This window comes from Bacillus sp. NEAU-Y102 (assembly GCF_054788175.1).
On sequence record NZ_JBTWFK010000010.1, the window covers coordinates 57,672 to 173,014 of the forward strand.

At 35.2% G+C, this 115,343-nt stretch carries 102 protein-coding genes and 2 pseudogenes (2 of these 104 cut by a window edge); 72 read left to right on the forward strand and 32 right to left on the reverse strand.

Features of this window, described 5'->3' with window-relative positions:
* The 3 genes and pseudogenes from ACYFX0_RS23050 to ACYFX0_RS23060 all read right to left on the reverse strand — a co-directional run.
* A protein-coding gene (locus ACYFX0_RS23050) for a HAMP domain-containing sensor histidine kinase (protein WP_106082005.1) crosses the window boundary here: on the reverse strand, window positions 1–396 show its 5' end (the start). The gene continues 1,059 nt to the left of window position 1, outside the view; only the first 396 of its 1,455 coding nucleotides appear in the window; it begins with the start codon at window positions 394–396; its stop codon lies beyond the left edge, outside the window.
* Between the two features lie 65 nt (window positions 397–461).
* Window positions 462–1,133 carry a response regulator transcription factor gene (locus tag ACYFX0_RS23055; protein ID WP_000238957.1) on the reverse strand — a complete coding sequence of 224 codons (672 nt, stop codon included), beginning with the start codon at window positions 1,131–1,133 and terminating at the stop codon, window positions 462–464.
* A gap of 341 nt (window positions 1,134–1,474) precedes the next feature.
* A pseudogene (locus ACYFX0_RS23060) lies at window positions 1,475–2,830 on the reverse strand (RNA-guided endonuclease TnpB family protein).
* A 586-nt stretch (window positions 2,831–3,416) separates the two neighbouring features.
* Between ACYFX0_RS23060 and ACYFX0_RS23065 the strand changes: the two are divergent.
* Window positions 3,417–3,539, forward strand: a complete 123-nt coding sequence (locus ACYFX0_RS23065) for a hypothetical protein (protein WP_001068392.1) — start codon at window positions 3,417–3,419, stop codon at window positions 3,537–3,539.
* A gap of 439 nt (window positions 3,540–3,978) precedes the next feature.
* Here ACYFX0_RS23065 and ACYFX0_RS23070 read toward each other — a convergent pair whose 3' ends face one another.
* Together ACYFX0_RS23070 and fdhD are read right to left on the reverse strand one after the other, a co-directional pair.
* A complete protein-coding gene (locus ACYFX0_RS23070; protein ID WP_000405874.1) occupies window positions 3,979–4,485 on the reverse strand; it encodes a GNAT family N-acetyltransferase in 507 nt (168 codons plus the stop codon).
* A gap of 227 nt (window positions 4,486–4,712) precedes the next feature.
* Window positions 4,713–5,519 carry a formate dehydrogenase accessory sulfurtransferase FdhD gene (gene fdhD, locus ACYFX0_RS23075; RefSeq protein ID WP_000529230.1) on the reverse strand — a complete coding sequence of 269 codons (807 nt, stop codon included), beginning with the start codon at window positions 5,517–5,519 and terminating at the stop codon, window positions 4,713–4,715.
* A 300-nt stretch (window positions 5,520–5,819) separates the two neighbouring features.
* On the opposite strand from fdhD, the gene fdhF reads away from it, so the two are divergent.
* From fdhF to ACYFX0_RS23110, 7 genes are all read left to right on the forward strand, one after another.
* Window positions 5,820–8,756 carry a formate dehydrogenase subunit alpha gene (gene fdhF, locus ACYFX0_RS23080; protein WP_000840671.1) on the forward strand — a complete coding sequence of 979 codons (2,937 nt, stop codon included), beginning with the start codon at window positions 5,820–5,822 and terminating at the stop codon, window positions 8,754–8,756.
* 12 nt (window positions 8,757–8,768) lie between these two features.
* Window positions 8,769–9,251 carry a helical membrane plugin domain-containing protein gene (locus ACYFX0_RS23085; RefSeq protein WP_001040538.1) on the forward strand — a complete coding sequence of 161 codons (483 nt, stop codon included), beginning with the start codon at window positions 8,769–8,771 and terminating at the stop codon, window positions 9,249–9,251.
* Between the two features lie 155 nt (window positions 9,252–9,406).
* Window positions 9,407–11,278 carry a glycerophosphodiester phosphodiesterase gene (locus ACYFX0_RS23090; RefSeq protein WP_001164710.1) on the forward strand — a complete coding sequence of 624 codons (1,872 nt, stop codon included), beginning with the start codon at window positions 9,407–9,409 and terminating at the stop codon, window positions 11,276–11,278.
* A 369-nt stretch (window positions 11,279–11,647) separates the two neighbouring features.
* On the forward strand, window positions 11,648–12,781 hold the full coding sequence (ald, locus tag ACYFX0_RS23095; RefSeq protein WP_001219743.1) for an alanine dehydrogenase: 1,134 nt from the start codon (window positions 11,648–11,650) through the stop codon (window positions 12,779–12,781).
* Between the two features lie 103 nt (window positions 12,782–12,884).
* Entirely contained in the window at window positions 12,885–14,300 is a 1,416-nt protein-coding gene (locus ACYFX0_RS23100) for an amino acid permease (RefSeq protein ID WP_001284899.1), read from the forward strand.
* A gap of 305 nt (window positions 14,301–14,605) precedes the next feature.
* Complete coding sequence (locus ACYFX0_RS23105) at window positions 14,606–14,983, forward strand: ArsR/SmtB family transcription factor (protein ID WP_000918378.1); 378 nt, start codon at window positions 14,606–14,608, stop codon at window positions 14,981–14,983.
* A gap of 23 nt (window positions 14,984–15,006) precedes the next feature.
* Window positions 15,007–17,373: a heavy metal translocating P-type ATPase gene (locus tag ACYFX0_RS23110; RefSeq protein WP_000796565.1), complete on the forward strand. Its 2,367-nt coding sequence runs from the start codon at window positions 15,007–15,009 to the stop codon at window positions 17,371–17,373.
* A 203-nt stretch (window positions 17,374–17,576) separates the two neighbouring features.
* Here ACYFX0_RS23110 and ACYFX0_RS23115 read toward each other — a convergent pair whose 3' ends face one another.
* A complete protein-coding gene (locus ACYFX0_RS23115) occupies window positions 17,577–19,040 on the reverse strand; it encodes a nicotinate phosphoribosyltransferase (protein WP_000150191.1) in 1,464 nt (487 codons plus the stop codon).
* A gap of 198 nt (window positions 19,041–19,238) precedes the next feature.
* Between ACYFX0_RS23115 and ACYFX0_RS23120 the strand changes: the two genes are divergently transcribed.
* The 3 genes from ACYFX0_RS23120 to ACYFX0_RS23130 all read left to right on the forward strand — a co-directional run bounded on the left by ACYFX0_RS23120 (window position 19,239) and on the right by ACYFX0_RS23130 (window position 22,509).
* Window positions 19,239–20,498: a tetratricopeptide repeat protein gene (locus ACYFX0_RS23120; protein ID WP_081143493.1), complete on the forward strand. Its 1,260-nt coding sequence runs from the start codon at window positions 19,239–19,241 to the stop codon at window positions 20,496–20,498.
* Between the two features lie 14 nt (window positions 20,499–20,512).
* Window positions 20,513–20,641 carry an NprX family peptide pheromone gene (locus tag ACYFX0_RS23125; RefSeq protein ID WP_000713580.1) on the forward strand — a complete coding sequence of 43 codons (129 nt, stop codon included), beginning with the start codon at window positions 20,513–20,515 and terminating at the stop codon, window positions 20,639–20,641.
* 167 nt (window positions 20,642–20,808) lie between these two features.
* Complete coding sequence (locus ACYFX0_RS23130) at window positions 20,809–22,509, forward strand: M4 family metallopeptidase (RefSeq protein WP_000730377.1); 1,701 nt, start codon at window positions 20,809–20,811, stop codon at window positions 22,507–22,509.
* A gap of 63 nt (window positions 22,510–22,572) precedes the next feature.
* Here ACYFX0_RS23130 and ACYFX0_RS23135 read toward each other — a convergent pair whose 3' ends face one another.
* Window positions 22,573–23,121 (reverse strand): TVP38/TMEM64 family protein, encoded by a 549-nt coding sequence (locus tag ACYFX0_RS23135; protein ID WP_000852229.1) that lies wholly within the window; start codon window positions 23,119–23,121, stop codon window positions 22,573–22,575.
* A 399-nt stretch (window positions 23,122–23,520) separates the two neighbouring features.
* Between ACYFX0_RS23135 and ACYFX0_RS23140 the strand changes: the two genes are divergently transcribed.
* Window positions 23,521–24,039 carry an RNase A-like domain-containing lipoprotein gene (locus ACYFX0_RS23140; protein ID WP_460271962.1) on the forward strand — a complete coding sequence of 173 codons (519 nt, stop codon included), beginning with the start codon at window positions 23,521–23,523 and terminating at the stop codon, window positions 24,037–24,039.
* Between the two features lie 16 nt (window positions 24,040–24,055).
* Window positions 24,056–24,328 carry a hypothetical protein gene (locus ACYFX0_RS23145; RefSeq protein WP_000288803.1) on the forward strand — a complete coding sequence of 91 codons (273 nt, stop codon included), beginning with the start codon at window positions 24,056–24,058 and terminating at the stop codon, window positions 24,326–24,328.
* A gap of 42 nt (window positions 24,329–24,370) precedes the next feature.
* Here the strand turns inward: ACYFX0_RS23145 and ACYFX0_RS23150 are convergent, their stop codons facing one another.
* From ACYFX0_RS23150 to ACYFX0_RS23160, 3 genes are all read right to left on the reverse strand, one after another.
* On the reverse strand, window positions 24,371–25,633 hold the full coding sequence (locus ACYFX0_RS23150; RefSeq protein ID WP_000777351.1) for a VanW family protein: 1,263 nt from the start codon (window positions 25,631–25,633) through the stop codon (window positions 24,371–24,373).
* Window positions 25,634–25,867: 234 nt separating this feature from the next.
* The gene (locus ACYFX0_RS23155; protein WP_002083775.1) at window positions 25,868–26,884 is read right to left on the reverse strand and encodes an LCP family protein; all 1,017 of its coding nucleotides are present in this window, start codon (window positions 26,882–26,884) and stop codon (window positions 25,868–25,870) included.
* A gap of 331 nt (window positions 26,885–27,215) precedes the next feature.
* Window positions 27,216–28,394 (reverse strand): NupC/NupG family nucleoside CNT transporter, encoded by a 1,179-nt coding sequence (locus tag ACYFX0_RS23160; protein WP_000668872.1) that lies wholly within the window; start codon window positions 28,392–28,394, stop codon window positions 27,216–27,218.
* A 91-nt stretch (window positions 28,395–28,485) separates the two neighbouring features.
* On the opposite strand from ACYFX0_RS23160, the gene gloA2 reads away from it, so the two are divergent.
* The 3 genes from gloA2 to aspA all read left to right on the forward strand — a co-directional run bounded on the left by gloA2 (window position 28,486) and on the right by aspA (window position 31,886).
* Window positions 28,486–28,872 carry an SMU1112c/YaeR family gloxylase I-like metalloprotein gene (gene gloA2 / locus ACYFX0_RS23165; RefSeq protein WP_001017673.1) on the forward strand — a complete coding sequence of 129 codons (387 nt, stop codon included), beginning with the start codon at window positions 28,486–28,488 and terminating at the stop codon, window positions 28,870–28,872.
* Between the two features lie 108 nt (window positions 28,873–28,980).
* On the forward strand, window positions 28,981–30,279 hold the full coding sequence (locus ACYFX0_RS23170) for a hemolysin family protein (protein WP_460271963.1): 1,299 nt from the start codon (window positions 28,981–28,983) through the stop codon (window positions 30,277–30,279).
* Between the two features lie 173 nt (window positions 30,280–30,452).
* Window positions 30,453–31,886, forward strand: coding sequence for an aspartate ammonia-lyase (gene aspA / locus ACYFX0_RS23175; protein ID WP_000562136.1), 1,434 nt, complete (start codon window positions 30,453–30,455; stop codon window positions 31,884–31,886).
* Between the two features lie 39 nt (window positions 31,887–31,925).
* Here the strand turns inward: aspA and ACYFX0_RS23180 are convergent, their stop codons facing one another.
* The gene (locus ACYFX0_RS23180; RefSeq protein WP_000109120.1) at window positions 31,926–33,545 is read right to left on the reverse strand and encodes an L-lactate permease; all 1,620 of its coding nucleotides are present in this window, start codon (window positions 33,543–33,545) and stop codon (window positions 31,926–31,928) included.
* Window positions 33,546–34,492: 947 nt separating this feature from the next.
* On the opposite strand from ACYFX0_RS23180, the gene ACYFX0_RS23185 reads away from it, so the two are divergent.
* Entirely contained in the window at window positions 34,493–34,780 is a 288-nt protein-coding gene (locus ACYFX0_RS23185; protein WP_001075219.1) for an ArsR/SmtB family transcription factor, read from the forward strand.
* Between the two features lie 191 nt (window positions 34,781–34,971).
* A complete protein-coding gene (locus ACYFX0_RS23190; RefSeq protein WP_000382679.1) occupies window positions 34,972–35,151 on the forward strand; it encodes an acid-soluble spore protein H in 180 nt (59 codons plus the stop codon).
* A 37-nt stretch (window positions 35,152–35,188) separates the two neighbouring features.
* Here ACYFX0_RS23190 and ACYFX0_RS23195 read toward each other — a convergent pair whose 3' ends face one another.
* Window positions 35,189–36,538: a peptide MFS transporter gene (locus ACYFX0_RS23195; protein WP_106082007.1), complete on the reverse strand. Its 1,350-nt coding sequence runs from the start codon at window positions 36,536–36,538 to the stop codon at window positions 35,189–35,191.
* A gap of 380 nt (window positions 36,539–36,918) precedes the next feature.
* Window positions 36,919–37,887 (reverse strand): ABC transporter substrate-binding protein, encoded by a 969-nt coding sequence (locus ACYFX0_RS23200; RefSeq protein WP_460271964.1) that lies wholly within the window; start codon window positions 37,885–37,887, stop codon window positions 36,919–36,921.
* A 172-nt stretch (window positions 37,888–38,059) separates the two neighbouring features.
* On the opposite strand from ACYFX0_RS23200, the gene ACYFX0_RS23205 reads away from it, so the two are divergent.
* The 3 genes from ACYFX0_RS23205 to ACYFX0_RS23215 are packed head-to-tail and all read left to right on the forward strand — an operon-like array spanning window position 38,060 to window position 40,953.
* Window positions 38,060–39,064, forward strand: a complete 1,005-nt coding sequence (locus ACYFX0_RS23205; protein WP_000925213.1) for a FecCD family ABC transporter permease — start codon at window positions 38,060–38,062, stop codon at window positions 39,062–39,064.
* Window positions 39,061–40,119, forward strand: a complete 1,059-nt coding sequence (locus ACYFX0_RS23210) for a FecCD family ABC transporter permease (RefSeq protein ID WP_000760052.1) — start codon at window positions 39,061–39,063, stop codon at window positions 40,117–40,119. The genes ACYFX0_RS23205 and ACYFX0_RS23210 overlap by 4 nt, the downstream gene beginning before the upstream one ends.
* A 12-nt stretch (window positions 40,120–40,131) precedes the next feature.
* Window positions 40,132–40,953, forward strand: a complete 822-nt coding sequence (locus ACYFX0_RS23215) for an ABC transporter ATP-binding protein (protein ID WP_001167972.1) — start codon at window positions 40,132–40,134, stop codon at window positions 40,951–40,953.
* 28 nt (window positions 40,954–40,981) lie between these two features.
* Here ACYFX0_RS23215 and ACYFX0_RS23220 read toward each other — a convergent pair whose 3' ends face one another.
* Window positions 40,982–41,713 carry a class I SAM-dependent DNA methyltransferase gene (locus ACYFX0_RS23220; protein ID WP_000885973.1) on the reverse strand — a complete coding sequence of 244 codons (732 nt, stop codon included), beginning with the start codon at window positions 41,711–41,713 and terminating at the stop codon, window positions 40,982–40,984.
* Window positions 41,714–41,926: 213 nt separating this feature from the next.
* On the opposite strand from ACYFX0_RS23220, the gene ACYFX0_RS23225 reads away from it, so the two are divergent.
* From ACYFX0_RS23225 to ACYFX0_RS23235, 3 genes are read left to right on the forward strand one after another with little or no spacing between them, the layout of a single operon-like run.
* Window positions 41,927–43,117 (forward strand): glycine C-acetyltransferase, encoded by a 1,191-nt coding sequence (locus ACYFX0_RS23225; protein WP_000095903.1) that lies wholly within the window; start codon window positions 41,927–41,929, stop codon window positions 43,115–43,117.
* A gap of 44 nt (window positions 43,118–43,161) precedes the next feature.
* The gene (locus ACYFX0_RS23230) at window positions 43,162–44,127 is read left to right on the forward strand and encodes an L-threonine 3-dehydrogenase (RefSeq protein WP_000723120.1); all 966 of its coding nucleotides are present in this window, start codon (window positions 43,162–43,164) and stop codon (window positions 44,125–44,127) included.
* A 59-nt stretch (window positions 44,128–44,186) separates the two neighbouring features.
* Window positions 44,187–44,609, forward strand: coding sequence for an NUDIX hydrolase (locus ACYFX0_RS23235; RefSeq protein ID WP_001189930.1), 423 nt, complete (start codon window positions 44,187–44,189; stop codon window positions 44,607–44,609).
* A 37-nt stretch (window positions 44,610–44,646) separates the two neighbouring features.
* On the opposite strand, the gene ACYFX0_RS23240 is transcribed toward ACYFX0_RS23235, so the two are convergent.
* The 3 genes from ACYFX0_RS23240 to ACYFX0_RS23250 form a co-directional block, all read right to left on the reverse strand.
* A complete protein-coding gene (locus ACYFX0_RS23240; RefSeq protein WP_106082009.1) occupies window positions 44,647–46,530 on the reverse strand; it encodes a vWA domain-containing protein in 1,884 nt (627 codons plus the stop codon).
* 3 nt (window positions 46,531–46,533) lie between these two features.
* Window positions 46,534–47,427, reverse strand: a complete 894-nt coding sequence (locus ACYFX0_RS23245; RefSeq protein WP_000892989.1) for an ATP-binding protein — start codon at window positions 47,425–47,427, stop codon at window positions 46,534–46,536.
* Between the two features lie 127 nt (window positions 47,428–47,554).
* A complete protein-coding gene (locus tag ACYFX0_RS23250; RefSeq protein WP_460271965.1) occupies window positions 47,555–49,084 on the reverse strand; it encodes a cardiolipin synthase in 1,530 nt (509 codons plus the stop codon).
* A gap of 213 nt (window positions 49,085–49,297) precedes the next feature.
* Between ACYFX0_RS23250 and ACYFX0_RS23255 the strand changes: the two genes are divergently transcribed.
* A complete protein-coding gene (locus ACYFX0_RS23255) occupies window positions 49,298–49,666 on the forward strand; it encodes a cobalt transporter (RefSeq protein ID WP_086398185.1) in 369 nt (122 codons plus the stop codon).
* Window positions 49,667–50,148: 482 nt separating this feature from the next.
* A complete protein-coding gene (locus ACYFX0_RS23260; protein WP_000893348.1) occupies window positions 50,149–51,852 on the forward strand; it encodes a putative bifunctional diguanylate cyclase/phosphodiesterase in 1,704 nt (567 codons plus the stop codon).
* A 31-nt stretch (window positions 51,853–51,883) separates the two neighbouring features.
* On the opposite strand, the gene ACYFX0_RS23265 is transcribed toward ACYFX0_RS23260, so the two are convergent.
* Window positions 51,884–53,281, reverse strand: coding sequence for an amino acid permease (locus ACYFX0_RS23265; RefSeq protein ID WP_000448446.1), 1,398 nt, complete (start codon window positions 53,279–53,281; stop codon window positions 51,884–51,886).
* Window positions 53,282–53,733: 452 nt separating this feature from the next.
* Between ACYFX0_RS23265 and treR the strand changes: the two genes are divergently transcribed.
* The 3 genes from treR (at window position 53,734) to treC (ending at window position 57,688) form a co-directional block, all read left to right on the forward strand.
* On the forward strand, window positions 53,734–54,444 hold the full coding sequence (treR, locus tag ACYFX0_RS23270; protein ID WP_000987242.1) for a trehalose operon repressor: 711 nt from the start codon (window positions 53,734–53,736) through the stop codon (window positions 54,442–54,444).
* Window positions 54,445–54,585: 141 nt separating this feature from the next.
* Window positions 54,586–56,013, forward strand: a complete 1,428-nt coding sequence (gene treP / locus ACYFX0_RS23275) for a PTS system trehalose-specific EIIBC component (RefSeq protein ID WP_000513939.1) — start codon at window positions 54,586–54,588, stop codon at window positions 56,011–56,013.
* Between the two features lie 13 nt (window positions 56,014–56,026).
* The gene (treC, locus tag ACYFX0_RS23280; protein WP_460271966.1) at window positions 56,027–57,688 is read left to right on the forward strand and encodes an alpha,alpha-phosphotrehalase; all 1,662 of its coding nucleotides are present in this window, start codon (window positions 56,027–56,029) and stop codon (window positions 57,686–57,688) included.
* A 31-nt stretch (window positions 57,689–57,719) separates the two neighbouring features.
* Here treC and gerKC read toward each other — a convergent pair whose 3' ends face one another.
* The 3 genes from gerKC to gerKA are packed head-to-tail and all read right to left on the reverse strand — an operon-like array spanning window position 57,720 to window position 61,414.
* Window positions 57,720–58,844, reverse strand: coding sequence for a spore germination protein GerKC (gene gerKC / locus ACYFX0_RS23285; protein ID WP_017762783.1), 1,125 nt, complete (start codon window positions 58,842–58,844; stop codon window positions 57,720–57,722).
* Complete coding sequence (locus ACYFX0_RS23290; RefSeq protein ID WP_074789907.1) at window positions 58,825–59,931, reverse strand: GerAB/ArcD/ProY family transporter; 1,107 nt, start codon at window positions 59,929–59,931, stop codon at window positions 58,825–58,827. Before ACYFX0_RS23290 ends, gerKC begins: the two co-directional genes overlap by 20 nt.
* Window positions 59,912–61,414, reverse strand: a complete 1,503-nt coding sequence (gerKA, locus tag ACYFX0_RS23295; RefSeq protein ID WP_000139245.1) for a spore germination protein GerKA — start codon at window positions 61,412–61,414, stop codon at window positions 59,912–59,914. Before gerKA ends, ACYFX0_RS23290 begins: the two co-directional genes overlap by 20 nt.
* A 150-nt stretch (window positions 61,415–61,564) precedes the next feature.
* Here gerKA and ACYFX0_RS23300 point away from each other — a divergent pair, with 150 nt between their 5' ends.
* The 12 genes from ACYFX0_RS23300 (at window position 61,565) to ACYFX0_RS23355 (ending at window position 72,586) form a co-directional block, all read left to right on the forward strand.
* Window positions 61,565–62,251, forward strand: a complete 687-nt coding sequence (locus ACYFX0_RS23300; protein ID WP_017762785.1) for a CPBP family intramembrane glutamic endopeptidase — start codon at window positions 61,565–61,567, stop codon at window positions 62,249–62,251.
* Between the two features lie 23 nt (window positions 62,252–62,274).
* Window positions 62,275–63,246, forward strand: coding sequence for a phosphotransferase enzyme family protein (locus ACYFX0_RS23305; RefSeq protein WP_000401652.1), 972 nt, complete (start codon window positions 62,275–62,277; stop codon window positions 63,244–63,246).
* A gap of 159 nt (window positions 63,247–63,405) precedes the next feature.
* Window positions 63,406–64,866 carry an alanine/glycine:cation symporter family protein gene (locus ACYFX0_RS23310; protein WP_000387172.1) on the forward strand — a complete coding sequence of 487 codons (1,461 nt, stop codon included), beginning with the start codon at window positions 63,406–63,408 and terminating at the stop codon, window positions 64,864–64,866.
* A gap of 131 nt (window positions 64,867–64,997) precedes the next feature.
* A complete protein-coding gene (locus ACYFX0_RS23315; RefSeq protein WP_003276651.1) occupies window positions 64,998–65,729 on the forward strand; it encodes an amino acid ABC transporter ATP-binding protein in 732 nt (243 codons plus the stop codon).
* A gap of 12 nt (window positions 65,730–65,741) precedes the next feature.
* Entirely contained in the window at window positions 65,742–66,572 is an 831-nt protein-coding gene (glnH, locus tag ACYFX0_RS23320; RefSeq protein WP_460271967.1) for a glutamine ABC transporter substrate-binding protein GlnH, read from the forward strand.
* An 87-nt stretch (window positions 66,573–66,659) separates the two neighbouring features.
* Window positions 66,660–67,316, forward strand: coding sequence for an amino acid ABC transporter permease (locus tag ACYFX0_RS23325; RefSeq protein WP_001112685.1), 657 nt, complete (start codon window positions 66,660–66,662; stop codon window positions 67,314–67,316).
* On the forward strand, window positions 67,317–67,961 hold the full coding sequence (locus tag ACYFX0_RS23330) for an amino acid ABC transporter permease (protein WP_000345975.1): 645 nt from the start codon (window positions 67,317–67,319) through the stop codon (window positions 67,959–67,961).
* A 204-nt stretch (window positions 67,962–68,165) separates the two neighbouring features.
* The gene (locus tag ACYFX0_RS23335; RefSeq protein ID WP_460271968.1) at window positions 68,166–69,599 is read left to right on the forward strand and encodes an amino acid permease; all 1,434 of its coding nucleotides are present in this window, start codon (window positions 68,166–68,168) and stop codon (window positions 69,597–69,599) included.
* Entirely contained in the window at window positions 69,574–69,951 is a 378-nt protein-coding gene (locus tag ACYFX0_RS23340) for an OsmC family protein (RefSeq protein ID WP_106103654.1), read from the forward strand. The genes ACYFX0_RS23335 and ACYFX0_RS23340 overlap by 26 nt, the downstream gene beginning before the upstream one ends.
* Window positions 69,948–70,448, forward strand: coding sequence for an HIT family protein (locus ACYFX0_RS23345; protein ID WP_106103653.1), 501 nt, complete (start codon window positions 69,948–69,950; stop codon window positions 70,446–70,448). The genes ACYFX0_RS23340 and ACYFX0_RS23345 overlap by 4 nt, the downstream gene beginning before the upstream one ends.
* A 178-nt stretch (window positions 70,449–70,626) precedes the next feature.
* On the forward strand, window positions 70,627–71,184 hold the full coding sequence (locus ACYFX0_RS23350; protein WP_460271969.1) for an RNA polymerase sigma factor: 558 nt from the start codon (window positions 70,627–70,629) through the stop codon (window positions 71,182–71,184).
* Window positions 71,150–72,586 carry a DUF4367 domain-containing protein gene (locus ACYFX0_RS23355; protein ID WP_106103651.1) on the forward strand — a complete coding sequence of 479 codons (1,437 nt, stop codon included), beginning with the start codon at window positions 71,150–71,152 and terminating at the stop codon, window positions 72,584–72,586. Before ACYFX0_RS23350 ends, ACYFX0_RS23355 begins: the two co-directional genes overlap by 35 nt.
* Before the next feature lie 28 nt (window positions 72,587–72,614).
* Here ACYFX0_RS23355 and ACYFX0_RS23360 read toward each other — a convergent pair whose 3' ends face one another.
* The gene (locus ACYFX0_RS23360) at window positions 72,615–73,568 is read right to left on the reverse strand and encodes a helix-turn-helix transcriptional regulator (RefSeq protein WP_460271970.1); all 954 of its coding nucleotides are present in this window, start codon (window positions 73,566–73,568) and stop codon (window positions 72,615–72,617) included.
* Window positions 73,569–73,673: 105 nt separating this feature from the next.
* Here ACYFX0_RS23360 and ACYFX0_RS23365 point away from each other — a divergent pair, with 105 nt between their 5' ends.
* Window positions 73,674–74,195, forward strand: coding sequence for a dihydrofolate reductase family protein (locus tag ACYFX0_RS23365; protein WP_247727735.1), 522 nt, complete (start codon window positions 73,674–73,676; stop codon window positions 74,193–74,195).
* A gap of 165 nt (window positions 74,196–74,360) precedes the next feature.
* Here the strand turns inward: ACYFX0_RS23365 and ACYFX0_RS23370 are convergent, their stop codons facing one another.
* A complete protein-coding gene (locus tag ACYFX0_RS23370) occupies window positions 74,361–75,752 on the reverse strand; it encodes a sensor histidine kinase (RefSeq protein ID WP_247727736.1) in 1,392 nt (463 codons plus the stop codon).
* Complete coding sequence (locus ACYFX0_RS23375) at window positions 75,749–76,441, reverse strand: response regulator transcription factor (RefSeq protein ID WP_247727737.1); 693 nt, start codon at window positions 76,439–76,441, stop codon at window positions 75,749–75,751. The genes ACYFX0_RS23370 and ACYFX0_RS23375 overlap by 4 nt, the downstream gene beginning before the upstream one ends.
* Window positions 76,442–76,616: 175 nt before the next feature.
* Here ACYFX0_RS23375 and ACYFX0_RS23380 point away from each other — a divergent pair, with 175 nt between their 5' ends.
* From ACYFX0_RS23380 to ACYFX0_RS23395, 4 genes are all read left to right on the forward strand, one after another.
* Window positions 76,617–77,864, forward strand: coding sequence for a cell wall-binding repeat-containing protein (locus tag ACYFX0_RS23380; protein WP_416808344.1), 1,248 nt, complete (start codon window positions 76,617–76,619; stop codon window positions 77,862–77,864).
* A 156-nt stretch (window positions 77,865–78,020) separates the two neighbouring features.
* A complete protein-coding gene (locus tag ACYFX0_RS23385) occupies window positions 78,021–79,472 on the forward strand; it encodes a SulP family inorganic anion transporter (RefSeq protein ID WP_000487912.1) in 1,452 nt (483 codons plus the stop codon).
* Between the two features lie 65 nt (window positions 79,473–79,537).
* Window positions 79,538–79,960 (forward strand): universal stress protein, encoded by a 423-nt coding sequence (locus ACYFX0_RS23390; RefSeq protein ID WP_000277998.1) that lies wholly within the window; start codon window positions 79,538–79,540, stop codon window positions 79,958–79,960.
* Between the two features lie 202 nt (window positions 79,961–80,162).
* Complete coding sequence (locus ACYFX0_RS23395) at window positions 80,163–80,279, forward strand: DUF4027 family protein (protein ID WP_000834733.1); 117 nt, start codon at window positions 80,163–80,165, stop codon at window positions 80,277–80,279.
* Window positions 80,280–80,397: 118 nt separating this feature from the next.
* On the opposite strand, the gene glpT is transcribed toward ACYFX0_RS23395, so the two are convergent.
* Window positions 80,398–81,747 carry a glycerol-3-phosphate transporter gene (gene glpT / locus ACYFX0_RS23400; RefSeq protein ID WP_000466386.1) on the reverse strand — a complete coding sequence of 450 codons (1,350 nt, stop codon included), beginning with the start codon at window positions 81,745–81,747 and terminating at the stop codon, window positions 80,398–80,400.
* Window positions 81,748–82,016: 269 nt separating this feature from the next.
* Here glpT and ACYFX0_RS23405 point away from each other — a divergent pair, with 269 nt between their 5' ends.
* The 12 genes from ACYFX0_RS23405 to ACYFX0_RS23460 all read left to right on the forward strand — a co-directional run bounded on the left by ACYFX0_RS23405 (window position 82,017) and on the right by ACYFX0_RS23460 (window position 94,377).
* Window positions 82,017–82,475, forward strand: coding sequence for a MarR family winged helix-turn-helix transcriptional regulator (locus ACYFX0_RS23405; RefSeq protein ID WP_001132365.1), 459 nt, complete (start codon window positions 82,017–82,019; stop codon window positions 82,473–82,475).
* A 19-nt stretch (window positions 82,476–82,494) separates the two neighbouring features.
* Window positions 82,495–84,108 carry an MDR family MFS transporter gene (locus ACYFX0_RS23410; RefSeq protein WP_000437648.1) on the forward strand — a complete coding sequence of 538 codons (1,614 nt, stop codon included), beginning with the start codon at window positions 82,495–82,497 and terminating at the stop codon, window positions 84,106–84,108.
* Between the two features lie 138 nt (window positions 84,109–84,246).
* The gene (gene rbsR / locus ACYFX0_RS23415; protein ID WP_000104047.1) at window positions 84,247–85,218 is read left to right on the forward strand and encodes a ribose operon transcriptional repressor RbsR; all 972 of its coding nucleotides are present in this window, start codon (window positions 84,247–84,249) and stop codon (window positions 85,216–85,218) included.
* 13 nt (window positions 85,219–85,231) lie between these two features.
* Window positions 85,232–86,128 carry a ribokinase gene (rbsK, locus tag ACYFX0_RS23420; RefSeq protein ID WP_001132863.1) on the forward strand — a complete coding sequence of 299 codons (897 nt, stop codon included), beginning with the start codon at window positions 85,232–85,234 and terminating at the stop codon, window positions 86,126–86,128.
* Window positions 86,125–86,520 carry a D-ribose pyranase gene (gene rbsD, locus ACYFX0_RS23425; RefSeq protein WP_000716153.1) on the forward strand — a complete coding sequence of 132 codons (396 nt, stop codon included), beginning with the start codon at window positions 86,125–86,127 and terminating at the stop codon, window positions 86,518–86,520. The genes rbsK and rbsD overlap by 4 nt, the downstream gene beginning before the upstream one ends.
* 18 nt (window positions 86,521–86,538) lie before the next feature.
* Entirely contained in the window at window positions 86,539–88,023 is a 1,485-nt protein-coding gene (gene rbsA / locus ACYFX0_RS23430; RefSeq protein ID WP_106082027.1) for a ribose ABC transporter ATP-binding protein RbsA, read from the forward strand.
* Window positions 88,024–88,025: 2 nt separating this feature from the next.
* A complete protein-coding gene (locus tag ACYFX0_RS23435) occupies window positions 88,026–88,961 on the forward strand; it encodes an ABC transporter permease subunit (protein ID WP_001074650.1) in 936 nt (311 codons plus the stop codon).
* A gap of 14 nt (window positions 88,962–88,975) precedes the next feature.
* Entirely contained in the window at window positions 88,976–89,902 is a 927-nt protein-coding gene (gene rbsB, locus ACYFX0_RS23440) for a ribose ABC transporter substrate-binding protein RbsB (RefSeq protein ID WP_000758976.1), read from the forward strand.
* 34 nt (window positions 89,903–89,936) lie between these two features.
* Entirely contained in the window at window positions 89,937–90,584 is a 648-nt protein-coding gene (gene fsa, locus ACYFX0_RS23445) for a fructose-6-phosphate aldolase (protein ID WP_000667666.1), read from the forward strand.
* 382 nt (window positions 90,585–90,966) lie between these two features.
* Window positions 90,967–93,366, forward strand: coding sequence for a M6 family metalloprotease immune inhibitor InhA2 (gene inhA2, locus ACYFX0_RS23450; protein ID WP_106082018.1), 2,400 nt, complete (start codon window positions 90,967–90,969; stop codon window positions 93,364–93,366).
* A gap of 318 nt (window positions 93,367–93,684) precedes the next feature.
* Complete coding sequence (locus tag ACYFX0_RS23455) at window positions 93,685–94,026, forward strand: hypothetical protein (RefSeq protein WP_000665762.1); 342 nt, start codon at window positions 93,685–93,687, stop codon at window positions 94,024–94,026.
* Window positions 94,027–94,047: 21 nt separating this feature from the next.
* Window positions 94,048–94,377 (forward strand): hypothetical protein, encoded by a 330-nt coding sequence (locus tag ACYFX0_RS23460; RefSeq protein WP_000964465.1) that lies wholly within the window; start codon window positions 94,048–94,050, stop codon window positions 94,375–94,377.
* A 16-nt stretch (window positions 94,378–94,393) separates the two neighbouring features.
* Here ACYFX0_RS23460 and ACYFX0_RS23465 read toward each other — a convergent pair whose 3' ends face one another.
* Window positions 94,394–95,548, reverse strand: coding sequence for an MFS transporter (locus ACYFX0_RS23465; RefSeq protein WP_000873268.1), 1,155 nt, complete (start codon window positions 95,546–95,548; stop codon window positions 94,394–94,396).
* A gap of 225 nt (window positions 95,549–95,773) precedes the next feature.
* Between ACYFX0_RS23465 and bdhA the strand changes: the two genes are divergently transcribed.
* The 6 genes from bdhA to ACYFX0_RS23495 all read left to right on the forward strand — a co-directional run bounded on the left by bdhA (window position 95,774) and on the right by ACYFX0_RS23495 (window position 102,045).
* Complete coding sequence (bdhA, locus tag ACYFX0_RS23470) at window positions 95,774–96,826, forward strand: (R,R)-butanediol dehydrogenase (protein ID WP_000645827.1); 1,053 nt, start codon at window positions 95,774–95,776, stop codon at window positions 96,824–96,826.
* A gap of 119 nt (window positions 96,827–96,945) precedes the next feature.
* Window positions 96,946–97,290 carry a potassium channel family protein gene (locus tag ACYFX0_RS23475; protein WP_000948213.1) on the forward strand — a complete coding sequence of 115 codons (345 nt, stop codon included), beginning with the start codon at window positions 96,946–96,948 and terminating at the stop codon, window positions 97,288–97,290.
* Window positions 97,291–97,543: 253 nt separating this feature from the next.
* Window positions 97,544–98,395, forward strand: a complete 852-nt coding sequence (cerA, locus tag ACYFX0_RS23480) for a phospholipase CerA (RefSeq protein ID WP_000730997.1) — start codon at window positions 97,544–97,546, stop codon at window positions 98,393–98,395.
* Between the two features lie 76 nt (window positions 98,396–98,471).
* A complete protein-coding gene (gene sph / locus ACYFX0_RS23485) occupies window positions 98,472–99,473 on the forward strand; it encodes a sphingomyelinase C (RefSeq protein WP_000676800.1) in 1,002 nt (333 codons plus the stop codon).
* Between the two features lie 107 nt (window positions 99,474–99,580).
* A complete protein-coding gene (locus ACYFX0_RS23490) occupies window positions 99,581–100,753 on the forward strand; it encodes an amino acid deaminase/aldolase (RefSeq protein ID WP_000373750.1) in 1,173 nt (390 codons plus the stop codon).
* Complete coding sequence (locus ACYFX0_RS23495) at window positions 100,741–102,045, forward strand: D-arabinono-1,4-lactone oxidase (RefSeq protein WP_106082019.1); 1,305 nt, start codon at window positions 100,741–100,743, stop codon at window positions 102,043–102,045. The genes ACYFX0_RS23490 and ACYFX0_RS23495 overlap by 13 nt, the downstream gene beginning before the upstream one ends.
* A 104-nt stretch (window positions 102,046–102,149) precedes the next feature.
* Here ACYFX0_RS23495 and ACYFX0_RS23500 read toward each other — a convergent pair whose 3' ends face one another.
* On the reverse strand, window positions 102,150–103,301 hold the full coding sequence (locus ACYFX0_RS23500) for a VanZ family protein (protein ID WP_000128030.1): 1,152 nt from the start codon (window positions 103,299–103,301) through the stop codon (window positions 102,150–102,152).
* A 171-nt stretch (window positions 103,302–103,472) separates the two neighbouring features.
* Between ACYFX0_RS23500 and ACYFX0_RS23505 the strand changes: the two genes are divergently transcribed.
* Complete coding sequence (locus ACYFX0_RS23505; protein ID WP_001268332.1) at window positions 103,473–103,676, forward strand: hypothetical protein; 204 nt, start codon at window positions 103,473–103,475, stop codon at window positions 103,674–103,676.
* Between the two features lie 127 nt (window positions 103,677–103,803).
* On the opposite strand, the gene ACYFX0_RS23510 is transcribed toward ACYFX0_RS23505, so the two are convergent.
* From ACYFX0_RS23510 to ACYFX0_RS23520, 3 genes and pseudogenes are all read right to left on the reverse strand, one after another.
* Entirely contained in the window at window positions 103,804–104,091 is a 288-nt protein-coding gene (locus ACYFX0_RS23510) for an antibiotic biosynthesis monooxygenase family protein (RefSeq protein WP_000909751.1), read from the reverse strand.
* A 179-nt stretch (window positions 104,092–104,270) separates the two neighbouring features.
* The gene (locus ACYFX0_RS23515; protein ID WP_000434788.1) at window positions 104,271–105,083 is read right to left on the reverse strand and encodes an undecaprenyl-diphosphate phosphatase; all 813 of its coding nucleotides are present in this window, start codon (window positions 105,081–105,083) and stop codon (window positions 104,271–104,273) included.
* A gap of 136 nt (window positions 105,084–105,219) precedes the next feature.
* A pseudogene (locus ACYFX0_RS23520) lies at window positions 105,220–105,750 on the reverse strand (methyl-accepting chemotaxis protein); the annotation flags it as partial.
* A gap of 631 nt (window positions 105,751–106,381) precedes the next feature.
* On the opposite strand from ACYFX0_RS23520, the gene ACYFX0_RS23525 reads away from it, so the two are divergent.
* From ACYFX0_RS23525 to ACYFX0_RS23545, 5 genes are all read left to right on the forward strand, one after another.
* Entirely contained in the window at window positions 106,382–107,665 is a 1,284-nt protein-coding gene (locus tag ACYFX0_RS23525) for a 3D domain-containing protein (RefSeq protein WP_016078611.1), read from the forward strand.
* A gap of 110 nt (window positions 107,666–107,775) precedes the next feature.
* Window positions 107,776–107,994 carry a helix-turn-helix transcriptional regulator gene (locus tag ACYFX0_RS23530; protein WP_000154007.1) on the forward strand — a complete coding sequence of 73 codons (219 nt, stop codon included), beginning with the start codon at window positions 107,776–107,778 and terminating at the stop codon, window positions 107,992–107,994.
* Window positions 107,987–108,460 (forward strand): hypothetical protein, encoded by a 474-nt coding sequence (locus ACYFX0_RS23535; RefSeq protein ID WP_001081104.1) that lies wholly within the window; start codon window positions 107,987–107,989, stop codon window positions 108,458–108,460. Before ACYFX0_RS23530 ends, ACYFX0_RS23535 begins: the two co-directional genes overlap by 8 nt.
* A 116-nt stretch (window positions 108,461–108,576) precedes the next feature.
* Window positions 108,577–109,209, forward strand: coding sequence for a class A sortase (locus ACYFX0_RS23540; protein WP_001041729.1), 633 nt, complete (start codon window positions 108,577–108,579; stop codon window positions 109,207–109,209).
* Window positions 109,210–109,348: 139 nt separating this feature from the next.
* Window positions 109,349–110,470, forward strand: coding sequence for a YHYH domain-containing protein (locus ACYFX0_RS23545; RefSeq protein WP_001249825.1), 1,122 nt, complete (start codon window positions 109,349–109,351; stop codon window positions 110,468–110,470).
* Window positions 110,471–110,500: 30 nt separating this feature from the next.
* On the opposite strand, the gene ACYFX0_RS23550 is transcribed toward ACYFX0_RS23545, so the two are convergent.
* Complete coding sequence (locus tag ACYFX0_RS23550; RefSeq protein WP_199669965.1) at window positions 110,501–111,886, reverse strand: peptide MFS transporter; 1,386 nt, start codon at window positions 111,884–111,886, stop codon at window positions 110,501–110,503.
* Window positions 111,887–112,139: 253 nt separating this feature from the next.
* Here ACYFX0_RS23550 and brnQ1 point away from each other — a divergent pair, with 253 nt between their 5' ends.
* Both brnQ1 and ACYFX0_RS23560 read left to right on the forward strand, forming a co-directional pair.
* The gene (gene brnQ1 / locus ACYFX0_RS23555) at window positions 112,140–113,441 is read left to right on the forward strand and encodes a branched-chain amino acid transport system II carrier protein BrnQ1 (protein ID WP_199669964.1); all 1,302 of its coding nucleotides are present in this window, start codon (window positions 112,140–112,142) and stop codon (window positions 113,439–113,441) included.
* 138 nt (window positions 113,442–113,579) lie between these two features.
* Window positions 113,580–115,301, forward strand: a complete 1,722-nt coding sequence (locus tag ACYFX0_RS23560; protein WP_460271971.1) for a DUF2339 domain-containing protein — start codon at window positions 113,580–113,582, stop codon at window positions 115,299–115,301.
* Between the two features lie 35 nt (window positions 115,302–115,336).
* On the opposite strand, the gene ACYFX0_RS23565 is transcribed toward ACYFX0_RS23560, so the two are convergent.
* On the reverse strand, window positions 115,337–115,343 hold the end of the coding sequence (locus ACYFX0_RS23565) for a DNA-binding protein (RefSeq protein WP_000791509.1). It continues 1,541 nt past the right edge of the window; 7 of the gene's 1,548 nt are visible here — the last part of the coding sequence; its start codon lies off the right edge, out of view; the stop codon is at window positions 115,337–115,339.

A 115,343-nucleotide genomic window follows, 5' to 3' on the forward strand; every position in this document is an offset into this window, starting at 1 on the left:
ACAAGTAAGTTGTTTTTGCATATCTTTTGTTACGGGTTCTGAGGTGGAAATAATTTTGCCGTTATGGTCAGTAATAATGATAGCTATATCGGAGTTAGAAATTGATTCCGATTCAACTAAGTGTGCAGCCTCATTCGTAATATCGAACTCAGGATACACAGGACGTTTAGGATTTTTATTATGTTCAGCGTGTTTCATTTCTTTATAATATTCATCCCGTCTCTCGCGGCTTTTAATTTTTTTACTATAGCGATTACCTTTCTCTAAAAGAGCATCTGTTTCCTCTACAATACGCATTTTTGAAAGGCTTTTATAAAAAGATACGAAAGCAATTGTTTCAATACATAAAGCTAATATTAAAAAGTATGTCCCAATTTTAAGGGAAAGTTTACTCATTTTTTCACCATACCTTATTCATAATAAAGAGTCAGTGGTATACGATTTCCCACTGACCGAAGTAATTATTCACTTTTCCATTTATATCCGACTTTATAGACCGTTTCTAGGTAATCTTCAATTGGAAATCCTTTTTTGCGTAGTTTATCACGGATATTACGAATGTGTGAATCAATTGTTCTATATTCGATATCTGTTTCATAGCCCCAAATTTTTTCGATTAAATCATCTCGGCTATAAGCACGGTTTGTATTTTGCAAAAATAGTCCGAGTAACGAAAATTCGATAGGAGTTAATGAGATTTTTTCATCATAAACTGTGACAGTATGTTTCGTTTTATCCCACTCAATACCATTGAAACTAACAAAGCCATCTTTCTTTGTACGGCGTAATATAGCCTCGATTCGTGCGACTAATACATGCTCATCAAATGGTTTTGTAATATAATCATCTGCGCCCATCGTGAGGCCTTTCACCATATCGTAGTTTTGGTTGCGAGCTGTTAACATAATGATAGGAACGTTGGAAATTTGACGAATTTGATAGCAAGTATCCCATCCATCCATACTTGGCATCATAACATCTAATAAAATAATATCGAATTCTTTTTGTTCGATTAATTTTAGTGCTTCAAGGCCAGAGGTAGCTTTCATACAAAAATAGCCGCGAGGGCTTAAGAACAGATCTAATAATCGTAACATACGTTCTTCATCGTCTACTAATAAAATTTTTACCATAATCTTGTGCACCCCAAACTGTTCATTCTACTTGTATAGTTTACATGAAAATAGTCAACTACCCCCACTGAAATGAATCGTTTCAGTGGGGGCTTGAGTTTGAACGCTAGGTCTTTTCGTCCATCGCTAGACAGTTTGACGCTCTAGCATTCATGCCACCTTATGGTAACACCCCAAGTATGTTTTTGGTTGGTACTGGCAACGAATGATTGTTTTCCCACTTGCACCACCCTTTCGAAAAAGAGCAATTCTCCCTTGTGGAAGAAGCCACCACTCAGATGAATCTGGCGTGTGCTACAAGCCCCGACAAGTCGAGTACATATGGATGGTTGACGCACCCACTAAGCTATGCGCGAAGCAACAGCCTTACGTTTTTGCACTTCTAATAGAATCGGCGTTTTCACTTTAAGATTCTCTTTCAATACTACCACTTTTGATTTGTGCAATGTATTCAGCGCACCATTAATATCAGCGTGGATACATGTTCCTGCTTTACTTTGGTACAGACCACGAGTCATTCGTTTGCCACTAAAGTGATAGTGTGTCCTATCATCCTTAGTCCAAACTGGAACCGGATCTTTATCAAGAAAACTAGCTTTTGAAGTATAGCTTTCTTCTTGTTTGAAAAACCGGATGCCTTCTTTTATACATTTATTCTCAATTGCCGCAATCAGTTTATGAAACGGGATTTGAACAAATTGTTGATTATTCTTTTTTCCCATATCTGATTTTTGTTTCCAACCAGCGTTATAACCTACTACAACCGTATCTACACTACATTCTTTCACTTTTTTAAACAACAAGCCTACAGTTTGTGAAATGTAACCATTTATTTGCCTTTCCCGTTTATGCCAAAGTGCAGCCATTTTGTTCGTTACAACTCGTTTTGAAATTCCGTTTTCAACATTTTTCTGTTGCAGACTACGTATCATTTTATTGAAGTATTGGTTAATGGCTTTTAGTTTTTTACCATCAATTAAAAATGTATCACCTGTATTGGTTACGCAACTTACTAATCTGTCTACACCTAAATCGCAACTCAAAGCGTTATTCGTAGTCGTGGATGTTTTCTTCATTTGAGAAACTTGCATCTCATATGTGTAATGCACCTCAAAGAACCGACCTTTTTGCTTCGGTACAAGCTCAATGTAGGAGATTTTTTTATGTCTTAAGTTTTTCGGCATACGTATTTTAATGGAACCGAATTTTTTTCTGAATGCAACACTCATCGGAATCAGCCAATACCCGTTATTATCCACTTTTGGCACTTGATAGATTTCAATGATTCGTTTGTCAGTTGAATGAGAATAATTCGGAAAATTAGGACGCCCTGTGAATGCTTCAGGATTTTTCTTCCACGTTTCCAATGCCTTAAAAAAGCTCTTCACTTCTGCATATAAGGCTCTACGAATAGCCTGCACAGAGTTTGATTGCACGCCCCAGTAGTTCATATCGGCTTGCATGGCGGTATCTACTTCTTTTACAGTAGCCATTTTATTATGGTTCAAATAACTTTGTTTCATCGTGTACAATCCAACATTTCGCAATGCTTTTGAACTATGTGACATGCGTTGCAGTAAGCGGAATTCTTTTGCAGTCAGACTAGCTCGTCCGATATTTTGTTTCTGCGTGAATCATTGCATGTTTTCTCTTTTCTTTTGTTTGCGTAATACTTTCACTGCTTTCTTTTTAACCATTGTTTTCACCACCTTTCTCAGAGAGTTCATTAAAATTATTTCTTCCCTAAGATAATATTTGAAATGAAACGGAACAAAATGTGAATATAGTCTTCATCGTAATTCCTTTTGGCTCAAGTAACCGAATGATTATCATTATTCAATTTCGTTGTTTTACGATCTATACCCTCCTTATCTAAGAGTAGATTGTATCGTAAGACAAAAAGAAACAAAAAAGTTCAGCCTTATTGACTGACGGCAATTCATCTCCACCTGAATTGTTGGGTTTCACCCGTAACACAAATCAGATGGAGTCTTCTTGCCGAAAAGGATAAAAACTCTTTTTATGTGATTGAATGGAGGGCTGATTTTTTCGCTCAGAGTAATTGACATAAAAAATGCACTAGTTTTGCACAACTATTTTTTATAATAGAAAACGTAGCGACACAAAATACCCTATGTTGCGACATAACGTCATGTCATTTTATTTATAAAATGACAATTCCATTCTATTGTGTATGTGAGATAGAGAGGGTTTTCGTATTCACCTCGCATCGGATAAGAAAAATTTCCTATCTCACACTTTTTTTAAAAGGAGATCATACACATGAATCCAAAAGAAGAAATTTCAAAAAAAGAAAAGCAAGATCGTAATACGGTTGTCATGTGTGTTGCCGTATCTATGGTTATTATTATAAGTTGCGTAAATAAAATTTTAGGGATTTTATAAAATAAAAAAGCTGATTGCTTCTTAAGAAGCAATCAGCTTTTTTCATTATTAGGGGAGTATTCCTATATGATAAACCAAGGTGAAATTGCTAAACCAGAAGTTACAATTGCTGTAGTAAATATTAAAAGAACAGCTCGTTTGTTTTGTTTCATGTCACATTCTCCTCTACATATCAATTGAATGCTATACATTCATTTTGTGATTGGTGCTTTACTAATTAAAGTTTCACTTTATATTTTTAGTATAATGAATGGTAAGGATTGGTACGATCGATAAAGGTGACATGAAGATTACATTGTTGTAATGCAAAAAAACATCTTTCTTATTAAGAAAGATGTTTTTGGAAAACTACCCCGTAAAAGCCCGATTGGTTCAGCTAATACTCAGTGGGGGATGGAAAAATCCCCCACTGAGTAAAGTTTCACTTTATATTGAAGTATTAATCATTTAAGAACAGAACCATATGTTCCTCGTCCCAATATTGACCGTTATGTTTTAATGAACGTTCTTGTACGCCGTAAGTTTGGAAACCTAATGATTCATATAATTTTTTGGCACCAGCGTTACCAACTACAACATCGAGCATAAGTTGTTCTACATGTAATTTATCGGCGTTTTCAATAATGGCTTTAATGAGAGCTCGTCCTGCTCCGAGACCACGTGCTTTTGGAGAAACAAAAACGGAGCCAATTTTTGCTTTATGTTCTTGTTTAATAAATGGTTTTGTTTCTAAAGTAGCGATACCAATTAAATCATTATCTTTGAAGACACCTAGAGTATACTTATCCGGATTGCTTAATCGTTTAGCCATAGCAGCTACAGGATCCTCATGTTTCAAAACATCTTCATAAGAAGAGCTAAAAGCTTCCGGATTTTTCGTTAAACCTTCCATACAAACTTTTAAATATATTTCTGCGTCCTCTGTTGTTAATAAGCGAATTTCCATAGTTGTAACCTCCCTGGTGGATTTCAAATAAATCCATTACTTTTATAAGATTGAGTATATGTTTTGTTAGTATTCTCTTTTAATTTGTAAAAGAATGAAAAGATATATGCTACAATGTTTTGTTTTAATTATGTAATGAAATTATATATTAACTTTGTTAACTATTCAAGTGTTTAATATGTTACATTTTTATAACTAAAATAAATCCTCGATTGAGGATTTATTTTTTAAACATTGGATTGATAGCCATCAATTCGTTTTGGATGTGTGTAAATATTACAAGATTCATTTCTAATAAACCCTACGACTGTAATGCCTAAATCATGGGCAAGTTGCAATGCCAGTTTTGTTGGAGCGGATTTAGATAGAACAATTTCACATCCGATTTTTGAAACTTTGAGTAAAATTTCGGATGAAATACGTCCGCTAAATGCGATGATTTTTCCTTTAATGGATATATCGTTACGCAAACAATGACCATATATTTTATCTAATGCATTATGTCTTCCAATATCCATTCTTGATAGGAGGATATTGTTTCGATCACATAGCGCGGTATTGTGAACACCGCCAGTTTGGCGAAATGTAGTAGAAGATTGTTGCAAGGTATTCATTAAATGAAAGCATTCTTCAGGAGTAATTTTTACATGTATATCATGTAAGTCTTTTGCTTTTGCTGCGTCGTTTACGAAAATAAAACCTTGTCTACCTTTTCCGCAGCAAGAAGTGATGTATCGTTTATTATATAAAGTTTGATAGAGCGGATTCACTTTTGATGATTTTACATGGACAATTCCGTTATCTTTTTGAACCCATAGTTCTTCAACATCTTTATAGGAAGAAATAATCCCCTCAGAAATTAAAAAACCAATTACCATATCTTCAATATAATTTGGTGTGCATACGACTGTTACATATTCTTCACCATTCAATTTAATAGTAATAGGAGATTCTGTGACAATCTCATCAAGTTGTTTTGAAAATGTACCAGATTGATAACGTACAATTGTATAAGTCTCTTGCGTAGGCCCCATATTTAATTCCCCTTTTATATGTATTTCTCTCCCACATTTATCATAAAACAATGGAAAAAATAAAAACACCTATTAACAAGAAGATCACAGATTATTTTGGTTATTATTGTATATGTACGATATAATAGAACTGTAGAATAGTGATATTTTCAAGCTTTCGTAGTTATACCTTATAACATCTAGAATCGACTTCATAAGAAAGTATTTGGGTAGAGCGTTTCAAAAATATGTACAGTAATGCGATTTTGAAAACGGATTCATAATTGTGTTGTACAGTTGGTTGTAAGGAGAGGGGAAACTATGGCAGAACAGACAGTCCGTGTAACCGTCGATGGTAAAGAATTTTCTGCATCAGGTGAAAAGACGATACTACAATTATTTAACGAGAGTAATTTGGAACATCCTCAAATTTGTCATGTACCAGAAGTAGATCCAATTCAAACTTGTGATACGTGTATTGTAGAAGTAAATGGAAAGTTATTGCGTGCTTGTTCAACGAAATTAGAGAACGGTATGCATATCGAAAGACAGTCCCAGCGTGCAAAAGAGGCACAGACTGAGGCAATGGATCGAATATTAGAGAATCATCTATTGTATTGTACCGTTTGTGATAACAATAATGGTAACTGTAAAGTCCATAATACAGTACATATGATGGGAATTGAGGAACAGAAATATCCGTATGAGCCAAAAGTAAGTGCGTGTGAAGTGGATATGTCACATCCATTTTATCGATATGATCCAAATCAATGTATTGCTTGTGGGCAGTGTGTAGAAGTATGTCAAAACTTACAAGTGAATGAAACTATATCAATTGATTGGAGCTTAGACCGTCCACGTGTTATATGGGACAATGGTGTAAGTATAAATGACTCATCTTGTGTAAGTTGTGGGCAGTGTGTAACAGTATGTCCATGTAATGCGTTAATGGAAAAAACAATGCTGGGTGAAGCTGGATTCATGACAGGATTGAAACCGGATGTGTTAGATCCGATGATTGATTTTGTAAAGGATGTAGAGCCGGGATATAGTAGTATTTTAGCAGTTTCAGAAGTAGAGGCTGCGATGCGTAAGACGAAAGTGAATAAAACAAAAACAGTTTGTACATTTTGTGGTGTAGGTTGTTCATTTGAAGTATGGACGAAAGACCGCCACATTTTGAAAGTGCAGCCTGTTTCAGATGCGCCGGTTAACGGTATTTCCACATGTGTAAAAGGCAAATTTGGATGGGATTTTGTAAACAGTGAAGATCGTATTACAAAGCCATTAATTCGCCAAGGAGATATGTTTGTTGAAGCTTCATGGGAAGAGGCTCTGGAAGTTGTTGCATCCAATATGCAGCATATTAAATCAGAATATGGAAGTGATGCATTTGGGTTTATTTCTTCTTCGAAAGTAACGAATGAAGAAAATTATCTTATGCAAAAACTAGCCCGTCAAATATATGGAACGAATAATGTAGACAACTGTTCCCGTTATTGTCAATCTCCAGCAACAGACGGTTTATTTAAAACTGTCGGTATGGGCGGGGACGCTGGAACAGTGAAAGATATTGCGGAAGCAGGCCTTGTCATTATCGTTGGAGCAAATCCAACAGAAGGACATCCTGTACTTGCAACGCGTGTAAAACGTGCTCATAAATTACATGACCAAAAATTAATTGTGGCAGACCTTCGTAAACATGAAATGGCAGAGCGTGCGGATTTATTCATTCATCCGCGCCAAGGAACTGATTACGTATGGCTCGCTGGTATTACGAAATATATTATTGATCAAGATTGGCACGATAAAAAGTTCATAGCTGAAAATGTGAAGAATTTTGATGAATATAGCAAAATGGTAGAAAAGTATACGCTTGATTATACAGAAGAAATTACGGGGATTTCGAAAGAAAATCTGAAAGAAATGGCTCGTATGGTATATGAAGCAGATGGTACTTGTGTACTTTGGGGAATGGGTGTAACTCAAAATACTGGAGGAAGTACAACTTCAGCAGCAATTTCAAATCTATTGCTTGTTACGGGTAACTATCGTCGTCCTGGTGCAGGAGCATATCCATTACGCGGACATAATAACGTACAAGGCGCTTGTGATATGGCAACATTACCAAACTGGCTTCCAGGTTACCAAGCAGTTTCAGATGATGCGCTCCGTGCGAAATTTGAAAAAGCATACGGTACTACAATTCCGAAAGCACCAGGCTTAAATAATATTGCAATGTTACTGGCGGCAGATGAAGGGAAACTGCGTGGTATGTATGTTATGGGTGAAGAAATGGCTTTAGTAGATTCGAATGCCAACCATGTACAACATATTTTAGCGAATTTAGATTTCCTTGTTGTTCAAGATATGTTCTTATCGAAAACAGCTCGTTTTGCTGATGTTATTTTACCGGCAGCACCAAGCTTAGAAAAAGAGGGAACATTTACGAATACAGAGCGCCGTATTCAAAGATTATATGAAGTATTGAAGCCGCTTGGTGATTCAAAGCCAGACTGGTGGATTTTACAAAAAGTAGCTCGTGCACTTGGCGGGGACTGGAATTATGAAAGTCCAAGTGAAATCATGGATGAAATCGCATCGCTTGCACCTTTATATTCTCAGGCAACATACGATCGTTTAGAAGGATGGAATAGTTTATGTTGGGGTAGCCATGATGGCAGTGATACACCGCTATTATATGTGGACGGATTTAACTTCCCGGATAAACTAGCTCGTCTATCATTAGATGAATGGGTACCACCAGTTGTAGCACCAGATGAGTATGATTTACTTTTAAATAATGGTCGTATGTTAGAACATTTCCATGAAGGGAATATGACGAATAAATCGGCTGGTATTTTATCTAAAGTATCTGAAGTGTTCGTTGAAATCTCGCCTGAACTTGCCCTAGAGCGCAATGTGAAAGATGGTGGTCTTGTAGAATTAGCATCACCATTTGGGAAAATTAAAGTACAGGCACTTGTTACAGATCGTGTAACGGGGAAAGAGCTATATTTACCGATGCATGCAACGGTAAATGAAGAGGCAATCAATATTTTAACTGGAACGGCGACAGATCTTTATACATGTACACCAGCGTACAAACAAACGATGGTAAAGATGCGTGTACTACGTGAAAAAGGGAATCGTCCGTTACCATCTTCAAACCCGAGAGATAAAAAGCGTAATCCGCAAAACGGTGTTGAAATCGAGCAAAAATGGCAAAGAAAACAATACGTATCACTTGTGGACTAGGGGGCGGAGATAGTGGCGAAAGAAATTACTGTAATTAAAAAGAAAGTTGTAACAGAGGAAGAACAGAAACAGCAAGTAGCAGATGAACTTCTAAATGAGCTATCTAATAATCGTGAAGCAGTAGAAGAAACGATGCAGCTTTTAGCACAGTTGCAGAAGGCTGGTATATTAGATGCGGCAATTAGTTTACTTGCTGCGAAGGAAGATGTTTCAAAAATCGCTGTGGAGCAATTAAATCGTGAACCCGTTAAAAATGCGTTAAATAATATGATGGGGGCAGGAGAAGCGTTATCTTCAGTTGACCCAGAAATAACGAAGCAAATTACGTCAAGTTTAGTTACAGGATTGCAATTTGCAACAGATGAATTAAATTGTGGTAAAAAAACAAAAGTGATGGATTTCTTTAAAGTATTAAAAGATCCAGATATCAATAGAGCTATTACATTCGGTTTTAGCTTCTTGAAAGCATTTGGACAAGGGCTAGAGAAAAAATAGAATAAATGAAAAAGTGATGGGAAGTAGCCATCACTTTTTTCATTATATGTATAAGAGTGTTCATGTTAAGCGGAATATATTATTATTAAAAAGATGGATTAGAACTGGAAATATGGAATCCATCTCAAATACCGTTTTAGAATTTGGAGGAGTATATGCAACACCGTAAAAAACTATCTATACCAGGAGTAATGAGACATTCCTTTCAAACAGTTAAATTTGCTTTTTGGAATGTATTAACTTTTCAACTTGCTTATAAATTATTAGCAGCGATTGTGTTTGTTCCACTATTTGGAATCATTTTTAATAAATTATTGTATTTTGGTGGTTATGCAAATGCGACAAATGATGAATTATTAGCGTTTTTAAAGACGCCTTATGGCATCTTAGCAATCGTAATTTTGTCATTGTTAGCACTGTTTCTTATCTTTACAGAATTTGCGGTGCTTATTATTATTTCGTATTTCGCTCATAAAAGACAGAAGGTGAAATTACGTCCGATTTTATATAAAACGGTAACGTATTTACCTACTCTTTTCACATATTGCTTACCAGGATTTATTTTATATGCTGTCGTATTGTTGCCTCTTTTAAATATGGGATATGAAACGGCATTAATCCCGCAAATTCAAATTCCTAACTTCATTACAGGAGAACTGTTTAAGACAACGATGGGACAAGTTGGTTATTACACGTTCTTTGCTGTAGTCGCGTATATAAATCTTCGATGGATTTTCGTTCTACCTATTGTTGTTTTAGAGCAAAAATCATTTCGCGTGGCAGCACGTAAAAGTGCAACTTTAGTAAAGGAAAGCTTTTTTAAAGTACTGCTCTTTTTAGTAGGATTTTTTATTTCAATTGGAATTGTATATGTCGTATTTTTGGGAATATATTTATTGTGCCTATGGGGTGTTTATGAATTTACAAATCCGAAAGGAACATTTGCATTATTAGCAGAATCAACGATTTCTGTATTTTTAACGAGTACATTGTATTTATTTAGTTTTATCGTGACGCCATTTTATATTATGGCGATTACGCGATTATACTTACAAAAGGTACCGGTTGAAGATGTTTTATTAGAAGAAGGATTAGATTATTCGAAAACGAAAGCAGATAAATGTTTCTTCCAAAAACATCGTTGGAAATTTATTGGCGTATATATTGTGGGGATTATTACTGCTGGAATGGTTGTTGCCTTCATTGTAACGTTTATTTCAAATTCGTATAAAGAACCAATTATTATGGCGCACCGCGGGTATATATCAAAAGGCGTAGAAAATACGAAAGAAGCTGTGCAAGGTGCTATTGATGCAAAAGCAGACTACGCTGAAATAGATGTATTACAAACGAAAGACGGTGAACTAGCGGTTATACATGATTTGAAGCTGAAGCGTCTTGCCAATGCCAATGTGCATGTGTCAGATTTAACGATGGCTGAGTTAAGGCAGCTTACCCTTAGTCAAGATGGACTTTCAGGACAAATAAGTACACTTGATGAAATCATTAAGCTAGCAAATGGCAAAATCAAACTTAATATAGAAGTGAAGCTTCATGGGGGCGAAAAAGATTTTGTAAACAAAGTCTTAAAAACGATTAAAGATAATGAATTTGAGAAGCAATGTGTAATTCAAACGTTACACTATCCACTTATTAAAGAGTTTAAACGTGCAAATCCAGATATAAAAGTAGGGTATATATTGTATGCAAGTAGAGCTAACTTAAAGAATGTGAAGGCTGACTTTTACGTAGCAGAAGAATATATGTTAAATAAGAAATTAGTAAAAGAAGCAAGGAAGTTAAACAAACCAATTTACGTATGGACAGTAAATGATATGGAAAATTTAAAGGCATATTATAAGTTAAACGTAGATGGTATCATAACCGATTATCCTGAAGATGCACGTGAAACAATTAAGATGTTAAAAGAGCAAGAAGCGGAAGAAAGTGATCTGTTTGATAAAATTACTGAAACGACAGATGATTTATTTTCTAAGTTATTTATAAGTTACCCAGCTGCTAGCTAAATGCTAGCAGCTGTTTTTTTGTGAAAAGAATATATCTCTAAAGTATTGAGTAAAGTAATAACTGTATATGTATACGTTATCGCTTAGGTTTCTTACATTGTTACATTATTGTCAAATAATAAATGATTGCTGTTTATTTTGAAATAGTATAATAAAAATAGAGTGAAAGATAATGGAATGACACAAAACCCCTAATAGAATCAATGTTTTATATATTTACACTATTCTAAATATAAAAACTTTAGGAAAATGGTATGTTAGCGTTTTCATAACTTTTAAGTTATGCTAGAATAAGGACATAAGTTATTAATTATTACAAAAAGAAAAAAGAATCTCTTTTTTCTGTTAATTATAAGGGGGCATTTCATTATGCGTATTGGGGTACCAGCAGAAATTAAAAACAACGAAAACCGTGTGGCAATGACACCAGCAGGTGTTGTACATTTAATTCGTAACAATCACGAAGTATTCATTCAAAAGGGTGCAGGTTTAGGATCTGGTTTCACAGACGCTCAGTATGTTGAAGCGGGAGCAAAAATTGTTGATACAGCTGAAGAAGCTTGGAACATGGAAATGGTTATGAAAGTTAAGGAACCAATTGAAAGCGAATACAAACACTTCAGTGAAGGCTTAATCTTGTTCACATACTTACACTTAGCTCCAGAGCCAGAATTAACAAAAGCTTTAATCGAGAAAAAAGTTGTTTCTATCGCATATGAAACAGTACAATTAGAAAACCGTTCATTACCATTACTTGCACCTATGAGTGAAGTAGCTGGTCGTATGGCTGCACAAATTGGTGCACAATTCCTTGAGAAAAACAAAGGCGGTAAAGGTATCTTACTTGCAGGTGTTCCAGGGGTTAAACGTGGTAAAGTAACAATCATCGGTGGTGGACAAGCTGGTACAAATGCTGCTAAAATTGCAGTTGGACTAGGTGCGGATGTAACAATCATCGACTTAAGCGCAGAACGTCTTCGTCAATTAGATGACATTTTCGGAAACCAAGTAAAAACTTTAATGTCTAATCCTTACAATATTGCAGAAGCTGTTAAAGAGTCTGATCTTGTAATCGGTGCAGTATTAATCCCAGGTGCAAAAGCTCCAAAACTTGTAACAGAAGAAATGATTAAATCAATGGAACCAGGTTCTGTTGTTGTAGATATCGCGATTGACCAAGGTGGTATTTTCGAAACAACTGACCGTATTACAACTCATGATAACCCAACTTACGAAAAACACGGCGTTGTTCATTATGCAGTTGCAAACATGCCAGGTGCGGTTCCACGTACATCAACTCTTGCATTAACAAACGTAACAGTACCATATGCAGTACAAATTGCTAACAAAGGCTACAAAGAAGCTTGCCTAGGTAACTCTGCATTACTAAAAGGTATTAACACATTAGATGGCTATGTAACATTCGAAGCAGTTGCAGAAGCTCACGGTGTAGAGTACAAAGGTGCTAAAGAATTATTAGAAGCAAAGACAGTATCTTGCTAATAGAAGCATTATACAAAACAAAATCGAACAATATATAAAACAACATGATAAGAGCTAAGAGTGAAGATCTCTTAGCTCTTCTTGGCAAAAGGGGGCATACATCGTGGCCAACCTATTTAAAAAGAAATCCGTTACGCAATTGTTAGGGGAAAGTAAAAGTAAAACTTTGACGAAAACGCTAGGGGCATTTGACCTAACAATGCTAGGGATTGGTGCGATAATTGGTACAGGAGTTCTAGTATTAACTGGATTAGTAGCAGCAAGAGATGCTGGTCCAGCAGTTATTTTTTCATTTATGATTGCAGCAATTGTTTGTGGATTTGCAGCATTATGTTATGCAGAAGTTGCATCTACACTTCCTGTTTCAGGTAGTGTGTACACATATTCGTATGCAACAATTGGTGAGTTTGTTGCTCATTTAATGGGATGGACATTGTTATCCGTATATGTCGTAACGACTGCCGCAGTAGCTGGCGGATGGACGGGTTATTTCAATAATTTAGTGAGTGGGCTGGGACTTGAAATTCCGAAAGCGTTGCTAACGATTCCAGCGCAAGGTGGTATGGTAAACTTACCAGCAGTTATTGTTACGTTAGTGATAACTTGGTTATTATCACGAGGTACGAAAGAAAGTAAGCGTGTGAATAACATAATGGTATTAATTAAAATTGGTATTGTTGTTTTATTCATTGCAGTTGGTGTATTCTACGTGAAACCAGAAAACTGGATACCATTTGCACCTTACGGTTTAAGTGGAGTGTTCGCAGGGGGAGCAGCAGTATTCTTTGCTTTCTTAGGATTTGATGCATTAGCAACTTCTGCTGAAGAAGTAAAAAATCCGCAACGTGATCTACCAATTGGTATTATTGCTTCGTTAGTTATTTGTACAATTATTTATGTTGTAGTTTGTCTCGTTATGACAGGTATGGTTTCTTATAAGGAATTAGATGTACCTGAAGCTATGGCGTATGTGTTAGAAGTTGTAGGACAAGATAAAGTGGCTGGTGTAATTGCAATTGGAGCTGTAATTGGTATTATGGCTGTAATTTTCGCTTACATTTATGCGACAACACGTGTATTCTTCGCAATGAGCCGTGATGGTTTATTACCAAAATCTTTTGCGAAAATTAACAAGAAGACTGAAGCGCCAACATTTTCAGTTTGGTTAACAGGAATTGGTAGTGCTTTAATTGCTGGATTTATCGATTTAAAAGAATTGTCGAATTTAGCGAATATTGGAGCGTTATTAACATTCGCCATGGTTGGTGTAACTGTTATCATTCTTCGTAAAACGCATCCGAAATTACAACGTGGATTTATGGTACCACTTGTACCGATCTTACCGATTATTTCAATTGCATGTTGTCTATTCTTAATGGTAAATTTACCGTTAACAACATGGATATACTTTGGTATTTGGTTAGCAATTGGAGTAGTTGTATACTTTGTTTATTCGAAAAAACATAGTCATTTAAAAGACGATAGCAGTTCGCAGGATAATTTAGATCAAGCTAATTAAAGGGATATAACACAGTAAGCCTTGTGCGTCTAGGGAGCGCGCAAGGCTTTTTCTTTTGTTGAAATAAAGGGAACATATATTACTTTGTTGAATTTTTATGTCGGAATATGAAAAAAAGGGGTGTGCGACTTGTGCATCCTTTTTTGTATGAGAATATAGAGGATGCGGAAAATATGTATATGCCTTATTAAAATGTTCATAAAAAAATTCAGATTTCATTGACACATATGAGCAGGTGCTCATATAATAAGAGTATAAAATATATGAATGATTGTTCATATGTTCAATTAAAGAGGTGAGCTATAATGGCTGGAAATAAAGTAGAAACACCACAAGAGACATGTTCTCAAACGATAATTCATGAAGAAGTTGTTGAGCAAGTAAAACAAACAATTCCAACTGATGAAAGTTTAAGTAAAGTAGCAGAACTATTTAAAGTATTAGGTGACCGTACACGTACGAGAATATTACATGCGCTATTTGAAGCTGAGATGTGCGTTTGTGATTTAGCTTATTTATTAGGAATGACACAATCATCTATTTCGCATCAGCTTCGTGTGTTAAAGCAAGCGAAACTTGTAAAGAATCGTAAAGAAGGAAAGGTTGTTTATTATTCGTTAGCTGATCAGCACGTAATTCATATCTTCGAGCAAGCGTTTGAGCACGTAAACGAAGAAGAATAAAAAGAACGCGAGGAGGGAGAACGATGGCTGAAGCATTAGTGAAAAAGAAATTGATGTTAGAAGGTTTAGATTGTGCGAACTGTGCAATGAAAATTGAAAAAGGTGTTGGGAATATAGAAGGAGTAAATTCTTGCTCTGTAAACTTCGCAACAAAGACAATGATCTTAGAAACAGCACAAAATAAAGAAAACGAAGTTGTTACAGAAGCAAAACAACTCGTTACAAAATTAGAACCGCATATTAAAGTGCAAGAAGAACAAAAAAATAAAATTGCTAAAGAAGTATTTATATTAGAAGGTTTAGATTGCGCGAACTGTGCAATGAAAATTGAAAATAAAGTTAAGGAAATGCCCGCTGTCTCAGAAGCAACTGTTGATTTCGTATCGAAGAAACTACGAGTAGAAGTTGCGAATAAAAGAGAACTAGAAGCGACTGTAGCAAATATAACAAATGTCGTTCAAAAGTTAGAGCCAGATGTGAAAGTTGTTCGTGAAGAGAAGAACGGTCATGACCACGGACATAGTCACGATCATGGTGAAGCAAATGTGAAAAAGATGGTAGGGAGATTAGTGGTTGGCGGAATTTTGACGGCAATTGCTGCATTAGCGGGCTTACCACAAATGGTAACAATTCCGTTATTCGTCCTTGCTTATTTATTAATAGGTGGAGATATCGTTTGGAGAGCGGTAAAAAACATAACTCGTGGCCAAGTATTTGATGAAAACTTCTTAATGGCAATTGCAACTGTAGGAGCTTTTGCAATTCAGCAATATTCAGAAGCTGTAGCAGTAATGCTATTTTATCAAGTAGGAGAACTATTCCAAAGCATTGCGGTAAACCGCTCTCGAAAATCAATTACTTCATTAATGGATATTCGTCCTGATTATGCGAATGTAAAGGTTGGAAATGAAACGAAACAAGTATCACCAGAAGATGTACAAATTGGCGATTATATTATCGTTAAGCCAGGTGAGAAAGTACCATTAGACGGAAAAGTAATTGAAGGAACATCAATGGTAGATACTTCAGCATTAACTGGTGAATCTGTACCACGTGAAGTTGAAGTTGGAAATGATGTATTAAGTGGCTTTGTGAACCAAAACGGCGTGTTGACAATTGAAGTTACAAAAGAATTTGGTGAATCAACTGTATCGAAAATTTTAGATTTAGTTCAAAATGCAAGCAGTAAAAAAGCACCAACAGAAAACTTTATTACGAAGTTTGCGCGTTACTACACTCCAGTTGTAGTTATTACAGCGGCGATCATGGCGTTTATTCCACCGCTTATTTTAGAAGGGGCTACATTCTCTGAGTGGATTTATAGAGCTTTAGTGTTCTTAGTAATCTCTTGTCCATGTGCGTTAGTTGTATCCATTCCTCTTGGATTCTTTGGAGGTATCGGTGGTGCATCTAAAAGTGGTGTGTTAGTAAAAGGTAGTAACTATTTAGAAGCTTTAAATGATGTAAAATATATTGTTTTTGACAAAACAGGAACATTAACAAAAGGTGTTTTCAAAGTTACAAAAATGGAACCGAGCGAAGGTACTACAAGCGAAGAGTTATTAGAGTATGCGGCATTTGCTGAAGTGTATTCTAACCATCCAATTGCCCAATCTATTCGAAAGGCATATGGAAAATCAATTGATGAAAAAATAATCGATGATTATAACGAAATTTCTGGTCACGGTACAGTCGTAAAAGTACAAGGAAAAGAAATTTTTGCAGGTAATGCAAAATTAATGAGAAAAGAAAATATTGAATTTAAACAACCAGAAACAGTAGGTACATTAGTTCACGTTGCTATAGATGGAAAATATGCAGGTTATATTGTTATTTCTGATGAGGTAAAAGAGGATTCGAAACAAGCGATTCAAAAGTTAAAAGAACTAGGTATTAAAAAGACAGTAATGTTAACTGGTGATGCAAAAACAGTTGGTGAAGCTGTCGGTAAAGAATTAGGCTTAGATGAAGTTCATGCGGAATTACTACCGCAACAAAAAGTAGAAGAGATTGAAAAAATTGATGCAGCGAAGCATGGAAAAGAAAAAATTGCCTTCGTTGGTGACGGTATTAACGATACACCAGTATTAGCCCGTGCAGACGTTGGTATTGCGATGGGTGGTTTAGGATCAGATGCAGCAATTGAAGCGGCAGACATCGTTATTATGACTGATGAGCCTTCAAAAATTGCGACAGCTGTAAAAATTGCAAAACGCACAAGAAGTATAGTGTGGCAAAATATCATCTTTGCTTTAGGTGTAAAAGGGATCGTTCTATTACTTGGTGCCTTTGGTATTGCAACAATGTGGGAAGCTGTTTTCTCAGATGTTGGTGTGACACTACTTGCAGTGTTAAATGCAATGCGTGTATTACGAGTGAAAGATTTATAAAAAAGAGGACGCAACCTGCGTCCTCTTTTTTATTGGTTATTTTGTTGAAATTGATTTAATAAAATAATATCAAATATTATTTTACTTTTGAATAATATGATATTAAAATTTACAAATAAAAAACATTCGTCGTATTATTTTAATATATTTTTTACAAATATCCATATAGTATTGAAAAAACAGAGAAGGAGAAACTTCTCTGTTTACTTTTGTATGTTTTTTTCAACTTGTTCTCGAACAGTTTGAATGTAATTCATTTTATGATCCCAACATTCTTGGCTTAAATCGACAGGATACTCTTCGGGATTTAAAGTTCGCATGTATTCTTCCCAAAATAGAGCGAGACTCTGTTCATTATATTGTTGAATATCTAATATACTTGGTAGTTCATATGTTCTTTCACCGTTAACGAAAATGTCTTTATGGAGTTCACGGGCTTCAAAGTTTGTTACGAATTTACTTATATATGTGTGAACTGGATGGAACATTTTTAAGCGCTCTTCTTTTCCAGGTTCTTCAGAATCTAACGCAATATAATCGCCTTCTGCATGATCGTTAACCCGATTGATAATACGATAAATTCGTTTCAGTCCTGGAGTGGTAATTTTTTCAGGATTAGATGAAATTTTAATCGTATCATTTAATTTTCCGTCAGTATCTTCAATCGCAACTAGTTTGTAAACAGCCCCTAATGCAGGTTGCTCAAAGGACGTAATTAATTTTGTCCCAACACCCCATACGTCAATTTTTGCCCCTTGAGATTTAAGGTGCATAATTGTGTATTCATCTAAATCGCTAGAAGCGATAATTTTTGTATTTGTAAACCCTGATTCATCTAGTAGTTTTCGTGCCTTTTTCGATAAATAAGCCATATCACCACTATCAAGACGTATACCATAGAAATCAATACGATCCCCAAATTCTTTTGCAACACGAATTGCATTTGGAACACCAGATTTCAATGTGTCATATGTATCAACGAGAAAGACGCACTTCTTATGAGTTTCAGCGTATTTCTTAAACGCGACGTATTCATCGCGATATGCTTGAACGAAAGAGTGAGCGTGTGTGCCAGCTACAGGGATCCCGAAGCGTTTCCCAGCACGAACGTTGCTTGTAGAGGAGAAACCACCAATAAAGGCAGCGCGTGTCCCCCAAAGGGCGGCATCGAACTCATGGGCACGTCTTGTGCCGAACTCTAAAAGCTCATCATTACTTGCAGCATGTTTCATACGAGCAGCTTTTGTTGCAATTAATGTTTGGTAATTCACAATATTTAAGAGGGCGGTTTCAATAATTTGTGCTTCACCAAGTGGTGCATCAACGCGTAATAAAGGCTCGTTATTAAATACAACTTCACCTTCTTGCATACTACGAATCGTCCCAGTGAATTTCATATTTTGTAAATAATGAAGGAATTCTTCTTCAAATTGTAATTCTGCTAAATAAGCGATATCGCTTTCAGTAAAGCTGAAATTTTCTATGTACTCTACAATTTTCTCAAGGCCAGCAAAAACAGCATAACCGTTCTCGAATGGAAGCTTTCGAAAGTATAAATCAAACACGGAACGGCGATTATGAATACCATCTTTCCAATATGTATAAGCCATGTTGATTTGATATAGGTCTGTATGTAAGGCATAACTATCGTCTTTATAATGAGTCATCGCGAGAACACCTCCATAATTTGGTTATAGTATACCAATTTTTCACCATTCGTAGCAAAGAAGAGATATTGAAGTGAAGTCAAGAGAGAAAAAAATGAAATTATGCATATTTTTTAGAAAATTTATATTTATCAATTTATATTTCTCCAGATTTTATGTATTATTAGAGTAATGGGGTAATGAGAATGGAGGAGGACAATGCAACAAACATTAGAAAAAATAGGCAAACAAGTCTTTTACAAACGGCTTCAGCAAAAAATGACACAAGAAGAATTATGTCAGGGCATTTGTTCTGTCTCATACTTAAGTAAAATCGAAAATGGAAAGATCGAAGCATCAGAAGAAATTCTACAATTGCTCTGCACAAGGTTAGAAATTGCCGTGACGGATTTGAGGGATGTAGAAGAAGATGTGAAGGGGAAGTTGGATGAATGGCTGAATGCACTAGTTCATTTGGACAAGCCACAAGTAGAACGTATATATGAAGAGTTACAAGGTGAAATGAAGCATGTGTTGGATTTTGAAATTATAAATTATTATAAACTGCTGTATACGCGGTATTTAATTATGAAAAGGGATTTAGTAGCTCTTGAAGAAGAATTGGATAAGTTGAAAAAGGTGTATAAAAAATATTCACCATTTCAAAAAATGCTTTATACGTATAGTAGGGCGTTATTATATTCTTTACAGTATAAATATACACAGGCTTTGGAGTACTTACTGCAAACGGAAACCATGGCGAAGGAACTGGGCTATTATGAAACGGGGATATATTATAATTTAGCGCTCACATATAGTCAGATGGAAATAGACCACATGACTTTATACTTTGCTAATGTTGCGTTAGAAGGCTTTAAGAGTGAGTATAAGTTTAGAAATATAATTAATTGTAAATTTCTAATTGCATTTAGTTATACTCGAAAAAAACAATATAATGAAGCGATGGAAATCTATAATCATATTCTAAGAGAAGCAAATTCTTTTGCGGATAAAGATAATATTATGTCAATCGCTTTAAATAATATTGGTTATTTGTATTACCGTCAAAAGAATTATGTGAAGGCAAAAGAGTATTATATAGAATGTTTAAAGTATAAAAAAGAAGAGGATATGAATTATATTGATGCTATGTATGAACTATCCTTACAATGTATTCAATTGGGAGAATTTGAAGACGCGAAGAAATGGATTGAAAAAGGTATTTTTGCTGCAAAGAAAGCTGAAAGATACAAAGGAATGTTATATTTACTATTAAGTTTACAATATAAGTATTTTGAAAAAAGAGATACTTATAAAAGGTTTTTGGAAACAGAGGTAGTTCCTTTTTTTAAAGCTGAAAACAATATAAAAGATTTGAAAACTATATATTTAGAGTTGGCGGAGTACTTAGAAGAATGCGCAGATTTTAAAGAAAGTAATTATTATTATAAATTAGCAATAAAATTATTAGAAGAATAAAAAGGAGTGAGATTATGAAAAAGTTTATTGTAGGAACATTTGTAATTATGTCAATTGCGGCGATAGTATTAGATATTCAGTATGCTTGGAAACCAGATGTCCTTGGTCAAGAAGCTAAAACCGTTGAACAAATTAATTCATAATGAAGAAACCCCTTTCCAACCGGAAAGGGGTTTTTCAATATTTGTTCCTCAAAATTCTACAAAACTTGAGAAATAAATTAATTGAATTTTTAGTATATTAATAGTGAAAACATAATGCTAATATGAAACTACTCTTTTTCAAAAAAATTTTATTAGGGGGAAGGTTCATGAAAAAGAAAAGTTTAGCGTTAGTGTTAGCGACAGGAATGGCAGTTACAACGTTTGGAGGGACAGGCTCTGCATTTGCGGATTCTAAAAATGTACTCTCTACGAAGAAGTACAATGAGACAGTACAGTCACCTGAGTTTATTTCTGGTGATTTAACTGGAGCGACTGGTAAGAAAGCAGAATCTGTTGTGTTTGATTACTTAAACGCAGCAAAAGGTGATTACAAGCTAGGGGAAAAGAGTGCGCAAGATTCTTTCAAAGTGAAACAAGTGAAGAAAGATGCTGTAACTGATTCAACAGTAGTACGTATGCAACAAGTTTACGAAGGAGTACCTGTATGGGGTTCTACTCAAGTAGCTCACGTAAGTAAAGACGGTTCTTTAAAAGTATTGTCTGGAACAGTTGCACCTGATTTAGACAAGAAGGAAAAGTTGAAAAATAAAAATAAGATTGAAGGCGCAAAAGCGATTGAAATCGCGCAGCAAGACTTAGGGGTAACACCGAAATATGAGGTAGAACCAAAAGCGGACTTATATGTATATCAAAATGGTGAAGAAACAACATATGCATACGTTGTAAATCTAAACTTCTTAGATCCTAGTCCAGGAAACTACTACTATTTCATTGAAGCAGACAGCGGTAAAGTATTAAATAAATATAATAAATTGGATCATGTAGCAAATGAAGATAAGTCACCAGTTAAGCAAGAGGCTCCTAAACAGGATGCGAAAGCAGTAGTAAAACCTGTAACAGGAACAAATAAAGTAGGAACTGGTAAAGGTGTATTAGGAGATACGAAATCACTTAATACAACATTATCTGGTTCATCTTACTACTTACAAGATAATACGCGCGGAGCAACGATTTTCACATACGATGCGAAAAACCGCTCAACATTACCAGGAACATTATGGGCAGATGCAGATAATGTTTTCAATGCAGCGTATGATGCAGCGGCAGTAGATGCTCATTACTATGCAGGTAGAACATATGATTATTATAAAGCTACATTTAACAGAAACTCTATTAATGATGCAGGAGCACCATTAAAATCAACAGTTCATTACGGAAGTAAGTATAATAATGCATTCTGGAACGGTTCACAAATGGTATACGGGGATGGTGATGGTGTAACATTCACTTCATTATCTGGTGGAATTGACGTAATTGGTCACGAATTAACGCATGCTGTTACGGAAAATAGCTCGGACTTAATTTATCAAAATGAATCAGGGGCGTTAAATGAAGCGATTTCTGATATCTTTGGTACTTTAGTAGAATTCTATGATAACCGTAACCCAGATTGGGAGATTGGTGAAGATATTTACACGCCTGGTAAAGCAGGAGACGCGCTTCGCTCTATGAGTGATCCAGCGAAATATGGTGACCCAGACCACTATTCTAAGCGTTACACAGGTTCAAGTGATAACGGTGGCGTTCATACAAACAGTGGTATTATTAACAAACAAGCTTATTTATTAGCAAATGGTGGTACGCATTCTGGTGTAACTGTAACTGGTATTGGTAAAGATAAATTAGGTGCGATTTACTACCGTGCAAATACACAGTATTTCACGCAATCTACTACATTTAGTCAAGCTCGTGCTGGTGCAGTACAAGCTGCTGCGGATTTATATGGTGCTAGCTCTGCAGAAGTAAATGCAGTGAAGCAATCATTTAGTGCTGTTGGTGTAAATTAAGGATTTAAGGGACAGATATTAATAAAATACTTCAAAAATAAAGAAGGAGCATAGGCTCCTTCTTTATTTTTTTCTCCATTTTTTCCACAAATAAAACAATCCAATAGCGCCTGCGATTGTTACAATCCACTTCGCTTCATTTGTTCCGTTCATAACATGATATGCCGAATATACTTCAATCAATAAGGCCGGTATTTTACCTATTGTACTGGCAATACTGAAGGAGAGTAATGACATTTTCCCTAGAGCTGCAAATAAAGTCACGATACTTGATGGGATGAAAGGTATCAATCGAAACGATAGAACGAGTAGAAAGGCCTCTATACCTTCTACATAAAGAAGACGCTCTACCTTTGGGTACTTATTTACTTTATCGTGAGTGAACTTTTGAAGGCCTATGCGATAAATATAAAACGAGATAATAGCCCCTAAGGCCTCACCTGCGATCGAAATGATTGTGCCATTTGTTACACCGAAGAGCTGTATATTAATGGCGGTTAAAAAGATGCTAGGAATAACACCTAAAAGACTAATGATGATGTTAATTAAGATACTAAGTGGAATTGCGATTGAATAGTATTCTGTTAAGAAATTTTGAATCGTTTCAGCCATTGTTTAAAATCCTTTATCTTTTTTTGCATTACACCATATTTCGTTTGTATAGGCAAGGGTAAATTTACATAATGTAGAAAAACGTTGATAAGAAGTGGTCTTTATACCTTATATGGGTATTAGGTATATAAAAATGGGGGTATTTTAAAAAAATTTAAAAAACACTATAAAAACCTTTGTATAAAAGAGTTTTATAGTTATATTATCAGTGTTTTCATCTGGGAAATAATCATAAAATATAGGGGGTATATATTATAAAAAGTCGAAAAATAGAGGGTTGATGAAATTGCGCGGGTAAATATGGAAAAATAGATGAAAAAAATGAAAACTGATAGATTTTTTCGTTGTGAAATTGACTTTTAGTGAAGTTGCGATAATAATCATGAAAGAGGTGATATGATGAAACGAATAAGTAGTCTTTTCTTGAGTGGTTTATTGGCACTAATGCTGATCTTAAGTGGATGTGCAGGAAAAGAACAAAAAACAGAGAAACAAACAGGGAATCAATCGACATCAGTAGAAAAAATTAGTGATAATATTTTAGATGAAATGGAAGCGCCACCTAAAAATGGTCATACGATTGAAAGACATGTAGGCAAATCAGAAGAAGATTTGAAGAATCGCTTGAAGACAGATAAAGTATCAGCAGCAAGTACATACTATGACAAGGAAACAGCAACGAAAGCTGTAAAAGATAGTTTGAAGCAGCATGATAAGGAAATTCAAGACTGGTTAAAAAATTCTAAAGAGGCTCGTCTCGTATTAAATACAACACATTCATTCCCGGTTGGAAAAACGGTAATAAAGAAAAATATGAGTGTAAAAGACAAGTTGGTAAAAACTGTTACTGTTTTAGCAAGAGATAAGTCAGGAGAATTAGGGTTTAAGATTATTACTTCTTATCCATCTGATAAATAAGAAGGGGGAGTACATTATGTATACGACATTACAATACTTTCTTAAATCGTACTGTACGTTAAGTATTCATGAGGATGAAATAGTAAGCGTGATGGAAGAGTTTATTGAACAAGAAGACGAAGAAATTGTTTTGAAATTACGTGATGAATTAATAAATATGAAGAAAAAGAACGCGTGGGAAGAGGCGTGTGTATTAGCTGCGAAGCAAGGCAATCGTATGTGGTCTTTAGAAGAAACGAAAGACCATCTTGAAACTTTTTTACTATTACTGCAAAAGAAAAAGGCGTGATATAATCACGCCTTTTTCTTTATGCTATTCGGTGGATATTAGCTATTCTTTTGGAGCGCTTTTATATACGCTTTTTGAAATTTGTCCATTTGATATTACTTCCCCGTTTTGTGTTACTTTTTTATACGTAACCGCTGTGATTTTATCACTAGTCCTACTAATTACTTGAGAAGAAACTTCAACATTTTTACCAGTATTTGTACCGAAAATGCGTGTAGTAATACTACCTCCATTTGAAAATGCTTGAATATAAATATGATTGCCCGTATTATTTTTAAATTTTAAATCTGGACCATAATCTGCTACTGCTGCATCTTGCCCAAGTGGTAAATAATTTACCGGCATAGAATGATTGCTTCGAGAAACAATGCCTAAATCTGCCCTTAAAGCTGCGCTGTATAATGTACTACTGACTTGGCAAACTCCTCCGCCTGCACTTTGTATTACTTTACCTTGTGAATATACTGCTGCAGATTTGTAACCATGTGCAGCATCAGTTACGCCAACGCGGCCGTTAAAACTAAACGTTTCATCAGGTGCGACAATAACCCCACTTAAAGTATTGGCTGACTTATTTACGTTAAATGATTGATTTCCGTTACGGCCGGCCATTGGAGTAGAATATTCAGCGATGACTTCTTTAATCCCCATTTTCTGTATGTCTTCTGTAGAGCGTTCTGGTTTTATGAATGTGACTGGCAATGTGACATCTGATTTACCGGTAGTAATAGCTTCGTTTGTTAAACCGTTTAGTTTCCCTTTATCAATTTTTTCTCCGTTTTGGCTTTGACTAACATTTACTGTTGAGCCTTCAATACTGAATTCTGCATTAATAGGATTTTTTAATGTTTCATTATATTTATCTTTTATAAAGGTTTCATAAGCTGTTGCATTTAATTGTGGTGTTAATTTATAGTCACGTTTTAATTCACCGTTTTCAGCTTGCTTACGCATTTTGTAACGATTCATTACGTTTCCTTCTTGTTCTTTAAAGATTTTGTCAATAATATCTTTCTCTTTATAATTTATCCCTAAATCTTTCCATGTGTAAGTTTGTTTATCGTTTTGGAATATGTAGGTAAGGGATTTTTGATCTAATTCAGTTACCTTTTGATTAATAATTGCTTGAATATCTTTCTTATTTTTTCCATCGAGAGAAATACCTTCAAATGTAGTATTCGGTAATGCAGTAGTATCTAATTGATTATTTAATTTGGAGACATATTGATATCCCCCAACACCGCCTACACAAAGTAATATGCCCCCAGCAATTGCAGAACCGATCAGTATTTTACTTAGCTTCATTTATTTCCCCCCAGAAATTTATGTATAAATATATGTATTACATTTTTTGTATAAAAATGATGAAAATAACATTATGTACGTACTAGTATACTATTATTTTCACTGTGTGTGTAATGTTTTCATAAAAAATGTTACACCGCTGTAATAATTGTCACTTCTTGTCACAATGTGTATGAAAAATATGTTGAAAAATATAATAAAAAGGCTGTCTAGAGAAATCTAGCAGCCTTTTTATTATAATTTTTTATGCTCATTTTTATTCGTAACACCGAGATGTTCTTGTAGTTTTGTCGAAATATTATTGACGCTTTTTTCATTTGGAACGTAATAATAAATACCGCCTATATATTTATCTGTACCTTCTACTTGCATTTTTTCCATCTTTAAATTTGAATCCATTGAATTTTTTGTAATTGTCATCATATCATCAAAAGTTAAATTGGTTTTTAAGTCTTTATCGACAGCGTCTAGTAGGCCTCCGATTTTATTAATGGAATTAAGAGATAGTGCCTTTTCAGCAATGGCCTCTAATACAAGCTGTTGGCGTTGACCACGCATATAATCACTATCGATATGACGAGTTCTAGCCAGTGCCAGTGCCTCTTCTCCATTTAAATGTTGACGTCCTTTTTTTAGATGAATTGCATCTGCTTCATCTTTACTATTTTGCTCTGTGAACTCAACTGGAACGTCTACAGTAATACCACCAAGGGAATCAACAATTTTAATAAATGATTTAAAGTTGAATTTTACATAGTAGTCAACTGGAACATCTAAAAAGTTCTCTACCGTATCAATTGTGCTGTCTACACCACCGAATACGTGCGCATGTGTGATTTTATCGTATTTATCACGTGATTTAATGTAGACGCGTGAGTCACGTGGAATGCTTACAAGTTTAACGGATTTATCGTTTTTATTAATTGTTGCAAGTAATAACGCATCTGTTCGAGTTGCTTTTCCATAACCTTTTTCCCTAATATCACTTTCATCAACACCCATAATTAGTACAGAAATGTTGTCGGTCATAGGTTTAACAGCTTTTTCACGTTTACTGGACTTATCTCCTCGACCTAGTTCAGCATAAGCATTATTTAAGACGGACTTTGCTTTACTGTATATATGGAAGGAGTAGCCTCCTGCTCCAAGTGCTACAATTAGTAATGGAATAAGAAGGAACCAAAGTAGGCGTTTTTTCTTTGAGCGTCCTTTTCTGGCTCGCGTATTGTTGTTCGGGTCGGATTTCATCATTTTTTCTCCTTTAAAACTATCGAAGTATATACATTTAGAAGTGTATTCAAACACATAAAAAATATTTTACGCTAAATAAAAGCGATTGTACATGTATAAAAAATAGATGTCTTGATTATTTATCCCGCATTAACGGGCAGTAAAACTCCCACCTCAAAGTCCAGCGAACGCAAGGAAGTTAGGTGGGAGTTAACTGCCCGTAAAAGCCCGATTGGTGAAGGCTAATACTCAGAGGGGGATAGCCCCTCTGAGTAAAGTTTCACTTTATAAGACATCTATTCGTTATTGTATACAAAAGATAGGGATAAGAAAATGATAAAATTTTACCTAATTACAACATAATGCTTACGATAATTGCGGATAAAATGCTAACGAGAGTAGCTCCATATAGTAATTTAAGGCCAAACCTCGCAACAACGTTTCCTTGTTCTTCGTTTAGTCCTTTTACCGCACCTGAAATAATACCAATGGAAGAAAAATTGGCAAAAGACACAAGGAAAACAGAAATAATCCCAACTGTACGGGGAGAAAGGCTATTAGAAATTTTACTAAGGTCCATCATTGCGACAAATTCATTCGTTACAAGCTTCGTTGCCATAATGCTGCCAGCTGCGACAATTTCAGAACTTGGTACACCGATAAGGAATGCGATAGGCGCAAATACATAGCCGATTAATTGTTGGAACGTAATACCGAATATAATGAGGAACAGGTCATTAATACAACTAATTAATGCGACAAATCCGATGAGCATAGCGCCGACAACAATGGCTACACGAAAACCATCAAGAATGTATTCTCCAAGCATTTCAAAAAAGCTTTGTTTTTCACCTTTGATTTCTAAAATATCTTCGTCATCTTTAACGTCGTAAGGGTTAATGATGAGTACGATAATAAAACCGCTAAATAAATTGAGAACGAGTGCAGTTACTACATATTTAGGTTCAATCATTGTCATATAGGCACCTACGATAGACATAGATACGGTTGACATAGCAGAGGCACAAAGTGTATAAAGACGGTGTTTTGGAATTTGAGCTAATTGCTTTTTCACTGTAATAAAAACTTCTGATTGACCGACAATGGCAGAGGCAATAGCATTGTAAGATTCTAATTTCCCAAGACCATTTATTTTACTAAGAAAGTACCCGATCCAATGAATAAAAAATGGTAGTATTTTGAAATGTTGTAATATACCAATTAAAACAGAAATAAAGACGATTGGTAATAATACAGTAAGGAAAAATGGCATTTCACCTTTATTTGCAATACCACCAAATACGAAATTTATTCCATCAGCAGCATACTCGAGTAGCTTTGTAAACAGACTGGAAATGACACGAATAAGTATGAGACCGATTTCTGTATTTAATAATAGGTAGGTTAAAATTAACTGTATAATAAGCATGATGAAAATTGGTTTAAACTTAATATGTTTCTTATTGTTGCTAGCAATATAAGCGAGTAAGAAAACAACAATTAGTCCGACGAAAAAAGTAATGAATTTCATGATAAGCCCCCTAAAAGAGATATTCTGCTATATATGTTTTTCATTTCAAGGGAGAATATGCATCTTTGGTAAAGAAAGGAATAGAGAGAGTATGAATATATGTAGAGTGCATCACGTTGCAATTATTTGTTCGAATTATGAGAGGTCAAAGAATTTTTATACTAGAATATTAGGGTTTAAAGAGATAAATGAAGTATATAGAAAGGAACGAGATTCTTATAAATTAGATTTATGTGTAGGAGAAGAGTATCAAATCGAATTATTTTCATTTCCAAATCCGCCTGAGCGCAAAAGTTTTCCAGAAGCAGCCGGTCTTAGACATTTAGCATTTGCTGTTACAAATATAGAAGAAGCTGTGAAGCATTTAAACCAATGTGGTGTTAAGACAGAACCAATCCGTATTGATGAAATAACGGGGAAGAAATTCGTCTTTTTCCAAGACCCTGATGGTTTACCTTTAGAATTGTATGAGGTTTGAAAATTGGTGGATTTTATATAGAGTTGCTTTCCAATAATTGAAGAAACTAAAGTGAAACTTCTTTTTAAAAGGAGGTGTAACTTTAGCTAAGAGAGCTAAAGAGCATATGTGGATATTTTAAAATTATTGATGGTAGTCATTCTTATTGGGTTAACAGCATTTTTTGTGGCTGTTGAATTTGCAATTATTAAGGTACGTAGCAGTCGTATTGATCAACTCGTTAGTGAAAAAAGACGAGGTGCACTGGCAGCTAAAAAGGTAACTTCAAATTTAGACGAGTATTTATCGGCCTGTCAGCTAGGTATTACAATTACTGCTTTAGGGCTCGGGTGGTTAGGGGAACCAACTATTAAACATTTACTCGAGCCGTTGTTTTTAAAATTACAATTCTCACCTGCAATTTCCAGTACAGTTTCATTTATTATTGCCTTTGCAGTAATTACATTTTTACATGTTGTCATTGGGGAACTTGCTCCAAAGACATTTGCTATACAAAAAGCAGAACAAGTTAGCTTATTGTTATCGAAACCACTTATTTATTTTTACCGAGTTATGTACCCGTTTATTTGGGCTTTAAATGGTTCAGCGAGGGTTGTAACTGGTTTATTCGGATTACATCCAGCTTCTGAACATGAAGTAGCTCATTCAGAAGAAGAATTAAGGTTAATCTTATCTGAGAGCTATGAGAGCGGAGAGATTAACCAAAGGGAATTTAAATATGTAAATAATATTTTTGAATTTGATAATAGAGTAGCAAAAGAAATTATGGTACCTCGTACGGAAGTTGTAGGCTTATATGAGGACGAACCATTTGAAACACATATTAAAGTCATCGCACAAGAAAAGTACACGAGATATCCTGTATTTGGTGAAGATAAAGATGAAATTATTGGGATGGTAAATGTAAAAGATTTATTTATTCGTTATATGGATGGTAATCGGGACGAGGAGTGCTCAATTATGCCATATACAAGGCCAGTTATTGAAGTGCTAGAAAATATTCCAATTCATGATTTACTGTTACAAATGCAAAGAAAACACATTCCATTAGCTGTATTATATGATGAATATGGTGGTACAGCAGGGATTGTTACACTAGAAGATATTTTAGAAGAAATTGTTGGAGAAATTCGAGATGAATACGATGAAGATGAGAATCCACCTATAGAGCATGTAAGTGAAGGATATAAAATCGTAGAGGGAAAAGTGCTTATTAGTGAAGTAAATGATTTGCTTGGCATACATTTAATTGCTGATGATGTAGATACAATTGGTGGCTGGACTATGGTACAAAAACAAATCGTTGCTGAAGGAGATGTTATTGAGAAACACGGTTTTTATTTTAAAGTCCTTGAAAAGGATATGCATCAAATTAAACGAGTGGAAATAAGGAAAGTAGAAGAATGATTTTCTATAAACTTTAATAAAAAGGATATACAGAAAAATAAATGTTTGCGCTTTCAAAAAAGGTGCTATATAGTGAAGGTGGATACTGAAAAATTCTTCTGAATGATACTCGTGTTTTTAGAGGGCGGATTTTTTGGATAAGGATTTAGAATGAAAAAGTATAGGTGATAAAAATGATAGCAACGAAGGATATACGTATAGAAAAAGATTTTTTAGGTGAAAAAGAAGTACCAAGTGCAGCTTATTATGGTGTACAAACATTACGTGCCGTAGAAAACTTCCCAATTACAGGATACCGCATTCATCCATCACTCATTACAGCAATGGCAATTGTGAAAAAAGCAGCGGCACTTGCGAATATAGATACTGGTTACTTAGCTAAAGACATTGGACATGAAATTGCAGAAGCAGCGCAAGAAATTGTTGATGGAAAGTTTCATGATCAATTTATCGTGGATCCTATTCAAGGCGGAGCCGGAACTTCTATTAATATGAATACAAATGAAGTAATTGCGAATAGAGCGTTAGAGCGTATGGGATATGAAAAAGGGGAATATGCGAAAATTAGCCCAAACACTCATGTGAACATGGCCCAATCAACGAACGATGCGTTTCCAACAGGGATTCATATTGCAACTCTTATGATGTTAGAAGAGCTTCTTATTACAATGGAAGAACTTCATTCTGCTTTTCGTAAAAAAGCAAAAGAGTTTGATCACGTTATTAAAATGGGACGCACACATTTACAAGATGCAGTTCCAATTCGCCTTGGACAAGAATTTGAAGCGTATAGCCGAGTGCTTGAGCGTGATATAAAAAGAATTAAACAGTCTCGTCAACATTTATATGAAGTGAATATGGGGGCGACAGCTGTTGGTACAGGATTAAATGCAAATCCTACGTATATTGAACAAGTGGTAAAACATTTAAGAACGTTTAGTGGATTCCCACTTGTTGGTGCAGAGCATTTAGTTGATGCAACGCAAAATACAGATGCATACACAGAAGTATCTGCAGCGCTTAAAGTATGTATGATGAACATGTCTAAAATTGCAAACGATCTTCGTATTATGGCGTCTGGTCCACGTGTTGGGTTAGCTGAAATTCAATTGCCAGCACGTCAGCCAGGTTCATCCATTATGCCAGGAAAAGTAAATCCAGTTATGGCAGAAGTAATTAACCAAGTCGCATTCCAAGTAATCGGAAACGATCATACAATTTGCTTAGCATCAGAAGCAGGACAATTAGAGTTAAACGTAATGGAGCCTGTGCTTGTATTTAATTTAATTCAATCTATAAGTATTATGAATAATGGATTCCGTGTATTCCGTGAATATTGTATTGAAGGAATTACAGCAAATGAAGAATTGCTGAAGCAATATGTTGAGAAAAGTGTTGGAATTATTACAGCAGTTAATCCTCATATTGGTTATGAAGCAGCATCTCGTATTGCACGTGAAGCAATTGAAACAGGAAAATCTGTTAGGGAGTTATGTTTAGAACATGGTGTACTGACAGAAGAAGAATTGGATATTATTTTAGATCCATTCGAAATGACACATCCTGAAATTGCTGGAGCTTCTTTATTAAAAAATAAAAAAATATAATGTGAAAAACACCGATCCATTTGGATCGGTGTTTTATTTTTAAAAGATATTAAACACAGCGTTTAATTGAAGTAAGCTAATAACAGCTAAGAAGATTAAACTGTATTTCATTGCTGTTTTAAATAGAGCAGATTCTTTACCAACTAGTCCAACTGCGGCACAAGCAACTGCTACAGATTGTGGTGAAACCATTTTTGCCATTGTACCACCTACCACGTTTAAGGCAACGAGTGTAGAAGGAACGATGTTTAATTGGTCTGCTGTTACTGCCTGCAGTGGTGCGAATAAAGAACCACTTGAAACTACTGAACCTGTAATGAATACGCCAATCCATCCTAAGATTGGAGAAAGAATTGGGAATGCATTACCAGTAGATGAGAATGCAAGTCCAAGTGTAGATGACATACCAGAGTAGTTCTCTACGTAAGCTAAAGCGATAACGCTACAAATTGTATATACTGGAGCTTTTAATTCTTTCATTGTTTCAATCATTAATTCTTTAACCATTTTACCTTTTACGCGGTAAACGATAAGTGAAACGATAATTGCTAGTACAATCGCAGTAGTTGTAGAAGAAAATACATCAAATTTGAAAACAGCTGCGAAAGGTGTATCAGCTTTTGTAATTGGTGTAGTTTTCATAACAGCATTATGAAGACCAGGGAACTGAATGTTAAATACTAAGTTTGCTAACGCACCATCTGGAGCAAATAAAGCTTTAATTGGTTTTAAATTAAAGATTGTTACAAATGCAGTTAAGAATACGAATGGAGACCAAGCATATAAAATTTGATTGAATGTATGTGATACTTTAGTTTCTTGTTTTTCTTCTTTAGTAGAAGATTTTGGTTGCCAAACACGTAAGAATAATGCAAGAGCAATCATACTTACAACGGCTGCGAAAATATTAGTAAGTTCTGCACCTAAGAAGTAAGTTACAGCGAATTGAGTAATAGCGAAAGAAACACCACTTACAAGAATACCTTGCCAAGTTTCTTTAATACCTTTAACTCCATCGACCATTGAAACAAGTAAGAAAGGTAAGATAATACTAATGAAAGGTAAAATAAGAACAGTTTGACGACCAATAGTTAATGCGTCAAGTTCAGTTAATTGTGCCGGTACTGTAACTGGAATACCCATAGCACCCATAGCACCACCAGCAATATTAGCTACTAAACAAATACCTGCTGCTTTTAATGGATTAAAGCCCATACCCACAAGTAGTGCAGCTGTAATAGCAACTGGAACCCCTAGACCAGCTGCGCCTTCTAAGAAAGCACCGAAAGAATAAGCAATTAATAATACTTGTAAACGTTGATCATTTGTAATGCTTGAAATACTATCGCGAATAATATTGAACTGCTCTGTTTTAACAGTTAATTTGTAAAGGAAAATTGCGGCGATAACGATAGTACAAATTGGATAAAATCCAGATAAAACACCGAATCCAGCAGATGCTACAGCTACTGTTGCTGGCATTTTATAAACAAATATTGCAAGAATAATAGCGACAATCACACTGTAAAGACCAGCGATATAACTTTTCATTTTCAGTCCCATTAAACAAATGATGAAGCAGAAAATTGGAAGTGCTGCGATTAGTGCAGATAACCAAATATTGTTTAATGGATCATAAATTTGTGTCCAAGTACTCATAATAATGACAACTCCTATCTATTATATGTGAAGAAATTCACATTATTTGTGAAACTATTCACAATCAACTTACATGCTTAGTATATTCTCCTTCAACACTATTGTCAACGTAAAAAAGTATAATTATTCCATAATAGTGTTAAAAGAAAAGCTTTGTTCATAAAGTAGACAAAAAACACACTCAAATGAATTTAAGTGTGCTGTATAAATTATTTGCATATTATTTTGCTTATTCAGATGGCATGTTCCCTATAGGTGTATATTAGATGCCGTCTCTTATCCCGCATTAACGGGCAGTAAGACCCACACCTCAAAATTCAGCGGAAGCAAAGAAGTTAGGTGGGGATCGGGCTGCCAGTAAACGCCCGGTTGGTGAGGGCTGATAATCAGTGGGGATGAACAAAAACCCTACTGATTAAAGTTTGATATATGCACTTATCTGTCCTGTTTGATTTAGTGAGAGAGGAACGGTGAGTGGATTTAATAGGAAGTTTTTCACAACAATTCAACCGCTTGCAATACGAATAAAAAATAAGAAACAAATTTTTAATACCATATCATCTCTTTTTACTGAAAATTCCTTTTAGCGTAACAAAGAGGTTAAGTATAGTTCAACTACATTACGATAGGTTATCAATTATAGACGATATTTTACAATACCGTTACTGTGCATTTCAATGAGGTGAAAATATAACAAAAAGCCTGATAAAACAACGTTTGTAAGCAAAGTATTCGTAGGCCATTATTTTGCTTTTTCGTTATATCATATAGTATAATATTCAAAATCAGCAAGGATTTTTTCCTGAATTTTTGCTGATGAAGATGGAAAAAATTTTCGGCTTTATAGGTTGATAAAGTTATGTCGTAACAGGAAATATAAGAACAGATATATAAATAAATAAAAAGAACATAAAAACGCAAATAAAAACGAAAATGAGGGGAACTTTATGAACCAAAATCAATTCGAATGTCGTATTTCAGAAGAAGATGTACAAATGTTAAGAGCGTTAGCTCACCCACTTCGTCTACGTCTAGTAATGGAACTTATGCAAAGAGGAACATGTAATGTAACACAACTACAGGAAGTATTAGAAATTCCGCAATCAACGGTTTCACAACATTTAACGAAGTTAAAGCAAAATAAAGTAGTGCGCTTTGAAAGACGAGGATTAGAAGTGTATTATCAAATCCATAATGATAAAGTAAGTGCGGTAGTAAAAACATTATTTTCTTAAAATTTGAATATTATGGAAAAAGACGTGTAGAATATACGTCTTTTTTTATTTGTCAGAAAGGTAGCGAGAGAGTAAATATTAGCATGTGAGGTAGAAATGACTATTAATCAATATGCTGCCTTACCGAATATATTCTAAAAGGAAAAGAAAAAATAGAAAGGAGTGTAGTAAGCAAAAGGAGGGATAGTAGTATGGATGTGAAACGTGTGAAACAAATCTTATCTTCTTCAAGTAGAATTGACGTTACATATGAGGGCGTACCAGTATGGATTGAGAGCTGTGATGAGCAGAAGGGGAGTGCTCAAGTGTATGATGTATCTAATCCTGGTGAGAGCGTTCATGTGGACGTGACAGCTTTAGAGGAGAAATAATAAAAAAGACGCTTCTAATTTTAGAAGCGTCTTTTTGTTATTCCATCATATGTGCAATTTTCTTAGAGAACATAAGAAGTACTAATCCCAGTACAATTACGATAATACCGATGCTTGCGAATACTTCTAAATATCCTAAAGATTGAGTGAAAGCGGCTAATTGTCCTGCTAATAAGTTTGCGAAGCCAGTACCAGCTAACCATACACCCATTAATAATGATGCTAGTTTAACAGGAGCGATTGCACTTACCATAGATAATCCGATTGGTGATAAGAATAACTCACCGATTGTGTGGAACATGTAAGTGAATACAATGAATAGTAAGTTTGCTTTCATTGTAATGTTACCTTCATCGCTACCAGTTTTTAAAACAGCTAAAGTTAGAACTAAATATCCAATCCCTAGTAAAATCATACCTAATGCCATTTTTGTTGGGATTTTCAAATCACCATTTTTTGTTTTTGAAAGCTTAATCCATAACGCAGAAACAGGTAATGCTAGTAAGATAATGAATAGTGGGTTTACAGATTGGAACCAAGGTGTTGGAATTGTAAATCCACCAATTGTACGATCTACGAACTTATCTGTGTAAAGTGTTAAAGAGCTACCAGCTTGTTCAAATCCTGCCCAGAAGAATACAACGAAACAAGTTAAAATTAAAATTGCAACAGTACGTTTTTTCTCTTGTGGTGTTAAAGGTTTTTTCTCAACAGCTTTTGCATTTTGTTCTTTAGATTTTTTACCCACAACTGTTGTTCCAGCTGATCCTAAGTAACGAGGTGCTAATAAGTTAAATGCAATTTGTCCAATAATCATACCGATACAAGCTGTTAAGAAACCGTATCTATAATCTGCGAAGTAACCGCAAATGAATGGAGCGATAAGAGCTCCTAAGTTAATCCCCATGTAGAAGATAGTGAAGGCACTATCACGACGAGAATCGTTTTCACTATATAATTGACCTAATAAAGTCGAAATATTCGGTTTGAAGAATCCGTTACCGATAACTAATAATCCTAATCCTAAAAATAGTCCAGTTTTCGTATTCATTGAAAATAGTACGAAGTTACCAATTGCCATGATGATACCACCAATAGTAATGGCATGTCGCTTCGTAATGAAATGGTCAGTTAACCAACCACCAATAATAGGTGTGAAATATACAAGCATTGTGAAAATACCGTAAATTTGAACTGCAACTGCTTTATCAAATCCTAAACCGCCGCTTACTAAGCTCGTTGTTAAATAAAGAACTAATAAGCCACGCATTCCGTAATAACTAAATCTTTCCCATGCCTCTGTAAAGAACAACAAGTATAACCCTGGTGGATGTTTTTTTGGTGATTGTTGCTCTCCAGCTTTGTCTAATTTTAAAGCTGCATCCATGTTTGTTTCCCCCTAATCCTGTATAACGGATATTTATGTAATCATTTTAATTTACAAAATATTTAGAAGTCAATAGAATTATATGGAAATAGAAAGAAAATTTCTGAAAAAGTTCTATTTTTCTTCGACCGTTACTGTATTTTGCCCTGAAAACAAGATGATAAGCGTTTTCAAATGTAATAATTGAATTCTAAAAGAAAATAAAATAGTGATTAATCAGAAAATTTAGATTAAAATATTTATTCTGATATAAAGAAAATATATTCTATTTACTTTCTCAATATAACATATTGGGAATAAAAATACAAAACGAAATAATGTGACATTTAAGTGAATTGAAAAATAACCAGCTCCATAGAAGGGAGCTGGTTAAGGAAATATTATTTAACAAAGCGTTTTTCGATGTCATCTAATAGTAGGTTAGCGGCCATTACGCCACCAGCTGTATTCCAAATAACGTCATCAACTTTGTATGCTTTACCATTTTTTACTGCATTTAAATTTTTAAATAGCGGATCATTAATATATTCTTTTTCTAATTCAGATCCTTTTTTCTCATTTCCTTTATCGAATGTGAAGTAGAATAATACGTCACCATCCATTGCAGAAATACGCTCTTTAGATACGTTACGCTCTGCAAAATCATCTTTGTTTTGATCTCCAGGACGTTTAAATCCAAGTTCTTTTAAAATAACACCAGAGAATGTATCACCATGATAAATACGAACATCACCAGGCATGAAACGAACCATAGAGATTTCTTGATTTACTTTATCGCCAAGTTTGCCTTTTAAATCTTTCATACGTGATTCGTAATCAGCTACAACTTTTTGACCTTCTTTTTCTTTATTTAATGCTTTTGCATAAAATTTGAAGTTATCTTTCCATTCACCACGTAATGTTTCTGAGAACACAGTAGGTGCAATTGCTTTTAGTTGTTCGTACACTTTTTCGTGACGCATTTTGTTACCGATAATTAAGTCTGGTTTTAAAGAAGCAATTGTTTCAACGTTAACTTGTCCTTCATCACCAACAACTTTTACATCTTTCATTTTATCCTTAATATGTGGATACCATGGGTCACCAGTCCAAGACTTTACAGCACCAACTGGTTTCACACCTAATTCAAGTAAAACTTCAGTTCCTTCATTTGTTAAGATAACTACACGTTTTGGATTAGCAGGAACTTCTGTTTTACCCATTGCATGTTCTACAGTAACCACTTCTTTTTTATTATCTTCTTTTGTAGATTCTTCTTTGTTACTTGATTTTCCACAAGCGTTTAAAAGCATTGAAAATGCTAGTAAAAATACAAATACTGTAAACGATTTCTTCCGCATGAAATTCATTATGTACCCCCTACATGTTGAGAATATTTTTCAATAGCAAGCATGATATTAAGCCTTTATCTTTTAATTGTCAATATATATGGGTGAAAATAATTCTCATTTCCGTTGACAATAAGAATTAAGTTGAAATACACTAACAACGTATCATTATACATTGAAGGGGAAACGCTGCATGTTATTAAAAACAAATCGAGCAAAAGGGATTGGATTATTTGTTGGAATCATTGCAGTCGTTATTTGTATTTGGGGAAGTATTATTTTCGGATATACAAATACGAGTTGGAAACTAGCATTGGATGCTTTTTTCCATTTTAACGGTTCCAATGAACATATTATTATTCAAAATGTACGTCTGCCTAGGGCGTTAATTGCAGCTAGTGTTGGTGCTAGTTTAGCCATTGCTGGTTGTCTTATGCAAACTTTAACTAAGAATCCACTTGCTTCTCCAGATTTTATTGGATTAAATTCAGGTGCTGCGTTCTTCATAGTTGTAGCAATTGTAATCTTTTCAGTAACATCATTATCAGCTTTCACATGGATCGCCTTTTTAGGAGCGGCGGTTGCAGCTGTACTTGTATTTGCTTCTAGTTCTTTAGGAAAAGAAGGGACTACTCCTCTTAAGTTAACGTTAGCAGGGGTCGCAATTAGTGCGTTATTTTCATCATTAACACAAGGATTACTTGTGTTAAATGAAAAAGCACTTGAAGAGGTATTATTTTGGCTTGCTGGATCTGTGCAAGGGCGAAAGTTAGAAATTTTACAATCTGTATTCCCATATTTATTAATAGGATGGATTGCATCTCTTATTATGGCAGGAAAAGTAAATACATTGATGATGGGAGAAGACGTCGCGAAAGGACTTGGACAACGAACAATTTTAATGAAATCATTCGTGTTACTTATTATTGTACTGTTGTCTGGTGGTTCAGTTGCGGTTGCTGGCCCAATTGGATTTATTGGGATTATTACTCCGCATTTTGCTAGATTTCTTGTTGGAGTTGACCACAGATGGAGAGTGCCTTATAGCGGATTGTTAGGTGCAATACTACTAATATTGGCTGATATAGCAGCAAGATATGTCATTATGCCACAAGAAGTACCAGTAGGAGTTATGACAGCATTTATTGGAGCACCGTTCTTTATTTATATTGCACGTAAGAGAGGGCTTAGCAAATGAAGAAATATATTCCGTTTCGTATAGGAAAAGGCGAGCTCTCGTTTTTAATGTATAAACGAGCTTGTCTCGTCTTGTTAAGTTTACTACTTGTTTTAATAGGATTATTCTTTGCGAGCGCAGGTATGGGAGACATGAAAATTGCTCCTTATGACGTATGGCAAGCAATTACCGGAAATGGCGATGCGATGTCAAACATGGTTGTAAATAAGTTTCGTATGCCGCGTATTTTAATTGCTATCCTCGTAGGAATTGCGCTCGCGGTAGCGGGCTGTATTTTACAAGGGCTTGTTCGAAATCCACTTGCTTCTCCTGATATCATCGGGATTACGGGCGGGGCAAGTGTTGCAGTTGTATTATTTTTAGCGCTATTTAGTGATAAAAATAATGCACTAACGGTAAGTATTCATTATATGCCGCTCGCAGCTTTTGCAGGAGCAACGATTGTAGCGGTTTTTGTATACTTATTTGCATGGCAAAATGATGGATTATCACCAATTAGCCTCGTTTTAATTGGTGTTGGATTCTGGGCATTAACGAAGGCTGCGACAACATTATTTATGTTGCTAGCACCAATTTATCAAGCGAGCCAAGCAAATGTATGGATTACGGGTACCGTTTATGGCTCTTCTTGGCAAAATGTTATGGTACTTGCGCCTTGGGTTCTCATTTTAACAGTAATATCATTTATCGCAGCTAGGCATTTAAATGCACAAGAGCTAGGGGATGATATAGCGGTAGGACTTGGGGTTCCTTTAACGAAGTCGCGTGTATTTATGCTATTACTTAGTACAGCTTTAATTGGTGGTGCGGTAGCTTTTGCCGGAGGGATTGGATTTGTCGGTTTAATGGCACCTCATATTTCACGAAGATTGGTTGGTTCTTTATACGGTGCATTACTCCCAGTTGCAGCTATTGTCGGTGCAATTCTAGTACTTGCTGCAGATTTAATAGGGCGTACAATTTTCACGCCACTTGAAATTCCAGCAGGGGTATTTACATCAGCAATTGGTGCACCTTATTTTATTTATTTACTTTATAAAAGTCGGAATTCATAAAGGGAGATGAATATGCAAAAAGCATTGGAGACGAAACGCTTGACGTTGTCTTATGGTGAAACAAGTATTATTGATGAGTTGAATTTAGAAATTCCAAAAGGCGAAATTACAATCTTTATCGGCTCTAACGGTTGCGGGAAATCAACTTTATTACGTTCACTAGCTAGATTATTAAAACCAACAACTGGTGATATTTTGTTAGATAATCAAGCCATTCAAAGTATGCAAACGAAGCAAATCGCTCGTCAAATGGCGATTTTACCGCAAGGACCACAAGCACCAGAAGGACTTACAGTATTACAACTTGTAAAGCAAGGGCGTTATCCATACCAAACATGGCTGAAGCAATGGTCAGAAAAAGACGAGGAAATGGTACAGAAAGCACTTGCAGCGACAGGTATGACAGAATTTGCTGAGCGTGATGTGCATGCTCTTTCAGGTGGGCAACGTCAACGTGCTTGGATCGCAATGACACTTGCACAAGATACAGATATCATTTTACTGGATGAGCCCACTACATACTTAGATATGACTCACCAAATTGAAGTGCTGGATTTATTATTCGAATTAAATGAAACAGAACAAAGAACAATTGTTATGGTATTACATGATCTAAATTTAGCATGCCGCTATGCAGATAACATTGTAGCAATTCAAGATAAACAAATATATGCACAAGGTAAACCTGAAGAAGTGGTAGATGAGAAACTAGTACGTGATGTATTCCGAATGGAGTGTCAAATTAGTACGGATCCGTTGTTTGGAACACCGCTTTGTATCCCGCATGGAAGAGGAAGACGTGTAGTTAAAGAAGTTGCTCAGGCGATAAGATAAAAAAACGATGAGTGATTCATCGTTTTTTTTATTTGGTACAAGAAAATAAGAGGAAGAGAGGAATTCGTAAGCGACGTTTATACTCTTCTTCATTTTGAAAATAGATTGGATTTGGTGTAGCTTCTTTTAATGATGTAATGGTAAATCCAGCTTGCTGTAATAATGTGAAATACTCTTCCGTTGTACGATGATATTTAATAACTTCTTGGTCAATCCATGGTTCAACCCGTTTGCCTAGTTTAAAATAATCATCGACGAGCCAACTCGTTCTTTTACCACTTGTTTGTAAGCTTTCAAATGAAGAAGTAATAACGGGATGTTGAACGCTAAAGGTAAAGGTGCCATTTGTTTTTAAAGTTTGAAACACATTTTGAAAAATGGTATCAAGATGTTCAATATAATGTAAGGCGAGTCTAGATGTTACTAAATCAAAAGTGGAAGAGGGATAGGTATAATCTTTGAGGTTTAAAAAATGAACAGATCCATTTTTATTTTCTAGTTGATTTTTAGCTTTTTCATACATAAGTTCGGAGCCTTCAATGCCAGTGTAAGAGTAGCATCCCTTTTCTAATAATTCCGCACCAAACTTAGCGTCACCACAGCCTAAATCGAGAATTTGTTTTCCTTGCACATGACCAATGAGCTGAAAGAATACTGGTTTTTCAATGGATTCATTTGGGCTATTTTCTCGGTATCTTCGTTTCATATATTGTTCGAAAAATGCTGTGTTATTGTATACATCAGATTCTGTAAATGCCATGTTTGAAACCTCCCAAAATATTTTTTTAATTCTATCAAATATGAAAAGTAAATGATAGATTTATTATAATGAATCATATATAATCTAAAATTGTAAGCGGTTACTTTAAACTATTTTTCTATAATAAATTCTGAAAACGTGTTAAGCTAGTAGAGGGATTATTAGAACTATTAAGACAATAATCCGCTTACATGAACGATGGGAGGCTTCACGATGTCTAGTAAAACACTTGCAAAATTTTTAGAAGAAAATTTAGAGGATTTAAAATCAAAGGGGCTTTATAACGTAATTGATCCGCTTGAGAGTTCAAATGGACCAATCATTACAATTGGCGGAAAAGAATATATTAACTTATCTTCAAACAACTATCTTGGATTAGCAACAGATAGCCGTTTGCAAGAAGCAGCAATTGGTGCAATTCATAAGTACGGTGTTGGGGCAGGAGCTGTTCGTACAATTAACGGTACTTTAGATTTGCATATTAAATTAGAAGAGACAATTGCAAAGTTTAAACATACAGAAGCGGCAATTGCTTACCAATCAGGATTTAACTGTAATATGGCAGCGATTTCAGCTGTTATGGATAAAAATGATGCAATTCTTTCAGACGAATTAAACCATGCTTCTATTATTGATGGTAGTCGTCTATCAAAGGCAAAAATTATTGTTTATAAACATTCTGATATGGAAGATTTACGCCAAAAAGCAATCGCGGCGAAAGAATCGGGTCTTTACAATAAATTAATGGTAATTACAGACGGTGTCTTCTCAATGGATGGAGATGTTGCAAAACTACCAGAAATTGTTGAGATTGCAGAAGAATTAGATTTAATGACATATGTAGACGATGCACACGGTTCAGGTGTACTTGGAAAAGGTGCAGGAACTGTAAAGCACTTCGGTCTATCTGATAAAGTTGATTTCCAAATTGGTACATTATCAAAAGCAATTGGGGTAATTGGTGGATATGTAGCAGGGAAACAAAACTTAATTGACTGGTTAAAAGTTCGTTCACGTCCATTCTTATTCTCTACAGCATTAACACCAGCTGATGCAGCAGCTTGCATGAGATCAATTGAAATCTTAATGGAAAGCACAGAGTTACATGATCGTTTATGGGAAAATGGCCGCTACTTAAAACAAGGATTAAAAGAACTTGGCTTTAACATTGGGGAAAGTGAAACGCCAATTACACCTTGTATTATTGGGGACGAAGTGTTAACACAAGAATTTAGTAAGCGTCTAAATGAAGAAGGTGTATACGCAAAATCTATTGTGTTCCCAACTGTAGCAAAAGGAAAAGGTCGTGTTCGTAATATGCCTACAGCAGCTCATACGAAAGAAATGTTAGATGAAGCAATTCGTAAGTATGAAAAAGTAGGAAAAGAAATGGGCATCATTTAAGTAAGGGCATCTTTTGAATAGCTTGCAAATGAGGAGTGGGGAAAATGAAAAAAATTCTAGTAACCGGTTCTTTAGGGCAAATTGGTTCTGAACTAGTAATGAAACTTCGTGATGTATACGGCGCATCAAATGTTATTGCAACAGATATTCGTGAAACAGATAGTGAAGTAGTAAAGTCTGGTCCGTTTGAAACGTTAGATGTAACAGATGGACAAAAATTACATGATATTGCAAAGCATAATGAAGTAGATACAATTATTCATTTAGCAGCTTTACTTTCAGCAACAGCAGAAAAAAATCCGTTATTCGCATGGAACTTAAATATGGGCGGACTTGTAAATGCATTAGAAGCAGCTCGTGAATTAAACTGTAAGTTCTTCACGCCAAGTTCGATCGGTGCATTCGGTCCATCGACGCCAAAAGATAATACACCGCAAGATACAATTCAGCGTCCTACTACGATGTATGGGGTAAACAAAGTAGCAGGAGAATTACTATGTGATTATTATCATCAAAAGTTTGGCGTAGATACGCGCGGTGTCCGTTTCCCAGGTTTAATTTCTTACGTAGCTCCTCCAGGAGGCGGAACGACTGATTATGCAGTTGAAATTTATTATGAGGCGATTAAAAAAGGTGCATACACCTCATACATTGCTGAAGGAACGTACATGGACATGATGTATATGCCTGATGCTTTACAAGCGATCATTTCATTAATGGAAGCTGATCCAAGTAAGCTAGTGCATAGAAATGCATTTAACATTACGGCAATGAGTTTTGAGCCAGAGCAAATTGCAGCATCAATTCGTAAACACATTCCGACGTTTACAATGGATTATGCAGTAGATTCAGCTCGTCAAACAATCGCTGATAGTTGGCCAAACTCTATTGACGCAACTGCAGCAATGAAAGAGTGGGGCTTTAAAGCAGAATACGATTTAGACAAAATGACAACGGACATGTTGGCTAAGTTAAAAAAAAAGCTCACAGCTGAGTTAGTGATGAATTAATAGGAAGAGTCGATTCTTAGGAATCGGCTCTTCATTATTTTTGGGAGGAGAGAAGTCTTATGCAAAGAGTAGATGTCGTATACGCACTAATACATGACGAGGAAACAGATAAAATATTAATGGTACATAATGCAGAACAAAACGTTTGGTCATTGCCAGGTGGGGCTGTGGAAAAAGGTGAAATATTAGAGGAAGCACTAATAAGAGAAGTGAAAGAAGAGACAGGTTTAATTGCTACGTTAGGTGGACTTGTTGCGATCAATGAAAAATTCTTTGAGGAATCAGGGAATCATGCACTATTTTTTACATTCCGAGCGAATGTAGTAAAAGGTGAACTTATTGCGGAAGATGAAGGTGAAATTTCTGCAATAGAGTGGGTGGATCGAACAATTGCGAATGAGCGCTTCCCATACTATGACGGAGGATTTGAATCCTTATTAGAAGTAGCCATTCCATATAAGTTTCAACCAGAAACAAAGTAATTGAATGAAAAAATAGGAGCCACAAGGCTCCTATCTTCTATTCAATCGTCTTCAGTAATAATTTTTTCAGTAATGGTTTAATCTTCAATCGTAAATCTTCAGCATGATTTGCAACTAAGAAGTGATGGTTATAAATGTTCTTCATCAATTGATAAGTTGCTTCTTTTGCCTCGCCTTCTTCGATGAAGATACCGATTACTTCCATGCCACTTTTACGCGCGAGTTTAACAGCTTCATGCGTATCTAAAATTCCATCTTGTTGATAGTCTAGCGCAGAAGGCTCACCATCTGTGAAGATTAGTAAGAATTTATGTTTCTCAGGTCTTTTTGCAAGCTTTTCAGAAACGATACGAATAATATATCCGTCGCGGTTATCTTCTTCTTCACGAAGTTGCATAATTTCCGGACCAACGTTTGGTAACGTTGAGTTTTTATAATTTACAACTTCATGGATAACGTTCGGCTTATCTTCAGGTTTAGCGCTAGAGGCATCTTCCCAAAATCCGCTAATAGCGTGCGGGATTTTTAAAGATTTTAAAGCTTCATGGAATAGTACAACACTCTTCTTCGTCTCTTCCATTTTGTTATACATAGAACCAGAACAGTCAACTAACAGTTGGAATGCAACATCGAGTTCTTGTGACTCTTGTCCTTTTTTATAAAACATACGCGGTTGTTTTTCGGTATAAATACGAAGGAATTTTTTGCGAAGCCTTCCGTAATATTTATCACTATTCGCATTCGTTTTATTTTCAATCGTTTTTTCGATAATTTTCTTTAATTCTTTTACATCTTTATTGACGACTGATTTGATAGCTTGGTAATCTTTTTTCTCATCGATATTTGCTTTGCGAGCTTCTTTAAATGTATGAGAAGCACCTACATTATACTTACCGTATGCACCGTCGTGCTGGCTAGAAGCGTGTGAAGCTCTTGCTTCTTCTGTATCAGCGCCATCAAAGTTGGATTGTGTACTTTTTTGAGAAGTACCTTGTACAGAACCAAGTGCTTGGTCGCCATCTTCTGATTCACGAGCAGTATCGCCCATCATGTTTGTTTTTGTTCCGCTTTCTAATTCAAAGCGTAAAAAGTTCTCGTTTTCGTTATTTTTATTTTCACGATGCCATGTGGAGAAACTTTCATCCATTTTGTTTTTATTTTCATCGTCATCTATAAGCTGTGTATCATCATTTGCTAAATCTTCGACGCGACAGTTCTTTTCGTCTGCAAGAACAGATAAGTAAAGTGGAGCATGTCCGAAATAGTTGTTAAGCATATCACTTTCAAGAAGCGCCTCTAAGCGATAGCGAATTTTCTCAACGACATACATAATATCTTCTGTATTACGTGCTTGGAATGTTTCATGTAAAATCGCTTCAATTTGCTCAAAATATTCATTATTAAACATTTCATATTTATCGCTCGTTAATGAAAGATAGCATAGGCAAAACAAACGATCACCGTGATAATTACGAACGCGGTTTATTTCATTTTGAGAGCCGAAATAATTGCGGTACATTTCTTTTCGGCGTTTAAAAATATGCTTCGTGCCAGGACGTAAGTTCTTTACGATTTCCTCAACGCGTAAATCTTCTAATAGAACAAATAATTGTGTTAAAAACTTTTTTAGGGGCGATTCTTGCAATTCAATCGCATAAGAACGAATTAAAGTCATGTCCGAGTAATGTTTATTACCAAGTGCTTTTAAGAACACTTCGCTTTTTAATCCGATTACTGTATCTTCTTCTTTTCGATCATCCCAAAAGTGACTAATGACAACTTTCTTTTCAATTTCGTCGTAGTATGCTTTATAGCCATATTCAAGATAGGCATCGTCTTCTTTTAGAAGGGCATACATTAAGTTTTCCATTTGTAGAAACAGCGACGCATCAATTTTTTTGTCACTAAAAATTTGTCTCATAAATTATCCCTCAAAGAAATAACTTTCTGCTAATTCACGGACAGTCATTTGTTCTGTTTCATCATTAAGTTTTGCAATTATGCTTCGTTCAATAGCGCGCATAACAGGAATATATACACCTAAATCACATGCGTCGATAATACCACGAATACTTGCTGCTTCTTCACTTACACGTCCATCGCGAGCTAAAGGCATAAGGTCGCTTGCAAATGCAACAAACTTTTCAATTGTTGCAACATCATTTAATTTTGATTCTGCTAATAATAGTTCTTTTAATGTGTCACCTTGAATGTAAGGAACTTCAATAATAACGAAACGGTTTTTTAATGCTTCATTTAGTTCACTTGTTCCAACGTAACCTTCGTTAATCGCAGCAATTACACGGTATTCTTCATCACCGTATACAACCTCTTGTGTAAATGGGTTTGTGATCATTTTACGGTAATCTAATGCGCCGTGAAGTAGCGGTAAAGTTTCAGGTTTTGCCATATTGATTTCGTCAATATATAGGAAGTGACCGTTCTTCATTGCTTTCATAAGAGGACCGTTAACGAATGAAACTTCAGATGCACCATCTTTCGTTTGTAGTGTGTTGTATCCTAAAATACCTTCTACATCTAAGTCGACAGAGCAGTTAATGCTATGCATTGGTTTTTGAAATAAAGAAGAAAGAGTTTCCGCTAGTACTGTTTTACCACTACCAGTCGGTCCTTTTAATAGAATGTTCTTGCCAAGAAGAAGTGCTGTAATCGCATCTTCGATAATGCTGTTATCAGATGCTTTATATATTTTAGTACCGATTAAATGAGCATTTTCACCAGCTTCTTGTTTATTCTTTTCATGAATCGTAGAAAGCTGCTGTTTTAAATCAGAATGTATATGAAATTGTTCTAACATGTATTTCCCACCTAACATTATTTTCATAAAGTAATACATCTTATGATAACTTGTTTTAATATGGTATGCAAAGAAAAGGAAGGAGGATAAAGGGAAAAGAAAAAGCAATCAAGATGAAGTTGATTGCTTACAGTAAAGGAGAAATGAGCCTCATGAAAGACTCCAATATGCGTTTTTTTATACTTCTTTTTTGGAAAGAGTTCCATTTAATTTCAGTTGAATGTTTAAAATCTTTTTCAAAATCACGTTTAATATCGTGAACTGTTTTTGATTCATAAAGTACGCTAATAATTTCGTAATTCAATTCAAAGCTACGTACATCCATGTTCGCTGTTCCGATAGTTGCAATTGTATCATCAACGAGTACAATTTTTGCATGCATAAAACCATCTTTATAACTGTAAATAGAAGCACCAGCTTTTAAAAGTGGAGTGAAATAGGATTGAGATGCTTGATCACTAATGATGCTATCACTTTTACCTGGATATAAAATCCGTACATCTATTCCGGCAATTGCACTTAAGCGTAATAATGTTAAAGTTTCTTGATCTGGAATAAAGTAGGGTGTAGCGATCCAAATGGATTTTTTTGCAGAGCCCATAACAGCTAATAATGTATTACGAATACTTTTATCATCGGAGCTTGGTCCGCTTGCTACGATTTGAACAGCACCTTCTGCATGTGAAATCTCTTTACCTGGGAAGTATTGTCTATTCATGAATTGATCCCAGGAATAAGTATTTAAACCACTAGAGGCATAGAGCCAGTCTTCTAGAAAGATTGCTTGTAATTTATATAATGCTTTTCCTTCTATTTTTAGATGACTATCACGCCAAACAGGAAATTTCTTTGAACGGCCAAGATATTCATCACCGACATTGAGTCCTCCGGTAAAACCAATTTCTCCATCTACAATAACAATTTTTCGATGGTTACGATAATTGACAGTTTCAAGTAACCAAGCTGAAAAAATAGGGTCAAATTCTACAATTTCAATCCCAGCTTCTTTCATAGGTTGCAAAAATCGTCTTCTTAACGTGTTACTTCCAAGACCATCATAAAGGAAGCGTACAATAACACCATCTTTTGCTCTTTGTATTAAAGCATCTCGAACTTTTGTACCAATTTCATCAGATTTATAAATGTAGTATTGAATATGTATATGATGTTTTGCCTGCTCTATAGCTCGCAAAATTTCTGAAAATGTTTGATCTCCGTTTGTTAAAAGTTTTGTAGTTGTTTTATCTGCGGCAGGACCGCCTCCAAATTTTTGTATGACTTCTGTTAAATGTATGGAACGTTCATTTAGTGGAACTGTGAGTAATAACTCTAGTCTTCTTCCTTCTAATATTTCACGGAATAATTTTCTTTGTTCTTCTGAACGATGGAGATGTTTTTTTCTTCTCCAGCGGCTGCGCCCGAAAATAGCGTATAAAAGCACACCTATAATAGGAAGAAGTGCTAATACTAAAAACCATGCCAATGTGCTTTGTGGAGATCTATTTTCTATAAAGATAACGAATGAAATTCCTACGATTGTGATGGACCATAGAGCACCGACAAATGTATATAACGAAATATACGATGTATTTAATAGGAACAGAACGATAGATACAATTGTAAATATTAATAGTAACTGAACGATAGGCTTCTTCATTTCTATATAATTCCCCTAATCTTTTTTCAATATAGACTTCTTAAATAGAAGATGTAATATGACATCTTTATTATAAGGTGTTTTGCTTTTTTTACAAAATATAGACATTTCACCTATACTTTCCGCATTTGTCCTACATACAGTGTACTATCACATTTTTATCCCACTCTTAATGCATATGAAAATGAAAAAATCGAAAAGGAGCGGAGAAACATGAATTATATAGAAAATAATGGATTGTATTATCGGAATCATCATCATGGAGGACACAATCATGGAGGACACAATCATGGTGGGCACAATCATAACGGCGGACATCATCACCATGGAGGACACAATCACCATGATCACCATCATCATCACGGAGGCGGATGGGGCTGGGGTGGTAGTTCATGGGGAGGCGGATTTTTCCCTGGAAGCTTTGCAGGAGGAGTGTTAGGTGGACTGACAGCTGGCGCATTAACGGGTGCAGCAAGTGGAGGGTATTATCCAGCGCCATATCCAGTAACTTATCCATCACCATACCCTGTAACGTATCCAATGCCATACCCAGGTTATCAGCAAATACCATATTCGTATTAAACTAAAAAAGAGGCTACCCTCTTTTTTAGTTTAATACGGTATTTATTTATAAAATACTTCCAAAATTAAGGTGGAAATATGTTAATATTTTGTTATTGTAATTCAAAAACATATACATTAATGTAGATTTTCATATTATTATTCGTGAATAGTTATGTAGTATGTTCTAATTTCTATTTTGTTATTAAAGAGTAAAGAGATCAGATGTGAATGGTATTAGTTAGAAACAGGGCTTGGATAGAGCCACTTAAAAGGATTGCAGTATAATAAGGTGCGAAATAATTAGGGAGATGAGAAGCTACTAGTTATAATTGAAACGGTATAATATTGCTTTTTATTACAAATAATATTATGTTATTTTAATCGGTCTATTTAAAAAGATAATTTATGTAATGGGCTAGTATTAGAAAATGAAATATCTCTATTTCTATGAAGAGAAACAGGTTGTGTTTTAGTCAGATAGGAAGCAAGGAGAGATGCGCATGCTAGAACAGAGAGGTCATGCATTATATGACTCTTCATTGCGAGATTTAAAGTTAGCATTAGATGAGTCTTCAATTGTTGCAATTACAGATCGAAAAGGTCTTATTACATATGTAAATGATAAATTTTGTGAAATCTCTAAATACAAAAGAGAAGAATTAATTGGAAAAGATCACCGTATTTTAAATTCAGGACATCATCCGAAAACCTTTTTTCAAAACTTATGGAAACGTATTTTGAATGGGAAAGTATGGACAGGTGAGATTCGGAATCGAGCAAAAGATGGTACATATTATTGGGTCAAAACAACAATTGTTCCATTTTTAAATGAAAAAGGAGAGCCATACCAGTTTATCGCAATTCGAAATGATATTAGTAGTAGAAAAGAAGCAGAACATAGATTGCGGCTAAGTGAAAGTCGTTATAGGGAACTTGCCTATCATGATGCTTTAACCAGTTTGCCGAACCGTTTGCAATTAATAACAACCGTTAATAAATTGATTGCAGATAAAAAAGAATTTGGTATGATTTACTTTGATTTGGACCGTTTTAAATTAGTAAATGATACGTTAGGTCATATGATAGGGGACTTACTTTTAAGCGAAGTCGCTTCACGGTTGCATTATGTACTAGGAGAGAAAGATGTTCTGGCTAGGCTAGGTGGCGACGAATTTGTGCTGTTAACAAAAAATCATAGGCAAGATGATATGAGTCAGTTAGCGACATCTGTGTTGTCATGTTTTCAGGCACCATTTATGTTGGAAGGCCATGAAGTATACATTTCAGCTAGTCTAGGACTTTGTTCTTATCCACAAGACGGACTAGACGTGGAAACGTTATTGAAAAACTCTGACTTAGCTATGTATAGTGCAAAAGAACAAGGTAGAAACGCTGCATGTTTCTTTACAGATGAGCTACGGGCGAAAATAAATCGTAGAATGAAAGTTGAGTTTGCTTTGCAAAAGGCAATTCGTGATGAAGAGTTAGATGTAGCATTGCAGCCTATTATTGATTTGAAAACGAAGAGATATTCTGGTATAGAAGCTTTAGTACGCTGTATGACAGAAGACGGCCCCATTGCACCAAGCGAATTTATCCCGGTAGCTGAAGAGTCTGGACTTATTATAAAGCTAGGAGACTGGGTATTAGAAAAATCGTGCCGATTGTTTAAAACATTGCCAAATTATCAAGAAGGACTAAAGTTATCTGTGAATTTATCTATACAACAATTAATGCAGAAACGTTTTATTTTGTCTGTACGTAGCATTTTAAAGAGAACTGGTTTTCCTCCGAACCGTTTAATATTAGAAATAACGGAAAGCATTGCAGTCCGCCATTTTGATTATATTATTGCTACATTACAAGAATTAAGAAATATGGGTGTTTTAATTGCTTTGGATGATTTCGGAACTGGCTATTCTTCCTTATATTATTTAAAACAACTACCACTGGATATTGTGAAAATTGATCGTAATTTTATTCGTGAATTTCATTATGATCACGCGCAACCAGAACGAACAATTGTAAAATCTGTTATTGAAATTGCTCATAGTTTAAATTTAGCAGTAGTTGCTGAAGGGGTAGAAACAGTAGAGCAAGAGAGTTTGTTACAATCAATGAGCTGTGATTATGTACAGGGATTTTATTATGCGAAACCTTTATCTGTAGGAGAGTTAAAAGAAAAGTTAATTACAGATTTTTAATAAAAAAGAGAAGCCAGCAGCTTCTCTTTATTTAATCCGTTTTTTGTGAGTCTTTCATTAGTACTGGATAAAGAATAAGACCTAATACGAACAATCCAATTCCTAAGAAGAACGTTTTTAAATCAGCAGTTCCCGTTTTGATAACCCAAATTGAGTATACAAATGCTAATGTAGTGATGATCCCGTCCTTTATTCGAGAACCAGGCATTATATCATACGTTTCTCCTGTAATAACCAGTTTGAATTGGTACAGAGTAGAAACTAGGTATGGAATTAAATAGGCTAATGTTGCTACGACAATAGCGAAACTATACGCTTCTGAAACAGTACCAGAAATCGTTGAAAATAAGAAAATTTGCGTCATTACATTTGTAATCAATAATGATTTTGAAGGACTACCTTTTTTATTTGTTTTCCCGAAAAACTTAGGGAAAAGTCCATTCTTTGCTGCCTGGTAAGGTACTTCTGAACTAACAACAATCCAACCAACTGTAGATCCAAATAAAGATATAAGAGCGAGTAAAGCCATGATATATGCGCCTTTATTTCCAATTGCTAAATTTAATGCGTCTACTAATGGTTTTTGAGACTCTTTTAAAGCATCTTGCGGAAGAGCTCCCATTGTAAGTAAAGTAATTGACATGTAAATAAGAAGAGCGATAATTAATCCGAAAATCGTAGCTTTTTTTACATCGCGCTGTGATTTTGCACGATTAGAAAGCATAACTGCTGATTCAATACCGATAAATGCCCAGAGTGTTGCAATAGCAGCTGAATTGATTTGTCCACCTAACGAGATGGATTGTCCTGCTTCATTCATAAAGGTTTGACCGTCTCCGAAATTAGAGGCATTGAAAATGAATAATGTAATTACAATAAACATTGTAAATCCGATAATTTTTGCAATGGTAGCAAGTAGATTCATATTTCCAGCTCGATCAATATTTTGAGAAAGAATATATTGAATTCCCCACAGCATAAGGCTACATACGAGGAAAGTTAATCCTTTTCCGAGTTCTAGTGAAAATCCGTTTATTGAAAAAAGAATTTGCTTACTTTGTAAAACTGGAAAGAATGTTGATAAATATCCAGCAAAGGAAATAATAACAGATGCTGTTGCAGCCCAGTTAGCAGCCCAATATCCCCATGCCATACTATATCCCGCAACTTTACCAGCTTTTTTTGAAGGAAACATCGCTTGAGCGTAGCTTTGTGGTCCAGCTTTTAATTCTGGTTTCCGAATCGCTAAATTTCCAAATACAAGTGCAATCATAAATACGCCAAGGCCTGTAATACTCCATGCGAGTGTAGAACCCATTGGCCCTGATACTTGTGCTAAATTTGCTGGAAGCATAAATACGCCACCGCCAACCATATTCCCGATAACAAATGCTGTTAAAACCCATAATCCCCATTTTTTCGTTTCCATTTTTGTTAACTCCTTTGTAGTAAGTTTTGCTTAAACATCATTTTTTACTAGCTTTTTGACAATAAAAAAAGAGCCATGTAGATAAAAAAATACCTACATGGCTCTTTCGCCAAAGCGTAGGTACAACGGGAATAACCCTTGTACCTACGCGTAATTTTTCCGCTAGGTTTCAAGGGTTACGTATGATGATGATGTTTTTGTGCAAATGAAACTACAGTTGTTGTATAAGTAAGCATAGTTCTTTGCTCCCTTTCTCCTCTGATTTTGAAGTTAGTATACTACATGTTTTTTTGAATGAAAAGAAAAATATAAAAATTTTTATAAAAATACGTTTTAAAGATTAAATATTTACCTATATTTTTCTTGTACTGGAAAATAAGTGAGAGATTGGCAGAAGAGTGAAGCATGTTATAATACATATAGAATTAGAAGGTGACAAGGGGCTATTGTAGATGATGAGTAAGTATGAACAAATTTATACAGAAATCAGTAAATCTATTGATAATAAACAATTAAAAGAGGGATGCAAAATCCCATCAGAAACAGAATTAATGAAGCAGTATGAGGCAAGCCGAGGCACGGTAAGAAAAGCTGTAGATTTACTGCAAGAGCGTGGATATGTGCAAAAAATTCATGGAAAAGGTGTTTTTGTTTTAAAGCGAAAAAATATTGAATTTAATTTTGGCGGTATTGTAAGTTTCCAAGAAGAAAATGAACGTTTAGGACGTCATTGTATTACGGAAGTTGTGGAAATGGACAAAGAAAAAGCCACAAAAGAAATTGCGAAATTATTAAATGTAAAAGAAAAAACAGAGATTGATCATATTAAACGTGTACGAAATATTGATGGAGAAAAAGTAATTTTAGATATAAATCATTTTGTATCTGAGTTTATTCCAGGATTAACGAAAGAAATTGCAACTGCATCGATTTATAAATACATTGAGAAAGAGCTTGGGCTACATATTAGTTATTCGCAGAGGGTAATTGAAGTACAGCCGTGTACAGAGGATGACAGAAAGTATTTAGATTTAAATGGAACAGACTATGTTGTCGTTGTGAAAAACTTTACACATTTGTATGATGGAAGTCAGTTTGAATACACAGAATCACGCCACCGTTTAGATATTTTTCACTTTTCGGATGTGGCACGCAGGAAGTAAAGAGGTGGAACAAAATATTGTTTCATCTCTTTTTTTATAAAAAAAAACACAAACTCGTATATACGAGTGTTGACTAACTTATGTATACGAGTTAATATGTAATTGTAAACGGTATCAAAAAAAGAAAAGAGGGACGGGAATATGGGGAAAGACTATCGTAAAACAGCAGAGGAAGTGTTGCAGTATATTGGTGGGAAAGACAATATTGAACAAGCTGCACATTGTGTGACGAGGCTCCGTATCGCTTTAAAAGATGAAAGTAAAATAGATAATGATAAATTACAGTCTGTTTCATTAGTGAAAGGAGCGTTTCATAACGCTGGTATATTTCAAGTTGTAATTGGTCCAGGGGATGTAGATCGTGTTTACGCTGAATTGATAACGCTTGCAGGTATGGAAGAATCGACTGTAGCTGACGTAAAAGATTCTGGAAATCAGAAGTTAAATCCAGCTCAAAAGTTTGTAAAAATATTTTCGGATGTATTTATGCCGATATTACCAGCGATCGTAACAGCTGGTTTACTAATGGGTATTAACAATCTATTAGGGGCAAAGGACTTATTTTTTGATGGGAAAAATTTATTAGATGTTTATCCGAACTTAGGCGGGCTTTGGGATTTAATTAATATGATGGCCAATACAGCATTCGTATTCTTACCAGCACTTGTCGGGTGGTCAGCAACGAAGCGTTTTGGTGGTAGTCCAATACTAGGGATTGTTATGGGATTAATGCTTGTGCACCCGGCCTTATTAAATGCTTGGGACTATGGAAAAGCAGCGACTGGTTTAGAGGGTCAAAAGATTGAGTACTTCAACATTTTAGGACTGTTCCAAATTGAGAAGGTAGGATATCAAGGACAAATTTTACCTGTTTTAGTAGCAGCTTTTGTATTAAGTAAAGTGGAAATTTTCTTAAAGAAACATGTACCAAATGCAATTCAATTATTAGTTGTACCAATTACAACAATCGTTGTGACAGGTGTGTTAGCATTAGGAATTATCGGTCCGGTTACACGTCATATTGGAGATTTATTAACAGTAGGATTAGTAGGTGTATATGAAACAGTACCAGTAGTTGGAGCAGTATTGTTTGGAGCATTATATGCACCGCTTGTAATTACAGGTATGCATCATATGTTTATTGCAATTGATTTACAATTGATTGCACAGCACGGTGGCACATTCATTTGGCCAATGATTGCTCTTTCTAACATTGCGCAAGGTAGTGCGGCACTTGCAATGTTCTGGATTTCTAAAAATCAAAATGATAAAAGTATGGCATCAACATCAGCCATTTCAGCATACTTCGGTATTACAGAACCAGCGATGTTTGGTGTGAATTTACGAAATAAGTTCCCGTTCTATGCAGCGATTATAGGGTCTGCTGTGGCAGCGATATTCATTACATTAAATGGTGTATTAGCACCTGCTATCGGAATTGGCGGATTGCCAGCATTTATTTCTATCATTCCGAAATCGATTCCAATGTTTATTGTAGGAATGATTATTGCAGTTGTAATCCCATTTACTTTAACATGGTTATTTGCAAAAAGAGTCAAACAGAAGTAGGAGGAAGTTAAACATGAAGGATTGGCATAAAAGTGTAGTCTATCAAATTTATCCGAAGAGCTTTAATAGCTATTACAATAAAGAAACCGGTGATATAAAAGGGGTTACAGAGAAACTAGATTATTTAAAAGAACTCGGAGTGGATTATATTTGGTTAACACCGATATACCAATCACCACAAAATGATAATGGATATGATGTAAGTGATTACTACAGCATTGATCCATCTTACGGAACGATGGAAGAGTTTGAAGAACTTTTAGCAGAAGCGAAAGTACGTAACATTGAGATTATGCTTGATATTGTTGTAAATCATAGTTCGACTGAACATAAGTGGTTTAAAGAAGCGAAGGAAGATAAAAATAGTCCATATCGTAATTACTATATTTGGCGTGATGAAAAAAATAATTGGCAGTCTAAGTTTGGTGGATCTGCTTGGAAATATGATGAGAAGACGGAGCAATATTATTTACATTTATTTGATGAAACACAAGCTGATTTAAATTGGGAAAATGAAAAACTTCGTGAAGAAGTATATGATATGATGCGTTTTTGGATGGATAAAGGGATAACAGGATTTCGATTAGATGTTATTAACTTAATTTCAAAAGACCAATGTTTCTTAAACGATGAAGGTAGTACTGCGACAAGTGATGGACGCAAGTATTATACAGATGGTCCGCGTGTTCATGAATATTTAAAAGAGATGAACCGAAAAGTTTTTGCAGGAAAAGATGTAATTACAGTTGGAGAAATGTCATCTACGACAATTGATAATTGTATTAAATATTCTAATCCTGAGCGTAATGAACTGAGCATGACGTTTAGTTTCCATCATTTAAAAGTAGATTATCCGAATGGTGATAAGTGGACGAAAGCAGAGTTTGATTTTATTAAATTAAAAGAGATTATGTCTAACTGGCAAATTGAAATGCAAAAGGGCGGAGGATGGAATGCGTTATTTTGGTGTAATCATGACCAGCCTCGCATCGTGTCACGCTTTGGTGATGATGGAAAATACCGAAACGAATCTGCAAAAATGTTAGCGACAGCCATGCACATGCTGCAAGGAACGCCTTATATTTATCAAGGGGAAGAAATCGGTATGACGAATCCTAAATTTGAATCCATCGAGCAATATCGTGATGTGGAATCGTTAAATATATATGATATAAAGCTAAAAGAAGGGCTATCAAAAGAAGAGATTATAGGGATTTTAAAGCAGAAATCTCGTGACAACTCTCGCACTCCGATGCAGTGGAATGAAGAGATGAACAGTGGTTTTACAACAAGTACACCTTGGATTTCAGTGGCTGAAAACTTTACAGAAATAAACGTAGAGAAGGCATTAGAAGATAAAGAGTCCGTATTTTATCATTATAAAAAGTTAATAGAACTTAGAAAAACATATGATGTAATTACAGAAGGAGAATATGCTATTTTGGATAAAAATGATCCTAAAATTTGGGCATATACTCGTACTACAGAAAGTGAAGTACTACTTGTTATAAATAACTTCTATGGAGAAGAAATAACGTACTCTGTACCAACACATGTTCAATTAGATGGAATGAAACAAGAAATACTACTGTCGAATTATAAAGATTCCAGCAAGGATATTACAAAACTTAACTTAAGACCATATGAATCAATTGTCTATCGATATACGAAATAAAAGGTTGTATGCCCACGTGGCATACAACCTTTTATTTTAAGACACCACTATACAAAATGCTTACTTCTACCTCAGGTTTGAATTTTACTTTTGCATAATCTTTATTCCAATTTTTTTTCTTCCATAAGTCAGGATGATAAGCGATAAGATGTCTTCCAATACCGAAAGCATCACAATTTGCTTTTTGTAACTTTTTCGTTATCTTTTTAGCTTCTTTCGTAAGCTGTTTAGACAATTCTTTGTTTAGTTTGGCTCTTTCATCCATTTTGTAAAGATTATCTCTCGGAGCTTCAAGCGCTATAACTTTTAATTGAAGCTTAATGTGAGCATAAACATTTCCTTTTTTATCCGTTGTTATTTTTAAGTCTCGTTTTAACTTTCGATTGCTAATTTCCATCGTTAAATAATCAGATGTCTTCTCTGATTCATCGCTAGTAAGTTTTTGGGTTATACGGGCACTTGTTCCCATTTTTCCGGTTAATAACACGAATAAAACAGAGTGTTTCAAAGGTAAATGCCCAGTTAATTTATCATCGTTAAATAAAGCTAATCCGTTTGTAATTACTTCTTTTCCTTTTATTTTTATAGAAGGGAGGGTGAAATCTTTACCAGGATCTAACATTTTTGTAGCGGCTGTTTCTAAAGTTTCTTTTGGAAATACACTCATATCTTCTAAGCTTTTCACTTTTTTCTTTAGAAAATCTCCAATTAGTAAATTTCCTACTTTCTTTTTTTCTAGTATCTCGGATGTTTCACCATCTACTGCAATAAGTTTTACTAAAGCAGTTGGGTTTGTTGGGTCACGAAAGCTGACATCTAAATAGGGTAGCATACCTTTTTTTAGAATTTTGGTTCCTAGTAATTGAACACCATATTTGAAATAGCGAATGTTTCCAGTCACATTTTTTTTTATGGCATCGCTTGTATCCCTTATATTATGCCCGGTTGCTGAATGTATTTCATTTTCGAATGAAGATTGCTCTCCGCTCGAACTTTTTACGAGCTCAATTGTTTGCTGGAGTTTATTCTCTTCCGTAATATCAGATCCAATACTATAAGCTAACCTTGCTTCTCTTAATGGTTCTTGATCCCAACAGCCAGAAAGGAGGGAACTAGTACATAATATAAAAAGTAATTTAACTCTTTTTTTGAACATACTGTTCTCCTTTCTTCTTTCTTATTACTGAATAAAGTAGAAATAAAAAAGGGAGGACAACGATGAAAATATAGGTGAACTTATCAGTGAAAGTTGCAATTACTTTTAATTCTTCAGGTGTATCTATAAATAAGGCTACACTAAAAGCAATAATACCAACGATTGGAACAGCCTTTTTATGATTAGCAAGGTTGAATATATGGCCAATTCCGATTGAAGCAGCATAATAATAACTAGCAATAGAAGCCACAACTGTTATCATCCATATTGGAATGAATAGTAAATCAGTCCGGTCTATAATCCCGATATGCAAGGAGCGTAATAAGTAAGCAACTGGTTCTGGAATAAGTTCAATTTGTTTTGGACTAAATACGATAAAGCAAATCCAAACAGTAAAAGTATAAAAAAGAGTTACAAATCCATTAGCGATAGAAATGGCCTTTAGTTTTTCCACAGAATTCCCATTTACTTTTGGGAAAGCGATAAGAATAATTTCAAAACCATACATGGCTGTAATTGTTTCTTTGGATGCTTGAATAATATTCCACCATCCAGCCTCTGTAATGGGAAAAATATAAGAAAAATCAGCTCGTGTAAGCCCTAGGGCAATTAAAAGCGCCATAGGTAAAATGAGAATAGAGGCCATGACATAAAATCGTACGATGACTTTAAACGTATTATAAGCTACATAACAACAAGCTATTGTAAATAGCATAAGAATGGCATACCACGGAGTTGCTTGTAATATCCACACTTTAATGACATTACAAACATTTAACATAACCGTCATACCGATAAGGGTAAAATAAAAAACATAAGCAAAACCTAATAGTTTTCCAAACTTATTACCAAATAGCATACAAACACTTTCATACATATCAGCATCAGGAAATCGTTTTAAGAAAAGCCACATAAGTAAAATGATAAGTTGAATTGCCAATCCAGCGATGAGTGCAGAAATCCATCCACCACCTTTAGCAATTGGGTGAAGACGGTTTGGTAGAGAAAGTATGCCGACACCGATTTGGCATTGAATAACGAAAAAGGTAAATTGAACTAGCGAGATTTTACTTTGCGTGTTTGTCACCGTCCTCATCCTCTCTCGTTACATGTTGGCGCTGCATTTTTTTCGGTTTTGGATCATGTGGTCGTTCCCAAAATGACCAAATTGGAAGTCTTACGAAAGAATCTTTCATATCCTTTATCCGCATTGGTGCAAGGGGAGAAAGATATGGTGTATGAAAAGAATGAAGCTGACATAAGTGAACGAAAGTTATAATTAGACCGAATGATATTCCTACATATCCGAATATAGCAGCAAGGAGCATTAACGGAAAACGAAGAATCCGAACGGCGGAACTCATATCATTTGATGGAACGAGAAAAGATGAGATTGCAGTTAAAGCTACAACGATAATCATTGTATAAGAAACGAGGCCGGCTTTTACAATTGCATCACCAATTACTAAACCACCTACAATACCGATTGTTTGTCCAACGCGGCTCGGTAGACGAATACCAGCTTCCCGTAATAATTCGAAAATTAACTCCATTAAGAGAGCTTCAAAAATAGGTGGGAGTGGTACTTTCTCTAATGAAGCTTTAATTGTGTACACAAGTTCGAGCGGCAACACATCAGGATGAAAAGCGACAGTTGCAATATAGAAAGCTGGTAAGAGAAAGGCAATTAAAAAACTTACTAAACGAATCATTCGGACGAAAGAACCGACAATCCAGCGGTTATTATAATCATCTGGTGATTGATAGAAAGCGAATAACGTAACAGGTACGATAAGTGCTGTTGGATCTCCGTCAGATAAAATAGCAACTCGTCCTTCCATTAAATTTGCTGCGACTCTATCTGGACGCTCTGTATTTAATTGCTGCGGAAATGGCGAGAAAGACGTATCTTCTATAAATTCTTGTATGTATCCTGGTGACATAAGTGCATCCGTTTTAATCGTTTCTAATCTTCTTTTCACTTCTGTAACTAAATCGTCATTCGCTATATTTTGCATATAAGCAATTGCCACTTTCGTGTGCATTTCTTCACCGATTGTAAAATACTTAACAACTAAATTTGGACTCTTAATGAGTTTGCGAATAGAGGTTAAATTAGTTGCTAAATCTTCTACAAAACCGTTATGCGGTCCACGGACAACTCCCTCATTATCAGGTTCGGTTATATCTCTTTTTAAAGATAAAGCTGTTTCGAAAATACAAAAACTGTCGACATGTTCATGGAAATATAATGATTTACCTTGTAATAAGAGCTGTACACCATAATTTAAATTTGTTTCTTTTTTCATATTTAATGTGGAAAAAGCTTTATCTAAAGACAAATCTGACCGCGTTAATAATGGCTCAAGAGCTAATTGATGAATTAAATTTGGGTCTGCTAAAGATTCGATATATAAGATTGTCCCTTTTCCATTTTGAAAAGGGATATCTAATTTTTTTATATCATCTGAGTGACAGAGCTTATTTTCAATGTAATTAATGTTTTCCGGAAGTGATGGAAACATATGCTTTTGGTTTTTACTCTCTTGTTGTTCTTTTTGCTCTGTCATAATTTCCACCTCTTTTAGAATAAAGTTACTTCTGTTAATTTTTGCTTTTTGTGAGAAATTTATGCTTGGATTATTTTTAAAAAAGTAGCTTGAAAGTTACGTTACGTCATCTTTTATACTGTAGAAAATAGGATATAGGGGATGATATAGATGACTTTGAGGCATATGTGGGGATGGAAAGAAATTTTATATTTATTAGTTTTCGTATTTCTTATTGTCCCAATAACAGTTGAATCTCTTTTTTATGAATATGCTTTAAAAATAATAGGGAACTCATTATATGCGGGAGTATTAATGGGATTTATAATGGCGGTGATATTTACTACTGTAGTTTATCTTTTTTGTATAAAAAGATATCAACTGTCTTGGAAAGATATTGGAATTCGAAAGCTTTCATGGAAAGATTTTTTATGGACAGTTATAGCATTGATTACCTTAATTGTAGTTAGTGTTGCTGTATTAATGATAATGGAGAAAATGGGTATTTCTTTTGAAAATAGTAAAACGGAGACGGTTCAAAATGATAAATCAATATATTCGTTCTGTATCGCGGTAATTGGAGCAGCAGTTATATCACCAATTTATGAAGAGATTTTATATCGAGGTGTTTTTTATACATTTTTTCGTGATAGATATGGTATATGGGGTGGAGTGCTTATAAGTTCTATAATATTTACCGTTGTTCATATTCCAACATATAACACATTACCAGTGAATTTTTTTAGTGGAGTAGTATTTGCGTGGTTATATGAGAAAACAAATTCTATTTTATCAGCTATAATTGCCCACGCACTATTTAATTTCATAGCAGTACTTTTAACATTTGTGTCGAATTAAGAAGATATATAGGAGGGATACATATGGAAATAGCTGTAGAACGTGTTTTTACAAAAGAGATTTTAAAAAGAGCGGCGAGTTTGTTTCATGTAGCAGTGGAAGAAAAACCACTTGGAGATTTTGAAAATTATATTTTTAAGGCGAAGGGCGATCGTGGTGAAGATTACGTATTACGTTTAACCCACTCTTCTCATCGTTCAAAAAAAGAAGTCGAAGCTGAACTAGATTTTTTACGGTATGTTGCGGAGCATGGGGCAAAGGTAGCAGGACCTCTTAACTCAACTTCTCAAAATCTTGTAGAAGAAATTGGAGCGGAAGATGGCACTTTCTTTTTTGCTTCTTTATTTACATATGCAAAAGGTGAGCAAGTAAAAGGGGAAGGATCGCCTTATTGGGGAGATGATTATTTTGAAGCATGGGGAAAAGCGATTGGACAACTGCATCGCCTAACAATGAGCTATCCTAAAACAGACTATCGTGATACGTGGGAAGAAGACGAAAGTGGAATTGTTAATGAATTAGAAGATGATCAAGTGAAAAAGATTGCAGCGGTATTAATGGATGAGATTAAGGCCCTTCCAGTTGAAAGAGAAACGTTCGGTCTTATGCACGGTGATATCCATCCCGGTAATTTTCATTATGATGGTAAAGAGCTAACAATCTTTGATTTTGATGATGCGGCTTATAATTACTTTATACATGATTTAGCGATGGTTCTCTATTACTCTATTCTATTTACACCATGGACAGCGGAAGAGAAGACAGACTTTGCTCGTAAACAGCTACAAGTGTTACGAAAAGGCTATGAGCATGAGCACAGACTGGCGGATAGTTGGTATGAATCGTTACCGTTGTTTTTACGTCTACGTGATGTTGGTTTATACGGTACACTTCAAAAGAAGTTTAAGGGGAAAGGTATGCCAGATAACTTCCGAGAATTATCAGAAGAGCTATATGAAAGAATTATAAAAAGAGAAGCAATTGTGAATATATAATACATTTAGTTCGAAACAAAGTATATAAAACAAATATATACTTTGTTTTTTTATACAAAAATATGTTTACTTTATTAAAATAATATTGTCCTAGATTCAGTATACACTTATAATTTTATATATATTCTGAATATTCTTTATAAAGAAGGAGGGGGAATGTTGGAAGCTTTCGTGAATTGGTTAAATAATATTGTTTGGAGTCCAGCACTTGTTTATTTATGTTTAGGAGTAGGTTTATATTTTTCCATTCGAACGAGGTTTTTACAAGTAAGGCATGTAGGAGAAATGGTGAAGCTGACATTTCAAGGTGAAAAATCAGAGGCTGGTGTTTCTTCATTTCAAGCGTTAGCACTTTCGTTATCAGGACGCGTTGGGACGGGGAATATAGCTGGGGTAGCAACAGCGGTTGCCTTCGGTGGACCAGGAGCTGTATTTTGGATGTGGGCAGTGGCCTTTTTAGGAGCAGGATCAGCTTATATAGAATCTACATTAGCGCAAATATATAAGACGAAACATCAAGGACAGTTTCGTGGTGGACCTGCTTATTACATTGAAAAAGGTTTAGGTGTGAAATGGTATGCATTAGTATTCGTTGCAGCGACAATTCTTGCAACGGGGCTTTTACTGCCAGGTGTGCAGGCAAATAGTATTGCTGTAAGTTTAGAAACAGCTTTTGGAATTAACACTACCGTATCAGGGGCTTTATTAGTTGTTGTACTAGCTATTATCATCTTCGGTGGAGTAAAGCGAATTGTTAACGTTGCACAAGTTGTCGTACCGTTTATGGCAGTTGGTTATATTTTAGTAGCTTGCGTTATTGTTGCTATGAATATTGAAAAGTTGCCAGAAGCATTTATGCTAATTATAAGAAGTGCTTTTGCATTAGAAGCGGCTTTCGGTGGTATTATCGGTTTAGCAATTTCTTGGGGAGTAAAACGAGGTATTTATTCCAATGAAGCAGGGCAAGGAACTGGACCACATGCAGCAGCAGCAGCTGAAGTATCACATCCAGCTAAGCAAGGTTTAGTGCAAGCATTTTCCGTTTACATTGATACATTATTTGTTTGTTCAGCAACAGCATTTATGATGATTATTACAGGCATGTATAACGTATTTGATGCAAGCGGAAAAAACTTTATCGTTAATAAATTAAATGGCGCTCAGCCAGGACCAGGATATACACAGGCGGCGGTAGAATCTGTTTTCCCTGGATTTGGAAACGGTTTCGTTGCAATCTCGTTATTATTCTTCGCGTTTACAACAATTATGGCGTATTACTACATTGCAGAAACGAATATCGCGTACTTAAATCGTGATAAAGACCGTCCTTGGTTGTCTATTGTACTAAAATTTGTTTTTTTAGGAGCTGTATTCTACGGCTGTATTAAAACAGCAGCAACGGCGTGGGCTTTAGGTGATATCGGTGTAGGAATTATGGCATGGGTAAATATCATTGCGATTTTATTATTACAAAAACCTGCATTAGTCGCATTAAAGGATTATGAAAAACAGAAAAAAGAAGGAAAAGATCCAGTATTCGATCCGCAGCCATTAGGAATTAAAAATGCTGATTTTTGGGAGCATGAATACGGGAAAGATAAGAAAGAAGAAGTATCTTAATAGAATAGAAATGAAGAAGCAAAGGGGAAACCCTTTGCTTTTTTTATGGACAAATTGAAGCTAAAAGTTATTTTTGGGACTATTTTTGAATATAAAAAGAATGTACATGCGTTGTTAGGGGAAGGGGGAGTATGTTGATAGAATTTCGTAATGTAAATAAATATTATGGTAATTTTCAAGTTTTGAAAAATATTAATGTGCAAGTGAAAAAAGGAGAAGTGGTAGTAGTTGTCGGGCCTTCAGGATCAGGAAAAAGTACATTGCTTCGATGTATAAATCAATTAGAGGCAATTACAGATGGAGAATTAATTGTACAAAATACAGAGGTACACAATAAAAAGACGGACATGAATGAATTGCGGCGAAATATTGGGATGGTCTTTCAACATTTTTATTTATACCCACATAAAACAGTTCTGCAAAATATTACACTAGCACCGATTAAAGTAAATAAAGTTTCCAAAGAAGAAGCAGAGAAAACAGCGATGTTTTATTTAGAGAAAGTAGGAATCCCGGAGAAGGCTAATGTATATCCGCATCAATTATCCGGAGGACAACAGCAAAGAGTAGCAATTGCTAGAGGACTTACGATGCAGCCGGAAATTATGCTGTTCGATGAGCCTACGTCTGCTCTTGATCCGGAGATGATCGGGGAAGTACTTGATGTTATGAAAACGCTAGCTAAAGAAGGGATGACAATGGTCGTTGTCACGCATGAAATGGGATTTGCGCGAGAAGTAGCAGATCGGATTTTATTTATGGATGATGGTCAAATTATTGAAGATACGACACCGGCGCAATTTTTTGCAAATCCTGAACAAGAAAGAGCTCGTTTATTTTTAAGTCGGGTGCTAAATCATTAGAGGAGGAATTTCATGCTTAAAATGAAAAAGTTATTTACTTTAATCATATTTTCATGTTTATTCGTGCTTGTTGTTGCTGGATGCGGAAGTAAGAAAGATGAGGCAAAGGAAACAAATACGAAGCAAGGCGGGGCTGTTGAGCAAATTAAGAAACGAGGAAAATTAGTAGTCGGGGTGAAGAATGATACGAATTTATTTGGATTAAAAAATCCTTCAACAGGGCAAGTAGAAGGATTCGATGTTGATGTTGCGAAGGCACTTGCGAAAAAAATTCTTGGAGATGAAAAGAAGCTAGAGCTGAAAGAAGTAACGTCTAAAACACGTATTCCAATGCTGAAAAATGGTGATATTGATGTAATTATTGCGACAATGACAATTACGGAAGAGCGCAAAAAAGAAGTGGATTTCTCAGATGTATATTTTAAAGCCGGACAATCGTTACTTGTGAAAAAAGGAAGCAATATTAAGAGCATCGATGATATAAAACAAGGCGTTAAAGTATTAGCTGTAAAAGGATCAACATCTACAAATAACATTCGTCAAAAGTCACCAGAAGCGACTGTATTAGAATTTGAAAATTATAGTGAGGCATTTACAGCGTTAAAGGCAGGTAAAGGTGATGTGTTAACGACAGATAATGCAATCCTTTACGGAATGGCAAAACAAGATTCTAATTATGAAGTAGTAGGAAAAATTTTCACAGATGAACCGTACGGAATTGCAGTGCAAAAAGGTGCAGACGATTTAACGAAAGAGATTAATAACTTACTAAAAGATATGAAGGCGAGCGGGGAATACGATAAATTGTATGAAAAATGGATCGGTCAAAAACAAGAGAAGTAAAGTGAAACTTTATTTTTCTTGATAAATAGTAAAAGTGAGAGGATGAGAGTGCTCATCCTCTTCTTGTAAAGAAAGAGGGGAGAATATGTGCCTGATTTTTCTATATTAACGAATAACATTGATATGTATTTAGAAGGATTTAAATATACAGTTATGTCTAGTGTAATTGCATTGATAGGCAGTTTTATTTTAGGAGTAATTTTGGCAGTAATGCGCATCGCACCGATTCGTATTTTAAATTGGGTAGGTTCAGCTTTTGTAGAGTTTGTAAGAAATATTCCACTCGTATTAATTGCATTTATATTTTATTTCGCGTTACCTGTAATAGGAATTACTTTAAATGGTTTTGTAGCAGGAACAGTTACGCTTACTGTATATACAGCAGCGTTTATTGCGGAAGTTATTCGCGCTGGTATTCTATCAGTCGAGAAAGGTCAGATGGAAGCAGCACGTTCCTCAGGATTGACTTATACGCAAGCAATGTACCATGTCGTTTTACCTCAAGCTATGAAAATTGTAATTCCCCCTTTAGGAAACCAGTTTCTCAATTTAGTTAAAAACTCCTCAATACTTGGAATTATTGCTGGTGCTGATTTAATGTATCAAGGAGATTTAATTTCAACGAAGACGTTTGTTACGTTTGATGTATATATATTTGTCGGGATGTTTTATTTAATATTAACAATTCCGCTCAGTATGCTAGTGCGTTATTTAGAAAAACGCTTAGCAAAGGAGGCGGTGTAAATGGATTTTAAGGGAGCAATTACAGGGGATCATATTCTATTTTTATTAAAAGGATTACTTATAACGTTAGAGGTAGCGCTCGTAGCAATTGTACTTAGCTTTATTATTGGTAGTGTAATAGGGATATTGCGCTACATGAAAATACCTGTCGTCTCACAAGTATTAGGAATTATCGTTGAAGTAATTCGAAATTTACCACTACTTTTGATTATATTTTTCACGTATTTTGCACTACCAGAAGCAGGCTTGAAATTAGAAATTATAACAGCTGTAATTGTTGCTTTAACAATATTTGAAGCAGCAATGATATCTGAAATTGTTCGAAGTGGTCTATTATCGATTGAAAAAGGACAAATTGAGGCCGCAAGATCTTCAGGATTAACGTATGTGCAAGCGCTTTGGCATATCATTTTACCACAAGCATTAAGGAGAATGGTTCCACCGCTTGTCAGTCAATTTATTTCATTGCTGAAAGATACAGCATTAGCAGTTGTTATATCACTGCCAGAGCTTATGCATAATGCTCAAATTATTAGCGGGCAAAATGTGAATTATATGATTCCAACGTTTATGGTAGTAGCTTGTATGTACTTTATCGTAAATTATAGTTTATCAATTTTATCCAGAAGATTAGAACTTCGTTAACCCTTACAATATATGTAAGGGTTTTTCCTTGTTTCTCCTTATTTTCCTCTAAATAGAATCTAAATCTAGCTATAATTAGATTTTTTATATTATTTTATCAGAAAAGTTTTAATTTTATATAGAAAATGTAATCGCTTTCGTGTATATTTTTATTATCAGAAAATTTTAACAAGATATAGGGGTATTTGTAGGGGGAGGATTTAGATGCAGCAACCAACGAATGAGAAATTACATCGTACGATGAAGAGTAGACATTTATTTATGATCGCACTAGGTGGTGTAATCGGGACTGGTTTTTTCTTAGGTTCAGGTTACACCATTAATCAGGCTGGACCAGGGGGGGCCATCCTTTCCTATTTAGTGGGCGGATTTATTATGTATTTAACAATGCTTTGTCTTGGAGAGTTAACAGTAGCGATGCCGGTTTCAGGATCTTTCCAAAAGTATGCAACGAAGTTTATTGGACCAGGAACGGGCTTTATGATTGGCTGGTTATACTGGCTCGGCTGGGCAGTAACAGTAGGTCTAGAATTAACGTCAATAGGTTTAATGATGAAAAGATGGTTTCCAAATGTTGATGTTTGGGTATGGTGCCTTGTATTCGGTGTTATTTTATATGCTTCAAACGCAATTTCGGCAAAAAGTTATGCTGAATTAGAATTTTGGTTTTCTAGTATTAAAGTAATTACAATCCTTGCATTTGTTGTTCTTGGTGGTAGTGCATTATTAGGATTTATATCATATGACGGAAAAGAAGCAGCACCTCTTTTCTCTAACTTTGTAAGCGATGGTGGACTTTTCCCGAATGGACTAGCTGCCGTATTACTTACAATGATTACAGTTAACTTCTCGTTCCAAGGAACAGAGTTAATCGGAATTGCAGCGGGAGAAAGTGAAAATCCAGAAAAAACAATTCCACGTGCGATTCGTAATACAGTATGGCGCATTATGTTATTCTTCATTTTAACAATGACGATTTTAGTAGGATTAATTTCTTGGAAAGAAGCAGGCGTAATTGAAAGTCCATTCGTAGTTGTATTTGATAAAATCGGTATTCCATATGCAGCTGATATTATGAACTTCGTTATTATTACTGCGTTATTATCTGTAGCGAACTCTGGATTATATGCAGCGACGCGTATATTATGGTCACTTGCAAATGAAGGAATGGCACCAACTTCCTTCCAGAAAGTAAATAAGCGTGGTATTCCAATTACTGCGCTAGTCGTAACGATTGCGGTAGCTGGATTATCCCTATTCACAAGTTTCCTTGCAGAAGATACAGTATACATGTACTTATTATCAATAGCTGGTTTATCAGCTGTTTCAAGTTGGATCATTATTGCTCTATCGCAACTTCGCTTTAGAAGTCAGTATATAAAAGGCGGAGGAAAGTTAGAGGACTTAAAGTATAGAACACCACTATACCCGATTGTTCCAATTTTAGCTTTAATTACAAATAGCATCGTTGTTATTAGTTTAGCGTTTATTCCTGAACAAAGAATGGCGTTATACTGTGGTATTCCATTTATCATTTTCTGCTATATATATTATTATTATTATATGAGTAAGAAACGGCAGAAACCGATGAAAGTGGAGATGGACAAAACAAATGAAACTAACAATCAAACACGATGATATAAAGGCAGATTTATCGTACGGTCAATTAGCGATTGGAAAAGAAAACGGGTATTCACCGTTACAATTACTCGTTTCTTCTATCGCAGGATGTAGTGCAATTGTCTTTCGAACGATTTTAGAAAAAAAACGTATTACATACGATACGTTTACAATTGAAACTGAAATTGGTAGAAGTGAAGCTTTATCAAAACCAGTTGAAAGTGTTCATTTGCACTATAAAATTAAAGCACAAAACATTACAAAAGAGCAATTGGACAAGGCACTACAACTTGCAGTGAAAAATTGTACGATTGTTCAATCGGTAAAAGATAGTATAAAAGTTACGGAAACAATTGAACTAATAAAATGAAACATAAAAACGTGAGAGCCGTATTCTCACGTTTTTATGTTTTAGAAAGAGGGGAAAGTGTAATGGACTGTTTAGGTTGTAAATTAGCAAACGAAGAGGGAAAAATATATAAAGTATATGAAGATGATTATGTAACTTGCTTTTTAGATCATGCGCCTTTCTACCCAGGACATACTTTAATTGTGCCAAAGCAACATGTTGTAGAAGTAGATGAATTAGATGATGTTGTAGCAAAATCAATTACGGATGCTTCTAAGATTATTGCAAAAGCGATTAAGTCATTATATGAACTTGACGGAATTACAATTTGCCAAAATGGTGGAATCTTTAACGAACTTACGCACTATCATGTGCATGTTGTACCGAGATATAAAGAGCGTTCGTTTGCTGAGTTTTATACGGTACAACTGGGAGAAGAGCAGAATCATAACTTGGAAGAGACAAAGAATTTGTTAAAAGAAGCGATAGAGCAAATGCTACTTACTGAAAAGGTATAAGAGGGATGTTCTTAATGGAACAGTCAGGGAAATTCTAATATAAAAAAGCCCAATTTCTCAGTTACAATAGAGAAATTGGGCTTTTTTCATTCTATTATTCGGTTTTATCTATTAAAGAATACTGCAGTGTCACAAAGTATATCGCTCATTCGTTATATAGAGTGAGAGGAGGAATTATATGAAAGTTACAAATAACGATTATGAAAAGATGGAAGAGCTATACGAGTTGTACGAACAAAAAATTTATTATGTAGCGTATTCTATTTTAAATAATATTCAGCAGGCTGAAGATGCGGTTCAAGAGACGTTTATTATTCTTTATAAGAACTTAGAAAAACTTCATAGCTTGAACACGCAAGAGCTTAAACGCTATATTTTGAGGGTCGCGAAAAACAAGGCGATTGATAGTTACCGGAAAAATAAACGACATGAAACATTTTTAGAAGAATATGAAAGAGAATCAATAGAAGCAGTAGATGAAAATATTGAAGAGTGGGAAAAACGTAAAATGTCTGAGGTTCAAATTGATACATTGCTAAAAGAGTTAAATGAGTCTAATAGACAGGTGTTTAAGTACAAAGTCTTCTATAACTTAACGTATCAAGAAATTTCAAGTGTCATGGGGATAACCGAGGCTACTGTCCGCAAGCAGTTTGAGCGTGCTCGAAAACGAGTTCAAAATATGATAGGAGGTATACAACATGACGAATTCAAAGAACTCCAAAGAAATGTATGATTTTGCCGAAAAGATTGCTTTAGATGATTTTGATAAACTCGAAGAACAACATGAATTTTCACATACATATACGCGCAAAAAGAAATTGTTTATGGAGGAAATGAAGTTGAAAGATGGACAACCTCGGAAAAAGCGTAAAAGACATCGTATGTTAATCGCTGCTGCTTGCTTATTGATTGGTATGCCGACAACCGTTTTTGGTGCAGTGAAAGTCTATAATATGATTGTCCAAAAACAAAATTACGAAGTAAATGTTTCAGTAACAAACAAGGACTCGAAAAAGAGTGATAAGTGGTATAAGTTGAAGATTGGTAAATTGCCAGAAAATATGGAAGCAATTGATGATAGTGCTATGAAATATTCATTTAAAGATAACTACGCAATGGGAGGATTTTCATTCGCTCTTCGGAGGGTAGGGGAAAATACAGATTTTCAAACTCTGTATTCGAAAAGTTACGAAGAAAAAGAGATAAATGGTAGGAAAGCAGTAATTGTCCATAAAGAAACAGGAAACAAAAATGTAATGTTCGATAGAAAGGTCTTTCTCTTTTTTGAGAAAGAAGGGATTATGTTAGAAAGTTATATTGGATCCGATATAAACGAAGAACAAATGATGGATGTGTTAGGGAACATTTCACTTGAGCCTACGTCAAAAGAAAAGGCATCACATATAATAGATTATGATGAAAATCGTTTTAGCAAAGCAGAGGAACCTAAAAAAACTAAGGTTATTCCTTTGAAAAAAGATAGTAAACGACTATTTCATGTAGGGCAAAAGGTTCCAGTAACGATAACGATGGATGATAGTCAAGTTGAATATGTGATAGAAAAAGTTGAAGTATTTGATTCAATCAAAGATTTTAAACAAGAGAACTTTTATGAACTTGGCTTAGGAATACTAAGCAGGAATCAGGCTTTGGATCAAGGGGGACAATTAATACCATATAGACGGGACAAATATAAAATTGGAAATGGTAAAGATTCAATTGATCAATTAGTAGAATCAAAATTAATTCATCCTAAATTTGTCTACCTAACAACAACAGTGAAAAATATAGGTAAACAGGCGACAGAAGAAATCTATATGCATCCATCTATAAAGCTGCTTAAATCTGAAGGTAATGCATGGAACTATGCTAAAGAAGATGGAATTGCCGAGAAAAATATTATGACGGGCGAAGTTGATTACTTAGAACCTCATGGAGACGGAAAAGGTTTTTACAATATTGGCAGTATCCGACCAGGAGAAACGGTAAAAGTTAACTTAGGCTATTTTGTAGATGAGGATAAACTAGACTCAATCTTCCTTGATGCTTTCCATTACAGAGGGAATGGTGGCACTGAAAATATGAATGCGTCATATCGTTGGTGGATTGATATTCGTCAACAGTCAAAACAATAGGAACAAATACACAAAAAGCTGCTTATATTTAGCAGCTTTTTTCGTCTTCATACATATGTAAAACTTCTTTTGCACGTATACGTAAACCATCTATCAATTCTTTCGGTTCTAAAACTTTTGCATCTTTTCCAAGTCTATAAAATAAAGGAGTAATAAAGTTAATCTCACCTTTATCAATTGTTGAATTTATATATCCTGTTCCATCCTCGTTTACTATAACGAATTCCTCAAGATAAGGAACGCTTTTACATTGGCGTACGCCTTCTGTTTTCAGTAAAACATGCAACTGAGTAGGACTGTGTACTACGTTAGAGTTAGAGGAAAACCACTCTTCTAAATTCATGAATGTATCCTCATTTTCTTCCGTTGATAATATAGAAAGAATACGATCAATGCGATACAGTAATACTTTTTTCCTGCCATAGTCATAGGACGGTAAGTACCATAGCCCGTCATGAGCATATACACCGATAGGATGAACATGTTTTGTTTTTATCCCTGATTTAGATTCGTATTGAAAGTGTAAATTTTTATTTTCAATAGCGGCAGTTAACGCGTCGTTTAAAAGTGGTGTCTCAATTGTTCTCTTCGGATTCCAAAAGGCGATATAAGAATGTATTTTATCAACTTTCGCTTTCGCATCATGTTGTAGAGAGCTATACAGTTTATGCGTAACAGAATGGATCTCTGTATTAAAAGGCAGGTCTCGGTAGTAGCTTAAAGATTGAAAGGCAAAAAAGATGGAGACCGCTTCTTCTTCCGTAAATAAGATAGGTGGAATGACCCTATTTGTTAATACTTTATATCCTCCATTGCGACCTTGTTCAGCGTAAATGGGCAATCCCATATCACTTAAATCTAAAATGTATCTATGGACCGTACGAACGGAAATATTAAATTCATCAGCTATTTCTTGAGCTGTAAATGCTTTTTTCGCAGAAGCAAATATAAGAATATCTAATAAGCGTTTAGCTTTTGACAAATGTATCACCTTTTTCTTTTTAACATGACATAAAGTGTCATGTTTTATTGTTAGTATATTGTTTACATCATATGTTATCAAGATGAGATACAAGGAGGAAAAGATATGTCACGTGAAATAGTTTTATTTATAGCGGCGAGCTTAGATGGATATATTGCGAAAGAAAATGATGATTTAGAGTGGTTAATGGAAACGGAAGGAGAGGGAGATAACGGTTATACAGAAATGTACGAAACGATTGATACAATAATTATGGGAAAGAAAACGTACGATTATGTAGTAGAGCATATGGAAACATTCCCGTACTTAGATAAAGCATGTTATGTTTTTTCTCGTTCAGAAAAAGGTTCAGACGGAAACGTGGAATTTGTAAATGAAGATGTAGTGGAGTTTACAAAAAGGCTAAAAGCACAAGAAGGATCTAAAATATGGATGGTTGGTGGAGGGAGTCTACTGAGAGAGTTCTTTAAGAATAATCTAATTGATGAATATGTTGTCACGATTACCCCTCACATATTAGGTTCTGGAGTTCCGTTATTTCAAGAGAAGAATCCGGAAATTAATTTAACTTTAACCGATACGAAACGATTTGGACAATTTGTAAATTTATATTATAAAGTAAAATGATAAAGTGAAACTTTAATCAGTGGGGGTTTTGTTCATCTCCCACTGATTATTAGTTGAACCAATCGGGCTTTTACGGGCAGTTGATCCCCCACCTAACTTCTTTGCTTCCGCTGAATTTTGATGTAGGGGTCTTACTGCCCGTTAATGCGGGATAAAAAAACACGACTATTGATGATAGTCGTGTTTTTTTATGGATGGTAATGAAATTGTAAAACAAGATCCATGATCAACTTTACTCGTGACAGTAATCGTCCCGCCGTGTAGTTCTACAATTTCTTTTACGATAGATAGCCCTAAACCAGTTCCCCCTGTAGATCGTGTTCTTGCTTTATCGACACGGTAAAAACGGTCGAAAATGTGAGGGAGGTCTTCAGGCGGAATACCTTCGCCTTCATCTTCAATTGTAATGGAAATACGTTTATGTTCTTCTGTAACAGAAATATTTATATGAGAATGTTCTTTTGAATGTCTATAAGCGTTATTTAAAATGTTTATTATCACTTGTTCAAATCGCTGTTCATCTAAGTTTACTAGCAGTGTAGGAGGACAAGAGAAAGAAACTTTAATGTATCTTTCTTTATATATGGCGTTCACTTTTTTAGCTATGCGAGTAAGGAAGGTGTGTAAATGCACTTCCTTTACTTGAATAGAAAAGTTATGCTGTTCCATTTGTGCAAGTGAAAATAAATCTTGAACTAAGTTTGTAATGTAATCAGATTCATCTTTTATAATCGATAAATATCGCAAACGTTGCTCAGGAGAGGTGCTTTTTTTTAAAGCAATGTCAGCATAGCCTCGTACGTATGTTAAAGGTGTTCGTAATTCGTGAGCAACACTTGCTAGAAATTCACTTCGCTCTGTTTTCATATAATGTAGATCATTTGCGAGCGTTTGAATAGATGATGCTAGTTCACCAATTTCGTCATTTCGACTAGTTGTTAATGAAACAGATAAATCGCCTTTACTCATTTTTTCAGTGGCATGTTTCATGTGTAACAATGGTTTTGTTAATAAACGTGATAATAGGAAAATTGTGATGACTGTGAGTAGAAACGTGATGGCACCAGCAATAATGAATTGTTTCGTTAATCCATTAACCAGCTCTTCAATTGATCCTGTTCCAAGAAACATGTACACATAGCCTTCATGTTTTCCATCTACTACAATGGGGCTAACTGTACATATATAATTAGATGTTTTCCAGTGATTTTCTATAATCGCTCCGTTATGGTCTGTTCGAGTTTGCATTTTACTAATATGATCTTTGATAGTCGAGTTTATTTCGTTAGATTTAGCTAGTATTTTTTTATTTGTATTTGTAATAACGACAGTTGTTTCAGCTTCAGATTCCATTAATGCTACGTGAGAGATGGTTTGTTCATCATAATATTTTTCAAGTACATCCCGGTGACTATTTCCTCGCTTTAATAAAGCCGTCATTTCTTCATTTACTCTAGTGTTTACGAGGCTATAATAAAGCAAAATAAAGAGAACACTTTCAATTAAAATTGTAACAATTAAAAAATAAAATCCGAATTGAATAGAAATTCGCTTCATTGTTTCGCTCCTAAATATTCGGTATCAACCCACCTATAACCTACCCCATACACAGTTTTTAAATGATGATCAATAGGGAAATTTGCTTTTCGCAATTTATCACGCAAATTACGAATATGTGAATCGACTGTGCGATCTTCTGTATTTGTGTTTAATCCCCAAATTCGTTCAATGAGCTGATCACGGCTTAATACATAATTCACATGGCGTAAAAATAACCCGAGTAAAGAGAATTCGATCGGTGTGAGAAGAAGTTCTTCATTATGTACAGAAGCGAAGTGTTTTGTTTCATCCCATACAATACCGTGATATTGGATTTGTTTATGTTCATTTGTACGTCTTAAAACGGCTTCAATTCTTGCGAAAAGTTCTTCTTCATGGAAAGGTTTCGTTACGTAATCATCCGCTCCGAGTTTTAATCCTTGGATGACATCTACTGTTTGATCACGAGCGGTAACCATAATAATAGGAACGTTACTAAATGAACGGATTCTTTTGCACGTTTCCCATCCGTCCATCTTTGGCATCATAATATCGAGTAAAACAAATTTAAAGTTTCGATTTTCTATATGTAAAATAGCTTCTTCTCCGGAAGTCGCACATACGCAGTTATATCCAATTGGAGTAAGATAAAGCGTTAATAATTCAAGCATTCTCGGTTCATCGTCTACGAGCAGTATATCAATCATAGAGAGCCCTCCATATTTATAATCGTTACTTAAAGTGTAATGCAAAATCATGAAGAAATGGTGCAGATTATGATGTGTCTGCATAATTTCTTCAGAATTGCTTGTTATTGTGGAGTTGAAATTACATTTTAGGTAATCATATTGGCTCAAAAATGATTAATACGGAGGCGGTATAGTGAAAAAAATGACCCGAATTTTTGGGATAACAATAATTACAGCAGTTGGTCTTGCTGCATGTGGGCAAACGAATACAGACCATAAAAATCATGAATCTACAAAAGAGAAGAAAACAGAGCAAAAGGAAATGAAAATGAATCAGGAGGTAACGGCGCCAAAAGAAATGAACGAAGGGGCATCGAATGATTTATTAACGACAAGTTTAAAAAATGTGACGAGGTTAAATACAAATGATCCCCTGCAAATGGCAGTGTTAACTTCGCAAACGATATGGCCAGCAACCCATAAAGAGAACCAGCCGGGTGCTGTTATTTTAGTACCAGCAAGCGAGTGGCAATTAGGTATTGCGAGTGCAGACCTTATTCATCATCCGAATAACGGACCGATTTTATTTATAGAAAAAGAAAAGATACCGGAAATGACGTTAAAAGAAATAAAACGATTAAATCCAATCGGAACGAAAGATGGAACACAAATTATGGTGATGGGGGATGTAGGTACTAGCGCGCTTGAACAATTAAAAGGTTATAAAGTAAAACAAATAAAAGAAACGGACCCAGCTATATTTGCGAAAGATGTTGATAAGGAGTATGCCGATATAACAGGAAACTACCCAAATAGTGTTATTATCGGTTCATCTGCAGAAGAAGGACGTTTATATACAACACCCGCTGTAAACTGGATTTCTCATATGCCGGAACCACTACTGTATACAGAAAAGGATAAAGTGCCAGAAGCGACAATAGAGGCATTAAAGATGAGAAAAGATAAAGCAAATATATATTTACTAGGACCAGAAAAAATTGTTTCAAAAGAAGTAGAAAAAGAGTTAAGCAAATACGGGAAAGTAACGCGTATTAGCGGTGAGAATCCAACAGAAAATTCTATCGCATTTGCGAAGTTTAAAGATGAAAAAACAAAATTTGGCTGGGGATTCATAAAACCTGGTCACGGTTTATCATTTGTTTCAAGCAAAACACCAGATTTAGCAGTTGCTGGGGCACCTTTTTCACATATGGGTAAACACGCACCTGTTGTCTTGTTAGAAGAAGGGAAAGCTTCACAACCAGTGTATGACTTCCTTGCTACTATTCAGCCGAAGTTTAAAGATGATCCAACACTTGGACCATATAATCATGGCTTCTTATTAGGAAGTACGAGTGATATTTCATTTGAAACACAAGGAATACTAGATGAGAGGTTAGAAATTGTTCAGGAAAGTGGTCAAGGACACGGTGGACATTAATAAAGTGAGTAAAGGCGCTGCTAAGGTAGCGTCTTTTTCTTTAGGAAACTTTTACATAGCAAAAAATCTTCTACTCGTTATATAATAGCTTTCGTGCAGTCGGCTAGATTTTCTTATGGAGAAAATCAAATTATAAAGGAGTAGAGGAGTGGTATTTTGTTTCAAACGATAAAAAATGACTGGTTTTCTAATGTGAGAGGGGACGTGTTATCAGGAATTGTCGTTGCTTTAGCATTAATCCCTGAAGCGATAGCCTTCTCTGTTATTGCAGGCGTGGATCCGACAGTTGGACTATACGCAGCCTTTTGTATTGCGGTTACCATTTCATTTGTTGGCGGAAGAACTGGAATGATTTCAGCTGCAACAGGTGCAATGGCATTATTAATGGTAACGCTTGTTAAAGATCATGGTTTGCAATATTTATTTGCTACAACAATATTAACAGGTATCGTCCAAATTATTTTTGGCGTGTTCAAACTGAGCTCATTTATGAAGTTTGTTCCGAAATCTGTTATGAGTGGTTTTTTAAATTCACTTGGAATTTTAGTTTTTACAGCGCAATTACCGCATTTTAAAAATGCAACTTGGCAAATGTATGCACTCGTTGTATTAGGACTTGCAATTATATATTTATTTCCACGTATTACAACGGCTGTACCTTCTACGCTTATTTCAATTATTATTGTGACGAGTATTGCACTTATGAGCGGATTACAGTTGAAAACAGTAGGGGATATGGGAAGCCTACCGAAAGAATTACCGTTCTTTAGTATTCCTGATGTGCCATTTACATTAGAAACATTAGGGATTATTTTACCTTATGCAGTTATGCTTGCAATCATTGGTTTACTAGAGTCTTTATTAACAGCTTCAGTTTTAGATGATATGACGCATACAGAAAGTAATAAGCATAAAGAGGCACGTGGACAAGGGATCGCAAACATCGTTGCTGGATTTTTCGGAGGAATGGCAGGATGTGCAATGATCGGTCAATCTGTTATTAATATTAAATCAGGTGGACGAGGTCGCCTATCAACATTTGTAGCGGGCGGATTTTTAATCGTATTACTATTCGTTTTAGGAAATTATGTCGTTCATATTCCGATGGCAGCTTTAGTTGCGGTTATGATTATGGTTTCAATCGGAACGTTTGATTGGAACTCTGTAACAACGATTCATAAAGTACCAAAAGGAAACGCATTTGTTATGATTGTAACAGTTGTGATTGTCTTAATTACACATAATTTAGCATTAGGTGTAATTATCGGAACAGTAATTAGTGCGGTGTTATTTGCATTCAATATGGCAAAGATTCACGTGAAACATTTATATATTGAAAATAAGAAAATATACGAAATTCACGGTCAACTTTTCTTTGCATCTACAGCCGATTTCATAAATAATTTTTCATTTAATGAAGATGTAAAAGAAATTGAAATGAATTTTACTCATGCGCACGTATGGGATGATTCAGCAGTGGCATCAATTGATAAAGTTATCATGAAGTATGAGCAAAGTGGTGTGAAAGTAAGTATAACAGGATTAAATGAACGTAGCTCAAAACTTGTTGCAAATTTGGCTACTTATAATAAAAGAATTGCTAGTTAAAAGCCTCCTTTTTAGGGGGCTTTATTATATAATACGAGTAGGATAACGAAAAGGGGATTCAGCATATGTACAAACAAATTATATTAGCATGTGACGGTTCTGAACATGCACTTCGAGCAGCGGAACATGCAACATATATTGCGAAATGTAGCGAAGAAACAAATGTTGAAGTTGTGTACGTAGTAGATAATAGAACGGCAAAATCAGATATTATACAAGGTCAAACAGACTTAGAAACAATATCAGCTAGTCGAAAAGATAAATTAAAAGAGATTGAAGGTCTATTAAAGAAAGAGAACATTTCTTATACAATTACGATATTACATGGTGATCCTGGAGATACAATTGTTCAATATGTAAATACAGGAGATATAGATCTTGTTATCGCTGGAAGCAGAGGGCTAAATACACTGCAAGAAATGGTGCTTGGTAGTGTCAGTCATAAAATAGCAAAACGAGTGAAATGTCCGGTGATGATTATAAAATAAAATAGAATGTAATGAAGACCTTAGTATAACTGAGGTCTTTTTTATGTATAAATAACTCTTATTTGTGGAAATACTAGATATATAAGTTGAAAAGATGTTAACTTACAAATTTGTAAGTTAGTTGTTAGAGAAATCGATGTTATGAAATTTTTCCCATTGGTAAAATAAAAGTATCACAGGGGAGATAGGGAGGATGGAAGCAATGAAATCATTTCAAAATTTGTCATATAGTCAAGGGGTAAGCTTAATTTGTCTAGGGGGATTTGCTGCATCTGTTACGTTAGCTGTTTTAATAAAGGTGTTTCATCAAATTTTTTAATATTAGAGTAGGGAAGGAATTGGTTGTTATCATTAGTAGGAACAGCAATGAAAATAAAAAATAGCTCTTAGCATGTATGTAGATGCTAAGAGCTATTTTTATGATTTTTATATGTTATTTAAGCTTGTTTTGATTTTACTGACCCTGTATTTAAAGTAAGGGCAAGGAAGAACATTGCAAGTATGCAAGATGCAAGTAATAAGATGAATCCGCCATCCCACCCGAATGCATCTACGATAAAGCCCATAGCGGCACTAGCGAAAGCAGCTCCGCCTAAGTAACCGAAGAATCCAGTTAAGCCTGCTGCAGTTCCAGCAGCTTTCTTTGGTGCTAAGTCAAGAGCGTGTAGACCAATTAACATAACCGGTCCGTAAATTAAAAATCCAATTGCGACAAGAGCGATACTATCAACCATTGGATTACCAGGAGGATTTAACCAGTAAACAAGAACTGCGATAAATACACCAATCATAAATAAAATACCAGCAGGTGCACGACGTCCTTTAAATAGTTTATCACTCATCCATCCGCAAAGAAGTGTACCTGGAATACCAGCCCATTCATATAGAGCGTAAGCAGTACGTGAGCTACTATGAGTAAAGCTTTTTTCTTCTACTAAATAAGTAGGAGCCCAGTCTACAACGCCGTAACGTACGAAATACACGAAAACGTTCGCAATAGCGATGTACCATAAAAATTTATTGTTTAGTACGTATTTAAATAAAATTTCCTTTGCCGAAAGTTCGCGTTCGCGATCTTTTATTTTCTCATCTGGTGGATATTCTCCAGTATGCTCTTCAATAGAAGGTAGTCCACAAGATTGAGGTGTATCTTTCATTGTAATTAGTACATAAATACCAACTAAAATTGAAAGAATACCTGGGAAGTAAAAAATACTATGCCAGTCATTTGCAAAGAAGTATAAGCCTAATGTTACAAGAGAAGGCATCAGCGCGCCGCCGACATTATGAGCGACGTTCCAAATAGACATTTTTGTACCACGTTCGCTAATAGAGAACCAGTGAACCATCGTACGACCACAAGGAGGCCATCCCATGCCTTGTACCCATCCATTTAAAAACTGAAGTACAAACATAAGTATAATGCTCGTTGTAATGAAAGAAAATGAGCCGAAAATAATATTAATGATACCTGATAAAAATAGCCCAGCTGCTAAAAAGTAGCGAGGATTACAACGGTCGGATACGATACCCATAAGAAATTTACTTAATCCGTAAGCGATAGATACTGCTGAAAGGATAACCCCAAGTTCCCCTTTACTAAATCCTTGCTCGATTAAGTATGGCATTGCTAGTGAAAAGTTTTTTCGAACAAAGTAGTAACCTGCATAACCAATGAAGATACCTAAGAATACTTGTAAACGTAATTTACGGTATTCGCTATCAACGCGATCAGCTGGTAAGCGTTCCGCGTGGGGCGCAGGTTTAAATAATTGTGTGAAAAACATAAAATGAAAATCCTCCCCTAATTAATTCGAAGCGTTTTAAGACAGAGAATATAAAAAGGCCATGAAATATAAAAAAGTTTCCTTTTTTATGATTCATAGCCGTGTACTCCGTTTCTCCGTGACTGTCAATATTAACTTCGTCGAAAATTATACAACTTTGTGACAAAAATGTAAACGTTTTTATGAATAAAAGTATTGACGGATTTTGTTCGTGGGATTAATATTTAAATACGTTAAATATTTTATTGTTTAAATAAGAGGTGGATAACATGCCAAATGATATGACGCATATCGATAAAATTCAAGCTCTAGCCTTTTCGATTGGAAAGAAAATGCAGACGGAGTTATTAGAACAAATGCAAGCAACAGGACTTACACCACCGCAGTTTTATATTTTAAAGATTCTAGATCATTATGGGGCTTCAAGAGCGACAACATTAGCAAAAAAGATGTATGTGAAGCCTAGCGCGATTACAGTGATGATTGATCGTCTAATCGATCAAGAACTTGTAGAACGCTATCACGACAAAGATGACCGTCGTGTTGTCATCATCGAGTTAACGAAAAAGGGGAAAGCTAGAGTAGAAGAGGCAATGACAGCTCGCAACGAGCATATTGCAAAATACTTTTCACATTTAGAGTTGCAAGAAAGAGAAGATTTATTACGTCTCTTTGAGAAGTTAGAAACCATTATTTGCGGGACACAAGAGAAAAAAGAGAATAACTAAGAGGAATTGAGGAGATTACATGGAGCAACAAGAAAATCAAAATAGAAAGTTGTTGTTAATCGGTTTAGTAATCGCGATGCTATTTGCTGCATTAGATGGAACAATTGTTGGTACAGCAATGCCACGTATCGTCGGTGACCTAGGCGGATTAAGTTTAATGACATGGTTAACGACAGCTTATATGTTAACATCAACGACAGTTGTACCAATTGCAGGTAAATTAGCGGATTTACTTGGTCGTCGTAACGTATATATAACAGGGCTAGTTATTTTCATGATTGGTTCGGCGTTATGTGGTATGGCGAATGGTATGACAGAATTAATTATTTTCCGTGGTATTCAAGGTCTTGGTGGCGGTATTATGATGCCAATGGCTATGATTATTATTGGAGATATGTTCACGGGAAAAGAACGTGCGAAATGGCAAGGTATTTTTGGTGCGTTATACGGTCTTGCTTCTGTAATTGGACCACAAGTTGGTGGGTGGATTGTAGATGCAGTGAACTGGAGATGGGTATTCTACATTAACTTACCGGTTGGTATTTTAGCAACAATCTTTATTGCAATGGGATTAAAATCACATAAACAAACAGGACCAATTAAAATTGATATCGCTGGAATCTTTACGATGATTCTAGGTGTTGTAAGTTTATTACTTGCGCTAACGTTTGGCGGAAAAGATTATGCATGGGACTCTTGGCAAATTATCGGTTTATTTGCACTAGCTGTAATTGGTATCGTTAGCTTTGTTATTGTTGAAACGAAAGCTGAAGAGCCGATTTTACCAATGCATTTCTTTAAAAATCGCACATTTACAATACTGAATGCGATTGGATTCTTTATGAGTATTGGAATGTTCGGCGCGATTATGTTCGTACCATTCTTCATGCAAGGTATTGTAGGAGTAAGTGCTGCTGAATCAGGAACAATTATGACTCCAATGATGATTACAATGATTGTAATGAGTATTATCGGTGGGCAACTTGTATTAAAAGTTGGTGTAAAACCACAAATTATCGCAGGTATGCTTATTATGGCGGGTGGTTTCTGGTTATTAACAACGATGGATATGCACACAACGAAGCTTACAGCTACTTCTTATATGATGGTTATCGGTTTAGGAATGGGTCTTGTAATGCCGACATTAACATTAGCGTTACAAGAAAGCTTCCCGAAAAAAGACCTTGGTGTCGTAACGTCATCAAGTCAGTTCTTCCGTCAAATTGGTGGAACATTTGGTATTACAATTTTAGGATCAATTATGAATAACACTTCAGGTACAACGTTAACAAATAAATTAGTACCTGTATTAGATACATTCCCGAAAGAAGCGGGACAAATGGTAACGAAATTTAAAGATATGATTCACACAGATCCACAAGGTTTATATTCGATGCTATTTAGCCCAGAGGCATTAAAACAAATGCCAGAAGCGTTCGCTAACAGCATTGTACCTATTTTGAAAAACTCTTTAGTAGACTCGCTTCATACTGTATTCTTAACAGGATTAGTATTTATCGTAGTAGGTGCCATCTTTACGATTTTCTTACAAAAAATTAAATTATCAGATCGTAAAAAAGATGCTAAAGAGCCTGCTGTAGAAGAAAAAGAAAAAACTGTATCATACTCGTAATGAAGAAGCATCGCCTTATGGTGGTGTTTTTTTTGAGTATAACCTTAAAAGCTTTTTAATGAGAAATGATTGACGTATTTTTAGAAATACGTTATATTATTTTCTGTAAACGGTTACATGAAATGAGGAGAAAAGAGAATGAGTACGATTAAAGACGTTGCGAAATTAGCGGGAGTATCTGTTGCGACCGTTTCCAGAGTTTTAAATAAAAATGGATATGTTCACGAAGATACATTAAAAAAGGTAGAGCGTGCAATTGAGATGTTAGATTATAAGCCTAGTACAGTAGCGCGTTCACTGTATAATAAAAAGTCTCGTTTAATTGGCTTAGTTGTTCCAAATATCGTGAATCCGTTCTTTCCAGAAGTTGCACGTGCCGTAGAAGATGTAGCACATAAACAAGGTTACACAGTTGTCCTTTGTAACTCTGATGAAAGTTTAGAAAAAGAGAAACAATACATTGATGTACTTAGACAAAATAATGTAGATGGATTTATTGTAGCAACGAATCCACAAAATAGTGTTAATTACATGAATTTATCTGTCCCGGTTGTTGCGATTGACCGTATGTTTAATGAGCGTATTCCTACTGTATATGCAGATAACTATGCAGGAAGTCAGGCTGCGACAAAGTTGTTACTAGATAAAGGATGTAAACATATTGCACATATTCGCGGTCCACGTGATGTGAGTACTGCAAATGAACGTTTTGAAGGTTTTGTAGACGTTATTACGCAAAATAATCTTTCGTATATGATTGCAGAGAGTACGTTTGATCCAGCAAATAGTGAGCGTGTAGCGATGGAATTATTAGAAGAATACCCGCATATTGATGGTATTGTTGCTGGGAATGATTTAATTGCGATTGGTATTGTAAAGGCTGCACTTCAAAAGGGGATTGCCATTCCAGATGATTTACAAATTATTGGATTTGATGGAATTTCTTTAACAGAAATGATGTATCCATCTATTACAACAGTTGCACAACCGATATATGAAATGGGGAAAATTGCAACAGAGTTGTTGTTAGAACAAATGGAAGGAAATACATTAGAAGAGAAACACTATCGTTTGCCGATTGAAATTATAGAACGAAATACAACGAAGTAAGGAGATGAAACAGATGCCAAATATTGCAGTAGTAGGAAGCATTTCAATGGACTTAGTGGCTGTTTCAAAAAAACGGCCGAAAGCAGGAGAAACAGTAATTGGTGAAGCGTTTCATACAATCCCAGGAGGGAAAGGGGCAAACCAAGCAGTTGCTGCAGCTAGGTTAGGAGCAAATGTAGCAATGGTTGGAGCGGTAGGAAATGATGATTATGGAACAGTAGTTAGAAAAAATTTAGAGAACGAACGCATTTTTATCGATTATGTGGTACCGGTTACAGATAGAACGACAGGAATTGCTCATATCGTTTTAGCAGAAGAAGATAACAGTATTGTTGTCGTACAAGGGGCAAATGCTCTTGTAAATAAGTCAGTTGTAGATCGCTCCAAAGACCTTCTTGTAAAAGCGGATATGGTTGTTCTTCAACTAGAAATTCCACTTGAAACAGTAAAATATGTATTGGCTATTTGTGAGGAACATAATATTCCTGTTATGTTGAATCCAGCGCCAGCACAAGTTTTATCAGAAGAAATTTTAGAAAAAGCAACTTATATTACGCCAAATGAACATGAGTGCCGCATCGTATTAGATGATTTTAAATCACCAATTGAAGATTTACTGGCTAAATATCCAAATAAACTATTGATGACAGAAGGTTCTAACGGTGTTCGTTTCCACAATGGCACGGAGATTGTACATGTTCCTAGCATTGCTGTTGATGTAGTGGATACAACTGGAGCTGGTGATACATTTAATGGTGCGTTAGCAGTTGCACTTTCTGAAGGAGAGACACTTCAAAAAGCAATTCGTTTCGCGAATATTGCCGGTGGTCTTTCTGTAACGAAACTTGGAGCACAGGGCGGTATGCCAACGAGAGATCGAGTACGTGAAGTGCAGGTGATTGTTGGATGAAAAAGCATGGTGTATTAAACAGTGAAATCGCGGCAGTCCTTGCTTCACTTGGGCATACAGATACGGTTGTAATTGCTGATTGCGGGTTACCGATTCCGTATGGAGTAAAACGAATTGATTTAGCTGTTGAGATTGGAAAACCGAGTTTTTTAGAGGTGTTACAAGTTGTAGCTGATGATATGGCAATCGAAAAAGTGACGTTAGCAGAAGAAGTCATTATAAATAATGCGGAAGTAAATAAAGAGATCGAGCAGAAATTAATAGAGCCAGCATTTGAGTATGTATCTCATGAACAATTTAAAGAGCATACAAAGAAAGCGAAGGCGATTATTCGTACAGGCGAGGCTACGCCTTATGCAAATGTAATTTTACATGCAGGCGTGATTTTTTAATAAAGGGAAGTGATGGGAATGCATATTGAAATGAAAAACATTTCAAAAGCGTTCAATGGCAATTCTGTTTTGAAGAATGCACAGTTTATGATTGAAACAGGAGAAGTCCATGCATTGATGGGGGAAAATGGAGCGGGTAAATCAACGCTCATGAAGATTTTAACAGGTGTATACAAAAAAGATGGTGGGACAATCACGATTGATGGGCAAGAGCGCACCTTTAAAAATGCGAAAGAAGCTGAAGAGTACGGCATAGCATTTATACATCAAGAACTAAACATATTGCCGAATTTAACAGTAGCTGAAAATATGTTTCTCGGTAAAGAGTTAATGTATGGGAAAACAGGTATTTTACGCACTCGACAAATGAACGCGATTGCGCAGCAGCAACTAGCAGAGCTAGGATTGCATGTAAGAGGCGCTATGTTAGCAGAGGAACTATCGGTTGGACAACAGCAAATTATCGAAATTGCGAAAGCATTAATGACAAACGCGAGCGTTATTATTATGGATGAACCTACTGCGGCACTGACGGATCGTGAAATCGAAACGCTCTTTATAGTAATCAATAAGTTACGTAAAGAAGGTGTTTCATTCGTGTACATTTCGCATCGTATGGAAGAGATTTTCTCGATATGTGATGCCATTACGATTTTGCGTGATGGAGAATACGTCGGAAAGAGATTAATTCCAGAAACATCATTTGATGAAGTAGTGAGTATGATGGTGGGGCGCAGCATTGGTGAACGTTACCCAGAGCGAAATAGTCAAATTGGTGATGTCATTTTTGAAATGCGTAACGGAACGAAGAAAGGGAAATTTGAAAATGTTTCGTTTCAAGTAAGAAAAGGTGAAATCCTTGGTGTTGCTGGTTTGATGGGAGCTGGACGCACTGATATTATGAAAGCGATATTTGGTTATGAACCTTTAGATTCTGGACAAATTTTTATAAATGGACAAGAAGTAAAAATTGATAGTCCGATAGATGCAATTAGACAGAGAATTGCTTTCATTACAGAAGATAGAAAATCTGAAGGATTAGTGTTAGATTTCTCTATTCGCGAAAACTTATCGTTACCGAATTTAGAAAGTCTTTCAAAAGGAAGTGTTCTAAGCAACGAGCTAGAACAACAGTTTACAGAGGATATGATGAAGCTTCTTAATGTGAAAGCATCTAGCGGAGAGCAGGCAGTGAAATCTCTTTCTGGTGGAAATCAGCAAAAGATTGTAATCGCAAAATGGCTAGGCATTCATCCGCAATTACTCATTTTAGATGAGCCAACAAGAGGTGTCGATGTTGGAGCGAAAAAAGAAATTTACTCTATCATGAATAAGCTTACTGAGCAAGGCGATGCCGTTATTATGGTATCATCTGAGCTTCCGGAAGTTTTAGGAATGAGTGATCGAGTTCTTGTTATTCATGAAGGAAAAGTCGGCGGCATTTTAGGGAAAGATGAGGCATCACAAGAGTCTATTATGGCACTAGCTACAGGGGGAGAGTAAGGATGGCTAAGAAGGGGAATGTATTACAACAACTCGGTTCTTTAATCGGTTTAGTATTAATTATCGTCGTAATTACAGTTTTAAATCCAGCGTTCATTGAAATTCCAAATTTATTTAATATACTGCGTCAAGTATCGATTAATGCGCTTATTGCATTCGGAATGACCTTCGTAATTTTAACAGGGGGTATTGACTTATCGGTAGGTTCTATTTTAGCATTATCAAGTGCACTTGTTGCTGGAATGATGGCAAGTGGCATGGATCCGTTCCTTGCAATGGCAGTTGGACTATTAGCAGGTCTTGTAATGGGGGTTGTAAACGGTATCATCATTGCGAAAGGAAAAGTAGCTCCATTTATTGCAACTTTAGCAACAATGACTATTTTTCGTGGGTTGACGCTTGTTTATATGGACGGACGTCCGATCACTGGTCTTGGTGATCATTTAATGTTCCAAATGTTTGGCCGCGGTTATTTTCTTGGTATTCCGGTACCAGCTGTTACAATGATGATCGCTTTCGCAGTACTGTACTTCATTTTGAAGAAAACGACATTTGGCCGTCGTACATTTGCAATTGGTGGAAATGAAGAAGCAGCAGCACTATCAGGTATTAATGTTACGAGAATTAAAGTAATGATTTACGGTCTTTCCGGAATTTTGGCAGCGCTTGCAGGTATTGTCTTAACATCACGACTAGATTCTGCACAGCCGACTGCAGGTACTTCTTACGAATTAGATGCAATTGCAGCAGTTGTATTAGGTGGAACAAGTCTTTCTGGGGGAAGAGGATGGATTGTTGGTACATTCATCGGTGTACTAATTATCGGTGTACTAAATAACGGTTTAAATTTATTAGGTGTATCTTCTTTCTTCCAACAAGTTGTAAAAGGACTTGTAATCTTACTAGCTGTATTAATTGATCGCCGAAAAGAAGCGTAATGGAGGGACAGTTCATGAAGAAATGGTTACTTATACTCGTTGCATGTATTATGGTCATTACTGCTGGTTGTTCAATGGAACCACCAGAATGGGCAAAGGATTCTAGCGATAAAGGTCGAAATAAAACTATTAAAGTTGGATTCTCTGTTTCAACTTTAAATAATCCCTTCTTTGTAACTTTGAAAAAGGGTGCAGAAAAGAAAGCGAAAGATAGCGGCATCGAATTGATTGCTGTTGATGCGCAAAATGATGCAGCGAAGCAAACGAACGATGTTGAAGATTTAATTCAAAAGGGTGTCGATGTAGTTGTTATTAATCCGACCGATTCAGATGCTGTTGCTTCAGCGGTAAGTGCGGCAAATGCAGCAAATGTTCCTGTTATTACAGTAGACCGCGTTGCGAATTCAGGTAAGGTTGTTTCTCACATTGCATCTAATAATATCGAAGGTGGTCAAATGGCTAGTGATTACATTCGTGAATTAGTCGGCGAAGGAGCAAACGTTGCTGAGTTAGAAGGAATCCCTGGATCGTCTGCTGCTCGTGAACGTGGGAAAGGATTCCATAACGTAGCCGATAAGTCTTTAAAAGTAGTTGCCAAACAAGCGGCTGATTTTGATAGAGCGAAAGGATTATCTGTTATGGAAAACATTTTGCAAGCAAATAGCGATATTAAAGCCGTGTTTGCGCATAACGACGAGATGGCATTAGGTGCACTTGAAGCATTGAAGTCTGCTGGAAAAACAGATGTAGTCGTTGTTGGATTTGATGCAACTGAAGATGCTGTGAAAGCGGTTAACGATGGGCGTATGGCTGCAACAGTCGCTCAAAAACCGGAATTAATCGGAGAGAAGGCGATGCAAACAGCAAAAGAGATAACACAAGGTAAAAAAGTGGACAAATCTATTCCGATTGAATTAGAGCTTATTAAGAAAAATAAATAAATATAAAATGAAAATTAGGAAGGAAGAATAACAAATGAAATTCTTTATTGATACAGCAAACATTAACGAAATTAAAGAGGCAAATGCATTAGGCGTAGTAGCTGGAGTAACGACAAACCCATCACTTGTAGCAAAAGAAGGCGTAGATTTCCATGAGCGTATTCGTGAAATTTGCAGCTTTATAGAAGGACCTGTAAGTGCAGAAGTAATTAGCTTAGAAGCTGATAAAATGATTGAAGAAGGAAAAGAATTAGCGAAGATTGCTCCAAACGTTGTTGTAAAAGTTCCAATGACAACAGAAGGTTTAAAAGCAGTAAAAGCGTTCTCTGATTTAGGAATTCGTACAAACGTTACATTAGTATTCTCAGCAGTGCAAGCATTACTTGCAGCTCGCGCTGGTGCAACATATGTTTCACCATTCTTAGGTCGTTTAGATGATATCGGTCATAACGGTATGGATTTAATTCGTCAAATCGCAGAAATCTTTGCAATTCATGGCATCGAAACAGAAATCATTGCAGCATCTGTACGTCACAGCGTTCACGTAACTGATGCAGCATTAAACGGTGCACATATTGCAACAATCCCAGCAAACGTAATTGCTTCATTAGTGAAGCACCCATTAACAGATCAAGGAATTGAGAAATTCTTAGCTGATTGGGAAAAAACACAAGAGAAATAATAGAAAATCAAGAATCCTAGTTTAATTGACTAGGATTCTTTTTTATTTAAAAGAATTTTCATGCAATTTTGCATATTGTCTTTTAAATTTGTTATATAAGATATTTAATATATATCACATAACTCTTTATTTTTCATATTTCGATATAAAGTGAAACGTTAATAAGTGGGGGCTTTGTTCATCAGCACACTGATTATTAGTTGAACCAAGGGATAAACAGATAGAGGGTCTGACCAGAAAACTGGAGGGCATGATTCTATAACAGAAAGTTTAATGTTTATAGAATTATGTCTTTTTATATAGGGAGGGTAGTAAACAGAGATTTCGACAAAAACGCACCGATTTATCTGAATTTTAAGTTTTATAAAAGGAGAGAAATGGAATGAGAAGAAAAGCCCCATTTAAAGTGTTGTCATCATTAGCAATTGCAGCAATTATCGGATGCACATCTGTAATGAGTGCGCCGTTAGCATATGCAGAAACGCCAGCAAAAGAGAAAGAGAATGTGTCTACAACGCCAATTGATTACAATTTAATTCAAGAAGATCGTTTAGCGGAAGCTTTGAAAGAAAGAGGAACAATTAATCCAGCATCTTCTAAAGAAGAGACGAAAAAGGCTGTCGAGCAATATATTGAAAAGAAACAAGGAGGTCAGGCGAACAAAGAAATTCTTCCAGATGCTCACTCACAAGAAACGTCTGATTTCACAAAAAAAGTAAAAGAGAAAAAGATGGAAGAAAAGGAAAATGTAAAAAAGACTGAAAAAAATATTAATCTTGAGCAAAAGCCAGAACCAAATAAAAAGCAATTGAATGGGCAAGTTCCAACTTCAAAAGCAAAGCAAGCTCCATATAAAGGATCTGTTCGATCAGATAAAGTATTAGTGCTACTCGTTGAATTTAGTGATTATAAACATAATAATATTGATCAAACACCAGGTTATATGTATTCGAAAGACTTTAGTAGAGAACATTATCAAAAGATGTTGTTCGGTAAGGAGCCTTATACATTATTTGATGGTTCAAAAGTAAAAACGTTTAAACAATACTATGAAGAGCAGTCTGGTGGTAGTTATACGACAGACGGATATGTAACGGAGTGGCTAACAGTTCCAGGAAAAGCATCTGATTATGGAGCTGATGGTAGCAGTGGTCACGATAATAAAGGTCCGAAAGGTGCACGTGATTTAGTGAAAGAAGCTTTGCATGCAGCTGCTGAGAAAGGACTAGATTTATCTCAGTTTGATCAGTTTGATAGGTATGATACAAACGGGGATGGGAATCAAAATGAACCTGACGGTGTAATTGATCATTTAATGGTAATCCATGCTGGTGTTGGTCAAGAAGCAGGTGGTGGTAAATTAGGTGATGATGCGATCTGGTCACATCGTTCAAAATTAGCAGTAGATCCAGTAGCGATTGAAGGTACAAAATCAAAAGTAGATTACTTTGGTGGAAAAGTAGCAGCACATGATTACACAATTGAACCAGAAGATGGAGCTGTAGGTGTGTTTGCGCATGAATTTGGACATGATCTTGGATTACCAGATGAATATGACACGAAATATACTGGAAATGGTTCACCTGTCGAAGCTTGGTCATTAATGAGTGGAGGTAGTTGGACAGGAAAAATCGCAGGAACGGAGCCGACAAGTTTTTCACCACAAAATAAAGACTTCTTACAAAAGAATATGGGTGGCAACTGGGCAAAAATATTAGAAGTAGATTACGATAAAATTAAGAGTGGTGTGGGAGTTCCTACCTATATTGATCAAAGTGTTACGAAATCAAATCGTCCAGGCGTTGTACGTGTTAACTTACCAGGTAAAAGTGTTGAAACGATTAAACCGGAGTTTGGAAAGCATGCATATTATAGTACAAGAGGCGATGATATGCATACAACGTTAGAGACACCTTTCTTTGATTTAACAAAAGGAACAAATGCAAAATTCGATTATAAAGCAAATTATGAGTTAGAAGCAGAGTGCGATTTCGTCGAAGTACATGCAGTAACAGAAGATGGAACGAAGACGTTAATTGATAGACTTGGAGAAAAAGTAGTCCAAGGAGATAAAGATACAACAGATGGGAAATGGATTGATAAATCATATGATTTAAGTCAATTTAAAGGCAAAAAAGTGAAACTACAATTAGACTATATTACAGATCCGGCTGTAACATATAAAGGTTTTGCGATGGACAATGTAAATGTAACTGTTGATGGACAAGTTGTATTTTCTGATGATGCAGAAGGACAGTCTAAAATGAATTTAAATGGTTTTGTTGTTTCTGATGGGACAGAGAAGAAAGCTCATTATTACTACTTAGAGTGGAGAAACTATGCGGGATCAGATAATGGTTTAAAAGCAGGAAAAGGTCCAGTGTATAATACAGGTCTTGTCGTTTGGTATGCAGATGATAGTTTTAAAGATAACTGGGTTGGGGTGCATCCAGGTGAAGGATTCCTTGGTGTTGTAGATTCTCATCCAGAAGCGCTAGTTGGTAATTTAAACGGAAAACCAGCATACGGTAATACGGGCATGCAAATTGCAGATGCTGCATTTTCATTTGATAAAACACCAGCATGGAGTGTAAATTCATTAACACGTGGTCAGTTTAACTATTCTGGATTACAAGGTGTTACAACTTTTGATGATTCAAAAGTATATAGTAACAAGCAAATTGCAGACGCAGGAAGAAAAGTTCCAAACCTTGGACTTAAATTCCAAGTTGTTGGACAGGCAGAAGATAAATCGGCAGGCGCTGTTTGGATTAAACGTTAATAACATAAAAGCACATTCTTCATATGAAGAGTGTGCTTTTTAATTTGTACAGTAAGTTATTATTTTAGTTTATGTAATACAAGTGTTTATTCATGTGTAGTGTATCAAATTATGTGGGGAAAGGAAATATTTCCGAGGAAATTGTCGAAGTATCGTCGTTATTTATAAACTTTCTTTTTAAAAGAAGTAATGTATTATTGCCTTTACGGCTCAATTTATTTACATTGTTATTTGGTTATACACAAAAGTAATATATTGGGCAAAAAAGAGTTCTATTCAATAGGGCTCTTTTTATAGATAGAAAGGAGTAAGCGATAAATGAAAGAAGTTATTGGATGTCCACAGTGTGAAGGGGATATTACTGTACAACATATTATTGATCTCCCACATCCTTTTTCATTAAGGTGTCCACATTGTAAGGTGAAGTTGAAAGAAATAAGGGTAACGTCATGTTTAATATTAGCGATGATTTGTATAATTCCATTGTTTATTATTATTGGAGAGAGTATTAAGGAATTACTAGTAAAATATTTTTCTATTGTAGACAATGTACCAACTGTACTTATTTTCTTTTTATTTTGTTATCCATTGTATTATTTCTATGAAAAATATAATGCTATATTGTTTATTAAATATGGTTTGCTGAAAGTTAAAAGTTGAATTGAATAGGAGATTATCATTATGCTTTGGAAAATATATTTAGTTATTGTAGCAATGTTAGCTATTATTTCGTTAGTAAGGGGTATGTTTCAAACACCAATTCAAAAGTTTGACTTTGTAGTATCTATTATTACGTGGATAGGGCTCTTTGGTTTTGTATTTGATATACAAATATTAACCTCGATTGTTTGGAAATGTATCTTCTTGTTTAGCGTCATTTGGACTTTAACTGCAGTTTTTGTTTTTCGTTTATATGAAGAGCGAGATGAGCCATTACCTTTTATATTTAAATTAATTGGCATTATTCCAACGCTTCCATTATATTACGGATTATATCAATATGCATTTTAAAAAAGACAACGATGGATTATCCCATCATTGTCTTTTTTACTTTGCTTCTTACATAAATCATCCCAGCAAATGTTAATAAAAATGCTGTCCCGATAATGAAGCTGATGCTAGGTGATGCTCCGATTGCGCCGACTGTAAAGGAGCCAGCAACAACTCCTAATGAGAAGAAGGCATAAAATAATCCGAATGCCTTTCCGCGATTATCGTCTGTAGTATTTTCAACGAGTAAAGCGTTAATAGACGGAAAGAGGATTGCGAATCCAATTCCATAAATCATCATTACAATAAAGAGCATACCTTTTGTAGCAAATAATCCGAGTAAAGATAATGCGAATGCCATAACTGCAATTCCGATTAGCATTAGTTTCGAACGATTAAATCGATCGTAAATACGATTTGTTGGAAGCAAGAAGAAAAGGATAGCAGTAATACCAAATACACTTAACATCATGCCTGTTGTAGATGCTTTAAGCGCTAATGCCTCAACTTTTACTGGTAACATATAAGTGACAATTCCTTGTGAAAACATTAATGTGAAAGCACCAATATATGCTTGTAATAACGGTTCTGATTTTAACAGTTCAATCATATCTTCTTTGTTCATCATTTGCGTTCTTGATGTATCTTTTCTTGATACGTTATTTGGTAAGAAGAATAGAGATACGATTGTACCAAGAGCCATTAAAATAGAAATAGTAATGAAGACCCATTCTACGCCAGCTGTTGCTTTCATAATACCGCTGAAAGCAGGTCCTACGATTGCCGCTGTTCCAACAGCAGCACCAGATAGAGCCATTGCTTTTCCTTGTCTTTTTGCATTTGTTTGTTTTGATAAAAATGTAAAGGCAGCAGGAATTAAAAAGCCATCACTAAATCCATGCATAAAGCGCACAACTAATAGTTGTTCACCACTTTGAACAACGGTGTATAACAAGACTATGAAACTCGTAATTCCCATGCTTATATAAAGGATTTTTTTTGCACCAAATTTATCGACAGCGGCTCCAGCAATAATATTACCAATCATATTAGCGAATGAGTACATACCGACAACTAGCCCGATAATAAGAGGAGTTCCTCCAAGGCTTTGAGCGAAAGTACTCATAATAGGTAATTGTGAAAATGTATCTAAAAATGCCACGATAACGATAAAGTAAATAAAATATTTCAAGCGATATTCACCTCTCCAATGCTATTATGGCACAATGCTAATTTCACCTGCAATGAAATTGAATTAACAGATGTGGAAAAAAGTACAAAGTGACAAAATATTGAACGTTATTTGTAAAAAATTAGTAGGGATGTGATTGTTTTTTTGAAATATATGGATAGAAGTATTATAATAGATTTGTAAACTTCACCAGGTTAAGTATATACATAGAGAGGGATGTATAAAATGAAAGCACTACTTTGGCATAATCAACGTGATGTACGAGTAGAAGAAGTACCAGAACCAACAGTAAAACCAGGAACAGTGAAAATCAAAGTTAAATGGTGTGGTATTTGTGGGACAGACTTGCATGAATATTTAGCAGGGCCTATTTTTATTCCAACAGAAGAACATCCATTAACACATGTGAAAGCACCTGTTATTTTAGGTCATGAGTTTAGTGGTGAGGTAATAGAGATTGGTGAAGGAGTTACATCTCATAAAGTGGGAGACCGCGTTGTTGTAGAACCAATTTATTCTTGTGGTAAATGTGAAGCTTGTAAACATGGACATTACAATGTTTGTGAACAACTTGTTTTCCACGGTCTTGGCGGAGAAGGCGGCGGTTTCTCTGAATATACAGTAGTACCAGAAGATATGGTTCATCACATTCCAGATGAAATGACGTATGAACAAGGTGCGCTTGTAGAACCAGCAGCAGTAGCAGTTCATGCAGTACGTCAAAGTAAATTAAAAGAAGGGGAAGCTGTAGCAGTATTTGGTTGCGGTCCAATTGGACTTCTTGTTATCCAAGCAGCTAAAGCAGCAGGAGCAACTCCTGTTATTGCAGTTGAACTTTCTAAAGAACGTCAAGAGTTAGCGAAATTAGCAGGTGCAGACTATGTATTAAATCCAGCAACTCAAGATGTGCTAGCTGAAATTCGTAACTTAACAAATGGTTTAGGTGTAAATGTTAGCTTTGAAGTAACAGGTGTTGAAGTTGTATTACGCCAAGCGATTGAAAGTACAAGCTTCGAAGGACAAACTGTAATTGTTAGTGTATGGGAAAAAGACGCAACAATTACTCCGAATAATTTAGTATTAAAAGAAAAAGAAGTTATTGGTATTTTAGGATACCGTCACATCTTCCCAGCTGTTATTAAATTAATTAGCTCTGGTCAAATTCAAGCAGAGAAATTAATTACGAAAAAAATTACAGTGGATCAAGTTGTTGAAGAAGGATTTGAAGCACTTGTAAAAGATAAAACACAAGTGAAAATTCTTGTTTCACCTAAATAAGATAGAATCGAAAAGAGTAGCCCTTTTCTAGAAATAGAAGAGGGCTACTTTTTTTCTATACTGAAAGGTGATAGACTTTCCTTTGACTAAATGTATTTTTGTTTGGAAGGGAGAATCTAATGCTTTCATTTTTGTTAACTTTAAAGCGAATGTTAAGAGCCTGTTTACGAGCGTGGAAAGATAAAGAATTTCAAGTATTATTCGTATTAACAATTTTGACTTTAATATCGGGTACGATTTTTTATAGTACGGTTGAAGGGTTACGTCCTTTAGATGCGTTATATTTTAGTGTTGTGACATTGACAACTGTAGGAGATAAAGATTTTAGTCCTCAGACAGATTTTGGAAAGGTTTTCACGATATTATATATATTTATTGGAATGGGATTAGTGTTTGGATTTATTCGTAAGCTGGCAACTAATGTACAATTACCAACGATATTATCAAATAGAAAAAAAGAGTAAAGCATTCAGATGCTTTACTCTTTTTTTACATTAGTTTAGACAAGCCTTAATAATAGTTTATTAAAATGAAAGTGTATTCATTCATTATATTCACTGTGTATAAAGTTATAATGATATGAACATTTGCATATTTTGATTTAGTGATAGAATTTTCATGAAAGGTGGGATATTCTAGTCATAGGTTAACCGGATGACATCATAGGATCCTAACAAAATGTTTACAATAATTCAATTATAAAATGGAGGATTTTATATGAAAAAGAAAGTACTTGCTTTAGCGGCAGCTATTACATTAGTTGCTCCATTACAAAGTGTTGCATTTGCTCATGAAAATGATGGGGGACAGAGATTTGGAGTTATTCCGCGCTGGTCTGCTGAAGATAAACATAAAGAAGGCGTGAATTCTCATTTATGGATTGTAAATCGTGCAATTGATATTATGTCTCGTAATACAACACTTGTAAAACAAGATCGAGTTGCACTATTAAATGAATGGCGTACTGAGTTAGAGAACGGTATTTATGCTGCTGACTATGAAAATCCTTATTATGATAATAGCACATTTGCTTCACATTTCTATGACCCTGACAATGGGAAAACTTATATTCCGTATGCAAAGCAGGCAAAGGAAACTGGAGCTAAATATTTTAAATTAGCTGGTGAGTCTTACAAAAATAAAGATATGAAACAAGCATTCTTCTATTTAGGATTATCTCTTCATTATTTAGGTGATGTAAACCAACCGATGCATGCGGCAAACTTTACGAATCTTTCGTATCCACAAGGATTCCATTCTAAATATGAAAACTTTGTAGATACGATAAAAGATAATTATAAAGTAACGGATGGAAATGGGTATTGGAACTGGAAAGGTACGAATCCAGAAGATTGGATTCATGGAGCGGCAGTAGTTGCGAAGCAAGATTATGCTGGCATTGTAAATGATAATACGAAAGATTGGTTCGTAAGAGCAGCTGTATCACAAGAATATGCAGATAAATGGCGCGCTGAAGTTACACCAATGACAGGTAAGCGTTTAATGGATGCACAACGTGTTACTGCTGGATATATTCAGCTTTGGTTTGATACGTACGGAAATCGTTAAGTATTTGAAGAAGGTCAAATCTCAGAATAGAGTATTTGGCCTTTTTATCACTATACAATACATGGAGGTATGAAACGTGAAAGGTAAATTGCTAAAAGGTGTACTTAGCTTAGGTGTTGGTTTAGGAGCTTTATATAGCGGAACGTCAGCTCAAGCAGAAGCATCTACAAATCAAAATGATACATTAAAAGTGATGACGCATAATGTATATATGCTATCAACAAACTTATATCCAAACTGGGGACAAACTGAGCGTGCTGATTTAATTGGGGCGGCAGATTATATAAAGAATCAAGATGTTGTTATATTAAATGAAGTGTTTGATAATAGCGCATCAGATCGTTTATTAGGCAATTTGAAGAAAGAATATCCAAATCAAACAGCAGTATTAGGTCGTAGTAGTGGAAGCGAATGGGATAAAACGTTAGGGAACTATTCATCTTCAACTCCTGAAGATGGTGGCGTTGCGATTGTCAGCAAATGGCCAATCGCTGAAAAGATTCAATATGTATTTGCAAAAGGATGCGGGCCAGATAATTTATCGAATAAAGGATTTGTATATACGAAAATTAAGAAAAATGATCGCTTCGTTCACGTAATTGGGACGCATTTGCAGGCGGAAGATAGTATGTGCGGAAAAACTTCACCAGCATCTGTACGTACGAACCAATTAAAAGAAATTCAAGATTTTATTAAAAATAAAAATATACCAAATAATGAGTATGTGTTAATTGGTGGTGATATGAACGTAAATAAAATAAATACAGAGAACAAGAATGATTCAGAGTATGCATCTATGTTTAAAACATTGAACGCTTCTGTACCATCTTATACTGGACATACAGCGACTTGGGATGCAACGACAAACAGTATTGCAAAATATAATTTCCCTGATAGTCCTGCTGAGTATTTAGATTATATTATTGCAAGTAAAGACCATGCGAACCCACCGTATATAGAGAATAAGGTGTTACAGCCGAAATCTCCACAATGGACTGTTACATCATGGTTCCAAAAATATACGTATAATGATTACTCTGATCATTATCCAGTAGAGGCGACTATTTCTATGAAGTAGTTTCAAAAAGTTTCTTCGTAAAGAAGAAACTTTTTTTATTTGCAAACAGGAAAATCACACTTTCTTTCCAATATGTATAAGACATATTGAGAAGAGGAGAGAAAAATGTGGATCGAGGAATTTTTAAAGAAGTTCCATTACCGTGTGCATTTTTGGATGAAGTGGCTTTAGATAGAAATATTCAATCAATTATAGAGTTAAGTGGAAATAAGAAGATTCGTATAGCGAGTAAATCGTTACGTTCTGTTCCGATTATGCAAAAGATTTTAGCTGCAAATGATCGATTTCAAGGTATTATGTGCTTTTCACCTAGAGAGACTTTATTTTTAATAGAACAAGGATTTAATGATTTATTGCTTGGATATCCTGCTTATGATGAAAGAGCTTTGTATGAAATTAGTTTGCTAACAAAGAAAGGTTTCATTATAACTTGTATGGTGGATTGTGAAGAGCATATTGTGTATTTAGAAAAAATTGCTGAGAAATCTAAAGGATGTTTTCGTGTTTGTTTGGATATTGATATGAGTAGTCGTTTCTTTCAATTTCATTTTGGTGTACAAAGATCCCCAGTAAAAAATGTGCAGGATGCGTTGAAAGTAGTAGAAAAGGTGAGAAGGTCATCATATTTAATGTTAGATGGTGTGATGGGTTATGAAGCTCAAATTGCTGGGGTAGGCGATCGTATACCAAATCAATGGCTGAAAAGTAAGGTGATTTCGTATTTAAAGAAGAAATCAGTGTTAGAAGTTAAAGAAAGAAGAGAACATATTGTAAAAGCAATACAAAACCTTGGTATTGAGCTAAGGTTTGTAAATGGAGGCGGAACAGGAAGCATAAAAACAACTGAGAAAGATAATTCAGTTTCAGAGATTACAATAGGTTCTGCTTTTTATTCTCCGAAGCTGTTTGATTATTATAAAGAGGTGAAATTTCATCCAGCGATCGGATTTGCCTTACCAGTTGTGCGTAAACCAGTCCCGTTTATTTACACTTGCCTAGGTGGTGGATATATTGCTTCAGGAGCAGTTGGAAAAGATAAAGAGCCTGAAGTTTGGAGACCAAAGGGTGCAAAACTATTAGCTTTAGAAGGTGCTGGCGAGGTACAAACGCCAATTTTTTATAACGGCGAGGAACGAGTGGACATAGGAGAGTCCATTTTGTTTCGTCATAGTAAGGCTGGTGAATTATGTGAACGCTTTCCTTTTTTGTATCGTGTTAAACAAGGAGAGATTGTTGGGGAGTATTCAACATATCGGGGGGATGGCCAATGCTTTCTATAAAGGGACAAAGGTGGAGGAATTGGACAGGGAATGTAGAAGGAACGCCGCATTATACGATGTATCCAGAAAGTATACAAGATGTAGTAGAAGTAGTGGGGGTTGCACGAAAAAAGGGGCAGAAAATTCGTGTTGTTGGTTCAGGACACTCGTTTACACCCCTTGTGCAAACGGAAGAAGTTTTAGTTTCTTTAGATGAATTGAAGGGCATTGTGAATATTGATGAAGAGAAGATGGTCGCTGAAGTGTGGGCAGGAACAAAGTTATATGATTTAGGGAAGTTACTTGAGGAAAAAGGTTATGCGCAAGAAAATTTAGGGGATATTGATTCGCAATCTATTGCAGGAGCGATTAGTACGGGGACTCATGGAACGGGTATTACCTTTGGGAGCTTATCAACACAAGTTATAGAGATTACGGCAGTTTTATCTAATGGTGAGAGTATAGTTTGTTCGGAAGCTGAGAACGTAAAATATTGGAGAGCGTTTCAGTTGTCACTTGGAATGTTAGGTATCATTGTAAAGATAAAATTGAAGGTTATTCCAGCGTATTCACTCGTTTATGAAAGTGAAAAACAGTCATTATCTACTGTAATGAACAAACTAGAAGAGTATAAGAAGCATCGTCACTTTGAATTTTTCGTTTTTCCTTATTCTGATGAAGTACAAGTAAAACTTACGAACGAAACAACGAATACAGGCAGTGATTTGAAATGGCATAAACTAAAGGTGGAGTTACTTGAAAATAGGATGTTCTCTTTACTATCTAAAGGGTGTAAATGGTTTCCTTCTATAAGTAAAGGAGTGAGTCGATTATCAGCTAAGGCTGTACCAAACACAAAAATAATTGGCCCGAGCTATGAAGTATTTGCTACATCACGTACGGTACCATTTTATGAAATGGAGTATAGCATTCCTTCAAAGTATATGAGGACTGTGGTAGAAGAAATCTCAAATCTTATTGAAAAGAAAAAGTATAAGGTGCACTTCCCGATCGAATGCCGCTATGTGAAAGGTGATGATATATGGCTTAGTCCAGCCTATGGAAGAGATTCAGCGTATATCGCTGTTCATATGTATAAAGGTATGAAATATGCTGCTTACTTTGGCGAAGTGGAAAAAATTTTTATGAAGTATGAAGGGCGTCCGCATTGGGGGAAAATGCATACATTATCGTATGAGCAATTACAAGATATATATCCAGAGTTTCATTCGTTTTTACAGGCGAGGAAGTCTCTAGATGAACTTGGAATGTTTTTTAATCCTTATGCAGAAAAGTTATTTATCCCGCATTAACGGGCAGTAATACTCCCATCTCAAAATTCGGTGGGAGATAACCGCTCGTTTTGGGAGGGTTGATTAAAGTTTCACATTATGTATATGAAAAAGCTGACAAATAATTATTTGTCAGCTTTTTTTAGTGTAATTGCATTTCTTGTATGACTAATATGCTCATAAAATAGTAGTTTATCACGGCTAAATACATGCAGTAAAACATGAATAATAAACAGGCCGTTAATGATGAATAGGAATAACAATGTAACGAGTAATACTAAAGGTTCTGTATGATTTAACATAGAACTACTAGAAAGAATATAATTGATTCCGCCTAACGCAAAATAAAATATACCGTATCGAATAAATAGTTCTTTTAATGTAATACGATCTGATTTTCCTTTCAGGTGAATGCGAAGCAATGCTTTCCCAATTGTTTTTCCATTCGTAAAGTATGGAATAATAATAAAGTAAATAAGGATTGAACACGTAATGAAAATGAGTTCATACATATTGGTGTAAGATTGCATATTAGAAACGAAGAAAGAATTTCCTTTGTTTTTAATGACAGGTACAACGATAGATAAGAAAATCCAATCAATTTGCATCGCGATAAGACGACGAATGAATCCGACTGGTTTCGTTTCCAAATCAATATGACTATCTAACTCGTTTGTTTTTGGAAGGAAGTACGTAAATATTGGTGCAATGATAAAACCAATTACGCCACCTAATGTATTTAAAAACAAATCATCGATATCAAATAATCGGTATGCACAATTGTATATACCGTATAATCCAGTCACTTGTGTTAGCTCGAAAAATAGTGAAAGGAAAAAGGAAATGCAAATTGTTTGTAGGAAACTACGTCGGAAATAATAACGTAAGTAAATACCGAATGGAACAGTTAATAGAACATTAAATGCAACTTGTAAAAAAGCAGACTCTTTTAATAAGTAGAAATAAGTAGCCGGTTTCGTTAAAACTGCCGATGTATGACTACTAATCTCTTGTATGAAATAAAATGGTGAGAGTTGCATGTGTTGTGTATTAGCCGATTGTAGGCTACAAGTATCAAACGTTTGTGGCAACGGCAAAATAACAAGAAAATAGGCATTTAATAAGTAAAGTAATAATGAGTATAAAATAAATGAGCGCCATTTATTTAAATAACCGTATTTTCGATAATTAAATATTAGAAAAGGGATTAAAAGAAACATTGCTAAAAAAGGAAATAAAATAAATGCTGTTTTTACTGGAAATAAATATGCAGTCAAAGTGAAACTCCTTTCAATAAAAATTCGTTTATCATTATAGCGCTAAAAATATTTAAATACAAAGTTAAAATCTTTCGAAATAGAAATAATTACTAATTTTATAGGAATTAAGTTATAATAAATTTAATATAAGGATATTATGATTATGTAAGTTGAGAGAGGGTACAAGAGATGCGATATGAACTTTTTTCTGTAAGTGGGGATCATATTACGACTTTTGAAAGTGCATGGCGTTTTCAGGAGGGAGAACAGATTTTTGTTCATGATGATCAAACAAAACGAAACTTTATTATTATTCGTCTGACGCATGATGTATTTCAACAAAATAAACATGTTATTCGTTTGTATTGTCAAGAAAAGAAAGTGTATGCATAAGAGAAGCCCTCTTACAGTATGAAAAGTAAGAGGGCTCTTTATCCCGCTATTTGTGAGAAGCACGATTGGTGAGGATTAAAGTTTCACTTTATCATTTTTCTCCTCGCAAGGAATAAAAAGAGAAGAGTTAATGCACATAGGTAGCATTTGATTTGGAAGAAAGGATATAGCCTTGTATTTTGTACTTCAAAGTTACATGGCCTTCTCTTTGAGAAAGCCATGTATGGTAATCTTGTTGTGTTTTCCATAACATACGAAACATATATTCTGTCTTATCATTTGTACGATGAACATGTGAAAACTCTATGTTAATAAAACCGTTCGTTCCAGGGGAAGGATAATATTGTTTAAGCTCACAAAGTAGCTCACTTTCATATCCGTACTTAATGTGAATGAGTTTAGTAACTATAAGCATATAAACACCTCTTTTACGATAATAGTAGGAAAGATAGAATTACTATAATAGTGAACTTGATCGTTATTATACTATTCTGGAAATTCGAAGTAAATGATAGGTTTTAACTTAATAAAGGTATAAAAAAGCGAGTCATCTAGTGTAATAGAATGACTCGCTTTCGATTTGTAAGTTTCACTTTATAAGAAAATAAGAGTAAGTACACCTACGATAATACAATAGAAAGAGAAATACTTTAAATTTCCTTTTGCCATAATGTTCATAAACCATTTTAGTGAAATATACGTCATGATAAATGTTGCGATGAATGCAACGACATATGGTACGAATAATGTGTCTAGATTTGGATCATTTGCAATGTCTGTAATGCTTAACAATAAGCCACCTAAGCTAACAGGAATGTATAGTAAGAATGAGAAGCGAAGAGCTGTTTCTTGCTTCATACCAAGTAACATTGCTGCTACGATTGTGGCACCAGATCGGCTTATTCCAGGAATCAGTGCGCAAGCTTGTGCTAATCCGACGATGATTGCATCTTTCATAGAAAGGTCGCCATCATTTTTACGACCGCGTAAATTTCTAATAATCCAAAGGCCGACAGCAGTAATAAGAAGGGAAATCCCAACCATCTTCACACCTTTTAAGTACTGATCGATGTAATCTTTAAATAAAACACCAATAACACCTGCTGGAATGGTTGCAATAACAAGATAAATAATAAAGAAGAAATCTGATTTCGCGTCTTCTGCTCTTGTAAATATATAAGAGAGACCATTCTTCGTCAGACGAATTAAATCATTTCTATAAATAAGTAATACAGCTAATAATGAAGCTGAATTAACAAGTAGTTCGAAGCTAAATCCTTCTATTTTTAGTTCTAGCAAATGTTGTGCTAAAACGAGGTGACCACTTGAAGAAATCGGAATTGGTTCTGTTAGTCCTTGGAACAGACCGAGAATTAAATATTTTAAAACGTAGTAAAATTGTTCCATAATAACCTCCTTGTTTATTAGTTGAAAGAAACAACTTTTCCATTATAACAAAGATATGGATGAATATTGAAAAGAAATAAATATTCGAAATAAAATAAAAATCCCTTATAGCAGTATAAGGGATTTTTATTTTTAATTAAGAAGTTACTGTTCCTTGAAGACTTTTAGACAATTGAACATCGACTTTTTCAGCATCATGAATATGATTCATAATAGTAGTATTTAATTTTTGGAACATTTGTTGTGTGTTAGCGAATTCTCGTAATATGTCATCATTACAAGACTTTTGGTTTTCAATAGCCTTAATAACATTTGTAGCGCCATTTTGTAACGTTTGAATCATAACTAAAATATTTTCAATTCTAGCGTTTGTATCGGCGCTCATTTCTACACCTTCATCGACTAAATGTAAATTATCTTTTGTATTATCGTATGCTTTTTCAATTTCTTCTTGAATTTTTTTCGTTAAGTTGCCGATGTTTTTTGTGCTTTCTGCTGTACTTTCCGCTAGTTTTCTTACTTCATTGGCAACGACAGCGAATCCTTTACCGTGCTCTCCAGCACGTGCGGCTTCAATACTCGCATTTAAGGCAAGTAAATTTGTTTGTGCTGCAATGTTTTGAATGACTTCTACAATTTGCTCGATTTCCTTTGAGCGTTCGCTTAGATGATTCATACTATTAGACGTGCGTTGAGATTGTTCACCTAATTTATTAATTACAATAAGTAAGCGGTGAACGGATTCTTTTCCTTCATTAGAGCAGTCAATAATTTCTGCAATAGACTGAATTAAGCTTTGTTCCTTTTGCAACATTTCATTATTTAACTCATTGGAATGTGTCGTACGTGTTGAAACATTTTCGAAACATGAACTTAATTGTTGAACTAAATTTTGGAGTGTATTGTGTTGGTTATTTACAAGTTGATGCTCTTGTACAACGCTTTGTACACGATCGTGGATAGTCGAAATAGTCTCTTGTTTTTCAATATCTTTTTGTTTCAATTCTGCTTCTAATTCTTGTATACGCTCTTCTAATTGAGCAATTGTATGTTGGAGTGATTTCTTTTGAGTAAACATATATTTATTTCAACCGCCTTCAAAAGTTATATTTTCTCTATATTTGGATTTTAGCATCTTTTGTATTTTTTAAATATAGGAATTGTTAAATATTTAAGAATCTATTACATTTTATTCATAATTCTCTTTTTTTCGTCACGAAAAATAAACTGTATTTAATCGTTTTGTAAACAAACTGTAAAATAAATCATGTATAACTGTATAAGAAGGGAGTCGGATTATGAACTATTTTAAGCGAATCAGTAGTCTAGTATTAGCAGGAATTATCGTTCTTTCTAGTACAGTCGCTGTAAAAGCAGAGTCAAACGACGAGAAACTTAACAACATGCAACAGCAATTGCAACAAAACGATGCAGAAATGCAAAAGAAAGAGCAAGAGAAGCAAGCTGTTAGTAAAGAAATTAAAGGTATTGAAAACGAACTACATAATTTAAATAATACAATTGCAAAAAATAAAGAGGATCAAGCTGCTATTCAACGTAAAATCGATGAAACACATAAGCAGATTGAGCAAAAAAAGCAAGAAATTGTCGTTTTAGAGGATAAAGTCCTTGCTCGTAAAGATATTATGAGAAAACGTATGGTTTCTGTTCAAAACAGTTCAAATACAAGTTTAGTAGTAGAAGTTGTGGTAGAGTCAAAAAACTTTGCAGACTTCTTACAACGTATGAATGCAGTTTCTACTATTCTAGAAGCTGATAAAGAAATTTTACGTCTACAAGAACAAGATCTTCGTCAAATTGAAGAAGATAAGAAAACAATTGACGAAAAAGAAGCATCTTTAGTAGTAGACAAACAAAAATTAGCAAAAGCACAAGCTGAACTGCAAGATAACTTGAAAAAACGTCAAGATAACTTACAAGCAGTTCAAGCTAAATATAATGAGGTTGCAAGTCAACTTAATTTAGCTACGGAAGAGAAAGCTAAAATTGAGTCAAATATGAAGGCAGTACAAGAAACGATTGCTCGTGAGCAAGAAGCAGCAAGAATCGCAGCGGAAGAGCGTGCAAAAGCAGAAGCGGCTGCAAAGGCTGAGCAAGAAGCTTTAGCGAAAGCACAAGCGGAAATTGCTGAAAAGCAAAAGCAAGAAAAAGCTAGTAAACCAGCTAAACCAGCTGAACCTGTTGTTAGTAATAATTCGAAGGTAGAGCCTGAACAACCTTCGAAACCAGCTGCTGGTGGGAAAGAACTTTATGTACACGCAACAGCTTATACAGCAGATCCATCTGAAAATGGTTATGGATCAGGTCAACAAGTATACTCTGCATGGGGACCAGGTGGTAAACCTTATAATTTAACTGCAAACCCAGGAATGAAATTAATTGCTGTAGATCCAAGTGTTATTCCATTAGGTTCTATTGTATATGTTGAAGGTTATGGGCAAGCAATTGCAGCAGATACTGGTGGCGCAATTAAAGGTCACAAAATCGATGTTTTAATGCCAGATAAAGCTTCATCTAGTAATTGGGGCAGAAAAAATGTTAAAGTGACAATTTTAAACTAACATAAAATCCAACTTTACAATGTAAAGTTGGATTTTTTTATAATATTAATGTTAAGTTGAGTTTACATTTTGTTAAGGTAAGCATACAATAATGGTGAGAGGTGGTAAATTTGACCATTTTAAATAGAGTAAAAGAATTAAGAGCAAGATTTAATTTTTCGCAAAGTGTATTAGCAGAAAAGGTTGGAGTAACGAGACAAACAATTGCAGCAATTGAAAAAGGGGATTACGTTCCTTCGTTGTTATTAGCGCTTATGATTTGTGATGTGTTCCAGTTAAAGATGGAAGATGTGTTTGTTTTAAATAAGGAGGGGGAAGAGGATGAATAGACTCGTATTTTCCTATATGCTAAATGTACTTTTAATGGTATTAGCAGGCTGGGCTTTTATTGAGTTATATTATTTTACTATTGAAGTCGCTAATTTTATTCAAACGAAGAGAGTACCATTCGAAATTTCAATAAGTTTAATACCGCTCGGGTTACTTTTAACATTTGGTATTGTATCGACCGTTATTTATAAAATTCAAAAGAAAAAATATAAAGAGCTCTCGTATTGGATGTTTCCACTATTATTTCCTCAAGAAGATGAGCGTGAAAAGGCAATTACAGAAAAGGCTTGTCGTACTACATTTATGTCATTATGGTATGTGTTGCCTTGTGCAGTTGGTTTTTTAACTCTTTCTCCAATTGTTATTCTATATGTTCCTGCATATCCGATATATATTGCATTTAGTATCTTCTTTATTCAGATGACGATCTTTCACGTATCACTATACCGAAATAAATTAGCTTAAAAAGAAACCTTCTTGCACCGGCAAGAAGGTTTCTTTTCAGCTAATACTTGTACATATGGCGATATTATTTTATCATTTTATATAGAGTAAGATTTTGTAAGGGAAAGGAATTGTATATGAATAAGCAAAGAATTTATAGTATAGTAGCAATCCTGCTATTTGTTGTAGGTGGGGTGTTAATTGGAAAGCCATTTTATGATGGATATCAGGCTGAAAAGAAACAGACTGAAAATGTGCAGGCTGTTCAAAAGATGGATTATGAAAAGCATGAGACGGAATTTGTAGATGCTTCCAAAATTAATCAACCAGACTTGGCGGAAGTAGCGAATGCATCATTAGATAAGAAACAAGTAATTGGTCGTATTTCGATTCCAAGTGTTTCAGTAGAACTGCCTGTTTTGAAAGCTTCTACTGAAAAAAACTTATTAACAGGTGCAGCGACAGTAAAAGAGAATCAAGTTATGGGAAAAGGAAATTACGCACTAGCAGGACATAACATGTCTAAAAAAGGTGTTTTATTTAGTGATATAGCTTCTTTGAAAAAAGGCGATAAAATTTATTTGTATGACAATGAAAATGAATATGAGTATGCGGTTACTGGTGTATCTGAAGTAACTCCTGATAAGTGGGAAGTTGTGGAGGATCATGGGAAAGATGAGATAACGCTTATTACATGTGTATCTGTAAAGGATAATTCTAAGCGTTATGTTGTTGCTGGTGATTTAGTAGGAACGAAGGCGAAGAAGTAAAAAAGAAGGTGAACTCTTTAAAGAGTTCACCTTCTTTTTTACTAATGTTGAGAAAAAATAGAATGTTTTGGTTTGTATTTAAGTATTCTTCTATTTATGTATAATAAAGTTATAATTCTATATTTTGGGAGGAACAAGAGTGAGACAACAGGTGAAGAAACTTCTTTTAACAACGAGTATAGCGTTATTGGTAGCTCCAATTTCAGCTTATGGGCATCCAGGGCGTACAGATGCTAACGGCGGACATACGTGTCGTACAAATTGTGAGAAATGGGGATTACAGTACGGGGAATATCATTATCACAATAAACCAGCTTCTAGTAGTGGTGCAACGAGCCCAGCTCCTAGCCAGAATAATAATAGTGCTGTAGAAGCTGAGAGACAAGCAGAAGCACAGCGCAATACTGAGGCTGAAAAACAACGTGCTGCAGAAGCACAGCGCAACGCTGAGGCTGAAAAACAACGTAATGCAGAAGCACAGCGTAAAGCTGAAGAAGAGAGACAACGTGTAGCCGAAGAACAAAGAAAAGCTGAAGAGGCACGTAAGCAAGAGGAAGCGCAGCGCCAAGCTGATATGGAAAAAGGTCAACTTGAAGGTCAAAAGAATGGAGAAACTGATTTTAAAGCAGGAAAAAATGATGCAGAAGTGCATGTAGCTGGAAAATCTGATGCATATAAACAAGCGTTTAAAGCGACTTATGCAGCCGCATGGTCTTTAGAAGAGCAGAAGAAAACGCATTTTGAAAAAGGAAAAGAACAAGGTTTAGCACAAGAGACGATGGACGATAGTCAAGTTGCTCCAGAGTTTAAGGTAAACTTTGTAGACGGGTTCAAAGTAGGGAATAAAGAAAGAACAGAAAAAATTGAAAAAGAACAAGCTGAATTAGGAGAAAAGACAGGGAAAGAACTTGCTGAAAAGAATCCTGGAAATAGAGAGAAAGAAGTATACGTGAAGGCATATGAAACAGCGTATGAAAAAGGCTATAAGTCTACAAAAAAGGCAGTAGAAAAGGCTGGCTATAAGTATGCATTTGAAAACTATAATTTAAAAGTTCCTGCTAAGTATGAAAGAAATGAATTGTTAAAGAAATGGTTTACTGAAGGGTTTAAATTGAATAAAAAAGCAGCAGAAATTCGAGAAGAAGGGTATAAAAAGGGAGACAGCTGGTTCTCATTCTTCTATAAGAGTTTCGTACCAAGTGAATATAAAGAACATAAAGAGCTGTACGAACAAGCAATAGAAAAAGGTAAAACGGCATAAAAAAAGATGAGGAGAAATTCCTCATCTTTTTTAATCCATCCATTTCACTAATTTCTTAGAAATTAGTAATAAAACACAACCTAATATAATTGCCACAGCGCCAATAACTGTGAATACTTCAGCGTATCCAAGTGAGGTTGTAAAGCTTGCAAGTTGTCCGCCTAAAATGTTGGCGATACCTGAACTTGCTAGCCATACACCCATTAGTAAAGATGCTAATTTTACCGGAGCAAGCGCACTAACCATTGATAGTCCGACAGGTGATAAGAATAGCTCACCTAACGTATGGAAAAGATACGTAAAGACGATAAATAGTAAGTTTGCTTTTTCTGTAATGTTATGTTCATCACTACCTGTTTTTAATGTAGCGATAACGAGAATGATATAACCGATACCAAGCAAGATCATACCAAGTCCCATTTTAGTTGGGATTTTTAAATCACCGCGCTTGCGAGTTGCAAGTTTTGCCCATAATGCAGAAATGACTGGAGCAAGTAAAATAATAAATAATGGATTGACCGATTGGAACCAAGATGTTGGAACTTCCCATCCGAACACAGAGCGGTCTACAAATTTGTTTGTATATAATGTTAACGAGCTACCAGCTTGTTCAAAGCCAGCCCAGAAGAAGACAACGAAGCATGTTAAAATGACGATAACTGCGGTACGTTGTTTTTCTTTTTTTGTTAACGGTGTATCTCCTACTGATGGTTGTCCATCTGTTGTTTGTAAATCGCGAGTTGGTTTTTTACCGATATCACCAAGGAAGCGATTTGATAATGTTGTAAATAAAATTTGTCCAATAATCATTCCGATTGAAGCGGCTAAGAAACCGTAACGGAATCCGTAATGTACAACGCCATCAACTGTTGTTTTGAATAAATTTTCTGATAAAAACCCGCAAACGAGTGGAGCTAAAAATGACCCGACGTTAATACCCATATAGAAAATGGTAAATGCACTATCACGTTTTGGATCGTTCTCTTCGTATAATTCTCCAACCAGTGTAGAGATGTTCGGTTTGAAGAATCCGTTACCGATAATAATAAGCGCTAATCCGAGGTATAGGCCTAATTGGTTTTGCAAGGCAAATAGTGTAAGGTTACCGGTTGCCATTGTTATACCACCAATTGTGATCGCTTTTCTTCTACCTAGAAAACGGTCTGTTAAGTATCCACCAATCATTGGTGTGAAATAACAGGCTCCAGTATAAAATCCGTAAATAGAGAGTGCCCATGCGGGACTAAACCCAAGACCACCGCTTACTAAAGCTGTCGTTAAATATAATGTTAATAATCCTCGTAATCCATAGTAACTAAATCTTTCCCACATTTCTGTAAAGAAGAGTAAGTATAAACCTGGAGGATGTTTCTTTTTTCTTTGTTGTTCTCTTTCTAGTTGTATCGCTGATTCCATGTTATTTTCCTCCTGACACAAACAAAAACAAAGTTAATAATTTTGTACATTTAATATTTTACCTTATTAACTATTATAAGTCAATAAAGGTTGATTTTTCAGAAGAGATTGGAAAAAGGGAATAGCTATAGAAGGGGTGTTTCTTTTGTGATAGACTATGGACTATGTTTTCTTTGTAAGGAAGCGGGTTATTGTACTTTTTTTATATGTGGAATTGATTTCATAAAAGATGAAATTAAAGAAGGAGAAAGAAATGAAATTGTTACAGAAAAAAGAAATTTTACTTATTAGTCTTATGTTATTCTCGATGTTCTTTGGAGCAGGGAATCTTATATTCCCACCTTTTCTTGGATATGAAGCAGGAGAACATGTGTGGATTTCGTTAGTAGGATTTATTATATCAGCAACAGGTCTTCCTATATTAGGTGTTATTTCTATTGCAAAAGCAGGAAGTTTTCAAACGTTAGCGGGTAGAGTTCATTCTTCATTTGCAATTATTTTTCCATGTATCGTGTATGTATTTATTGGACCTGGGCTTGGTATACCACGTGCGGGAAGTTTAGCCTTTGAAATGGGGCCAGGTCAGTTATTCCCTGAAGCAGGAAGCGGAGTATTATTGTTTTACACAGTTATTTTCTTTAGTATTGTTTACTGGTTAAGTTTATCACCATCTAAACTAATGGGGTTGTTTGGAAAAGTCTTGACGCCGTTATTATTATGTATGATTGCACTTATTTTTATAAAGAGTATGTTTACAACAGTAGGAGATATGAAAGAACCAATAGGGAACTATGGCCAAGCTCCTATGTTTCAAGGGTTTTTAGATGGATATTTAACAATGGATGCGTTAGCTGCTTTAATCTTTGGAATTGTTATTGCAAATGCATTACGTGCAAAGGGTATTGAAGATGATAAAGGTTTAGCGAAATATATGAGTATTGCTGGAATTGGGGCAGGATTATTATTATCGATTATTTATGTCATCCTTGGATATGTGGGGGCAATTAGTGGCTCATTAGGAACATTTGATAACGGTGCGAAAGTGTTAGCACAAGTTATGATTACATTATTTGGACAGGGCGGAGTCGTTCTATTAGGTCTTATTTTTACTATCGCATGTTTATGTGTTTCAATTGGACTTGTTACGTCTTGTAGTCAATTTTTTGCGAGTGCATTTCCAAAAGTATCTTATAAAGTGTGGGCATTTATAGTAAGCGTTGTTAGTATGATCTTAGCTAATTTAGGATTAACGCAAATTTTAAAAGTATCAGTACCAATTCTTGGATTTATTTATCCAATTGCATTAACTCTTATTATTCTAGGGTTATTCCATAAGTATATTGGAAAGTATGCATACGTATATGCAGTAACTGTTTGGGTTGTAGCAATATTTAGTGCAATTGATATTTTGAATAAAAATGTAATGATGAATCAGTGGACGTCAGTATTAAAATACATTCCGTTTTATACAGAAGGTGTTGGGTGGATTGTTCCAGCTATTGTAGGCATGTGTCTTGGTTTCATCGTTAGCATTGTTCTAAATAAGAATAACTGAGTAAAAAGGTGTTTTCCGATTTTGGAAGACGCCTTTCTTTTTTGGAAAAATACTATTGAAAATGAATAGACTAAGAGTATGATAAAGATAATTGGTAATATATAGGTTTAATGAGAGTTACGAATGAGGGGGGAGCGTATGAAGAAGGATTTGGATAAGAAAATAGAAGCACTCGAAACAGCAATTGAAACAATTCAAGAAGCACTTGCTGAATTAAAAGTGAAGCAAAGGGAAATAGAAGTAGAAAACGCTCAGCAACATGCTAGTAAGGATAAGAAAGAATATATTGAAACGATAATGGAGGAAAAGCCAAAAGAAGAAATAGTTAAGATAAAAGAGCCTTTGCAAGAACGTGAGGTAAAACAGGTAGATATATCGGCTTTTAAACCAGAGCCATTTAATATTATTAAGTTTTGTCAAACATGGTTACCGCGTGTATTTGTCGGTATTATGTTGCTTGGAGTGATCTGGTTATTTAAAGCAGGGGTAGATGCTGGCTTATTAACACCAGCGATACGAATTGTGTTTGGTATCGCATTATCTATCGGATTGTATTATATAGGAGATATTCAAATTAAAAGAGAGCGACAGGCGTTAGGGTTAGTATTAGCTGGAGGAAGTATTACCGGGATTGTTCTAACAACGTTTGCAGCACATTATTTATATGGATTTATTCCGGCAAGTGTCGCGTTTCTCTGTAATATTGCATGGGTTATTTTAGGTATTTATTTAGCGAAAAGATATCAATCGGAATATCTCACTATTTTCGTAGCGGTCGGAGCGTTCTTCGTACCATTCTTGTTAAATAGTACGACTCCTAATCCTTATATTTTCTTTGGATATGAGACAGTATTAACACTTAGTTTATTATGGTATGCGTTGAAAAATCGTTATAAATACTTATATATGATTTCTTACGCTGTTGCTGCCATTGTCCTTTTCGTTTTCTTTGCTGTTATGTCAATGTTAGTAGAGAACTTGCAAATACAGTTAACGATTGTATATGGTTTGATTCATTTACTATTATTTTGGCATATGTTTACGGAGAGAAGTTTTATACTAGAACCACGTTTGGCAATATTTAGTGCGAATGCAGTGTTCTTTATACTAGCTATTTCAAAAATACCTGATTTTACAACATGGGGATTAATTATTAGTGCACTCGTGCATGCCATTATGTTCGTATTTGAATATAGGAAAAATAGACATTCTACATTTACAAATCTCTTATTTGGTTTCGCAATGGGAGCATTTAGTTTAGCAATTTTATATGAGTATAGTTTAGTGAATGCAGCGATTGTACTATTGTTACAAGGTTTCCTCGGCATGGTCACTTCTATTAAAGGAAAACAACAGATAAAATTGTATGTTAGTGCAACGATTTACGCGATTGGAATGATACAAACGATTTTTAGTCCGTTTGATCAATTTATTTCGGCAGGCTTTGTTGCTCATCTTATTTTAATAGGAACGTTCTATTATTGCATGAGAGAAGCGAAAGAAGTATTAGCGAGCTTCGGCAAATATATGTATTCTATAGTGCTCTATTGGTTTATGATAATTGTATTTATTACAATTACGAGAATCGGTGAAGTTTTATCTACAGATGGAAGCGTAATTAGTGTATCAGTATCGTTATTATGGATGGTATATGCATTATTTGCAGTTTGGTTTGGAAGAAATAGAAATATGAATGAAATATTATATGCTGGTTTAGTCGTTTTAGTCGTAACGGTAGGGAAGTTATTCTTACTTGACTTACCAGAGGTATCGATGATGATTAGGGCAGTGTTATTCCTAATCGTCGGTAGTATAGGTATCGTTATTTCAAGAATGTTTTTCTCGAAGGAAGAGAAGTGAGAAGAAGGCAATCCATGTATGGATTGCCTTTTTTATTATTTC

Excerpts from the sequence above, each read along its gene's own strand:
- ACYFX0_RS23065 (WP_001068392.1), top strand. The coding sequence starts at position 3,417 with ATGAATCCAAAAGAAGAAATTTCAAAAAAAGAAAAGCAAGATCGTAAT.
- ACYFX0_RS23510 (WP_000909751.1), bottom strand. The coding sequence starts at position 104,091 with ATGCTTATAGTTACTAAACTCATTCACATTAAGTACGGATATGAAAGT.
- ACYFX0_RS23405 (WP_001132365.1), top strand. The coding sequence starts at position 82,017 with ATGCCAAATGATATGACGCATATCGATAAAATTCAAGCTCTAGCCTTT.
- ACYFX0_RS23340 (WP_106103654.1), top strand. The coding sequence starts at position 69,574 with ATGAAACTAACAATCAAACACGATGATATAAAGGCAGATTTATCGTAC.
- ACYFX0_RS23475 (WP_000948213.1), top strand. The coding sequence starts at position 96,946 with ATGCTTTCATTTTTGTTAACTTTAAAGCGAATGTTAAGAGCCTGTTTA.
- bdhA (WP_000645827.1), top strand. The coding sequence starts at position 95,774 with ATGAAAGCACTACTTTGGCATAATCAACGTGATGTACGAGTAGAAGAA.
- rbsB (WP_000758976.1), top strand. The coding sequence starts at position 88,976 with ATGAAGAAATGGTTACTTATACTCGTTGCATGTATTATGGTCATTACT.
- ACYFX0_RS23460 (WP_000964465.1), top strand. The coding sequence starts at position 94,048 with ATGCTTTGGAAAATATATTTAGTTATTGTAGCAATGTTAGCTATTATT.
- ACYFX0_RS23130 (WP_000730377.1), top strand. The coding sequence starts at position 20,809 with ATGAAAAAGAAAAGTTTAGCGTTAGTGTTAGCGACAGGAATGGCAGTT.
- ACYFX0_RS23305 (WP_000401652.1), top strand. The coding sequence starts at position 62,275 with ATGGAAATAGCTGTAGAACGTGTTTTTACAAAAGAGATTTTAAAAAGA.
- ACYFX0_RS23455 (WP_000665762.1), top strand. The coding sequence starts at position 93,685 with ATGAAAGAAGTTATTGGATGTCCACAGTGTGAAGGGGATATTACTGTA.
- rbsR (WP_000104047.1), top strand. The coding sequence starts at position 84,247 with ATGAGTACGATTAAAGACGTTGCGAAATTAGCGGGAGTATCTGTTGCG.
- ACYFX0_RS23355 (WP_106103651.1), top strand. The coding sequence starts at position 71,150 with ATGACGAATTCAAAGAACTCCAAAGAAATGTATGATTTTGCCGAAAAG.
- ACYFX0_RS23155 (WP_002083775.1), bottom strand. The coding sequence starts at position 26,884 with ATGATGAAATCCGACCCGAACAACAATACGCGAGCCAGAAAAGGACGC.
- ACYFX0_RS23180 (WP_000109120.1), bottom strand. The coding sequence starts at position 33,545 with ATGAGTACTTGGACACAAATTTATGATCCATTAAACAATATTTGGTTA.
- ACYFX0_RS23205 (WP_000925213.1), top strand. The coding sequence starts at position 38,060 with ATGTTATTAAAAACAAATCGAGCAAAAGGGATTGGATTATTTGTTGGA.
- ACYFX0_RS23550 (WP_199669965.1), bottom strand. The coding sequence starts at position 111,886 with ATGGAATCAGCGATACAACTAGAAAGAGAACAACAAAGAAAAAAGAAA.
- ACYFX0_RS23345 (WP_106103653.1), top strand. The coding sequence starts at position 69,948 with ATGAAACATAAAAACGTGAGAGCCGTATTCTCACGTTTTTATGTTTTA.
- ald (WP_001219743.1), top strand. The coding sequence starts at position 11,648 with ATGCGTATTGGGGTACCAGCAGAAATTAAAAACAACGAAAACCGTGTG.
- fdhF (WP_000840671.1), top strand. The coding sequence starts at position 5,820 with ATGGCAGAACAGACAGTCCGTGTAACCGTCGATGGTAAAGAATTTTCT.
- gloA2 (WP_001017673.1), top strand. The coding sequence starts at position 28,486 with ATGAATATATGTAGAGTGCATCACGTTGCAATTATTTGTTCGAATTAT.
- treR (WP_000987242.1), top strand. The coding sequence starts at position 53,734 with ATGATGAGTAAGTATGAACAAATTTATACAGAAATCAGTAAATCTATT.
- ACYFX0_RS23105 (WP_000918378.1), top strand. The coding sequence starts at position 14,606 with ATGGCTGGAAATAAAGTAGAAACACCACAAGAGACATGTTCTCAAACG.
- ACYFX0_RS23115 (WP_000150191.1), bottom strand. The coding sequence starts at position 19,040 with ATGACTCATTATAAAGACGATAGTTATGCCTTACATACAGACCTATAT.
- gerKC (WP_017762783.1), bottom strand. The coding sequence starts at position 58,844 with ATGTTCAAAAAAAGAGTTAAATTACTTTTTATATTATGTACTAGTTCC.
- ACYFX0_RS23315 (WP_003276651.1), top strand. The coding sequence starts at position 64,998 with ATGTTGATAGAATTTCGTAATGTAAATAAATATTATGGTAATTTTCAA.
- ACYFX0_RS23190 (WP_000382679.1), top strand. The coding sequence starts at position 34,972 with ATGGATGTGAAACGTGTGAAACAAATCTTATCTTCTTCAAGTAGAATT.
- ACYFX0_RS23535 (WP_001081104.1), top strand. The coding sequence starts at position 107,987 with ATGAATAGACTCGTATTTTCCTATATGCTAAATGTACTTTTAATGGTA.
- ACYFX0_RS23365 (WP_247727735.1), top strand. The coding sequence starts at position 73,674 with ATGTCACGTGAAATAGTTTTATTTATAGCGGCGAGCTTAGATGGATAT.
- ACYFX0_RS23140 (WP_460271962.1), top strand. The coding sequence starts at position 23,521 with ATGAAACGAATAAGTAGTCTTTTCTTGAGTGGTTTATTGGCACTAATG.
- ACYFX0_RS23375 (WP_247727737.1), bottom strand. The coding sequence starts at position 76,441 with ATGATTGATATACTGCTCGTAGACGATGAACCGAGAATGCTTGAATTA.
- ACYFX0_RS23505 (WP_001268332.1), top strand. The coding sequence starts at position 103,473 with ATGCGATATGAACTTTTTTCTGTAAGTGGGGATCATATTACGACTTTT.
- ACYFX0_RS23265 (WP_000448446.1), bottom strand. The coding sequence starts at position 53,281 with ATGGAAACGAAAAAATGGGGATTATGGGTTTTAACAGCATTTGTTATC.
- ACYFX0_RS23525 (WP_016078611.1), top strand. The coding sequence starts at position 106,382 with ATGAACTATTTTAAGCGAATCAGTAGTCTAGTATTAGCAGGAATTATC.
- ACYFX0_RS23195 (WP_106082007.1), bottom strand. The coding sequence starts at position 36,538 with ATGGATGCAGCTTTAAAATTAGACAAAGCTGGAGAGCAACAATCACCA.
- ACYFX0_RS23125 (WP_000713580.1), top strand. The coding sequence starts at position 20,513 with ATGAAAAAGTTTATTGTAGGAACATTTGTAATTATGTCAATTGCGGCG.
- ACYFX0_RS23395 (WP_000834733.1), top strand. The coding sequence starts at position 80,163 with ATGAAATCATTTCAAAATTTGTCATATAGTCAAGGGGTAAGCTTAATT.
- cerA (WP_000730997.1), top strand. The coding sequence starts at position 97,544 with ATGAAAAAGAAAGTACTTGCTTTAGCGGCAGCTATTACATTAGTTGCT.
- ACYFX0_RS23150 (WP_000777351.1), bottom strand. The coding sequence starts at position 25,633 with ATGAAGCTAAGTAAAATACTGATCGGTTCTGCAATTGCTGGGGGCATA.
- ACYFX0_RS23435 (WP_001074650.1), top strand. The coding sequence starts at position 88,026 with ATGGCTAAGAAGGGGAATGTATTACAACAACTCGGTTCTTTAATCGGT.
- ACYFX0_RS23350 (WP_460271969.1), top strand. The coding sequence starts at position 70,627 with ATGAAAGTTACAAATAACGATTATGAAAAGATGGAAGAGCTATACGAG.
- ACYFX0_RS23160 (WP_000668872.1), bottom strand. The coding sequence starts at position 28,394 with ATGAAATTCATTACTTTTTTCGTCGGACTAATTGTTGTTTTCTTACTC.
- ACYFX0_RS23220 (WP_000885973.1), bottom strand. The coding sequence starts at position 41,713 with ATGGCATTTACAGAATCTGATGTATACAATAACACAGCATTTTTCGAA.
- rbsA (WP_106082027.1), top strand. The coding sequence starts at position 86,539 with ATGCATATTGAAATGAAAAACATTTCAAAAGCGTTCAATGGCAATTCT.
- fsa (WP_000667666.1), top strand. The coding sequence starts at position 89,937 with ATGAAATTCTTTATTGATACAGCAAACATTAACGAAATTAAAGAGGCA.
- treP (WP_000513939.1), top strand. The coding sequence starts at position 54,586 with ATGGGGAAAGACTATCGTAAAACAGCAGAGGAAGTGTTGCAGTATATT.
- ACYFX0_RS23185 (WP_001075219.1), top strand. The coding sequence starts at position 34,493 with ATGAACCAAAATCAATTCGAATGTCGTATTTCAGAAGAAGATGTACAA.
- ACYFX0_RS23145 (WP_000288803.1), top strand. The coding sequence starts at position 24,056 with ATGTATACGACATTACAATACTTTCTTAAATCGTACTGTACGTTAAGT.
- ACYFX0_RS23300 (WP_017762785.1), top strand. The coding sequence starts at position 61,565 with ATGACTTTGAGGCATATGTGGGGATGGAAAGAAATTTTATATTTATTA.
- ACYFX0_RS23055 (WP_000238957.1), bottom strand. The coding sequence starts at position 1,133 with ATGGTAAAAATTTTATTAGTAGACGATGAAGAACGTATGTTACGATTA.
- brnQ1 (WP_199669964.1), top strand. The coding sequence starts at position 112,140 with ATGAAATTGTTACAGAAAAAAGAAATTTTACTTATTAGTCTTATGTTA.
- ACYFX0_RS23120 (WP_081143493.1), top strand. The coding sequence starts at position 19,239 with ATGCAACAAACATTAGAAAAAATAGGCAAACAAGTCTTTTACAAACGG.
- ACYFX0_RS23560 (WP_460271971.1), top strand. The coding sequence starts at position 113,580 with ATGAAGAAGGATTTGGATAAGAAAATAGAAGCACTCGAAACAGCAATT.
- aspA (WP_000562136.1), top strand. The coding sequence starts at position 30,453 with ATGATAGCAACGAAGGATATACGTATAGAAAAAGATTTTTTAGGTGAA.
- ACYFX0_RS23245 (WP_000892989.1), bottom strand. The coding sequence starts at position 47,427 with ATGTTAGAACAATTTCATATACATTCTGATTTAAAACAGCAGCTTTCT.
- ACYFX0_RS23255 (WP_086398185.1), top strand. The coding sequence starts at position 49,298 with ATGAATTATATAGAAAATAATGGATTGTATTATCGGAATCATCATCAT.
- glnH (WP_460271967.1), top strand. The coding sequence starts at position 65,742 with ATGCTTAAAATGAAAAAGTTATTTACTTTAATCATATTTTCATGTTTA.
- ACYFX0_RS23515 (WP_000434788.1), bottom strand. The coding sequence starts at position 105,083 with ATGGAACAATTTTACTACGTTTTAAAATATTTAATTCTCGGTCTGTTC.
- ACYFX0_RS23135 (WP_000852229.1), bottom strand. The coding sequence starts at position 23,121 with ATGGCTGAAACGATTCAAAATTTCTTAACAGAATACTATTCAATCGCA.
- rbsD (WP_000716153.1), top strand. The coding sequence starts at position 86,125 with ATGAAAAAGCATGGTGTATTAAACAGTGAAATCGCGGCAGTCCTTGCT.
- ACYFX0_RS23200 (WP_460271964.1), bottom strand. The coding sequence starts at position 37,887 with ATGAATTTCATGCGGAAGAAATCGTTTACAGTATTTGTATTTTTACTA.
- ACYFX0_RS23335 (WP_460271968.1), top strand. The coding sequence starts at position 68,166 with ATGCAGCAACCAACGAATGAGAAATTACATCGTACGATGAAGAGTAGA.
- ACYFX0_RS23390 (WP_000277998.1), top strand. The coding sequence starts at position 79,538 with ATGTACAAACAAATTATATTAGCATGTGACGGTTCTGAACATGCACTT.
- ACYFX0_RS23230 (WP_000723120.1), top strand. The coding sequence starts at position 43,162 with ATGAAAAAAATTCTAGTAACCGGTTCTTTAGGGCAAATTGGTTCTGAA.
- ACYFX0_RS23110 (WP_000796565.1), top strand. The coding sequence starts at position 15,007 with ATGGCTGAAGCATTAGTGAAAAAGAAATTGATGTTAGAAGGTTTAGAT.
- ACYFX0_RS23210 (WP_000760052.1), top strand. The coding sequence starts at position 39,061 with ATGAAGAAATATATTCCGTTTCGTATAGGAAAAGGCGAGCTCTCGTTT.
- ACYFX0_RS23330 (WP_000345975.1), top strand. The coding sequence starts at position 67,317 with ATGGATTTTAAGGGAGCAATTACAGGGGATCATATTCTATTTTTATTA.
- ACYFX0_RS23495 (WP_106082019.1), top strand. The coding sequence starts at position 100,741 with ATGCTTTCTATAAAGGGACAAAGGTGGAGGAATTGGACAGGGAATGTA.
- fdhD (WP_000529230.1), bottom strand. The coding sequence starts at position 5,519 with ATGGGGCCTACGCAAGAGACTTATACAATTGTACGTTATCAATCTGGT.
- ACYFX0_RS23410 (WP_000437648.1), top strand. The coding sequence starts at position 82,495 with ATGGAGCAACAAGAAAATCAAAATAGAAAGTTGTTGTTAATCGGTTTA.
- ACYFX0_RS23090 (WP_001164710.1), top strand. The coding sequence starts at position 9,407 with ATGCAACACCGTAAAAAACTATCTATACCAGGAGTAATGAGACATTCC.
- ACYFX0_RS23540 (WP_001041729.1), top strand. The coding sequence starts at position 108,577 with ATGAATAAGCAAAGAATTTATAGTATAGTAGCAATCCTGCTATTTGTT.
- ACYFX0_RS23370 (WP_247727736.1), bottom strand. The coding sequence starts at position 75,752 with ATGAAGCGAATTTCTATTCAATTCGGATTTTATTTTTTAATTGTTACA.
- rbsK (WP_001132863.1), top strand. The coding sequence starts at position 85,232 with ATGCCAAATATTGCAGTAGTAGGAAGCATTTCAATGGACTTAGTGGCT.
- ACYFX0_RS23070 (WP_000405874.1), bottom strand. The coding sequence starts at position 4,485 with ATGGAAATTCGCTTATTAACAACAGAGGACGCAGAAATATATTTAAAA.
- ACYFX0_RS23260 (WP_000893348.1), top strand. The coding sequence starts at position 50,149 with ATGCTAGAACAGAGAGGTCATGCATTATATGACTCTTCATTGCGAGAT.
- treC (WP_460271966.1), top strand. The coding sequence starts at position 56,027 with ATGAAGGATTGGCATAAAAGTGTAGTCTATCAAATTTATCCGAAGAGC.
- ACYFX0_RS23225 (WP_000095903.1), top strand. The coding sequence starts at position 41,927 with ATGTCTAGTAAAACACTTGCAAAATTTTTAGAAGAAAATTTAGAGGAT.
- ACYFX0_RS23250 (WP_460271965.1), bottom strand. The coding sequence starts at position 49,084 with ATGAAGAAGCCTATCGTTCAGTTACTATTAATATTTACAATTGTATCT.
- gerKA (WP_000139245.1), bottom strand. The coding sequence starts at position 61,414 with ATGACAGAGCAAAAAGAACAACAAGAGAGTAAAAACCAAAAGCATATG.
- ACYFX0_RS23240 (WP_106082009.1), bottom strand. The coding sequence starts at position 46,530 with ATGAGACAAATTTTTAGTGACAAAAAAATTGATGCGTCGCTGTTTCTA.
- ACYFX0_RS23235 (WP_001189930.1), top strand. The coding sequence starts at position 44,187 with ATGCAAAGAGTAGATGTCGTATACGCACTAATACATGACGAGGAAACA.
- glpT (WP_000466386.1), bottom strand. The coding sequence starts at position 81,747 with ATGTTTTTCACACAATTATTTAAACCTGCGCCCCACGCGGAACGCTTA.
- inhA2 (WP_106082018.1), top strand. The coding sequence starts at position 90,967 with ATGAGAAGAAAAGCCCCATTTAAAGTGTTGTCATCATTAGCAATTGCA.
- ACYFX0_RS23215 (WP_001167972.1), top strand. The coding sequence starts at position 40,132 with ATGCAAAAAGCATTGGAGACGAAACGCTTGACGTTGTCTTATGGTGAA.